Source organism: Leptolyngbya sp. AS-A5 (assembly GCF_039962495.1).
Lineage (GTDB): Bacteria > Cyanobacteriota > Cyanobacteriia > Leptolyngbyales > Leptolyngbyaceae > Leptolyngbya.
On record NZ_JAMPLL010000014.1, the window covers coordinates 1 to 112,384 of the forward strand.

Sequence of the window (112,384 nt, forward strand, 5' to 3'; positions counted from 1 at the left end):
GCAAAAGAGTTCTTCTAGACTAGACATGAGGGCAAATTGGGCGGGATTTTTAGCAATTTCAGCCTATCGAGTTTGCCCCTTTCTTGTCCCATTCCTTATCCCGAACTCAGGTTTTTTAGACAAATAACTAGATTAATCACAATGCTCTGGACAATTCTCATTGCCCTCTACGGATTGTTGGTCGCGATCGGCGGCATCATTGGCTATATCAAAGCGGGAAGCCGCGTTTCTCTCATGACAGGATTAGGAAGCGCTGTTGCGCTTGGGGTCGCTGCCTACGCCAATTCAGGGAATCGAGTCCAAGGGTTGCTCGTTGCTATCTTAATCGCGATCGCACTGACAACCTTTTTCGGCTTGCGCTGGAGAGAAACTCGTAAATTCATGCCTGCCGGACTCATGACGCTACTGAGTGCCGTCGCCGCGATCACATTTGCGGTTGGAGTTGCTAATCGTTAGACCTGCCGCCCTACATCTGAAACAGAAATGCAACCTTATCGCCTTTACCCAATGAGATGCGATCGCCCGCTCTCAGCCGGTGGCGATTACCCATGGGCAGCGGTGAGTTATTGATATAGGTTCCATTCGAGCTACCCACATCTTCAATGTAGTAAGCATCGCCCTCTACTCGAATATCTGCATGAATCCGCGACACGATCTCAGAATTGGGAAACCCAGAGACATCAATATCCGGGGGAATGCGATCGTTAGGCTTACCGATGTGAATCACCGTCAAACTTGGCGGAATCTCGATCTCGGTACTCGTCTGTAAGTTCAGCAATCGGGCATAACTCTGCTGAAGTTGGGTGACTGAATTCGATTGCGGGATTGACGCAGGAGCGGCTTCGGCTTGAGCGGGAAGCACGATCAGATCAGGTTCGATTAACGCATCAGGAATCACCGGATCAGGAAGTTTCTGCGGATCAGAAGATTCAGGAGTCGATAGCATAGAAGCGTTCATAGATTTCAGGTTAAAGCCGCACTGTCCGCAAAAGCTGGCATCGGCTTGGATTGCCGCAGAACAGTTGGGACAAGCGATCGTTGCAGGCAAAGGGGTGTAACAAGACTCACACTGCACCGCGCCGTCTGGATTGGGATGATTGCAATTTGGACAGACAATCATTCGAGCATTCCATTCAAAATTGAATTCATCATATCTGCCAAATGCTCAGCAGAGGATGACCCTTGTGATAAATACAAGCTGAACTCTCAGATTACGGTTAGTTTGCAATCCACCTGTAAATCTATACAGGAGCGATCGCAGCATCGGCTCACACGGGTCAAGCGATGGTGCGATCGCTCCAAAAATCAGGAGGCTTGTCTTCTTCTACTGCTCAAGCCAACTAATCCAGCAAGCCCTAAAGCGCCTAATAGTCCCCAGTTGCCGCCAGAGTCTTGATTGCTCCCTGCGGTCGAAGTGTTAGCACCCGCAGGAGAAATCGTGGTTGCACCTGTATTTCCGCTTGGGTCAGTCGTTCCTGCCCCAGAAACACCTCCGCTTCCAGTCGTCCCCGTTGTCCCAGTGCCTGTTGTCCCAGTCGTTCCCGTGCCTGTCGTTCCTGTACCTGCTGCTCCGACACCTGCACCTGTTGTATCTGTACCTGCTGCTCCAGTTCCAGTCGTCCCCGAACTTCCTGTCGTTCCGGTTCCCGTGGTTCCGGCTCCGGTCGTTCCCGCAGTTCCTGAACTTCCAGTTCCCGTGGTTCCGGTACCTGTTGTTCCAGTTCCTGTAGTGCCAGTCGTTCCCGTGCCTGTCGTTCCGCTTGTAGAGCCAGCAGTGCCATTTCCTGACGAGCTACCCGAACCACTGCTTTGAGCTACAGCAGGTAATCCCAATGGCAAGGTTGCAAGACCGATCGCTAACGCACTCGCAGACAGAATTTTAGACAAATTCGATCGTGTCATATTTTGTGCCCTCTAGAGTTAAAGATGCTTTTTCAAACGAAGATACGAAAATCTACGCTTGATCCATCTCATTCTCGATAATTCGTCGATTGCCGCCTCTGCCTAAAGCAGTAGTACACGATCGAGGGCGCACATTGTTGTTAGAAATAAACGGAGAGAGAGGGATTCGAACCCTCGGTACGGTTCAAGACCGTACAACAGATTAGCAATCTGCCGCTTTCGACCACTCAGCCATCTCTCCAGAGTGATGAGCCACTATTATAACAGATTTTAGTGGCTCGATCATAGTTTTTGTGCGGAATTAAACTTTTTAGTGAATCACGAGACTGAAACCAGCGAGTAGTGCGGCGATCGCATAGAACCAGCCGACAACCTGAGTTTCTGTCCAACCCGTCAATTCTAGATGATTGTGGAACGGAGACATCTTGAACAGACGCTTACCCACTCCGTTAGCATCTTTCGTTGCTTTGAAGTAAGCGACTTGAGCAATCACAGAGAGCGTTTCGAGGAAAAATAGACCACTCAGAATCAGCAGAGCAAACAGCGAGTTTGTCAGTAACCCAACTGCCGCTAATGCGCCTCCTAGCGCCAGCGATCCCGTATCGCCCATGAATACTCGTGCCGGATTCCGGTTATGTACCAAGAATCCAAGGCAACCACCGCTCAAAGCAGCGCAAAAAACCGCCAGATCAGGATGACTTGGAAAGATCAGCGCCCCCAAACCGAGAAACGCGATCGCCACCGTTCCACCCGCCAAGCCGTCCATGCCATCAGTCAAATTCGTTGCATTGCTTTCTGCGACTAACACAAAGCCAGCCAGCACCCAAAAGAGCGCTCCCAACGGCAACATCAAACCGAACGGCAGGGCGATCGTCGTCAGGCTAGAATTTGTCACCATCAACCAAAGACAGAAAGCAACGGCAAAAGAGATTTGTAGCCCCATCTTGGTTCTAGGGGAGATGCCTTTGTTCGACTTGCGGCGAATAATTTGCCAATCGTCGAGAAAGCCGATCGCCGCATAAGAGAGTGTCAGGGCTGAAACCGCAATCACATTGCCGGAAAATCCAGAGAGATACAGTGCGATCGCGACTGCCACTGGAACAAAGAATGCGCCTCCCATCGTCGGAGTACCAGCCTTCTTTAGATGGGATTGTGGCCCATCTTCGCGAATAATCTGTCCCGCTTTAAGCGCTTTGAGAAATGGAACTGCCCAGAAACCGACTCCTGCGGTTGCTAGTCCACTCATCCACATGGGGAAGGTTAGCGATGTATTCTGGCTCCAAGCGCGACCACTGGTTTGATCGAGTGCGATCGCGGCTATGGTCATGCCGATCGTTAATACAAGGAACAATCGCGTTCCTGAAAAGTTTAAGGCTCTTCCTGTAAATAGTTTCGCGTCCACAAGCTTTTCATCTCACTCCGCACAGTACACCACATTCATTAAAGGCCTAGGTTCTCTAGAGAACCTAGGCCAGCATCATCTAATCTTCTAAATCGAGGTCATCATCGTCGTCGGTGTCAAAAGTACCACCGTCGTTTTCCATCAGTTCGTTAATTTCTTCCTCATCATCAAGGTAGTCGAAATCTGCATTGTCGCGTGCTAACAGTCGTCCGCTGCTTTCAAGCCAGTCGAGAATTGACGACTCTTGCTGCATTGGAATGATAGCGGCACGCTGATTTCGAGTTTCTTGACGTAAGGACGGATTGTGAGTCATTGAGGGTTTATAGCTCCAGCCGTAAAGGAATTCTAATGCTATCTTAGATCGACTAAAACACCCAGAGTCTACCACTTGCGGTCACTCTTAGAGTGGATTTTTGCTTGAATTAGAGCAATAGGCTTGATTCAGCTTTCTTGCTTAAGATTCAAAGCATTTTCTACATTTTTCTGAAAATGTCAAGTATTTTTTCAAAGAACGATCCAGACAACTGTAAGAATATTTCTCCAAACTGAAACACAGCTATGGAGAGCGATTAGGATTAAGTCTATTTACTCCAGGAGCGTGCCATGATCGGGAAGGCGGCTTTACTTGAAGTGATTGCAGGAAAGAATCGCGGCATTCTTGCCGATGAAGCTCAAAAACAGGGAATCTTAGCGGCGATCGCACAGCTTGAGGATCGCAATCCAACTCCACGACCGCTCGAAGCCCTGAGTTTACTCGATGGCAATTGGCGCTTGCTTTATACAACCAGTCGCGGGATTTTGGGGATCGATCAATTTCCATTCTTAAGGTTGGGGCAGGTGTATCAATGTATTCGCGCTCCGGAAGCGAAGCTGTATAACATTGCAGAGGTTTCGGGGTTGCCGTTTTTAGAGGGAATTGTTGCCGTTGTGGCGCGGTTTCGTCCTCGGACAGAGCGGCGAGTCGAGGTGAAGTTTGAGCGATCGGTCATTGGGTTGCAGCGGCTGATCGATTACCAGTCGCCCAACTACTTTATTCACCAGCTAGAATCCGATCAGAAGTTCGCCGCGATCGATTTTAGTATCGAGAGCCGAGATCAGCAGGGTTGGCTGGATATCACGTATCTCGATGAAGACTTGCGGATCGGGCGTGGCAACGAGGGTAGTGTGTTCGTTTTAACCAAAGAGTAATCGATGCGGCTTTCTCAAGGTCATCTCAATTTATTGGAACTCTGTCCACGCAAATTTCAGCACACTTATCTAGAGCAGTTGGGATCGCCAAATTCTCTGGAGCAGCAAGAGCGGCTCTTAGCGGGGAGCCGGTTTCACTCGTTGATGCAGCAGTGGGAGATGGGGTTACCGATCGCGCCCTTTCTCCAGGAAGACCCGCAATTGCGGCAGTGGTTTCATGCGTTTACCGCAGCCGCTCCGCAAATTCTCCAGATTCACAATCCCTTGTTTCGAGAAAGTGAACATTTACGGATGCTGGAGTTTCACGGGCATATTTTGACGGTGGTGTATGATTTGCTGATTCTGACCGAGCAGGAGGCACAGATTCTCGATTGGAAAACCTATCCGAAGCCGTCTAGAAGTGATTTGTCTCAAAGCTGGCAGTCTCGCTTGTATCCCTTTGTGCTGGCTGAAACGAGCGAGTATGCACCGGAACAGATTTCGATGACTTATTGGTTTTTTCAGGCGAACGGAGAAACACAGAGTTTAAAGCTTCCCTACAGTTCCAGTCAGCATGAGGAGACGCGGCAGACGTTGACGCGATTGTTGGATCAGTTTGGGATGTGGCTCGATCGCTACGAAACACAGGGCGAGTTTTTCCCTCAAACTCCCGAAATTGCGGAGTCTTGTGCGGACTGTAGCTTTGCGATTCGGTGTGAGCGATCGGCTCAAGATTCGGTGAGTTCTAACCCGTTTCGCAGCCTTGCAGAGATTCAGGAAGTTCCTCTTTGAGAGGTAGTATTTATGTATCTATTTCTTGGTTAACTTATGGGTGATCCGGTTCTGCAATGGCAAGCTTATGGTGATTCTGAGGTTCCAGAAGCGTTTGTGCAAGCGGTGAAGCAACAGGCTCCAGGAATTGAAGGACGCTATTTACCTCAATTGCTGTGGCAGCGTGGCATCCGAGAGGTAGAACGATTAGCGGGGTATTTGTTTGCAGCAAGCTATCAACCGACGAGCGCGATCGCATTCGGAAAAGAAATGCAGTGGGCAGTACAGCGATTAGTGCAGGCGATCGAGCGGGATGAAACGATCGCAATCTGGGGGGATTTCGATGCCGATGGAGTTACTTCTACGGCGGTTTTATGGGACGGTCTAGGACAGTTCTTTCCGCAGCATGAAAAGCTGTTCTACTACATTCCGAATCGCTTGACTGAATCACATGGACTATCCAAGACGGGAATTGATCAACTAAAGCACGTTCACTTGATAGTGACTTGCGACACGGGCAGTACGAACCTAGATGAGATTCAGTATGCTCAAAGTCTTGGAATCGATGTGATTGTGAGCGATCATCATACTTTGCCAGAATTGCGTCCGCCTGTGATTGCGATCGTCAATCCGCGATCGCTGGATCAAAATCATCCGTTTGCCTCGCTCTCTGGAGTTGCAGTGGCTTACAAACTGGTTGAAGCACTGTACGAAGCTTTACCGGATGTTCCCGAAAAGCCGATCGAGCAGTTATTAGATTTAGTGGCGATCGGCTTGATTGCTGATCTTGTTGAACTCAAAGGAGACTGTCGCTATCTGGCACAGAAAGGAATCGAGCAACTTCAGAAGCAATCGACTAAAGAAGCGACTCGACCGGGAATCACTCGATTGTTGGAGTTGTGTAAGCGATCGGGCGATCGACCGACTGATATTTCGTTTGGGTTAGGCCCTCGAATCAATGCAGTCAGCCGAATTCAGGGGGATGCTCATTTCTGTGTGGAACTACTTACCAGTCAGGATGTCCAGCGCTGTCGAGAACTTGCAGAACAAACAGAGCTTGCAAACACTCGTAGAAAAGCGTTGCAGAAAGATGTGTTGCAGCAAGCAAAGGCGAAACTGAGTCAGCTTGATCTTTCAACAACAGGTGTGATTGTGCTGTGGGATGAACAATGGAGCGCGGGTGTCCTTGGATTGGTTGCAGGACAGATTGCTCAAGAATACGGTAAGCCAACGATTTTATTAACTATAGATGGAGAGTTTGCCAGAGGATCGGCACGATCGACCAATCAAATTGATCTCTATCAGTTAGTCAAAGATCAAGAGCATCTTTTACATCGCTTTGGGGGGCATCCGTTTGCAGCAGGATTGAGTTTGGCGATCGACAATTTGGAATTATTCGCTCAAGCTATCAATCAGCGATTATTACAATCGAGTGAGCCTCCGACTCCAACCATTCAAGCAGATTTGTGTGTCACCGTCAGCGAACTGAACTTAGAACTCTACAAGGAAATTCGGCTGATCGAGCCTTGTGGCATGGGTAATCCGATTCCTAAGTTACTGATTCGGAATTGTTGGTTCCAAGCCGGACGAAACACTAAACTTCAAGACTTCCGTGGACGCAAAGTAGAATACATTCGCACCCCTTTCACCATTTGGGATGAGACAGTTGAGAAAGGTTTTCCGGGTATTTGGTGGGGACACTATGCGTATGAGCTGCCATCAGGGCGGTGTGATGCGATCGTTGAACTTGAAAACAATGTTCAGCAGAAACGGTATGAGGTTCGCTTAATTGCGGTGCGTTCTTGTGAGCAAGTGAATGTGGCTGCACAGTCACAATGGCTTTTAGATTGGAGAAGCGATCGGACAACTGAAGATGCGTTGCCTCCGGCACACGGAAACGTGCTCGAACTTAAAACTGCTCCTGCAAATTGGATCGAGTTTCAAACCTGGTTTAGACGCGCAATTCATCAGCAGCGTCCTTTAGCGATCGCTTATCCTCCCCCAACTTTGATGCCTGCTGCTGAAATTTGGCAGACCTTGGTGGGAATTGCAAAATATCTCAGTCGGACTGGAAAAACAGCAACCCGACAGCAATTGTACGATCGCTTACACATCGGTGATGTCGCGCTCAAAGCAGGCATTCAAGCACTAGAGCAATTTGGATTTCAGGTGACCTATGCCGATCAGCGCTTTAGGATGACGCTGAAAGACTCTGATCAGTCCGTGAACGCTGCGATCGAGCAATTTTTCACCGCAGTCCGCGAGGAACAGTTCTACAGACAATACTTTGCACAAGTCTCGTTTAGTACCCTGCAAGCGATCGTCGCTCAGTGGGATATTCCAACAAGGAACTAGGATTTGAAAATCGCCAGTTTCCAGTTGTTTGGCTGCTCTAACTGATTGATCTGTCCTTTTGACATCAACCAAAGCGTCGTCCGAGTTCTAAAGAATGCTGTGACTTGACGATCGCCGTTTGCAGCCGAATGTACCACTACATCTCCGCAGTAGGGGCTTGATCCCTCAAACCTCACTACAGCAAATGGAGTCGGATGATAGCCATCAGGAACGTTGAACGTTGCAAAAACATTGTGCCGCCCCTGCCACGGTTCAACGACAATTTGATCGGGATGAACAAACTCTGTTGCAGCTTCGGTCTGTGTCAGTACCCAATCTGGACAGCCAGAAACAACACCGGGTTTACGGGATTGAAGCTTGTTAAATGCGACACATGCGACTGCTACGAATAGCAGCAGAAATAGCATTAGACCCATTCTTTTCACGATCTACCCTTGTCTCAAACAACACACGCTACTAAGGTAGACCATTTCACTCCAATCTGCCAAAGGTCGATCTATTGAGCCTGAGCAAACCAAGTGGTTATACCATTTGCCAGCGTTACTGCTAGTTTCTTTTGTTCCTGCGGGTTGGTAATCCACTCAAACTCGTAAGGGTTAATCATAAATCCCAGTTCTAACAACACAGAGGGTGTCGTCGTGGGGCGAGTCAGGGCAAGATTGTTCCAGTACACACCATAAGAAGGTCGATCGAGTTCTTTCACCAAGTAGTTGTGCAGAAACATCGCCAAATCATGTGATTGAGGTTGATACCAAAATGTTCCAACCCCTTTAGTATTTATCGCATCACCATCATCTGGCAGCGCGTTGTAGTGAACCGAAAGCGCGATCGCAGGCTCAGTGTCGTTAATCCGCTTGATGCGATCGGCAAGTTCTACATCAACGTCCGCTTCACGAGTCATGACAACGGTTGCACCCCGACTCGTCAATTCATCCCGCAGTAATTTACTTGTAATCAAGGCGACCGATTTCTCTGGATAGCCGTTTCCGCCTCTTGATCCCAGGTCTTCGTTTCCGCCATGTCCTGGATCAATCAGAATTTTGATTCCTGAAAGTGATTTCTGCTTGATTCGGGGCGGATGTTTTAGCGATAAAACTAACGTTGTTCCCTCGTATCGCAATTTATATCCCCATTGCTGCTTCGATTTTAAGTCAAAGCGATATTCAATTCTCTCAGGCTCAACTTGTTGCCAGTTGGCTCTAGCAATCACGGGATCATTATCTAATCGGATTGTGTCTGTTTGTGCAGCGGTGTTATATAGCGTAAGTGTGAATCGATTTTGATCCTGTTGTACGGAGAGCGGCACAGGCGTTTGCAGTGGGAATAAAATTTCTGTCCAGCCTTTTACCTGACGAGAAGTAATGCCGCGAATGATTGATCTTACAGGTGTCGCTCCGGGAACAATTTTGACTTCGCTCGCTCGAATCCATCCACCATAATCGAGCCGTACCCAATCGCCCTCACGCGCTGTAATCGTGGCTCTCGTTCCTTTCGGTAACGGAGTCAGACGCGAGAAATTCGTGCTTGCACCTGTTCGCGCAGTGCCTTGATCGGCTGTCACTTCTGCGACTTCTAATCGAGCCGGATCAAGAATCACAAGCTTTCCAGGGGCTTCCTGAGTCACATTGCCTAAAAGATAGGTCACTTTTCCCAAATCCCCGATCGATTGCGGTCGAATACAACCAGCATACTGAGTGGTTTGAGTCGATAGCGGCTGAACCAATCCTGTTAATACGCCCGAATTTGCGGGAAGATTCGCGATCGGCGTTTGCGGCATCAATGGGATCAGCTGACCTGCAACTTTTGCATTCACCATCACGTTAGGGGGCGCGATCGCGCTGAGGCAGATTGTTTCTCCAGGCGATCGAGCGACATCCACATTAGGCATAAGTGACTCTTTGGCAAACGTCATGCCAACGGGTGTAGGTGGTTCGGTCGAGTTTCGCGTGATTCTAAGCGTGAGTTCTTGCTCCTGATAGCGCACTGAAAACTGATTTTCACCCAACTGAAGCGGAAGACTCGGTGCAAAATGACCGCCAGGACTGCGTTGAATTGGCTTGCCATTGATCGTCACTTCACCTTTGGGCGGGGCTGAACCGATAAAGAAAATCTGTTTGGCAGTTGTTTCATGCTGGTTTGGCGGATAAACCACGCCCAGAGAAGGCTTCGACCAAGCTGCACCGACAATCAATCCAGTCGTCAACACTGCCAAAATTAACGCGCCGAGAAATCGCTTCATTGCCGCAGACAAAATAAAGAAAGGATAACGGTATCACATCCCGTCCCGTTGACGTGCAAAATTCTTGGAGGTTGCGGCTCGATCTCTTCAATCGCATCAAGATTAAGATTTACATCGTTCTGAAAGTTCGATTCTAAGCGGTTGATACGATCGCAACTGTGCTAAATCCCTTCAATCTGGCTTTCACCACCGCTTATGACTACTACGATCGCTTATCCTCACACTGATGATCTAACCAGCGCTGATTATCTTGTTGTCGGTTTAGCCACTTGTTTTATCAAAGACGATGACGGAGTTCACGAAGTCCGCGTCGTCGAGCCGATTCCCTCTGCTGCACTCGAAGCGATCGTCAAAGGCATTCCGACCTCTTATGAATCGGCAACCGCAACTACGATCGGGGCTGTGATCTCAGAAGACTCCTTGCACCTGCCTGAAAACTTTCCTACTGATGTGCAGTTTTGCGACGATTTCGCCTTTCGCGCCACCGCATCCGCTCGCACCTACAAAGCCAAATCGAGCGCTCAATCTCATATTCCCGCAGGCACAAGCCGCAACGATTTCAATTTTTCGGTCGATCGCAAGCGCGTTCTCAATTCACAACGCATCGTCAAGACCGAAGATAATGTAAAACAACATCAGTACACTCACGAAGTTCTGTAAGACATCATGCTTAAGCTTTATGGCGGTGCGCGGAGTCGGGCATCGATCGTGCAATGGTACCTCGAAGAATTAGAGGTGCCTTACGAATTTGTGCTGCTGGATATGCAATCCGGAGAGCATCAACAAGCCGCATTTCGCGAAATCAATCCATTTGCCAAAGTTCCTGCGATCGTCGATGGCGATCTCAAACTTTGGGAGTCGGGCGCAATTCTGCTCTATTTGTTTGACAAGTACGGCAATTCTAATTCGAGCGATCGGGCGATTGCGGCTCAGTGGGTGTTATTTGCAAATGCGACTTTAGGCCCTGGAGTCTTTGTTGAAGCGAGTCGAGAGCGCGAAACGCCGCGGCTCATGCAGCCCTTAGACGAGATCCTTGCAAAACAGGAATTTATTGCGGGCGATCGTTTCACCGTTTCTGATGTCGCAGTGGGTTCAATGTTGGCGTATATTCCCATGATGTTGAAGCTTGATCTCAACGACTATCCGAATGTCGTGAATTACATCAAGCGCATGACAGAACGTCCTGCGTTTCAGAAAGCGATCGGCGGACGGAAGTAATTCACAGAAGATTCTGCTTAAACAAAAAAGAGAGGGATCAGCTTTGACCCCTCTCTTTTTTATGTTTTGATTCAGCCGTTTATTTGAAACCGACGGCAGCTTGCCATACAAACGCCAGCAAGAGAAAGAAAACAGGAATCACAGGCAGAACATTAACTAACGGATCAAAAATTGCGTAAGCTTCAGGCAATTTTGCAAGTAGCATTGCTGCTTCCATGACGCGATAACCTCTCCAACACAGGACTCATAATTGATACGGATTTTAACACGATTCGAGGAGCGTCTCTAGTTGCCAATTTTTCAGAGATTCACAATTAAGGTTGAAAGTCTGGAGCAAGCAGTTCTAGAAAATTACGATCGTAGAATTCCATCTCATTCCACGGGTTGAAGCCATGCAGCAAATTCGGTGTGAAACGTGCCGTTAAAGATTGCGGTGCGAATCCGTTGAGTGAATCGAATCAGTTCGGTGATGTTATGAATTGAGATGAGCGTATAGGCAAGCAGTTCTTGCGATCGCAGCAGATGACTTACATAAGCCCGACTAAAATTCTGACAGGTGTAACACGGGCAGGATTCATCGATCGGCGTAAAGTCTTCGCGGAATTTCGCATTCTTCAGATTCCAGCGTTCTCCCTGCACCAAAGCCGCTCCGTGCCGTGCTAATCGAGTCGGAATCACACAGTCGAATAAATCCATTCCCGCCGCGATCGCTCGTGCCATTTCGCGATAGGTTCCCACTCCCATTAAGTAGCGCGGTTTGTTTTCGGGTAACAACGGCGTTGTCGCTTGAACGACTCGATCGATAATTTCGGGCGCTTCACCGACACTGACACCCCCGATCGCATATCCCGGCAAATCTAAATCCGCTAACTGTCGAACCGCTTCGGCTCTGAGGTCTAGAAATTCTCCGCCTTGCACAATTCCAAATAAGGCTTGATCTGATCGTTGGTGCGCCTCAATGCAGCGTTTTAGCCAATCGTAAGTGCGAGAAGTCGCTCTCTCGGTGGCATCGCGTCCCACTCCTGGAGGCGGGCACTCATCAAACGCCATAATCACATCTGCACCCAGAGCATTTTGAATCTGGATTGACTTCTCTGGCGTAATTTTGATCATCTGACCATCGCGAGGAGAGCGGAAGGTTACACCTTCATCAGTGATTGATCGCATCTCGCTGAGGCTAAAGACCTGAAAGCCGCCAGAGTCCGTCAGCATCGGCTTTGACCAATTCATGAAACGATGGACACCGCCTGCTTTTTGAACAATATCCTCCCCCGGCTGCAAGTGCAAATGATAGGTATTCGACAGCACCATCTGTGCGCCCGTGGCTTCGAGCTGATCCGGCGTGATGGTTTTCACGTTCGCTAGCGTTCCCACGGGCATGAAGCGCGGCGTTTCGACAATTCCATGTGGGGTGTGAAAAACTCCAGCGCGGGCGTGAGTGTGTTGACAGCGGGCTTGGCAGTGGAAAGAAAATTGATTCAAGGCAGGCATCCGACTTTTGAAACAGAAGCAGATTCCATGATAAGTGTGTCGCGGGGCGAATGCGATCGTCTGCCCGAATGGTGATTGCACTCGATCGATCGCTGCCTACACTCAGGGATAGGATTGAAGCCCTCCAAAGTTTTTCTTAGCTTTCATAATCCTTTCATTTTTCTGCAATACTTTTAGTAATCACAGTTTTCATTTTTTTTTCATTTTCGGAGAACCCGTTATGCAATCGACTCCCTTTTTCGACGATGCCACTCCTAGATTTACCGTTCATTCTCAAGCCCATCCCCACCAAGCGACATCGAATCTGGTAGTCGAAGATCTCAGCGTTCGATATCGTGCGATCGAAGCTCTGAGCCAAATTAGCTTCTCCGTCAAGCCGGGGCGCTTAATTGGAATTTTTGGTCCGAATGGAGCTGGAAAAAGTACCTTGATCAAAGCCATGTTGGGTCTAATTCCAAGCATCAGCGGTCAAGTTCTTTATCAAGGAAAACCGCTCGTCAATCAGTTGGATCAAGTCGCGTATGTGCCGCAGCGATCGCAAATTGATTGGACATATCCTGTAACCGTCTGGGATGTCGTAATGATGGGACGCACCAGAAAAACTGGATGGTTTCAGCGCTATTCTTCGATTAGTCGGCGATTGGCAACTCAGGCACTCGAACGAGTTGGAATGATCGAATTTCGCGATCGAGCGATTTCTGATCTGTCCGGTGGTCAACAGCAACGGGTATTCCTCGCAAGAGCATTAGCGCAACAAGCAGAAGTGTTTTGTTTCGATGAACCCTTTGTCGGAATTGATCAAAAAACCCAGTCGATTATGTTCGATGTGTTCAAGGAATTGACCCGCGAGAATAAATTAATCTTGGTGGTGAATCATGACCTGGGTGAATCGATTAGGCACTTTGATGATTTGATTTTGTTGAATAAGTCGCTGGTTGCCAGTGGATCTCGTCAGCAAGTCTTGACGCAAGAGAATCTACAACAGGCTTATGGCGGTAAAGTTGTCTTCTTCTCGGATGCTGCATAACTATGGATGCTTTGATTGAGCCTTTGCAATATGGATTCATGCAGCGATCGCTAATCATTGCGATTTTGGTCGGATTAATTTGCGCGATCGTTGGAAGCTACCTGATTGTGCAGCGATTGGCACTGTTAGGTGATGCGATTAGCCATTCTGTACTGCCAGGACTCGCGACTGCGTTTCTATTCGGATTCAATATCTTTGTGGGCGCTTTCATTGCAGGCGTTCTTAGTACCTTAATTATTGCCTGGATACGAACGCGATCGCCGATTAAAGAAGATGCCGCAATGGGCATTGTCTTTAGTGCGTTCTTTGCGTTGGGAATTACATTAATTACTGTGATTCAAAAAGATAACAAAATTGATTTGAATCATTTTCTATTCGGTAACATCTTAGGCGTTACCGCTAGTGATGTTCGAGATACTGCAATTATTGCTGGGATTATTTTAGCGATCGTCTTTCTTTTTTATAAAGAGCTTCTCTTCTATACCTTTGATTCACTAGGCGCACAAGCGGCAGGGCTACCGACGAATCTACTCAATTTAGGCTTAATGGTGCTGATTGCTTTAACGATCGTCGCTAGCATGAAAGCCGTCGGTGTGATTCTCGTGTTATCGCTGCTAATTACACCCGGCTCAACGGCTTATCTACTGGTCAAACGATTGCATCATGTGATGATTTTGGGAGCCGCGATCGGAATTGTTTCCAGCATTAGCGGAATGTACCTCAGCTACTTCTACAATCTGCCCTCTGGCGCGGCGATCGTCATGGTGGCATCGGGCTTATTTTTTCTAGCATTTTTACTTAGTCCACGACACGGAATTCTCACACAGCCTGGATCAAGGACTATGCCTACATTGCCTCTACTGCGCGAACTTAGAGAATTAATGCCTAAAAGTCGTCAAAAGGGTTGAACGAATCTGATCGGCGGCGGAGATCGTCTTCGCGGTTTCCGAATTCGCTTGGAGGTCGCTCACTGCTCCAAGCCCACCACGCCTGACCACATTGACAGTGATAGAACTCCTGCCATTTTTTGCGGTAGTCCTCGGTAAAGACAGGCGATCGGCGATTAATCCAAACGCGATCGGCTTCGATCGCAGGCTTATGACAGGTCGGACAAGCAAACGAGAAAGAATGAACCGCCGTCTGTGTCCAAGTTGGCGGAGTCGGCTCAAAAGCGTCCATCATTTATGCAGGGTCAGTTAACGCTGCAATCATTATGGCTTGGAATTTGGGTTTCAGGATCATTTAGCCTTAAGCCTGAAAGATTATTGCGCCGAAATCGGGAATCTTATGTATCGTGCTATGAACGATGACTTCTCTAGCGTTCTCGCCCGATTCTACCCATGAGCGTACTCAATCTTGTTTCGTTGGCTGGCATCTTTGGCTTGTGTGCGATCGCGTGGCTGTTCTCTGAGGATCGCACTCCTAAGCTGTTTCCTTGGCGAGTGGTGCTGTCTGGGATTCTGCTGCAACTGGTTCTTGGTGCGATGGTTTTTGTGGTGCCAGGAACTCGTGAAGCACTTCAGATTTTTAGTAATTTGCTCGATGGAGTGTTTCTAGCGGCGGACGCTGGAGCGCGTTTTGTGTTCGGGCGAAATATCGTTCCTGTGCTCGGACAACCGAGCGACGTGAATTTAGGATACATTTTTGCGTTTCGTGCTCTGCCAACGGTGATCTTTTTCTCCGGGTTGATGGCGCTATTGCAAAATCTCGGTGTGATTCAGGTGATCACCAACGTATTTGCCAAAGCGTTTTATGCGGTGATGCGATTGAGCGGAGCAGAAGCATTAAGCGGGGCGGCGAATATTTTTGTTGGGATTGAGGCGGCGATCGTCGTCAAACCCTATTTGCCGAAAATGACTCGCAGCGAACTCTGCGCGATTTTGTCCTGCTGCTTTGGCACCGCCGCTTCATCGACTTTAGCGATCTATGTCAGCTTTCTACGTCCAGTGTTTCCGAATATTCTGGGTCACTTAGTTTCTGCGTCGATCATTGCAATCCCGGCTTGTTTTGTTCTGTCCAAGATCCTTGTTCCTGAGACCGAAAAGCCGTTAACAATGGGTGGCATTCCCAAAGAGGAAGAATATCTCGCTGAAGATGGCGGAATCGTTCAAGCTAAGGAAGAGCGAGTCAGCCCCCTGGATACAGCAATTCTAGGGGCGCTCGACGGCGTGAAAATGGCAGTGTCGATCGCGGCCGTTCTAATCCTGATTCTGGGCTTGGTTTCACTAATCAATCAAATCTTTGGTGGATTGGCAACGCTTCCAGCGCCGATCGGAGATATCTTCAAAGTCGTCACTTTGGCGAATATTACAGGTGTTTTATTTTTGCCGTTTACGTTTCTGACTGGGGTTTCACTAGACTGGAATGAGCTTTGGGAATCTTCTGTAATCATCGGACGGCGCTTGCTCGAAACAGCAATTCCTCCGTATCAAGCTTTAGCAGCGGCAGCAGCCCGACCGGAAAATCCGATTAGCGATCGCGCCGTTTTAATCATTAGCTATGCACTTTCGGGCTTTGCTCATTTAGCTTCGGTTGGCATCTTTGTGGGAGGAACGATCGCGCTGATTCCCTCACGCCGCAAAGATATCTCTGAGTTGGGATGGAAAGCTTTATTTGTTGGAACTCTAGCCACGATGATGATCGCTTGTGTGGCAGGAGTTTTTGATACAGGCAATCCAGGAATTTTAGGAGAAAAAGCAGCTCCTCCTGCGATCATCGCGCCCAGCCCAAAACCCAGCGTTGTTCCAGTCCCGTCGGTACCACCCTCGCCCAAAGCGCTGAAGGCTCCAACTCCGAAGCCCAGTTCAAAGCCTCAATAACGATTGATTGAGTTATCAGTTGAATTTGCAGTGATAGCATCTCATAGGTACTGCTATCACTCGTGCCCAATTACTACAATCAATGAAAGGTGCAACAGAGCGGATTAGAGGGATTAGCACGAACCAGTGGTAGGTAAAGGAATGGGACTCGGACTAACGATCGCCCGTCAAATTGTAGAAGAAAACCATGGCGGTCGTTTAGAGGTTCAGTTCGAGCTAGGTCAGGGAATTGAGTTCATGATCCAGTTGCCTATCCTAGCTTAAATCATTAGAGTTGAACATTGGAGGTCGTGGATCATCCGTGATTTGTCTGTAGGATTGCACTTGCAATCCTGACCTCAGTGCAATCCGACAAGTCTTCGTGCCTGCTGATTTTCTGGATGCGATTGCTGCTGTAGTGGAATCCGGACGATAAACTCTGTTTCTCCAGCGGTGGAAAAGCACTCCAGCTTGCCGTGATGTTGTTCGGTCACGATTTGATAACTGATTGCCATTCCCATTCCGGTTCCTTTACCTAAAGATTTCGTGGTGAAGAATGGATCAAAAATCCGTTGCTGAACGGCTGGAGGAATACCACATCCATTATCGACGATCACCACCTCAACCCATGCCATATCAACAACCGAAGTGCGAATTGTAATTTGACCAAGATTGTTGTCGATCGCTTGTTTTGCAATGTTGTCTTCGATTGCGTCGATCGCATTCACCAGGATATTCATAAACACTTGGTTGATTTGTCCCGCATAACATTCGACGTGCGGTAAGGTTGCGTAGTCTTTGATTACCTTAATCTCAGATCGACGAGAGGTCGCTTTAAGGCGGTGCTGTAAAATCAGCAGTGTACTGTCGATGCCTTCGTGGATATCGACCTCTTTGTACTCGGCTTCATCCATGCGCGAGAAAGTCCGCAAAGACAGCACAATCTGGCGAATGCGCTCGGTTCCAAGCTGCATCGAAGACAAGGTTTTCGGCAGGTCTTGCTGCAAGAACTCTAGATCAATGTCTTCAGACAGGGTTTGAATTTCAGTGACCGGATTGGGATAATAGTGTTGGTACAACTGCACAAACGCTAATAAATCCTGAGCGTATTCCGCAATATGCTTAAGATTGCCGTGAATGAAGTTGACAGGGTTGTTAATCTCATGTGCAACTCCAGCAACTAATTGCCCCAAGCTCGACATTTTCTCGCTTTGCACCATTTGAGCTTGAGTTCGCTGCAATTCTGCCAACGCATCCTTCAGCTTAGCGGTGCGTTCCTCGACGCGATCTTCTAATTCGTTCTTGCTGTGTTCTAGTGCGGTGAATAGCTCATTTAGCCGTCCTGCCATGTGGTTGAAAGAGTTAGACAAAGCATTGAGTTCGTTAATATTGCTGGATTCCACAGTTTGGTCAAGATGACCAACGGCGATCGCTTCACTCGCTCGATTGAGGCGAAGAATCGGACGAGCAATCCAACGAGTTGTGAAGATTCCCATCAACGAGGCAATCACTAATGCACCAAAACAGAGCGCGATCGTCGTGCGTGTATTGGCGTTGATCTGCGCCATAAAGGTCTGCTCCGGTACGCTCACGACTAACAGCCAGTCTAAGCCGTACTCGTCACGCCAGGGCACAACATTGACAAAATGCTGTTCTCCCTGAATCTCAAGCTCAAGCAAAGAGGATTGAGCGATTGACTGAAATCCTTGGGTGCTTTGGATGTGCTTGGCAACGGTTTGGACAATCGGATCGGGGCTATCGATCGCTTGCAAGCGCTGAATTTTGTCGTTAACGAGGGTGAAGGGCTTTGCTGGACTAGAGTTCGCAATTAAGTTGCCGTCGCGCTCCACAATAAACACCTGCCCCGTGTTTAACTGGCGTAGGAAGTCACTCAGTTTCAAGAGATGGATTTCCGCTGTGATAGCGCCGAGTAAGCGATTTTGCACATCATAGATTGGGCGACCCGCAGCCGCAGCGATATAAGGACCGGTTGGCAGGTTAATTGCAAAAGTTCCTCCCCAAATCGGTTTACCCGCCGCCATTGGATTGGTATACCAAGATTCGCTGAAATTGTCAGCAGTCCAACGGCTCTTAATTCCAGTCCGGTTGCCCTGGCGATCCGTCGCGTAGCTGGTCAGATTGTTGAGTGATTTTGCAGTCCATTCGTCAACGGTCACAGTGCCATCAAAACGACCTGATCCCGCTCCCGTACCGTCAGTTAATCCAACGCCAATATAACTGAGGTCATACGCCTGCATTTGATCCCAGAAATACCGTCCCATTGCTTCGCGATTCCTTACATCCAGCGTTCCTCGACGAATGGCTGCCGCATTTACCTGATTGAGCTTTTGGGGAACGGCGAGGTAGGAGTCTAGATGTTGATCAACAACATCAGTCGTCCGATCGATCAGCTGTTCTGCTAGTTCGTTAACCGCGCTTTGACCGTTCCGAAACGACAAATATCCGACGAGACCCACAGCTGCAAAAGTTTGGAGCACAAAGGGAACGACAAGGACAATCTGTAATGGAAACGACTTACCTTTGAGGAATCGCTGGGGCTTCATTGCGGGAAAGCTCTGAGTAGTCACAATGCCTATAAGATGCCCACGATACTAATCGGAACAACCGTTATCGAACATAGCCTAAGGTGAAGGCAATCCATCCAATTGCAGCTCCTCCCAATACCAGCCAAGCGGCACTGACTCTAAATCGAAGCGCCAACACTGCACTCAGGAGCGCGATTGCAACCGCTAAACCATCAACATAAGGCGCACTTGATTTACTGAAGGTTGCGATCGCAAGCTGGATAGTTACAACAGTCATCAGCGCTAATGCACTGGCATTCACCGCATCCAAAAATGCAGATGCCCATTTTGAGCGGCGCAAATACGGAATGATTGGGTTTAAGGCAGCGACAAAGATAAAAGAAGGGAGAAAAATTCCCACAGTTGCGATGATTGCCCCCGGAAGCCCTGCAATCACGTAACCAATAAACGTTGCGGTCGAAAGAATTGGGCCTGGAGTAAACTGTCCGATCGCGATCGCATCTAACAATTGCTGCTGCGTTAACCAGCCGTATCCCTGCACAAACTCACCCTGCACAAACGACAGCAACACATAACCACCCCCAAACAAAATGCTGCCGATTTTCAAAAACGATAAACCTAATTGCCACAGCGAAATCGGTGATGTTACGGTCATTGCTGCCGTTGCCTTCAAGGTGCTGCTAGTGACAATGCTTGCGATTAAAATGTTTGCTTCTTCTTTTGTTTGTTGAGGGCGATCGGGCGATCGCAGCCAAATCATTCCCAGCACCCCGCCGATAAGAAGCGCAATGATTTCGCTGATGTTGCCTAACCAAAGCAGCAAAGCAATGGCGATCGCAATCACAAACAATTTGCGCGTTTTGATTGCCTTTTTTCCCAATCGCCATAGTGCATCGGCAACGATCGCCAAAACCACAGGTTTAATGCCATACAGCAAGAATGCAAATTGCGGCACCGCACCCAGCGCAACATAAACCCAAGCAAATCCAGCGGTGATCAAGACCGCCGGGAAAATGAATGCTACGCCCGCCACAATCAAGCCCAGCCAACCCGCATAAATGTAGCCGATATGAATCGCCATCTCGGTCGAGTTAGGTCCTGGAATCAGGTTTGTTGCTCCAAGCAAATCGAGGAAGCGATCGCGGCTCAGCCATTGGCGTTTGCCCACGACTTCCGCTTCAATCATGGCAATGTGAGCATTGGGGCCTCCAAACCCGATTACCCCCAGCTTGAAGAAAAGAGCGGCGAGTTCTTTTAGTCGATCGAGCGATCGTTCCATAGAGAAGTTGAATGGAAGTCAACTTCCATTCAACCGCAAAACTCTCATCAAAGCAGGCATCCAGCGAAACTCAACTTATGCTTCGACGGGGACTTTACCTCTTGAAATTTCGATTTCTCGATTTAATGCTGCCTGCATGAATCCTCTGAACAGGGGGTGCGGCGTACTCGGACGAGACTGAAACTCTGGGTGAAACTGGGTCGCAATAAAGAACGGATGCCCTGGAAGCTCGATGATTTCAACCAGCCGACCATCGGGAGAAGTTCCACTCACCACATATCCCGATTCTAAAAAGAGATTCCGGTATGCGTTGTTAAATTCATAACGATGGCGATGACGTTCGTAGATCACTTCTTTTCCATAAAGCGATAACGTTAGTGTGTTTGGAGTCAAGCGACAAGGATATAAACCGAGTCGCATCGTTCCACCCAAATCTACGACATCTTGCTGCTCTGGCAGTAAGTTAATGACTGCATTTTTGGCATCAGGAATAAATTCTGCACTGTGAGCATCGTCCATGTGTGCAACATTTCTCGCCCATTCGATTACCGAACACTGCATTCCCAAGCACAATCCGAGGAATGGAATGTTATGAGTGCGGGCATATTCGATCGCCGCAATTTTCCCATCGACCCCGCGAATGCCAAATCCACCCGGAACAACAATTCCATCGACGTTTGCAAGGTAATGTTCGGCTCCTTTTTCTTCGATTTCTTCTGAGTTAATCCAGCGCAGGTTTAAGGCGCTTCCGGTTGCGATCGCCGCGTGTTTTAGCGCTTCTACAACAGATAAGTACGCATCGGATAGACGAACATATTTTCCAACGATCGCGATTTCAAGCTCTTGTGAAGGTTGATAAAGACGTTCAACCAAGGTTTGCCACTGGCTGAGATTTGGAGTGCGTTGTTCGAGTTGTAGAAGATCGATCGCTTGCGTTGCGAGTCCTTCTTTTTCCAGGCGTAAGGGGACTTCATAGATACTGCGGGCATCCTGGCAAGTGATCACGCACTCTGCCGGAACATCGCAGAACTCCGACATTTTTTCTTTCATTCCCAATGGCAAAGGACGATCGCAGCGACAAACGAGAATATCGGGTTGAATGCCGATTGATCGTAACTCTTTCACCGAATGTTGAGTCGGCTTTGTCTTCATTTCGCCTGCTGCTGGAATCCAGGGAATCAGCGTGACGTGCATATACAGCACGTTCCGCCGTCCCACTTCTTTACGAAATTGACGAATTGCTTCCAGAAAAGGCAGCGATTCAATATCACCAACTGTTCCGCCAATTTCAGTAATCACTACATCGGGATTTGTATTTTGAGCAACGCGCAGAATTCGCTCTTTGATTTCATTGGTGATGTGCGGGATGACCTGAACGGTTCCACCGTTGTAATCACCCCGTCGCTCTTTATTGATCACCGCTTGATAGATCGATCCGGTTGTGACGCTATTCAACCGCGACATGGATGTATCAGTAAAGCGCTCATAATGTCCCAAGTCGAGGTCTGTTTCTGCACCATCTTCGGTGACGAACACTTCCCCATGTTGAAACGGGCTCATCGTGCCCGGATCAACGTTGATATAAGGATCGAGCTTGAGGATCGACACGGAGTAATCTCGTGACTTGAGTAATCGTCCGAGACTCGCGGCTACAATCCCCTTTCCAATGCTAGAAACAACGCCACCCGTAACGAATACAAATTTAGTCATAAACTTCTGTGCCGACCCCGCCAAAACTTCATCCGGTCTATTCTGCCACAGTTGCGCGGAAGTCTGGGGAGAATGTTTAGAGTTTCTCAAGAGATTCTGGTAGCGGCGCAATTAATCGCGTCACTACCAGAATCTCCGCTCGTGTTAAAAACGAATGCAGCACGATCGAAACAATCGCGCTACCTTTACTTACGGATTTGCAGCAGTCTTACAAGATGAGGAATCGGTCTGCACAGGCGGCATCAGCGCCACAATATGCGGCACCGGACGCGGCGTATAACTCATCATCGATTCACCCTTGTACACCAAAGATGCACTCGCCCCAGAATCCAGCATCACCGCTTCTTTGAGTCCCGCTTTTGCCAGCGCTTCACCCAGCGCGACCGAGTTGACGTAATCGCCCGAAACTCCAACTAACGGACGATCGGCTTGATCAATTCCCCAAAACGCTCGATCGCGCTCTGCATCAAAGCCAAACAGCCCCCGGAAAGTTTCAGCAGATTGCGGTTGCCCATCTTTCACCAACCATGCCCCAGCCACAAACGCATCTTGAACCCCGTCTAATTCAGAGGCAATGCCTTCGCGGGTATTATGCTTCAGCGGGTCAAACGGAACGTATTTGATCGTGCGATCACTAATCAAAACGAGCGGTCGTCCTTCCAGCTTTGTCAGCGTCCCTTGAGGTGCGGGCACGAACGTTCCAGCTTGAGAACTCATCACAGGGCCAATCATCTTATTCGAGTTCAGCGCCTCTAATGAAAAGAAGCCACCATCAACACCCGCGATCGCCGGAGTGCCTTTCATGATTTCTCCAACCTGGTAACGGCTGTCTGCATGAATCGTAGTTGGCTTTCCACCTGCCGCCATGATCAGGGGCACTTTGTTGACCGTAGTTTTAATCAACTCCACAGGCGCACTAAAGTTCAGTCCATCTTTAATCAACGCCACGGGTGGGCCACCGTTTGCTGCCTCGATCACTTTCTCGACCTGAGATTGTCCAATTCGCGAGACGTTAAATAGGTTCTCGGATTCAGCGGCAAAAAGGTTTGCCTCATCGCTCATTGTCCAAGCTGCTTGATAGCCGGCCGCGATCGCCGCTTGCTGCACCCGCTCATCGTTCTTGCCTTCGGGATAGACAAAATACTTAATCGGAATGCTAAGTTTTTCCTCTAGCGCCCGCTTCGATTCGGTCATTTCAAACGCTAACTTGGCATCCTCCTTGATTTCGCGCAGATCACGCGGATGATTCACACTATGCGAAGCGATCGTTACCAAAGGATCAGCCGACATCTCCTTAATTTGCTCCCAGGTCATGCCAGGACGACCTCTAGGCTTGTCGATTTTGGCAGGATAGATCGCAAATGCTGCGGGATAGCCGTACTTCTTCAGCAAAGGATAGACAAACTTGTAGTGACCTAAATACCCATCATCAAAGGTGAGCACGATCGGTTTTGCAGGCAGCGGGATTCCCGTCTTCAGATGCTCAACAAGCTGATCAAAGCTAATCGGAGTGAGATTATTTTTCTGGATCAGCTTTAAGTGCGCCTCAAACTCTTCGGGCGTCACATCAAAGAACACTTCTTTCTGCGCCACAATGTCGTGATACATCATGATCGGCACCTTTGCCAATCGCGCCCGCACATTAATTTGCGGAAAGGGTGCTTCTGCAAAATCGGCTTTCCAGGCTTCAGCGAACTGCTTCGATTCAGCGTTAAACGTGACAGGCTTGAAATCTTGAGGAATCGAAGTCGAAGCTTGATAGCCAATCTGCGTCCCTTGCGTACAAATTGGAGCGATCGCAACGTTAAGGCTCGATTTCAGCGTTAGCGGCTTTTCGATCACCTCCATCAGGGTTGGCGGCGCGATCGTTGCCATTTGAGTCGGAATCATTCCAACACAAGCCCCAATTGTCACGGTTGCAGCGAGGGACAAACCAAAAAGCGCGAATCGTTTCCAGTGCGATCGAGGAGCAATTCGTTTAGAAAAGCTCGAAAGGCGTGTCCAAAGCGACAATTTCATGATGAAGATGGGGTTAGGGTCAGTTATTAGATGTACTCGATCGGACTGGCATCCCTAAGTCATGCAACTTACACAATTGGAGGGAAGCTTGTCAATCTTTTCTCCCTAGCCCCTGCTTGATCCGGTTAAACTGCTTCAGGCTCGCTCAATCGCTTTAGGGCAAGTCGCGCCGATTCTGCCACGTTAGAGTTATTGTCTTTCTCCAAATAGCGCAGAGCAGAACAGCTTTTTTCGCTTGGCAGGTTGCCCAATGCTTCTGCAAGTCGCTGCCGCACGAGCCAATCTTCAGACTGGGCAAATCGCAGGATCGCATCGACGGTATCGACGGCTTTAATTTCTCCTAGCGCCGAGATCGCGGCTTGCTGCACGACAACTTCTTCATTGTCTAATGCCTGCAATAGCACTTCCCGCGCTCGTGAGTCTTTCAGGTTTCCCAGCGCTACTGCTGCACTGAAACGCACTAGCCAATCTGTATCTTCATAAAAGGCACGCACTAATGGCTCGAAGGCTCGAATATCTTCGAGATAGCCTAAAGCACCTGCGGCATCTGCGCGAATGCCATAATCTTTCTCGGTTTCAAGAATATTGAGCAAGATTGGAAAACATTCGTCGGTTTGCTTAATTCCCAGCGCAAAGACTGCCATCGATCGAATTTGTAAACTCTCGTCGTTCAGCACCTTTTTGATCAGCGGTACGGCATCTTCTGCAGGGACTTCTCGCAGGTTCGCTAAAGCAATCATGCGATCGCGACTGGAGGTGCTTTCGAGGTGTTGGGCAATCTGCTGTAGGCTGAAACTCATAATTTTCACAAATCTTCAAGGTGCTGATCTCATTGTGGCAGAATTACACGATTAGAGGACGTATAGATCCCGATGGGCGGTATACCATTCGACAGTTCTTCTCAAACCTTGCTGTAGAGAGGTTTTTGGCTTCCAGCCTAGCTTTGATATTGATTGCGCAATCTTTGCTGCCCGGACTTGTTCCATCGGCCGATCGGGTAATGCTCCAAATTGAGGTCGAATGCTGGGATTAATTAATTGATTAATCTGCTCGACAAGGGTTGAAATTGGGGTTAAGGTGCTTGACCCTAGCTCGAATGTACAGCCTTCGACACCGGGCGCTTGGGCGGTTGCAATCAAGCCATCGACGAGATCCTCGACATAAATCCAGTCGATTTGTCGCTGACCGCTGCTAAGTTCGGGTGCTTTTCCTTCCAGCATCGAAAGCGTCACGTAGGGAATTAACTTTTTGATGTCTTTTTGAGCAGGGCCGTACACCATGAAAATTCGCGCATTGACGATCGGCACTTGGTAAAGCTGATGGAACATTTGAGCATAAGCGCTACTCGACCATTTCGCTGCGGCATACGGTGATGAAGGAATCGGAGCAGCGCCTACATCTGGTTCTTCCAGCGACCCTGCCAAAATGATTCTGCGTCCGCCGGCTTCCGCCATTAGGGTTAATAGATTCACGGTACTGAGTAGATTGTTTTCGAGAGTTGATCTTACGGCATCGATACTGCGTGAACCCGAAACATAGCTCGCTAAGTGAAAGACAATATCGGGCTTAATGCTCGTAAAAATCTGCTGCATTTCATCAAAGTTTCTGACATCTGCCTGTAACCATTGAATCGAACCATCTTCAGAGAATTGCTTATAGCGAGACACACCATACACAGTGGCATCACCGTGAAGCAAGCGCTGGCAAAGATGAGAGCCTATGAAACCCGTTGCACCAGTTACTAAAACTTTTTGCCCATCAAACGATTGAGGAGAATACATACGAAGATTAGGGGAATTTTTAACGTTGAGAATGACAAACCCGAACAGCGGTAGCCGTCGTGGCGCACCCAGTCTGGAGAGAAACAATGCTTCAGAAAAAATATTAAATTGCTTGTGTTTCTATGAAGACAGTCAGTAATTTTAAGCAGACTCTAAATTCAGCAACACTGGACATTAATTGATTGTCGTTGCTTTAAGGAATAAACATAGAGTATTAACATTGATGCCAAATCAGCTCCACAACACTGCAGCCTGTAGAAAAGTAACCAACCGAAAGCGGCGAAGGCTTGGATTCATTCTGCCTCTCACCGCCGATTGGTTATTGCACTTCTGGTTACTGCACTTCAAACGAAGCAACTAGCTTGGTAAATCGACGCGATTACCGTTGTTATCTTCGTAGTACATCGGGGGTTCAACTGCAAAATTGTTGATCTGACCAGACTCAGTGATTACATAGCCATCGGTTGTCTTTAAATCTGTGTCAGATTCTTCCTCGACTGCGGCTTCGAGCTCATGAATGTTTCTTTCAACATCGACTCCAGAAGGAATGCGCTCGTCCGGAGCATTCACATTAGTCGGCTGTGCCGTTTGAACAGCCCAATGATCGTTTCCTGCTGCGCCTCTTCCGGGTTGCGCGGATTCTGGGGAGGATAAATCTGGATTGTTTGTCATAGGGTTTTACTCTGAATTCACTTCTGGTTTAGACGATAGCCCGATCGATCTTCGTAAGATTCTGCCGATCGAGATAGCTTGGTAAACCAGAAGACAGAATTCGCTAACGACGCTGATTTAGTAGGGCTTGATAAGCGATCGCGAAGTCTTCTCCGGTAATCTGTAAGTCAGTCGGTTTGCTCATGCCTAAAGCGCGATAGCGTCGAACGGCTTGCAGCGCTGCTTGATTGCTCAAAAGTGCTAAGTCTGCACCGTTCCAGCCTTCGGTTGAATGGGCGATCGCGTCTAGATCAACATCGGCTAAAGGTCGATCGGCATTATGCACTCGGAGAATTTTCAAACGACTGGATTGATCCGGTAGAGACACTTGAATCTGTAAATCTAATCGTCCTGCCCGAAGTAAAGCTGGATCGAGTTCATCGGGGCGATTCGTTGCTCCGATTAATAGCACTGTGCCACAGTCTTGTAATCCGTCGAGTTCAGTCAGGAGTTGACCGACGACGCGATCGCTCACCCCCGAATCGCCGCTAAACTTACCACGCACAGGTGCTAACGTATCAATTTCATCAATGAACACGACGCAGGGCGAAGCTTGACGCGCTTTGTTGAATAAATCGCGAACTTCTTGTTCTGCGGCTCCGACCCAACGACTCATCAACTCTGCACCATTCACCGCAATAAAGTTTGCTCTGGCTTGAGAGGCAACGGCTTTGGCTAACAAAGTTTTACCTGTTCCGGGCAGTCCCCACAGTAAGATGCCGCGAGGTGCTTTCGCTCCAGTGCGCTGGTACAGTTCAGGATAGAGCATTGCACCTTCGACGGCTTCTTGTAAGGTGCGTTTGATGTCTTCGAGTCCGCCGATCTGCTCCCAAGAAACGTTAGGAGATTCAACTTCAACCGATCGCAGTACCGAGGGTTTGATTTCTTTGAGTGCTTGCAGAAAATCCGTCTGTTCGATCAACAATTCGTTTGGAACCGCTTCTAATGAAGGCACTTGTCGCCGCAAGGCTGTATAAGCTGCTTTTTGACAAACTGCTTTGAGATCTGCACCGACCATGCCGACGGTGAGATCGGCGATCGATTCCAGATCAACCGATTTGAGCGGCATCGATCGCGTCAGAATCTTGAGAATTTCTAAGCGTCCGGTGCGATCGGGAACTCGGAATTGGATTTCGCGATCAAAGCGTCCCGGTCGCCGTAGGGCTGGATCGAGATGATCCGGGCGATTCGTTGCTGCGAGAACAATCACACCTTTCGTTTGCGCGAATCCATCCATTAAGGTGAGCAACTGAGCCACAACGCGCTTTTCGACTTCGCCTTCGACTTTGGCACGATCGGGCGCAAGGCTGTCAATCTCATCGATAAACACAATGCAGGGAGCCGAAGCTGCCGCTTTCTCGAAAATGCTGCGAAGTCGGGCTTCTGCTTCCCCATAATATTTGCCCATGACTTCGGGAGCGGCGATCGCAATGTAGTTCACGCCCAATTCGTCAGCGAGCGATCGGGCGGTCAAGGTTTTTCCGGTTCCGGGTGAACCTGTAAGCAGCACTCCGCGGGGAGGCTCAAGCCCTAGCTTTTCTAAAACTTCTGGTCGCTTCAGCGGCAGTTCGACCAATTCCCGCAACTCTTTCAAGACATCACCCAATCCCCCGATGTTTTGTAGCGACACAGGATTTGCAGGTGGGGGCGTAATCACCACCTCTGGAGCAGAAGGCTGAGCGGGTTGAGGGCGGCTCACGCCGATTCCTGTATTGCGAGGAATGCTGCTAAAAGCTGCCCGATTCACTTGCACATTGGCTTTGATTTCACCTTTTTCTGCTTTTTCTTCGAGCAGTTTGGCAAGTTCTAATAGTTGCTCAAATCCTTTAAATAGCTCACTCATGATTGGTCGGGTTTTGGGAAGACTATGAGTGATTGTGCCCAAACTCGCCCTTCTGAACGATGAAAACTCTAAACTCCTTTAATTCTCTACATTTAGCAATGTTTAGCGGTAAGGGAGGCGTGGGAAAATCGACGCTCTCCAGTGGATTTGCACGACACTGGGCAAAACAGTTTCCCAAGGAGCGAATTTTGCTCCTTTCAACTGATCCAGCGCATTCATTGGGCGATGTGCTGCAAATAGAAGTGAGCAATACGGCTCAAACGGTTGAGGATTTACCCAATTTGAGCGTCAGGGCATTAGATGCGGGACTGCTGCTGAAGGAGTTTAAGGCGAACTATGGTGAGATTCTCGAACGGTTAGTCGAGCGGGGCAGCTTTGCGGAGAAAGGAGATTTGTCTTCGGTGTGGGATCTGGGCTGGTCGGGACTCGATGAACTGATGGGAATTCTCGAAATTCAGCGGCTTCTGAACGATCGCATCGTCGATCGCATTGTGGTAGACATGGCTCCGAGCGGTCACACTTTAGCGCTGTTTAATCTCATGGATTTTCTCCAAGAGTTTCTATCTGCATTGGAACTCTTTCAGCAAAAACATCGCACCATCAGCAAAACCTTTACCGGACGCTACACTCCCGATGAGGTCGATCGTTTTCTCGAATCGATGCAGCGTGACTTAACAGACGGACGGCAATTGTTGCAAGATCGATCGCGCGCTGCTTGCTTTATTGTAGCGATCGCAGAATGGTTGAGTTTATGTGAATCAGAACGCTTTCTAAAATCTCTGGAAACGCTACAGATTCCATTCGGGGCACTGTTTCTCAATCAGATTAATTCTGAGAACGAAATGCTGATTGAGAAATTTCAATACAGCTTTGAACCTGGATCTATTATCACAATTCCACAACAGCTCGAAGAACCGATCGGAGCAAGCGCGATCGATCTCTTGATCTCGCAAATTGGTCTTTCAGGTTCACTTTCAACTTCTCACTTCGTTGAACCTTCGACTAAATTCGCAGATTTCATCCTAGAAGGTCGCAAGCTGATTTTAGTCGGCGGTAAAGGCGGAGTCGGGAAAACAACTGTTGCAGCCGCGATCGCGCTCAATCTGGCGCAACAGCATCCTGATAAGAAGATTCGGGTGATTTCGATTGATCCAGCACATTCATTAGGCGATGCCTTCGGTACTGAACTCGGACACCAATCCACCGAAATCTTATCCAACCTCAGCGCTCAGGAAATGAATGCGCGTGAAATGCTCGACGATTTTCGATCGACCTACCTGTGGGAGTTAGCCGACATGATGAGCGGCACAACTCAAGACGAAACTCTGCAAATTGCCTACACGCCGGAAGCTTGGCGCAAAATCATGGCGCAAGCACTCCCCGGAATCGAAGAAATGCTCTCTCTGATTGAGGTGATGGAACTCCTAGACTCGCAAGCCCAAGACCTGATTATTCTGGATACCGCTCCGACGGGCCATCTGTTGCGTTTCCTCGAAATGCCTTCCGTTTTGTCAAACTGGTTAGCTTGGATTTTCAAACTCTGGCTGAAATATCAAGATGTTGCTGGGCATACGGAACTCATGAGCCGTTTGAGAACCTTGCGTCAACGAGTTGTGCAAACCCACAAAAAACTGCAAAATCCTGAACATACAGAGTTTATCGCCGTTGTACAAAATCGATCGACCATCCTTGCCGAAACCGAACGCTTGATCAAATCGCTCGAACAGTTGCAAGTCTATCAGCGCTACATCGTTCACAACCGTGCCGATAGTCCACTTGACTCATTTGTAGACAAAACGATCGTCACATTGCCTAATATTTCTGCGGAACTCCCGCCATTCGCTCAAGTGGAGAAAGTCGCCGAACTGCTGAGATAGAATGAAACAACTCCGATCGACGCGCTTGAACACCATGGCTCAGGCTCAAACGAAAAAACTCACTTTTGAGGAGTATCTGGCTTACAACGACGGCACAGATACGCGATACGAACTCGTGGACGGAGAACTAATCGAAATGCCGCCAGAATCACAGCAAAATAACGATGTTGCTAAGCGCATCTTTTTTGAGCTTCTCAAGCATTTTCCGATCGGACTGAGTGCCTACAAAGATACTGAGATTGAAGTGTCCGGCAGACAAGCCAGATGCCGACTGCCTGATTTAATTCTTCATACCGAGGAGTCTAAGGCAGCACTAAACCAAGCAACACGAGCAACTATCACCCGTGATATGCCACCACCCGCGATCGTGGTTGAAGTTGTCTCACCTGGCACCACCAATCGCGATCGGGATTATCGCCACAAACGCACCGAGTATGCTGCTCGCTGCATTCCCGAATATTGGATTATTGATCCGCAAGAACAGCAAATTACTCTCTGTACCTGGGTAAACGGTCAATACGAAGATCAAGTACTGAGAGGCGATGAGAAAGTTCGATCGACGATCGTCGATCGTCTCAATGTTTGATCAAAGCGTGAATCAGATTCTAAACGCCCCACAAATTTAAACGCATTCCCAACCGGGAGAGCTTATCCTAAAGGTGTATGAAGTTTTTTAAACTCCTAACCTTTCTATGAAATGTATCATCGATCGCCGCGCCCAGTTTTCGGCAAGCCATCGGTACTATCTGCCAGAACTGAGCGAGGCGGAGAACGTCGAGCGATTCGGGGCTTGTACTCGCGCTCCCGGACATGGGCATAACTATGTGTTGTATGTCTCGATGCTGGGAGATCTAGACGAATATGGCATGGTACTCAATCTGTCGGATGTCAAGCATGTGATCAAGCGCGAAGTCACCAGCCAGCTTGACTTTTCCTATCTAAATGACGCATGGACAGAGTTCCAGCAAACCCTTCCCACAACTGAAAATATTGCTCGATCAATTTGGTATCGATTGGCACCGCACTTGCCGATTGTCAAAATCCGACTCTACGAACATCTTGAACTCTGGGCAGATTATTTAGGAAACAACATGGAAGCTTACCTCACCATCAGCACTCACTTTAGCGCTGCTCACCGTCTCGCTCGTCCTGATCTGAGTTTTGAGCAGAACTGCGAAATCTACGGCAAATGCGCCCGCCCCAATGGTCACGGTCACAATTATCACCTTGAAGTCACAATCAAAGGTGAAATGGATCAGCGAACGGGAATGATTGCAGATTTAGTCGCATTCCAGAAAGCGGTTGATGATTACGTTGTAGAACCTTTCGATCACACTTTCTTAAACAAAGATATCCCTTATTTTGAGAAAGTTGTGCCCACAGCAGAAAACATCGCCGTTCACATTCGCGACTTGCTTGAGGAGCCGATTCGTCAAATCGGGGCACAGTTGTACAAAGTGAAATTAATCGAGAGTCCGAATAACTCTTGCGAAGTCTATGGTACAACTGCGATCGATGCAATTGCACCCCTGATGCGTGAACCTGCACTCGCAAAAGCGTAAAACCAGATTGTCTGCATCGGGCGATTTTTTGATTAGATAGAATCGCCCGAAAAAAATTAGCGTTTGCCCGTGACAATATATGCCACTCGCTTACCGATATTTGCCGCATGATCTGCCATGCGCTCTAAGTGGCGAATGACCAGCACTTGAAGCACGATCGGTTCGATCATGCCTTTCACATCTTGCTGACGCGCCAATAAGTTATAAAGCGTTTCGTAGTCTGAATCTACGACATCATCACGCTGACGCACATCTAAACCCAATTCAGCGTTGAGATCGGACAGCGACTCTAAACTAAGGGCTAACATTGCTCGACAGCGATCGAACATCTGCCGAATTTTACCCAGGTGCGGCGATTCAGGATACGGAAACAACTGCACCGCGACATCGCCTAAATTCTGAGCATAGTCGCCAATTCGCTCTAGGTCGCGGACAAGCTGCATCAAAGCGCTGAGTAGCCTTAAATCTTGAGCCACCGGAGATTGCAGCGCGATTAGATTGACGCAATCGAGTTCGATTTGTTTGTAGAGACGATCGATTTTCTTATCGAGTTTGCGAATTTGGTCAGCGGCAGCGAGATTGCGATCGAACAAGGCTTCTCGTGCGAGACAGCAAGATCGTTCGACCAGTGCTCCCATTCGCAAAACATCGCGTTGGATGCGTTTGATCTGGCGCTCGAAGTGAACCCGAATCGGTTCTTGACCCTCTGGCACGTTTTTGTAAAACATTGAATTGTCAAAGAAATCTGGGGGAAAGCGGTCGGCTGAAGGCTTCACTATAACAATAGAATTTTTAGATGTCAGGTGCTGTACAAAACGTTTCAATTCTTTTTTATTTTAGAGCGATCGAATTTTCAGATCATCCTGTAACCTATAGACTTCCCGATCAAAGTGCCTGTATTCTTTCCCTTCTAAAATAAAGATGATCGCGAACCTTATTTCGACAAATTCCGCTATGTTTTCTTCTGCTGACGACCAGATTGCACAATATTCTCAAGGGCACAGCTTATTTGCCCAACTCAGAAGCCGCTTTCCGCAAGGAGCGCTGATTTCGGAACTGGTTCAAATTCACGATGGACAGTTTGTGGTCAGAGCGATCGTCCAAGTCGGAACCACGACAATGGCAACCGGAATGGCGGCGGCTGAAAAAATCGAAGTTGCAGAAGATCGAGCGCGGGTTCGAGCAATGGAGGTGCTAGGAATTTCGCCAACCGGAGGCGCAACTACATTTGATGTGGCGGCGCGATCGATGGAACCCCCTAAAGAAGTCGAACCGAGTTTTACAACAGCAATTCCCGATCTTCCATTACCCCCGGTTGAAGCGTTAGTTCCCGAAATTCCTAAGAAGACAGTTCGCAAGAAAAAAGAAGAACCAATCGATGAAGTGGCTCCGGTTCCTGATTTGCTGTCGTTTCCGGGCTTAGATATGCCAGAGATTAAATCTGCATCGCCAGAAATCACTCGTGAGCCTGCGAACCCGACGATCGATTTCGCGTCTGATTTTGAAGACGATGAGCCAGAACTGCCTACACCAGAACCGATCGATCTATCCGATGCGATCGCGCAAATTGGTACAGAAATTGAGCGGATTGGCTGGACAAAGAAACAAGGAAGCACGTATCTTCAAGACACTTACGGTAAAAAAACTCGTGCTGAGCTAGATGAGGATGAATTGATCGAGTTTCTGCACTATCTCAAAGCCTTACCATCCAAGGGACAAGGAATTCCCTTCTAACCACCTATGACATTTATTGCAGCACAGCCTTACGAGTACGAGCTACCGATCAATTCGGAAATCGCGTTGATTGTAATTGATATGCAGCGCGATTTTCTCGAATTGGGTGGATTTGGCGAAGTGTTAGGAAATGATGTCGGGCGATTAACGGCGATCGTTCCGACTGTGAAACGCTTGCTCGAAGGCTGTCGCGCTTTCAATGTCCCGATTTTTCATACCCAAGAAGGACACCAGCCCGACTTATCCGATTGCCCTAAATCAAAGTTGAAGCGCGGTCGGGGAGAGTTGACGATCGGCGATACGGGTAAACTTGGCAGGATTCTAGTCTTAGGGGAACCTGGAAATGAAATTATTCCAGAACTTGCACCGATGCCTGGAGAAGTCTTGATTCCAAAACCGGGAAAGGGTGCGTTCTACAATACTGATTTAGAGATGCACTTGATTGCGCGCAACGTTACGCATTTATTGATTGCAGGCGTAACAACAGAAGTCTGTGTTCAAACGACGATGCGTGAGGCGAACGATCGTGGTTATGAATGTTTGTTGGTTGAAGATGCAACCGAGAGCTATTTTGCTGAGTTTAAGCAAGCGACCTTAGAAATGATGCGGGCGCAAGGTGGCATCGTCGGATGGACAGCGACGACCGATCAGGTGTTGGAAGGATTGCGATCGTGGAAGGCAGCAGGATAAGCGATCGAGTTTGAAAGCTCGATCGCCGATGAGATCTAATTACTTATCGCCAACAACTTTCTCGACTGCGGCTTCTGCTTTTTCAATCAGGTTTGCCTGGTCAGGATTTTCCTTCTTAAAGATTTTGAGATCTTTCTCGTATTCTTTGTCTAAGCCCTTCGGATCGTTAGCAGCTTCCATCGCTTTTTCATAAGCTTCTTGGCGGCTGGAATACTCTTGTCCGTCTGGGCTGATGACTTCTTCGCTTCCAGGCGGTTGAAGTGTCACATTTGCATAAGCAGGCATAAAGAAGCCTGTCCATGCCATCAAACCGACAACAAGCACTGCAAAGACACGCGCCATTAAACGTTTCATATAAGTCCTCCGAACATAATAATCAATTTGCGCTCGGGGCAATTTTACGAAATTTACGATCAATCCTCCGTCTACCACAGGACAGAAGCAGAAGATTTCAGGACTTGGAGAAAACTTATCAATTGCATCAACCCAATGTGCCGCGCGTAACTCCAAGCTGATTTTGCAGTTTTAAATCCCGCCAAAGTTGTGCGCCTGTGATTTCTCCGTTCAGGAGTTGACGATAGCGATCAATAGTCTGTGTAATTTGATGACTAGATTCGTTGAGAAATTCGATTCTAAAGCGTTGTGCGCCGCATTGCTGTAAGTGATGTAAGAACTCTGCTCCAGTTTGTGCAGTTCCGTTGAATACGGTATTACGGCAGCCTGCATCGGCGTGTAAAACGTGCTCGATTCCGGTACGATCGCGCAATTTCACCTCATGCTGTTCACAAGGTCTACCGCAGTTAGTGAAGTCAGTCCCTTCTGAGAGAAAGGCACAAAAGACACAATGCTCCATATGAAACATCGGAATGTGTTGGTGAATGGTGATTTCAAGCCAATCGGAGGGACAGCTTTTAATGAGGTGTGTCAGTTGTTCGATATTGAGGTCATACGAAGCGCTGAGGCGCTCTAGACCGAATTGTTTGAAGTAATCGGCAGTAATAACGTTAGCGACATTGAGCGAGAAGTCACCGATTTTGCGATCGTCCTTGAAGTACTTCAAGTGGTCATAGTTGCGGATTAAGTATCCGTCTGCATTTGATTTGCGAACTTGGTCTAAAATCCACTGTTCACCAGGCTTTGTAATTCTCGGTGGTGCCACCCAAATTTCTGCATCTGAAGATTGGCGGGTTAACTCAACTGCTTGCCGATAAGCGCGAGGATCTTCAAATTCGCAGTAAACAGTTTGAATTCCTGATTTTAAGACGGTTTCTAGTTGTTTAAGATTGCGGACGAGAACAATTAATTCTGGTGTTTCAGATTGTATTATCGCTTTTGGTAATAAGTCTTTGAGCGATCGCGCCTCATCCATTTGCCATTGTTTCGGCTGAATTCGGAGTTGTTCTAATCGATCGACAATCTCCCGCCGCATTCGATTCAGTTCACTCACCGGAATCATTGCAGCATCCGTTAAATGGTTGTCGAGCTTACCTAACTTAAAGGGCGTATTTCCTAGTCTTCCGAATTGTTCTTGTAATCGCTCTGCTGTTAAAGGTTTTGAGTGTGCTTCAACGAGTGGCATCTCAGATTGAACGCGGGTAATATGTCCCACTGAATCTCTGGCGATCGCAATCAAAGCCTGCCCGATTTCACCATGAATTTCAATCTCAATAGGGCGCTGAAACTTCGGTTGATCGCCTGCATAAGTTTGGCGAATTTGGCGATCGAGATCCGGATCGCTCGTTTTCCAAATCAAATCGCCGGTACTGATGCGACGCAAATTTAACTGATCGCGTCCGAAGGTGAGAATTGTTTTTCCGTTGTGTTGATCGACTGCATAAATCCGTCCGCCTTCTTCTTTAGCTTCTGGATGTCCCGCATCGAAGACAACGCCATCACCGGGTTTTACTGGGGCTTGTGCGGCGATCGTAATCTGCTCTCGTCGAATCTCGATGACTTCACCCAGATAAACGCCGCGCTTCTTGCCAAATCTTGCATGAACGAGTTCTTGATTATTAATTCCTTCAAACCATCCGGTATGTAATCCGCGTGAAAACGCCATTTCCAAGTTGTAGCGTTCAGCATTCACATCAGAGATCGCTTGATCAAGTGCATTTCTATAAACCCTAGTGACATTCGCCACATATTCAGGGGCTTTTAACCGTCCTTCAATTTTGAGACAAGACACGCCCGATCGCACCAGTTCCGGCAGCACATCTAATCCAGCTAAATCTTGAGGACTGAGCAGATACCGTCGATCGCCTAAATTTACCGTTTGCTCGTCTGCAATTAACTCATACGGCATTCGACAGGCTTGAGCGCATTCTCCCCGATTCGCCGATCGACCTCCTAATGCTTCGCTGGTTAAACACTGTCCTGAGTACGCCACACACAATGCACCATGCACAAACACTTCAAGCGGTAGCGTGATGTTGTTGTCGTTTAACTGCTTTTGAATCTTGTTGATTTCTTTGATCGAGCATTCCCGCGCCAATACGACCAACTGACAACCGAGTGACTTCGCAAACTCGACTCCTGCTGCACTCGTCACCGTCATTTGAGTCGAACCATGAATCGGAAAATCTGGCGATAAATGCCGAATCAAGCGACAAATTCCAATGTCTTGCACAATTACCGCATCGACACCAGAAGTAATAATCGATCGTAAGTATTGTTCTACTTCTGCTAATTCATTCTGAAAGATTAACGTATTTAGCGTGACATAACCTTTTACACCGCGCCAGTGTAAAAACTCCATTAACTCTGGCAGATCCGATTCTGTAAAGTTTTCTGCTCGCATTCGGGCATTAAATCGATCTAACCCAAAGTAGATTGCATCTGCGCCGTTCTCGATCGCAGCTTTGGCGCATTCCCAATTTCCAGCAGGTGCAAGCAGTTCTGGAGTTTTCATCACATCAATCAGCAAGAGTGCAGCAGAGCGATCGTAGCAGGTCGATTACAAAATCGGGGCAAACAATCGTGCAATTCGCGCTACCAATCGAAACCACAACGGGCGTTTCTGATAGTCTCCAGGTTCAACAAGCCGACAGAGTTCTAAATCGTCTTGCAGCATTTTCTCAACCGATCGCACAAATCCCTGATCCAAGACAAATACGGTGACTTCAAAATTCAGTTGGAACGAGCGATTATCTAAATTCACGGTTCCAACTCCGGCGATCGCATCATCTACCAAAATGATTTTCTGGTGCATAAATCCAGGCTGATAGCGGTAAATCTTCACGCCTGCCGTTTGCATCTCGTTGTAATACGAAAACGCGCAGAAATACACCATGAAATGATCCGGGCGATTCGGCAGCAGAATCCGTACATCGACCCCGCGAATGGCAGCGAGCTTGAGCGCAGTCGCGATCGATTCGTCTGGTACAAGATACGGACTGGCAATCCACAATCGTTGCTTCGCTTGATTAATCACGTTCATGAAAAACAGCGTACAAGCTGGAACATGATCCGCAGGCCCCGTCGGAAACACCAGTGCCATTTGATTAAACTCCGGTTTCGGATCAATGTTCCATTGCACTTCGGGAAGGCTTCGCGTTGCCCAAAACCAATCGCCCAAAAAACCGCCCTGTAAACATTTCACCGCCGTTCCCTGCACTCTCATGTGCGTATCGCGCCACGGGCTTAGAGGCGGTTTGTAGCCGAGGTATTCATCCGCAATATTCAATCCACCGACAAAACCGATCGCGCCATCGACAATCAGAATCTTGCGGTGATTCCGAAAGTTAATTTGCCAGCGATTTCCCCGTCCTTTTGTGCTTCTAAAGGCTCTAACTTTCACGCCTGCTTGACGAAGAGAGCGTAGATACGATCGTGCCAGTCCGCGTGTGCCAATTCCATCGTAGAGCAAGTACACTCGAACCCCCTGAGAGGCTTTCTGAATCAGGGCTTTGCAGAATTCATGTCCAATTTCATCATCATCTAACGTATAGGTTTGCAGCAATATATAATCTTTTGCTGATCCAATTGCAGATAGCATTGCTGCAAAGGTTTCCATTCCATTCAGCAACAATTCAAAATGATTTCCCGTTGTGAATGGAATAGTTGTTAACGTATCTGCTAACTTTTGCAGTGAAGCGAATTCTTTGGGTAATTCCGTTTTGTATTCTAAAGCTTCTTGATAAACCTGTTGAGCCAGCGTATTGTGTTCGACATAAGCGGCATGAAGCGCTTCCGCATAGCCATAAAATCGATTGCGTCCAAAAACCCAGTAGGCTGGAATCGCTAACCACGGAAACGTCAAGAGTGAAATACTCCAAGCCACCGCCCCACGCGACGATCGCACCGTCATCACGGCATGACCCGCATTGAGGATTCCTAGAACATGAACAACAATTGCGACAATGCTAAAGATCTGAACGGAACCACCGACATCGACCATAGCTTGACTCAGAGATGAAACTCAACCAGCATCGGTTTATGGTCAGACGATTGAATGTGATCGAGAACACGCGCTGCTAGATAATTCTGTCGCAATCCGCGATAGAAAATATGATCGAGCGGTGGAGACAGCAAAAATCGCTTGATTTTTTGAGCATCGGTTGCTGGAAACTCTGCTCTGATTAAACCGAGCCTGCGCGTCATCTTATCAAGCATCTGCCACCTGGATCGATTCCAAGTATTAAAATCCCCCGAAAAGATGACTGCTCCAGAATGATGCGCGATCGCGCTTTCGATTTCGTGCAGTTGCGCCTTGAACTTCTCTAACTCGACGAAATTAATTAGGTGCGAGTTAATCGTCAGCAAGGTTCCTTCAGCAAACGGATGCTCTGTGACCAGAGAAACCTTTGGAGTATTTGAGACAGGTTCAAAATGCTCAGTGACTAGCGCTCGGTGAGCCACACTGGTCGATTGTGAGCCAGTCAAAACCCCTGCATAAATGTTGTGATACTGGTCGATAAAGTTCGGTGCGAAACTCCAGCTTAATTCTGCCAGCTTAAAATTTTTGGAGTGAGCGCACAAACTGAATTCTTGCAGAAAAACCAGATCGGGACGGTAGCGATCGAGAATCCAATCAAAATCGATTTGCCAAGCACGATCGTCATTATTCTTAGCAATGTTCCAATTCAGCACCCGAACCGCTTTTTCGTTTAATGGTGCAGTTTGGTGATGATGGTGATGAATAACGGTTTCATCGGTGCGGACGAATCGATAAAGGGGCAGCAAGTTTTTGAATGGAACGCTACTTGCAAAGCCAGATTCGGACTCTAACTTGATCATTGTTGATTTCCGGATGCAACCGTTTGTAAATCAATCTTAATCTTGATCGCAGCTTTCAGCTTAGCACGCCGACAAATCTCGCTGGATAAAGGCGAGAACATCCCTGAGACGCTGAGCTAAGAATGTATTACGCTGGAAACTGTCGCGAATCGGATTTTTGTCATGACTGCTTCTGTTGCTTCAGTTTCACTCACCACACTCGCACAGCAAACCCAAAATGCAGCGCGTCAACTTGCGGTGCAGCCAACTGAGAAGCGAAACGAGGCAATTACGAAGATTGCCGATGCGCTCGAAGCAAATGCAGCAGAAATTTTGGCGGCAAATGCGGCGGACTGTGAGGCAGCACAGGCAGAAGGAATTTCTTCGGCGCTGTATGCGCGGTTGAAGTTGGATGAAGCGAAATTAAAGGGCGCGATCGTGGGGGTGCGCGATGTTGGTAAATTAGCCGATCCGATCGGAGCCGTTCAGATTCATCGTGAACTAGATGAGGGTTTGATTCTCAAGCGAGTGACTTGTCCATTGGGTGTGCTGGGCGTGATCTTTGAGGCGCGACCGGATGCAGTGATGCAGATTTCGAGCCTTGCGATTAAGTCGGGGAATGGAGTCATTCTCAAAGGTGGGAAAGAAGCGATTCGATCGTGTGAAGCATTAGTAAGAGCCATTCATCAGGGATTGACCAATGCGGGAATTGATCCGGCTGTTGTGCAATTGCTGACAACGCGTGAGGAAACCCTGGAGTTATTGAAGCTCGATCAGTATGTGGATCTGATTATTCCACGCGGATCAAATTCGTTTGTGAAATTTGTGCAGGATAATACGCGGATTCCGGTGTTAGGTCATGCTGATGGAATCTGCCATTTGTACGTCGATCGTGCTGCCGATATTGGAAAAGCGGTCAACATTGCAGTCGATTCTAAAACGCAATATCCTGCGGCTTGCAATGCGATCGAAACGTTGTTAGTGCATTCTGCGATCGCGTCGGAATTTCTGCTCGAAGCGGTTTCAGCATTTCAAGCCAAGAATGTAGAACTGCGCGGAGATGAACGCACTCGCGAAATTCTGAACATTGCAGCAGCAACCGAGGCAGATTGGTCAACAGAATACAGTGATTTAATTCTGGCGATTAAGATTGTTGATTCAACCGAAGACGCGATCGCACATATCAATACTTACGGCTCGAAACATACCGATGCGATCGTGACTGAAGATGTAAAAACTGCACAGTTGTTTATGAATCAAGTTGATGCAGCAGGCGTGTATCACAACTGTTCGACGCGATTTGCCGACGGTTTTCGATATGGGTTTGGAGCAGAAGTTGGAATCAGTACACAGAAAATGCCGCCGCGAGGCCCGGTTGGGCTTGAAGGATTGGTGACTTACAAATATCAATTAGTCGGGGATGGACAAATTGCGGCAACCTATTCGGGCGCAAATGCGAAACCGTTTACGCACCGAGATTTGTCGGTTTGATCGATTCTGTCGCGGAACTTAACAACGAATTGCTCAACTTAATTACGGAATTGCTCAACTCGATTCGACAGATGCAGAATCAAGTCATGCAATTGCTCAACTCGATCGCGGAATTTCTGATCTTGATCACGGAATTTCTCAACTTGATGCGGAATTTCTGATCTTGATCACAGAATTTCTCAACTTGAATCAGCAAATGCAAAATTAAGTCATGCAATTCGCTGATTCAATGGAGAAAGTACAAGATGAAACAACCAATTCCGATCGCTGATCTCCAATCCTTTCTATCTGACGATCCAACTCAGCAACAGAATTTCGTTTTGACGATCGGTAACGCTTTAGAAGACATTGGCTTTTTTGCATTGATCAATCATGGAGTCGATCGCACCCTGATTCAACGCGCCTATCAACTTGCCGAAGCATTCTTTGAACTACCCGCAGACGTGAAATTACGCTACGAAGATCCGAGCCTGAATGGACAGCGAGGATTTACGCGACTTGGCAAAGAACACGCGAAAGATTATCCTGTCCCGGATCTCAAAGAATTTTGGCACGTTGGACGCGAAAATCATCTCCTGAATCTTGACCCGATCGAAGTTCCTGAGTTTCGCTCAATCATGAATCAGCTATATGCCCAACTCGAACACTGTGCTGTCAAATTGCTCGAAGCTTGCGCCTTGTATTTGGGAGAGCAGCGATCGTTTCTCAGCGATACGACGATCAATGCAGATACGATTCTGCGAATTATTCACTATCCGCCCATTCCAGAGGATGTCGATCCCGCGAGTTTACGATCGGCTCCCCACGAAGACATCAACCTGATTACCTTGCTATGTGAAGCAACCGAAAGCGGGTTAGAACTCTTACAGCGTGACGGAACTTGGAGAGCAATTCCGAATGTCGAAGGTCAAATCATTGTCGATAGCGGTGATATGTTGCAGCAACTCACCAATGGATTACTCAAAAGTACAACTCATCGTGTTGTGAATCCGGGAGATCGATCTCGCCGATTTTCGATGCCATTTTTTGTGCATCCCACCAGCAAAACCGATCTTACGCCGCTTCAGGGCTGCATCGATTGTACAGGCGGCACTATCAAATTCCCTAAAATCACCGCAGGCAAATATCTACAGCAGCGACTTGCCGAAATCGGGCTGAAATAAATTAGCCACCCGCCGCAAACGTTGCCATAATTGCCACAGAAAGCAAGATCCCAGGGATTAGCATCACAACCAGCATCAATAAATCGTGAGGGGTCATTTCTCATCGCTCCGAACTTTTGAGTCATCTTTATTCTAAGAAATGCGATCGTGATGTTTTACTACCCAAAGATTGAGAAACCCTTAAGGTTAGACGATGAGTAACTTTTCCTTTGACGACCTGCAAAAGAAAGATTTGCTGACAGCTCTAGGGCTGTGGCTTGTGGTAGAGGCGGTCAGTTTTGTGCTATTTCCCACGGTTGGATTGATTAATCCGGGCGCTAGACTGAGAACATGGTTTTTGCTGAGTCTCCCGTTTGGCTTGGGCGGGGCGGCGTTAGTGAGTATGAGTTCTCAGTTTGTGGCACAGGTAGGCGATCGACCCAGAAAAAAACTATCTTCGCTCATTGGGCAGTTTGGTGGTTGGATTGGACTTGCAGGAATCATGTTTCCGTTTTTCGTGGTGTGCTTAGAGTTTTTCTCGACGCTCAATTTACCGAGATAAGAACGTTATGAAGCAGGCACTGAAGGAATGGTCGATCGCAATCAAAGCTTTGGAGCAGGGAGAAACGATTTTGCTGCTTCGCAAAGGTGGGATTCGCGAGGAGAAGGGACGATTTGAGGTGCCATTTCGTCGAGTGTTACTATATCCAACCTACGAGCATCAAGACCCTGCCTTACTCAAGCAACCGAATTTAGTCGATCGTGTTGAATCCGGTTGGCATCCCGAAACGATTGAGATAAGTTCGATCGCCGACATTACTGATGTGCTTCAAGTGAGTGATGCGGATGTGGTGCGATCGTTGCTGCCGTTTCACATTTGGAACGATCGATTTGTCGAAGAGCGATTGAAGTGGAAGCCGCGATCGCCGTTGTATTTACTGTTGCTGCGAGTGTTTCGCTTGCCGCAACCGCAAAAGATTGCATATCAAGAAGCTTATGGTGGATGTCGATCGTGGATTGAAATTGAAGATCTTGCGGTTGATCAGACAATCCCGGTGCTGAGTGAAACGGAATATCAGGAGTGGGTGAGTAAGATTCGATCAATAGTAGAGCGATCAATATCTTAATCAAAGTGACAAACTCGTTTTCTCCACAAAGTTTTTGACTTTTGTATCAATCTCACGCAGATAAATCAACCAAACGTTTTGAATCGGCTGAGTCAACGTTTGCACCAGCGCCGAAAGCTCTCCAATTTCTCGCAATCCAGCCGTTGTTTGAATATTAATTCCACGATCGTACAGCGTATATCCCCGCTTCACAGCAATTCTTAAACCGCAATAGACTGACGAATTAAATCCCGCCTGATCTGTCCAATATTGCGCCTTTTCTAGCAATAACGCTCGATCGCTCTCCTCCAACTGCGAAATATCCAAAGCCTTCAGCAAATCCCGGTTAAGAAACCGTCGAGACAAATCCGACAAAATCGCATCCTCGTGCGTTTGCCACTGTTGCAAATGATAGATAAACGTTCCATCATCCGTCGCTAAATACTGCGCTAACCCAATTTGATTACACTCTTGATTTAGCCAAGCTTTTACGTTCTGATCCGCATTCAAGTTACCAAGTTTGAATTGATATCTTGCCTGCTCAAACACCTTCAACAATACCCAAGTTGCAGCCACATTTTTACGATGGTTATACACCTGAGCATACATAAAATAACGCACGATCAAATAATGCTCGATCGCTGCCATTCCCTTACGCGCAACCACTAATTGCTGCGTCACCGGATCGTATCGCAACGCCATCAGAATTCGATCGACATCAATCCGCCCGTAAGAGGCTCCAGTAAAGTAACTATCTCGCATCAAATAGTCAATTCGATCGCAATCAAGCTGACTTGAAACTAATTGCGAAATCAACGGTATCGGATATTTCTTGAGCAAAACCGCTTCAATTTGATCAACAAAATCTGGTGAAACACGATCGAACAATTCCCGAATCGGCTCCGACTCCCGCACAATCCGCCGCGTCCAAACCTCATGATCGCTGCCAAAAATTTCCTCAGCCGTATGGCTAAACGCACCATGCCCGATATCATGAAGCAACGCTGCACACAGCAACACTGTTCGATGCGGCGCAAGCTGTGGATAATCCCGCGCAATGCGATCAAACGCCCGTCTTGCCACCGCCATCACGCCCAATGAATGCGTAAATCTTGACCCTTCTGCCCCATGAAACGTCAAACTGGCAGGGCCTAACTGCCGAATCCGCCGCAATCGCTGAAACGCAGGAGTATCAATCAATTGAATCAAAAGCGCCTCAGTCGAATCGCTCCAGTTCAGCGCGATCGCTCCATGTAGCGGATCATGATAGACGCGCTCAAAGCTCACTTCGCTCCTGCTACAAGAGAAGTCTCAGACAACATATCGATCGCCGCTTGATACTGCTTATCCAACGGTGTTCCAATCTGCTCGATCGTCATCGACTGATCCAAAGGAACAATGCGATCGGGCTGAATTCCTAAGCGATTAATGTCTGTATGATTGGGTGTCTCATATTTCGCAACCGTCACCGCCAACCCTGCACCGTCCGATAAATCAAACAGCGATTGAATCAAGCCCTTCCCAAAGGTCTTTTCACCCAAAATCGTCGCCCGTCCGTTATCTTGCAGCGCTCCCGCCAGAATCTCGCTCGCACTAGCAGTCCCTTGATTGACGAGCACGACCAGTGGATCTTGAGTTAAGGCTTTGCCCGTCGCCTCAAAACTACCGATCGTCCCTTGGCGATTCACGGTATAAACGATCTCGCCCTCATTCAGCCACAATCGCGCAATTTCAATTCCCGCATTCAGCAGTCCACCCGGATTGTTTCGCAGATCGAGAACATAGCGATCGACTCCATCGCGCTCCAGTTTTGCGATCGCATGAGCCACCTCCATCGTTGCGTTCGCGTTAAACTGGCTCAATCGCAAATACCCAATCTTTGATCCATCGGCTTGTGGACGCAACTCTGCAATTACTGGATTCACCTCAATGCGATCGCGCACCAAATCAAACTCGCGTTCAACCCCATCCTCGCGAGCGATCGTCAAAGTGACATGACTCCCCACAACGCCGCGCATTCTTTCGGCAGCTTCATCAAGGCTCAGTCCTTCGGTCGTCACATCATCAATTTTTAGAATCTTGTCCCCTGCAAGAAGCCCGGACTTGGCAGCAGGAGAACCCACGATCGGCGAAATCACCTTCAGTCGCTTAGTTTCAACATCCAGCGCAATCTGCAATCCAACACCCGTCAACTCACCGGACGTACTCGTTTGCAGGCTGCGATACTGATCCGGCTTTAATAGCCTGGTAAACGGGTCATCCAGCACCGCCAGCATCTGCGAAATCGCGCCATACGTTGCTTCTCGATTCGGCATCGATTGCTTCAGATACTTCTCTCGTAGCGCCCACCAATTCTTATGATTGAACGTTGGATCAACATACGCTCGATCGATAATTCGCCACACTTCGTTAATTAACTTCTGCTCCTCGGTCAGCGCTGTTGCAGGGGCTGCCATCAACAAGAGCGCAGCCGCGATCGACAATCCAATGATTGTCACTGAGCGAAGCCAAATGAATCGTTTTTCCATAGCGATCGATAGTAGCGCTAAATCCAGCGATTTGAAGGAGCAAAATCCCAGTATGATTCACTTTGCCAGAGAAGGCCAAATCCGACAAAAGTTTTGCGAAACGAAATTATTCTTTACAAAGGCTTAAGCTTATCGATCGCGGATCAAACCGCCACAAAATCGGCAAAACCCCTGATAAATTGCCTCTTCTTGCTAAGAAATCCACACTATGGATGTGTTACATTTTTTATGAACAGCAATCATCTTTAGGAACGCTTGCTTTATGGCAAATGTGTATGACTGGTTCGATGAGCGCCTCGAAATTGGAGCGCTTGCCGAAGACGTAACCAGCAAGTACGTGCCTCCCCACGTCAACATCTTCTATTGCTTGGGCGGCATTACGCTGGTGTGCTTTTTGATCCAGTTTGCGACTGGATTCGCAATGACTTTCTACTACAAGCCAACCGTTGCCGAAGCATTTTCTTCCGTTCAGTACATCATGAACGAAGTCAACTTTGGCTGGCTGATTCGCTCCGTCCACCGCTGGTCTGCCAGCATGATGGTGTTGATGATGATTCTGCACGTGTTCCGCGTATACCTCACCGGTGGCTTCAAAAAGCCGCGTGAGCTGACCTGGGTAACGGGTGTCGTTCTTGCAGTTATTACCGTTTCCTTCGGTGTGACGGGCTACTCGCTGCCTTGGGATCAAGTTGGCTACTGGGCGGTGAAAATCGTGTCAGGTGTGCCTGAAGCGATTCCCGTTGTTGGAACCCTGATTGCAGATTTGCTGCGGGGTGGTGCAAGCGTCGGTCAATCGACCTTAACTCGCTACTACAGCGCTCACACCTTTGTCTTACCTTGGTTGATCGCCGTCTTTATGTTGGCGCACTTCCTGATGATCCGAAAGCAAGGAATTTCAGGCCCGTTGTAAGAATTTTTTGGATTCGGGACTTTAGAATTGCGCTTAAGATAAGCTTAAAGTCTCGAATTCAAAAGTGTTTTGCTGATCTCTAGAGTTAAGGAGAGCCTTTGTTAAATGGCAACGATTAAAAAGCCGGATCTTAGCGATCCTCAATTGCGTGCGAAGTTGGCGAAAGGTATGGGTCACAACTACTATGGTGAACCTGCTTGGCCCAACGATTTGTTGTATATTTTCCCGGTCGTGATTTTAGGCACGATCGCGCTTTGCGTCGGTTTGGCAGTGCTTGACCCTGCTATGAACGGTGAGCCTGCAAATCCATTTGCAACGCCGCTCGAAATTCTACCTGAGTGGTATCTGTACCCCGTATTCAACATTCTGCGCCTGGTGCCGAACAAACTCTTGGGTGTCGTGTTGATGGGTTCTGTACCTCTAGGCTTGATCGCCGTTCCGTTTATCGAAAACGTGAACAAGTTCCAAAATCCCTTCCGTCGTCCGGTTGCGATGGCGGTATTTCTGTTTGGAACCTTCGTAACGATGTGGCTCGGAATTGGCGCAATCTTCCCGGTAAGCCAAGGTCTGACCCTCGGATTGTTCTAAATCAATCTGAATCAAAATTTGATGCCTGCTCGATAGTTTGAAGGAATTCAAGCTGTTTGGCAGGCATTCTCTTTAAGCATGAATGGGAGAATTTTTAATGAATTGAGCTATTGCACAAGAACAGCGCCTCTACACACCAGAAGAATACTTAGATTTAGAAGCAACTACTGAATTTAGAAGTGAATACGATAACGGAGTGATTACCACAATGACAGGCGGAACGACAAATCATAATAGAATCTGCCGAAATTTGTGTACTGCCCTAACCATTGGATTGAAAGGACAGAACTTTGAAGTTTTCATTTCAGATGTGAAGGTTTGGATTCCAAATTCCCAAAAGCTTCGCTATCCCGATCTTATGGTGATTGCTGGAGAGCCTGAATATTATCTAAATCGCAAAACAACTGTGACAAATCCACAAGTCGTTATTGAGGTACTCTCAGATTCGATGGAAGAGTTCGATCGAGAAGATAGACTCAAGCTGTATCAATCGATTTCATCATTTCAAGAGTATCTTCTGATTGATCAGAATCAGATTGCGATCGATCACTTCTACAAAACGCAACCGAAACACTGGCAGATTGATCAATTTGACGATCAAGATACTGAAATCCAACTGCGAACCCTACGGGGAGCGGAGCTACCGGTTGAAGCCACATTGTTAATCGCCGATATCTACGAAAAAGTACAATTTAGTTAAGTCTGAAAAGAAGCTAAATTTTTTACCTTGCCGACGGGTGGCATTTGATAGAGTAAGCAAATCTACGCGGTTTCAAAGCTTTTTTGATTATGGATGCGGCTCAACTGATTCCCATTTTTGCAACAGCGATCGCCACTTCAACGCCTTTAGTCTTTGCTACGCTCGGAGAAACGATCGGAGAGCGAGCGGGAGTAATTAACCTCTCGGCAGAAGGCACAATCTTGATGGGTGCGATGACGGGATTTGCGATCGCGAAAACGCTCGAAGCGACCGGAACGGTTCCAAGCTTAATTATCGGATTTGTGGGAGCGGGATTGGTCGGAGCGGCGATCGCGCTGATTGTGGCATTTGGATCGCTGACCCTGAAACAGTCTCAAGTGGCGATCGGGTTTGTGTTGACGCTGTTGGGTGCAAGTTTGTCGTCGTTTCTTGGAAATCCATTTGTGCGAATTCCGGGGCCAACGGTTCCGAGTTTTCGGTTGCCGCTATTGCAGGACATCCCATTGATGGGGCAGTTGTTTTTTCAGAGTGATTTGCTCGTTTATCTCAGCTATTTGGCGATCGCGCTCGTTTGGATTTATTTTTACCGGACTCGCGCTGGATTGATGTTAAGAGCGATCGGAGAACAACCGAATGCGGCATTTGCGAGAGGAACGAATGTCGTTTTAATGCGCTATATTTACACGCTGATCGGGGGCGCAATGATGGGAATGGCTGGGGCAGCATTCTCGCTAAATTTTAAGGCGGGATGGAGTCAGTTGCATACAGCCGGATATGGATGGATTGCGTTAGCGATCGTCATTTTTGGCGGCTGGAATCCGCTCAGAGTTGCAATTAGCTGTTATTTATTTGGCATTTTGCAATCGCTAGCGGGCGTGGCTCAAAGTACGATTCCAGATGTTCCGACTCAAGTGTTTACCGTTGCACCATTTCTATTGATGATTCTATTGTTGGTTTTAACTTCGAGCGATTGGTTAGAGCGATTGCTAAAACTATTACCTTCCCCGATCGACAACACGGCCTCAGAACTGATTCGGAGTACGCCACCTGCCGCGTTGGGGAAGGTATTTGAACAAGATTAGCAGCAGCTTGAAGAGCTACAGTCGCCATTGGATTGGTCGATCGTTTCGCGATAATCTGCACCTTTAGTCACACGCGGATCACGAAAGGTATCGCTAGAGCAATCAAATGGTTTTGCTACCTCGAATGAAACTGAATCACGCGGCGGAATCGGAATGATATCAGAATGATAAGCACCCTTGGAATTGGTGTAGATTTGAAACGTTTTATCGCACACTGCCATGCGTTCACCCCGATAGAGGGTGTGTCCGTCGTCATCTTGCACCGACTTCCAAGGGCCGCGATAAATTACAGCTTGATTGCGCTCCCAACATTCGCCTTGTTTCCCCTTGAACGCTTGAACGGTGAGCGATCGGAACTCCACGCCATCAATGACCTGCCACGGCTCAGTCTGACGCGCCAGAATTTCGATTCCATAAAATCCCGCCTGCTCAAACATTTCGAGAAACTCATTTTCACGGAATGCACCCGCAATACAGCCGCTCCACAGTTCCGGATCGTTCAAAATCTTCTCGGTCGGAGCTTCATCACAAACAATATCTGAGATTACAACGCGTCCACCACGTTTGAGAACACGAAAAATCTCTTGAAACAATTGTTTTTTATCTTGAGGACGAACAAGATTGAGAACACAATTGGAAATTACAACGTCAACGCTATCTGTTGCAATTAAGGGTTGAGTTTGACGTAAGCGATCGCACTCTGTCTCAAACGCCGCAACCTGCTCTACAGAATGGATTGGATGCTGTTCTAACCACTGTTGTACCAGGTCTAGATTCAGCGCTAGGTCTTGAATTTTGCCTTTCACAAATGCGACATTCTCATAGCCTAGCTTCTCGCTTATTGGTGCAATATATTTGCGTGACAAGCTGAGCATTTCATCGTTCATATCCACACCGATGATTTTTCCGGCTGCGCCGACTTTTTGTGCCAAAATGTAGCAGTTTTTTCCGGCTCCAGAACCCAGATCAACGACCGTTTCGCCGGAGTTTACGTAGCGAGTGGGATCGCCACAGCCATAGTCTTTCTCGATGATTTCTTGCGGCAGAATTTCTAAGTAGCGCTGATCGTAACCATCCGTTGGGCAGCAAAGCGAGGCTTGAGGTTGCTGTGCGCCTGCTGCATAGCGCTCTCTTACCGCTTGTTCTACGTCGTAGGAAAGTGTCGTATCGGTCATGCTGGTAGCTCTCAATCACTGGGATCTAGTTTAGAGAATACAATCGACGAAACACCCACCGATCGCAGTTTCTAAAGATTTCCGCGTAAGGCTTGTTCCCGTTCGATCGCTTCAAACAACGATTTGAAATTTCCTTCCCCGAACCCTTGCGCTCCGTGCCGTTCGATGATTTCAAAAAATAAGGTCGGGCGATCTTGCACAGGGCGGGTGAAAATTTGCAGCAAATAGCCTTCACGATCGCGATCGACTAAAATTCCCAGTTCGGCTAATTGGTCGATCGATTGATCAATCTTGCCAATTCGCGCTTCTAAATCTGCATAGTACGATCGGGGAACGCTGAGAAACTCAATTCCTAGATTTTTCAGCTTCGTCACCGTATCAACAATGCTGTGAGTGAGATAAGCGACATGCTGAACTCCCGCGCCGTGATTGTATTCTAGAAATTCTTGAATTTGAGATTTTCCTTTGCTGATCGCAGGTTCGTTAATGGGAAGTTTGATCGTACCTGTGGCATTCTGCATTACAGAGGAAGTGAGTGCAGAATACTCGGTTGTAATCGTTTTGTCATCAAACTGTATTAATAGACTTAATCCTAAAACGTTCTCAAAAAATTTTACCCAGCGATTCATTTGTCCTTTCTCAACGTTCCCAACGATGTGATCAATCTTGATTAATCCAGCATCTGTATGAGATTGAGTTAGACGTGGAACAAATTCTGGAGCAAAAACGCCGTGGTAACGATCGCGTTGCACAAACTTAATCAACGTATTGCCATATCCATAAATTGCAGCATAGCGATAAGTTCCCATTTCGTCTGATTCTTCGGTCACTGGAACTGCTATCAGAGCGCCCCGTGCCATGCTGGTTGCAAAAGCTCGATCAACATCCATCACCCTCAACGCAATAATCGCAACATGATCGCCGTGCTTAGCAGTTTTAAGCGCGATCGGATGATCTGAATCAAGCGCAGAACTCAACACTAAGCGAATTTCGCCTTGCTGCATGACATAGGAGGCAACATCACGGGTTCCAGTGTCGAGTCCTCGATAGGCGATCGACTGAAAGCCAAAAGCGCGGTCGTAAAACATCGCAGCTTGTTTTGCATTGCCGACATAAAGTTCTAAATGATCGAAAGCTTGAATCGAAACAGCATCACTCATGCACACCGTCACTCATAATTGAAGGCGACATCACAGAATTATAAAAATTCATATCATTCCGCAGCAAATAACCCTAGTTTTTTATCTAGAAATATAGAACCAGACTGAAAATCAGTCTAATGGCTTTATCAGGCTATGAGCAAATTTGAGACAATAAATATACCTTTAGAGAGATTGCCAAAACTTTGTACTATTGTGCAAATCGGCGTGAACTAATTTCAACACTCGATAATTCAGCTTCGTATGAAGTTCTTGATAACTTTAAAGTTGATGTTGGCAATCGCTTTAGCAATCCCGCTTATACAAATTTTGCGTAGGTTTGGAATTCGATCGTTTGTAGCTGTTTCTGGTGCTGTTCTAAACTGAACGCTTTAACTTCTGGTTGAGCTTGCGTCGTTTCACGCTGAGATTGAGTTGTTTCTGCACTATTATTCATAAACAGAATGTCCGTCCGTTGAAAACGATCTTAAAACTACTCAAATCCTCACATTAAACGCATGCTCAGCACTAACCACGACGATCGCATTTTCTACTCCACAGTTGTTCTAGAATTCATCGTTCCTAATGGTAACAAAGTAGCGTTTCGCAAATGGAGTGATGATCCAGATAAAACTGTTTTCGACCTATGATTGGTTAAAATCACTGCAATCGTGGTCACCTGCGGTCGTTACGCTGGTCAACAATATCATCATTTCTTCGCTACTCACCTGGGCAGTGATGCCGCAGATTACAAAACGGTTGAATTTCTGGCTACAGCCTGCCTTCCGCGATTCTGGGCGAAAAACAGACCTGATTGGAACTGCGATCGTCTTTATTGCCTTCGCATTTATGGTTTCGCTATTCAGTCGAATCTAATTCGTCAATTCCTGCATCCAGCGATTGACCTGCATCCGCAATCTCTTTTCCGCAATGTCAGCTTCCGGGATGCGCTCTAGGGCGCGGTAATAATCCGCGATCGCAAAATTCCAGTCGCCTGCTAAATGATGTGCCCGACCCCGCGCTCCGTAGAGATGTGCCTCTAGCACCGAGTGATCATTCAGCGGCGAGGAAAGCAGTTGCGTAATTTGCAGCGCCTGTTCAAAATTCTCGATCGCCTGCGAATACAGTTCGAGATCGCGAAACGTAATTCCCTGATTCAGCCAAGCGCGAATATTGGTCGGATCTAAATCAATTGCTCGATCGTAATCTGTGATCGCTTCGATTAAAAGCCCCTGAGAGGCGTAGTAATTAGCGCGGTTGTTGTAGGCACTCGCAAGTTTAGAATTGAGGCGAATTGCCTTGTTATAGTCTTCGATCGCTGCGTCCAAATGTCCACACTGGAAATGCACCAACCCGCGATTATTGTAGTCGGTTGCATTTTCAGGATTGCGATCGATCAAAATGGTCAAACCTGCGATCGCTTCGAGATAGTGACCTTGTTTCGCATCCGTCAGGGATTGCTGGCGCAGTAAGCGATCCTGAGCAACGGGATCAAGCCAGACCGTTTGCGAACGGGTGGACTTTTTGGGCAATGAGCGATCGGCTTTCAGAGAGCGACGACTCACCGCATTCGCACGACCCACATTCACAGTTCGTTGTTTCGATTGCTTGCCATCTAAAAAAGTCCGACCGTTCATACCATCCTCACCATGTCTATGAACTAAAGTTACCGACTTACCCCGCTGATGTTTACTGCCCAAGTGCCATAACTGAATATGTCCACGGTCAGATCTTGCGTTTCTTCTCCGTCTTTGGAGCCATTTCCCTGAGCGAATTCTAAGCCTCAGTAATTCCTACACTGCTGATTGATTCGATTTCTGAAACAGCCAAATCGTTCACGAAATCCTGGCGCTTTACAGAAACTTTGTATTAACTTTGCATGATCTTGAACTTTCCCCCGTATAAACACGAACATGCCAACACTCGAAAGATAATCTGTAGAATGGCGATGCTGTCTGCGCTTATGCCAAATTCCAAATTGACCCGGGCGAAGTTGATCGATCACAAAGTGACAGACTTGATCGCAAAACCAAAGCTCTAAAACATTTGCACTGTTAGAACGCTGGAGCGATCGGCGATAATGCAAGAGAGTTTTCTGAACTCGATCGCGCTTTCAGAACATCTTGGAGAAAAACTGAACTTTCAGACGAATTCAAGATCAAACGGGATACGGTAGGGTTGACATAATCTTTGGGCTTCTAGAGCTTGATCGCGCTCTAGGGGCTTGTGATTGAAGCGAGTTTGGCGCGAAATTGTCCAGTTATAGTGTGCGATCGTATGAACATTGACGGCGTAGGGTTGGAGACAAACAATTTATGAAAGCCATGATTCTGGCGGCTGGGAAAGGCACACGGGTTCGACCAATTACGTACACGATTCCTAAGCCGATGATTCCGATCCTGCAAAAACCAGTGATGGAGTTTTTGCTGGAGTTGCTACGTCAACACGGCTTCGACGAAATCATGGTGAATGTGAGCCATTTGGCGAATGAGATCGAAAGCTATTTCAAAGATGGGCAGCGTTTCGGTGTCCAGATTGGCTATTCGTTTGAGGGTCGGATCGTAGACGGGGATCTTGTGGGCGAGGCAGTCGGCTCAGCAGGCGGGATGAAGCGCATTCAAGACTTCTCCCCCTTCTTTGACGATACGTTTGTGGTACTTTGTGGCGATGCTCTAATCGATTTGGATCTCACAGCAGCAGTGAAGTGGCATCGGGAGAAAGGATCGATCGCGACGGTGATTATGAAAACGGTCGATCGATCAGAAGTTCCAAGCTACGGTGTAGTTGTAACCGACGAAGACGGCAGAATCAAGGCATTTCAGGAAAAACCATCGGTTGAAGAAGCCTTAAGCACGAATATCAATACCGGGATCTACATTTTTGAACCCGAGGTTCTAGACTACATTCCATCCGGTGTTGAGTTTGATATCGGTAGCCAGTTATTTCCGAAGCTAGTGGAAATGAATGCACCGTTCTATGGATTGCCGATGGATTTTGAATGGGTCGATATCGGCAAAGTTCCAGATTATTGGCAAGCCATTCGCGGCGTTCTCAAAGGCGAAATCAAAAATGTTCCGATCCCAGGACGTGAAGTGGCTCCGGGAATTTACACGGGGCTAAATGTGTCAGTCAATTGGGACAAAGTGGATATTCAAGGCCCGGTTTACATTGGCAGCATGACTTGTATCGAGGACGGCGCGAAAATTGTAGGCCCTGCAATGATTGGACATAACTGCTGGATTTGTAGCGGTGCGACCGTGGATAACAGTGTCATTTTTGAATGGTCGCGTTTAGGGCCAGGAGTGCGATTGGTCGATAAGCTGGTCTTCGGGCGGTTCTGTGTAGACAAGACAGGCGCAACGATCGATGTCCAAGCCGCTTCACTCGACTGGTTGATCACCGATGCGCGACATGAAGTGCCAAGACATCCCGCCGCAGAACATCAAGCGATCGCGGAACTGTTGAATGTCGATACCAAGGTTGCAACTTGAGACCCTTACCCTTGAAATTGCCGCGATCGTGAACGAATTAGCCCCCCTAAATCCTGCAAAATCGGGAATTTAGGGGGGCTAAATGGTTGTTTAGAGATGTTTGAAAGAGTTATCTCGAAGCAGCATTAGAGAGCGTTCGGTCAAGCAGTGGACGCACCACCGCTTGATGCTTTACCAAGGTTCCAATCTCAGCTTGAATCGGCAAAACATCGAGCGAATCGAGCGTTGAACAATATTTCAGATCTTCCATGCAGTTCAGCCGCAGCAATCGCTTACCGTGGCTTGCGTGATACATCAAGCTCAGCAAGTTATCTTGCCACTGTTGGTAAAGCGAAACTGCGCCAACCAGTTCATCATTACCGACCAAATCTTCGAGCGGACAGCCCAGTTGATCCGCCACGCTTTGCACGATCGCACCCGCACAGACGGTATCTTCGAGCGCGAATGATCCTTCCCAGCCAGCCCCGACGATCCAAACCGTTTCGGGTTGATGCTCGACCAGATATTTCACGACAGCGTGACGATTAACCAATGCCGCTGCCAATACAGTCGGACAAGCTTGAATTTTCTGGAGGGCGCGAGTTCCGTTTGTGGTGCTAATAAACAGTTGTTTTCCGCTCATCAAATCGGGCGTACAGTCGAGCGGCGAGTTACCGAGATCGCAGCCTTCTACCTTGCTTCCGCCTCGTTCTCCTGCCCGTAAACGCTTCTCCGGGGGTAGCGCCTCGCTTTCTTGGACGAGCTTCTCCATATCGCTGAAAACATGAACTGCATCCGCTCCAGCAAACAGAGCAGTCGCGATCGTGCTGGTTGCTCGCAGTACATCAATCGCGATCGCACAATCAGCAGCGTTTTGTCCAGGTGTGAGTTCGGGCGTGTGGAATACTGAAAATTTCATAGGGTGTAGAGTGTAGTGACTGCGGCAGGAAAACTTCAGGTGAAGAGGAGTCGCCGCTTTCAGGATACTAAATACAAAGACAGAAGACGAAATATATCTTAACGGGGTTGTTATAGATTCTACTCAATGATAGCTCAAAGTGGCTATTGGAAATATAATATGCAGCATTGCTTTCGTTCGCTCCATTTGCGCTTTGAGGAGTCGTAATGATTCTTGAGCAAAACTAGATTCCCTCACCGCTTAGGATGTTTCTAGAGTCAAACCTAATTCTCGAAGGTGTAGAAGCGATCATGTCACAGCGCCCAATTATTCTTGGTATCGTTGGCGATAGTGCGGCTGGGAAGACGACGCTAACTCGTGGAATTGCTCAAGTGCTGGGTGAAGAGAACGTAACGATCATTTGCACCGATGATTATCACAAGTACGATCGCGCTCAACGCGCTCAGATTGGCATCACTGCCCTGCACCCGGACTGTAATCATCTAGACATTATGCAGCAGCATTTAGCGCTGTTGCGATCGGGTCAGCCCATTCTCAAGCCAAATTACAGCCACAAGACTGGAACGTTTGAAGCCCCCACCTATATCAAGCCGAATCGCTTCATCATTATCGAAGGCTTGCTAGGGTATTCGACTCGTACAGCCCGCGATTGCTATGACGTGAAGGTATACCTTGCGCCGCCAGAATCCCTGAGAGCGCAATGGAAAATTAAACGCGATACGCAAAAACGGGGTTACACCGAAGAGCAAGTTTTAGAAGAGTTACGCAAGCGCGAACCGGATTCAGCCGAGTATATTCGTCCGCAACGGGCTTGGGCGGATATGGTCGTCAGTTTTTGTCCACCGGAGCCGTCTCCGAATGTGAATGGTCACTTAAATGTGAAATTGGTGCTACGTCCTACGATTCCGCATCCGGAGCTGACGCGAGTGGTTGGGGATGACGCACCCACACGATCGGCGATTCGATTGGGACTCGATCGCGATATGAGTAAACCTGTCGATGTGTTGGAGATTGACGGACACGCAACAAAAGATCAGGTTGTGGATCTAGAGCACTTTATTTGCGATGAGCTTCCGGCACTGTCGAATGTGTGCAATCCGACTGGTGATACTGAATTAGGGAAGGTATCGGGAACCACGGGCGAGATGATCCAGAGCTATCCCTTAGCCATGACGCAATTGTTGATTGTGTATCACATGCTCAAGGCAACGAAAGCGCTCTAAGGTTGGCTTTCGACATCAGGCGATAGGCTGACGGGCGGACGTTCGATTTCTCCTTCGCTGTAGCCCAGATCGTAGAAACTGGCGGCTTGTGGGTCATGCTCTGGGGGGTTCTTCGATCGACCCGCCCAAGCGTCCTCTTTTCCGCGATCAAACCAGTCTTGGTCAAACATAGTATCGCTACCACTCAGCATGATTAGATTGCTCCTGATACGAACTTTGACCCAATTTAAATTCTTGCAAGCGTGAATGTATCACTCCAATGGTGAGTTATCGAGAAGCTGACTGAATCCTATCGAGATCATTATTCCAGAGCATTAAACTCCGATCGATATCTCACAATTCCCTCACAGCTATCTAACACACTGCTTTCTAACTCCAGCACCATAAACGCTTCATCTGGGACTGTGTACTCACATCTCAATCCCTTACGCTTAGCTGGAATAAACCCAAAGCGCGAATAATATTCAGGATGACCTAGCACGACAACCGCTTTGCAGCCTAAGCGATCGCACTCCGTTAAACCCTGTTGAATCAGCAATGTTCCAATGCCTTGTCGCTGATAATTGGGTAGAACTGCGACGGGTGCAAGTCCGAAAATAAATAGAGCAGTGTTGTCGATCGCGACTGGACTAAAGAAGATGTGCCCAACAATTTGATCGGATGCAACTGCAACAAGGGAAAGGGTTGGGGTAATGGGGCGCAATCGATCGACTAAATCTGCCTCTCCCGATCGCCCAAACGCAGCAATATTTACTCGACGGACTGCTTCGATATCTTCCAGTCTTTCCGCTCGAACTTGCATAACACCCTTAAAACAGCAATCTCCCAATCAGGATACCTTGAGCAGCCCGATAATCGTCATCGTTCCTTCCGCAACCCCTTCGTTCGGTAAGCCGTACTCTTTCTAAAGTTGCATTCGATCGCTGGCTTCGCTAAATTAGCACTCAGGGAGAGAGAGTGCTAACTCAAAACCCCAAAAGCCTGTAGACTGGTAAACGTTGAAAAAAACCGACAGGCGAATTGGTTGAATCGTGTATTCAGCCGCAAGTATTTGATCGTTTGTTGCTCATCTAGATTGTTGGAGGATTTGTATGGCAGCCATCTCTCTTAGCGTGTCCACCGTAAAACCGTTGGGCGATCGCGTGTTCGTGAAAGTGAGCGAAGCTGAAGAAAGAACCGCAGGAGGTATCTTCCTGCCTGATAACGCTAAGGAAAAGCCCCAAGTCGGTGAAATCGTAGCGGTAGGTAGCGGCAAGCTCAACGAAAAGGGCGAACGTCAACCGATGGAAGTCGAAATTGGTAACAAAGTGCTGTACTCCAAGTACGCAGGAACCGACATCAAGCTCGGTGGCGACGAGTACGTTTTGCTGTCTGAAAAAGACATCTTGGCAGTCGTTTCATAGTTTTCTTGACTCTCTCTTTTCTGTAAACCTTACAAGGCTTTCAACACATTATGGCTAAGCGCATCATTTACAACGAAAACGCTCGTCGTGCTCTAGAGCGCGGTATGGACATCCTCGCCGAAGCCGTTGCCGTCACCTTGGGACCTAAAGGTCGCAACGTGGTTCTGGAGAAGAAGTTCGGTGCACCTCAAATTGTGAACGACGGTGTAACGATCGCAAAAGAAATCGAACTCGAAGATCACGTTGAAAACACAGGTGTTGCCTTGATTCGTCAAGCAGCTTCTAAAACCAATGATGCGGCTGGAGACGGAACTACGACTGCAACCGTTTTGGCACATGCGATCGTCAAAGAAGGAATGCGGAACGTTGCCGCTGGCGCAAACGCAATTCTTTTGAAGCGCGGCATGGACAAAGCAACAACTTTCTTAGTAGACAAGATTGCTGCTCATGCGCGTCCGGTTGAAGACTCAAAAGCGATCGCACAAGTCGGTACAATCTCTGCCGGAAACGATGAAGAAGTTGGTCAAATGATCGCTTCGGCAATGGATAAAGTCGGTAAAGAAGGCGTAATCTCGCTGGAAGAAGGTAAGTCGATGACGACTGAACTCGAAGTCACCGAAGGGATGCGCTTCGACAAAGGTTACATTTCGCCCTACTTCGCAACCGACACCGAGCGGATGGAAGCAGTGATGGATGAGCCGTTCTTGCTGATCACCGACAAGAAGATTACTTTGGTTCAAGACCTCGTTCCGGTTCTCGAACAAGTTGCTCGCGCAGGTCGTCCGTTGATCATCATTGCAGAAGACATCGAGAAAGAAGCACTGGCGACTCTGGTTGTGAACCGTCTGCGTGGTGTTCTGAACGTTGCCGCAGTGAAGGCTCCTGGCTTTGGCGATCGTCGTAAAGCAATGCTCGAAGATATCGCAGTTCTTACGGGCGGTCAGTTGATCACCGAAGATGCAGGTCTGAAGCTTGACACCACCAAGCTCGATCAATTGGGTAAAGCGCGTCGTGTCACCATCACCAAGGAAACCACGACGATCGTTGCTGAAGGCAATGAAGCGCAAGTGAAAGCTCGCGTCGAGCAAATCCGCCGTCAAATGGACGAAACCGATTCTTCCTACGACAAGGAAAAGCTGCAAGAGCGCTTGGCTAAGTTGGCGGGTGGTGTTGCAGTGATCAAAGTTGGTGCAGCAACCGAAACCGAAATGAAGGATCGCAAGCTCCGCCTCGAAGATGCCATCAACGCAACCAAAGCGGCTGTTGAAGAAGGTATCGTTCCTGGTGGCGGTACAACCTTGGCTCACTTAGCTCCAGAACTTGAATCTTGGGCATCGAGCAGCCTCAGCGGCGAAGAGTTGATCGGAGCGCAAATCGTAGCTCGTGCATTGACGGCTCCTCTGAAGAGAATTGCTGAAAACGCAGGTCAAAACGGTGCGGTGATTGCTGAGCGCGTCAAAGAGAAAGACTTCAACGTGGGCTACAATGCTGCAACGGGTGAATTCGTGGATATGCTCGAAGCGGGTATCGTTGACCCCGCGAAAGTGACTCGTTCTGCACTTCAGAATGCGGCTTCGATCGCAGCAATGGTGTTGACGACCGAGTGTATTGTGGTTGACAAGCCTGAACCGAAAGATGGTGCTGCCGCTGGCGCTGGCGCTGGTGGCGGTATGGGCGACTTCGATTACTAATCTCAGTCTCTAAAACATAAAGCGCGATCGTTCCTGAAAGGGAGCGATCGCGCTTTGTGTTTTGTATTGAAGAGATGAAAGCCAAGTATTCACTGTAGAATTCACGATCGAATCGCTTACGATTAACCTAGCCGCATTTAGCCATCGCCATGACCTTTGCAACGCCTGATGCTTCAATCAAGCTAACGCTCCGGCTGACCGATGAGCAGTTCTTCCAACTGTGTCAGGACAATCGGGATTTACAGTTTGAGCGCACCGCAGCAGGAGACATTATCATCATGCCACCCACAGGCAGCGAATCAGGACGACGGAATAGTGAGATTACGATTCAGTTGGGGGTCTGGAATAAACAAACTGGACTTGGAGAAGTCTTCGATTCGTCTAGTGGCTTTCATCTCCCTAATGGTGCGGACTATGCACCTGATACAGCTTGGGTCAGTCGAAAACGATGGGATGCACTGACACCAGAACAAAAAGAGCGGTTTGCACCGATTTGCCCAGATGTCGTGATTGAATTGCGGTCTAAAACAGATTCGTTACCGAAGCTTCAGGCGAAGATGCGCGAGTATGTCGAAAATGGGGCGCGGTTAGGATGGCTGCTCGATCGACAGAATCAGCGCGTTGAAGTTTACCGCCCTAGAAAAGCAACAGAAATATTGCAAGCCCCCGCAACGATCTCGGCTGACGATATTTTGCCTGGATTTACCCTCGATTTACAAAAAATCCTCTACTAAAAAACGCGATCGCTCCCCTTCAAGAATGATCGCGCTCTATTTCAGATCAACTTAGCCCAGAATGCCACTAAAAAAGTCGATCGTCTCTTTCAGCGCTTCAATGAATCGATCGATTTCCTCGCGAGTATTGTAGAAATACAAGCTAGCGCGAGCAGTTCCTGGAGCATTCAACAATCGGTGTAACGGCTGAGTGCAGTGATGCCCCGATCGAATCGCAATGCCTTCATGATCCAACAAAGTCGAAAGATCATGAGGATGCAATTCTCCGGCGGTAAATGAAGCTAAGGCTGCTCGTCCTCCACCTGCCGCGTCTGGTTTGGGTCCGTAGATCCGCAGATTTGGAACTTCTGCTAATCGCTGGAATAGATATGCCGTCAACTCCTCTTCGTAAGCCCGGATCTTATCCATACCAATACTTGTCAGATAATCAACTGCAGCACCCAACGCGATCGCTTCTGCAATTGCCGGAGTTCCCGCTTCAAATTTATGCGGCAAATCAGCATAAGTCGAATGATCTAAATACACATCAGCAATCATTTCACCGCCACCGAAAAACGGAGGCATCGATCGCAAAACATCCAGCTTGCCGTACAAGAACCCGATTCCGGTCGGAGCACACATTTTATGACCGGATGCGACGAGCCAATCACAATCGATCGCTTGCACATCTACAGGCATATTCGGCACTGCTTGACACGCATCGATCAGAACTTTTGCTCCTACCTTGTGAGCTTCAGCGCAAATCTCACGCACCGGATTAATGCAGCCAAGCGTATTGGAAACATACACGACTGAGACAAGCTTCGTTTTCTCAGATAACAATGACTTGTAATGCTCAAAGTCAAAGCCTTCTGATTCATTCAACTGAACGTGCTTGATTACAGCCCCTGTCCGTGCTGCGATCAACTGCCACGGCACCAGATTGCTATGATGCTCCATCACAGAAAGAACAATCTCGTCACCTGCTTGCAAATTATTCAAGCCCCAAGAATAGGCGACGATATTGATCGCTTCGCTGGCATTTCGGGTATACACAATCTCTTGTCGAGAGGCTGCATTGACAAACGCTGCAACTTTATCCCTCGCTGCTTCATAGGCATCGGTCGCTCTTGCACTCAAAGTATGTGCGCCCCGATGCACGTTCGCATTGTCATGCTCATAATAGTGGCGCAGGGCATCGAGAACCGCGATCGGCTTCTGAGAAGTCGCGGCATTGTCGAGATAGATCAACGGCTTATCGTGAATCCGCTCATTCAGAATCGGGAAGTCTGATCGCACTTGAGCAGCGAGGATTTTTTCTTGCAGGAAAGTCATGGCTTAGGTGTGTTGGGAACGAATGAATGCAGAGAGTCGATCGCGCAATGTCTGAACTGAAATCTGGTCAATGATTTCGATCGCAAAGGCATAAGTTAAGAGCTTACGTGCTGAGTCTTGATCAATCCCCCGACTCTGGAGGTAAAACACTTCGTCGTCCTCTAGCTGGCTGACCGTCGCACCATGAGCGCACTTAACGTTATCCGCAATAATCTCTAACTGTGGCTTGGTATCGACTCGCGCTTTTGGAGAGAGCAATAAGTTGCGGCTAAGCTGCCTCGCATCGGTTTGCTGTGCGGCTTGGGGAACGAAAACCTTACCATTAAAGATCGCATGGGCACGATCGCTCACAATGGTCTTATTTGCCTGATTACCCACACCATACGGCTTACTGAGCGACAACAAGCTGTGTGTATCTCCGATGCGATCGCCATCAATCACAGTCAAACCATTCAGCGTAGTCTCGGTCTGCTCTCCGGTCTGATAGACCTCTAGATTGTGGCGGGAAAGTCTGCCGCCAAGATGAACAGCAGTACAGGAGTAGCGAGAATCTCTAGCTTGCGAAACAGCAGTCTTACCAATGTGAAAGGCAGCATTGCTGTCCCTCTGAACTCTAGTATGACGAACTTCTGCGTTTTCTGCGATCGCAATCTCCGTAACGGTATTGGTGAAATATGCGCCCTCAGTCAAGCTGACAAAATCTTCGATTAGCGTGACTCGACTTCCAGTTTCCGCAATCACACACACACGCGGTTGAATCAAAGTTTCCGCTTGTGTTGAGACAAACAACAGATGAATCGGAGTGTTGACATCTTGGTTTCTTGGCGCAAAGACGATCGCGCTATCTGTCAAGCTTGCGGTGTTCAAAGCGGTGAAGACTTCATCTTCTCCGGGAAGTTTAGCAATGTAGTCTTTCACAGTTGGCATTAATTCCAGGACTGTTTCAAGATTGCTAACAACAACGCCATCGGGTAGATCGTCGATCGCAGACAAATCCGCCGCAAATACGCCATCAACAAAGACTAATCGCGAATTCGCTGTTTCTGGTAGCAGAAAAGCTTCAATCTGCGGAAAGCTTAAACTCGCAGGTTCAGCAATTTTCAGCGACAGCGATAACAAATCAGAAACGTCTGTAAAACGCCATTCTTCGTCGCGAGTTGAGGGAATGGCTTGATCGTGAACCGATGCCGCAGCGCGATCGCGAATGTCTTGAAATTTGGAATGGGGAGAGCGTAAATTCAGTAATTGGTTGAAGTAAGCGGCGCGATCAACCGTTGCGATCGTGCCTGAATTTCCAATTTCAGAAACGGCTGAAACTTCTACCATCATGCACCTACCGTTTCACCTTCAACAACCCAGTCATACCCTTTCGCTTCAAGCTCTAGCGCCAGTTCCTTACCGCCACTCAACAAAATGCGACCAGCCGCCATAACGTGAACAAAATCAGGCGTAATGTAATTCAATAAGCGCTGATAGTGCGTGATGACAAGCGTTGCATTTTCTGATGTCGTAATTGCGTTCACACCATTTGCAACGACTTTCAACGCATCGATATCTAAACCAGAATCAATCTCATCTAAAATGCCTAATTTTGGCTCTAACAATGCCATTTGCAGAATTTCATTCCGCTTCTTCTCGCCACCCGAAAAGCCTTCGTTCACGCTACGAGAAAGAAAGCCTGCATCCATCTTGAGCAACTCTAATTTGGAATGCACCACATCATCAAAATCAAACGCATCCAGCTCTTCTAAGCCTTCCTGCTTGCGTTTCGCGTTATATGACACGCGCAAGAAATCTACATTCGTCACGCCCGGAATTTCTAACGGATATTGGAATGCCAAAAACACGCCCGAAGTTGCCCGTTCATGCGGTTCGAGTTCGAGTAGATCCTGCCCATGAAACAAAATCTCTCCGCCTGTCACGGTGTAAGCGGGATGCCCTGCCAGAATCTTAGAAAAGGTACTTTTTCCCGATCCATTCGGGCCCATAATCGCGTGAATCTCACCTGCTTTAATTTCGAGATTCATGCCCTTCAAAATCGGTGTGCCATCAATCTCAGCAGTTAGATCCTTAACTGACAGAATTACTTCACCATTTTCAACAATCATGCGCTCCCTCCTAACTGCTGTGTCCTATTTCAATACTGTCTCGGCGCGATCAAGACTTTTAGATTTCATAGTTAAAAGGATTGGAAATCAGCACATCCAATCCTATGAGTGAACTGCCATGTCGATCGCGCTAGTAATCAACCCACACTACCTTCGAGCTTCAGGCTGAGAAGCTTATCCGCTTCGACTGCAAACTCCATCGGCAACTGATTAAACACATCCTGACAGAAACCGCTAATCATCATCGAGATTGCATCTTCTGGAGAAATGCCGCGTTGAGCAAAATAGAACAACTGGTCTTCCCCGATCTTCGAGGTCGAAGCTTCATGCTCCACCTTGCCTTGATTGTTCTGCACCTGAATGTACGGGAAAGTATTCGCTTGGGCACGATCGCCAATCAGCATTGAGTCGCACTGCGAATAGTTCCGCGCACCCTTCGCTTGGGGGGAAATCTTCACCAAGCCGCGATAGCTATTTCTCGACTGACCCGCCGAAATCCCTTTCGAGATAATTGTGCTGCGGGTATTCTTACCGACGTGAATCATCTTGGTTCCGGTGTCTGCCATCTGGTGATTGTTCGTCAGCGCCACCGAGTAGAACTCCCCGACGGAATTATCCCCAACCAAGACACAGCTCGGATACTTCCAAGTGATGGCAGATCCAGTCTCTACCTGCGTCCAAGAAATCTTAGAATTCACACCTTTGCATATTCCGCGCTTGGTGACGAAATTAAAGATCCCGCCCTTGCCTTCTGCGTCTCCTGCGTACCAGTTCTGCACGGTCGAATATTTAATATCGGCATTATCCAGCGCCACCAACTCAACGACCGCAGCATGAAGCTGATTCGAGTCGTACATCGGTGCGGTACAGCCTTCGAGATAGCTCACCTGTGCGCCTTCTTCTGCCACGATCAAAGTGCGCTCGAACTGCCCTGAGTCGCCATTATTGATGCGGAAGTAGGTCGAGAGTTCCATCGGGCACTTCACGCCTTTGGGAATAAACACAAACGAACCATCACTAAACACTGCAGAATTCAAAGCGGCAAAATAGTTATCGGCAGACGGAACCACGCTACCGAGATACTTCTGAATCAGATCCGGATGCTCATGCACTGCTTCGGAAAAGGAACAGAAGATCACGCCCTCTTTCGCCAGCTTCTCCTTGAATGTCGTCGCGATCGACACGCTATCAAAAATTGCATCCACGGCAACATTGCTCAAACGCTTCTGCTCAGACAAAGAAATCCCCAGCTTCTCGAAGGTTTCGAGCAGTTCAGGATCGACTTCATCGAGGCTCTTTTTCTTCTCGCTGACCTTGGGAGCCGAATAGTAAATGATGTTTTGATAATCGATCGGCGCGTAGCCAAACTTCGCCCAATTTGGCTCAGTCATCTTCAACCACTGCCGATACGCCTTCAACCGGAAATCGAGCATCCATTCCGGTTCTTCTTTCTTGGCAGAAATCAAACGAATGACATCTTCACTGAGTCCACGGGGAATTGTGTCGGACTCAATATTCGTGACAAAACCATACTTGTATGGCTGGTTAACGAGTGTTTGAAAGGCTGCTGTCATGGCTGATGTAGTGTTCTCTAAACTAGAGGGGTGAAGGGAGCGATCGAGCGTTCTTAACCAAGATTGGTATGCTTGCGAATCTCGTCGAAGGTGATATCTTGTCTTTCACCTGCGAAGTCGTTATCGGGGGTGAGGAACAGCATACAGTGACATTCCTTGCGCTCACGCATCGGCACACAGGGGCAATTCCAGTAAGCAGCAGCGACCTCGGCTTCTTTGTCTTCGTAGTGCCGGCAAGGGCAGAGCGGCGATCCCAAATCTTCCTTGTGCTTCGCCAAGCCTTCGATTACGACGGCGGTGACACCGGGATCAACACAAAAGTAGGTGCCTGTCCGCTTCGCATATTGCTCGGAGAAGTGGCGCATGGCTTCGAGTTGCTTATCTGAGGCTTGCATAAGTCGTGTCCGTAGGAATGAACTGAAAAGCTGTACATCCAATGGATCTTATTACTAAAGCAACACCGATGTTGCGATAGGATCGAGAAAACCTGGACTTGCTCTCAGCAGGCTATGATTTAAACAACTTCATTGTTGCTTATTTCTATTGTAGATTACTTTAGCAACATGAGGGTTGTCAAAGTGAATCTCTATATCAGTTTCTCTATTTTTGACAGACGAGAGAACGCTAGAAATTCGAGTAAGCTAACGTTACGAATCGTTGACGTGAGACCCCAACCATGACCACGACTCAGCAGCCTTCGACGAAACAGGATATTCTGCATCACCTTCTGAGGCAGGGTGGATCGACCGTGCAAGAACTGGCGGAACGGTTGCAGGTGAGTCCGCAAGCGATTCGACGACACCTGAAGGATTTAGAGACTGAAGGCTTGATCGTTCACAAGGCGATTCAAGTGGGTATGGGCCGCCCGAATTATTTGTATGAACTAAGTCGCGAAGGTCGATCGCAGTTTCCCGATCGCTACGATGATTTTGCCGTGTCGCTGCTTGGAACTTTAGCGGAAACGGTCAGCAAGGATCAGATGAAGTCGATCTTGCAGAAACAATGGCAGCGAAAAGCGATCGAATATCGGGAGCGCATCGGAACGGGTTCAGTGGCGGAACGGGTGGAGAATTTAGTCAAGCTCCGGGTTTCAGAAGGATACATGGCAGAATGTCACCGGATCGAGCCGAATCAGTTCGTGCTGACGGAATATCATTGCGCGATCGCGCAAATCGCAGAGTCGTTTCCCAGTGTGTGTGGACACGAGTTGGAAATGTTCGCGATCGCGCTGCCGGATTGCAAAGTGGAGCGGACTCACTGGCAGGTTAACGGTGAGCATCGCTGCGGGTATTTGATTCAGCCAAATTGAACTTTATGGTTTGGATTGGTTTGAAGAGAAAGGTTTGGAGGATGGCTGAAAGGTGCTCGTTTGTTGCATAGATCGCCCTGAAATCAATTTCGGGCTAATCGACGCAAGTCCTTTGAAAAGGACTAAGAACTTGAAACTGTCTCTTAATCTACTTCAGTAGACTTTCGCCGATTAGCCCGAAATTCTATTTCAGGGCGGGAGAGCAACGAGAGCGAAGAAGCTTTTTATACTCTTAAAACATCCTCTTAGAAATCTTGTTTTTTGCGTTACCCAACCCGCATTTCTAGCCAATCTACAGAAGCCGCGCTTTTTTCAGCGTGGCGCTCCGTATTATTTTCTTCTCACCATTTTGTGCTCAATAATTTACGCAGATTCTCGGAGGGAGCGCGTCAGGATCTCGCTTAAATGGCGATAGCCGCAAGTCAAAACTGACTCGTCAATGCACAATCGCGCCTTGAACGAGCCGGACGAGAACGGTGCTGAAATTTTGTACACCGTACAGGCTGTAAAGCGCTTTCGATTCGATCTGTAGCAATGAAATCTTGATGATGAGCCAATAACAAACACTTTTGAGAGGCACGATCGGGCTGGTGACGATAGGTGCTGTGAGCATGGGGGGGAGCGCTGCTCAGGCGCTAACGCTTGTGCAGTATGACTTCGGGACTCCTCCGGGGGTTTCGACGATGACGCTGGCACCGACGACGACAGCGGCGAACATTAGTGCAAGCAACTTGAGTGGAGGAAGTGGAGGAAACCTTCAAACAGGTGTCGCTACGAACCCTGCCACAATAAACTTTGGGAATTACTCTGCATTCTTCCCCGTTTCTACAACTTCTGCTGCGGCAGTTGCGAATAACTCGTACTTTGAATTCACAGTCACTCTAACGGGCGGCTCGCAGTGGAATCTCAACTTCTTGAGTTTCGATGCTTCTAGAGTGGGTAGTGGTAGTTCCTATGCTTCATTCGCCTTGCGCTCTAGTCTGAATAACTTTGGCTCTGACATTGGCGGGGTTCAAACAACCACCAACAGCTTCCCAACCTTTTCGCCCATGACCTTTAGCCTGACTGCTCCTGCCTATCAGAACCTTGCTGCACCGATTACATTCCGTGTTTATGTTTTCGGTGAGCTTAGGCTTGACCCTAGGATTGCCAGCCCTGCTAGAGCTCTGTTTGACAACGTGACCCTTAACGGCACGCCTGCAACTCCAATCCCGTTTGCGTTTACGCCCTTGCCAGGTCTTGCCCTCACCTGGGTCACTGGAGCGGCTCGGCGGATTCGATCGCACCCGCAAGCACTCAAGAAGGGTTAGATCTGCAATTCGGGTATGGGAGAAAGCGATCGACGATCGAGCAATTCGGCGATCACAATTTTTGAGCAATTTGGTGATCGGGCTTTAAATGCGATTGGGTTAAAGCAACAATTAGATCGATTGACAGGTGCGATCGATCTAATTGAAAAATTTTCTGGCTGCGTTCATTCCCGCCCTGAAATGGAATTTCGGGCTAATCGGCGAAAGTCCATTAGCAATGGACTAAGAGTGCGAGAAGTGAGCGCTTAGGAATTGGGGAAGGGAGGTTCAAAGCGTTGAATTACCATGTGGTCGGCGTGGTGCTGCTTTTGGTTCTGAACGTAGGCGATCGCGGTTTTCAATAGCTTTTCGCTGATTGAGAATACCCCATACTCTTTTTGCCATTCAAACACCATTTCTTCAGACGCAACATAATGATTTAGATAGTGAGAACTTGCACCTTTAATTTGTTTAACATAAGCTGAAATCGCTAATTTTGGCGGGATTGCCACGATTAAATGAATGTGATTGTCCGTTCCTCCTATTGCGTAGAGATGGCAGCCGGTCGAGGTTGTTTTATCGTCAATGTATTTGTATAAAGCTTGCTCTTTGGGCGGAGTAATCAAAGGTTGTCGTTGCTCGGTTGCCCAAACGAGGTGATAAAACAGTCTCCAAAGTGGCATGAGTAATGATTCTGATTCACGTCTCCCCTCAAAATGCCCTACTCCTCCTTGCTTCCAACCCCAATTCAACTTCCAAATTCACCCTGAAGCAACAAAGCCAATTGTCACTTTCTCTTAGTTCACTTCGAGTGAACTTTCGTCGATTAACCCGAAATTCCATTTCAGGGCGGGACGCTGCAACAAACGAAACCTTCTCAATCACTCTTTTACAACCGCAACTATTTGCAACCTTGCTCAAATCATCGATCGTAATTGCAGTTTGAAATTATCCTGAAAACTGTCTCTTAAGTGCCTGAACGATTACAAATAAGATCGCCGACATCAAGATTTTGATTTTTGAGAGCAAGACTGCGATCGCGCTTCCAGATGCTATTTGATTCAAGCTCAAACTTGACAGGCTGAAACGAACGCCTGAAAGAATCGCTGATGGGCGGGATTATCCATTGACAATTCTGGATGCCATTGCAGCGCGATCGCCCAAGGGTGAGATAAATGCTCGATCGCTTCGATCACGCCATCACTCGCTCTTGCTGCCAGTTGCCAATCTGAACTAAATTCAGCGATCGCTTGATGATGCCAAGACACAATATTTAACCGGGATTCTGAGAGCAATTGAAACAAGCGGCTTTCTGGCAGAATTTCGACATCGTGAGGAATCGGGCGGCGTGGCTGATCTAATCGATGATCGATCGCGTCTCCAAACACCTCAGGAACGTGCTGAATTAGATTTCCGCCTGTTGCAACGGTTAGCACTTGCATTCCTCGACAAATTCCCAAAACTGGAATTTGTCGCATCAGCGCTAATTTCGCCAATGTGATCTCGAAGGTATCGCGATCGTCATCAATTCCATAAATCGTCGGGTGATCTTCTCCGTTGTAGTGAATCGGATGAATATCGCCACCACCAGACAAAATTAATCCGTCCAACACATCGAGCAAGGAGTCAGGATCTGATTGTGTAGGCGGTAGTAGGATGGCATTTCCACCGACCGATCGAACGGCATCAACATAAGTTCCAGGAAGGACAACTTCACCTGCTGTATTTCTGCTGTGGCAGGTAATTCCGATAAGCGGAGTGCGAGTCATGGGTTAAGGGTACGAGCATCGATGGCACTAGCTTAACGAGATTCAAGTCGTTCGATCGAGTACATTCGCTACCTTTTGCTAACTTGATGCACTGGTGTAGAAGCGGAGCGCAAATCGCCAGAAAAAGCGCGACACAAATAAAAGCACGATCGCTAAAATCCCCGCCCCGATGATCCAGCCAAACTCGGTGCGTCCTAACATTGCTTCGGCTGGAATCGTGGTAAGAAATGCAACCGGAACAATAAACGTGAAAAAGAATTGATAAGCGATCGGATAAGCTGCCATCGGATATCGTCCTGCTTCGATCAATCCGCGCAATACTTCAGTCACATTGTAGATCTTCACAAACCAAATGCTAGTTGCACCTAACATGAACCATAAGCTATACAAAATTGCTAATCCAAATACCAATGGAATTAGACTAATTAAGTAAGCGCTGGGTTGAATGCCAAGTTTACCACCTGCATAGAAAATGACGATCGCACCAAAAAGAATATCCGGCAATCCCCAAGGCGAAATCGTGTGCCCCGATAACCAAAACTGAGAACTAATTGGTTTAAGCAACACAAAATCGAGTGTCCCTTCTTGCACATGGCGGACAATTCGATTCAGATTGGGCGCGAGAAACGTACCAGAAAAGCCCTCTAATAGCGTGAAAATTCCCACCACGATCAAGGCTTCTTCCCATTGCCAGCCTGCAAATGTATAGCCTGTCTGATAAAACAAGAACAATCCGAACAAGCTTCCAACCAGCCCGCCGAGACTGGTAAATGCAGAGATGACGAAGTTAATTCGGTACTCCAATTCAGCCGCGATCGCAGTCTGCCAAAACAATTTCAAAACCTGAAAATACCGTTTCATGCCCCCATCCCCGAATATTGCTTCAAACCTTGCCGCCATAGCCAACGATTCAGCACAAAGAATCCTGCACTCCAACCGATCATGACGAGAAATCCTTGCGTCAAATTCGTCGGCAGTCCTACGAGAATACTGGCAGGAAAGTTAACGAGATAAGGGAATGGCGTAAATAATGCGATCGTTCTCACCACAGGCGGAAACACCTCCAGTGGTGCAATCACACCAGAGAGAAATAGATAAAACAGAAACCAAAATTCTTGTAGCGAACTTGCTCGCTCTGTCCAAAACGCTAGTAATGCTAACGTATATTGAATCAAAAAATTCAACGTGAATGCTAATGCGATCGACAACGCGAATAAAATCGCTGCTGGAAAGCTTGGAACCCAGATCGCAGCCGGATACAGGAAGAAAAACAGAACAATCAGTAAAAGTGCGAAGGGAATTCGGGCGAATCGTTCTGCTACATGAGAAAAGACATGATGCCACACCGGATCGATCGGCTGCAATAACCGCAGCGATAATTTACCTTCAACGACTTCGCGCTCAAACTCCCAAATTACCCAAACTACAGTTAATTGCCGTACCAAGAAAACTGCTAAAAAGTACCGCGCAAAATCAGTCGGAGATAACCCAAAATTACTCTGACCCGCCGCTTGCGTCCAAACTCCCATCAAAATAATCGGCAGCGATCCCGAAAGCACCCACAAGAGTAGTTCTGCTCGATATTCCACCATGTAGGCGTAATACACCAGCAGAAAAGTTTTAATCACCCGAAAAAGCCGCTTCATGTCCTTTAAACTTCTTGACTGATACTCATGCTAGTCGGAAAAGTTTTAAGTTTCCTGCTTCAATCGTTCGATTTCGTGAATCACACGATCACGGCTTGCTAACAGATGCGACACGGTCGTATTCACTGCCTGACCGGTGTTACGGGATGAGATCGCGTTGTAAATCTCTCGATGTTCCTGCCGAATCTCTAACACTTGAGGATTGTGCTGTAGTGTTTGAATCCGCAAGAGTGCCATTTGATCAAACACTTGATCAAGTAGCGAAGTCAGCCATTGATTTCCGGAACTGCGGGCGATCGAGCGATGAAATTGATAATCCAAATTCAGCAACTCCGCATTCGTCGAATGCGATCGCTGTGCTTGTTCTGCGGCAACCACTAACTCGTGCAGCGCTGCAATGTCTTTATCACTTGCATTTTTGCAAGCTCCAGCAACCGCAAGCTGCTCCAAGGCAATGCGGCAAGTGTAAAGCTGCTCGGCATCTTGCATCGATAAAGTGGCAACTCTGAGCGTTCCGGCGCTGTCGATCGTGATTAAATTCTCTTGCTGAAGTTGGCGAATCGCTTCTCGAATCGGGGTACGACTAACTTGGAGCTGCTTCGCAAGCTGAGTCTCGACCAATCGCGTTCCAGAAGGGATCTCACCGGATAGAATTGCCGATCGCAGTGCTTGATACGCTTGCACCTGCAAAGATTGCCGACGAGCAAGGGGAGCCATCTGCTCAGATTCGCCGGAGCGTGAGGATCGATCTAATCGTTCATTGCCTGACTGCAAGCTACCTTTCCCTTAACTCGACTGAAACACTTTACTCTGAAATATACATTGAGCGCGAATACGGTAGTCTAGATCAGCTTTGGAATTGACCATGACTTCTCGCACAATTCAGAAAATCTACACCGATGGCGCTTGTTCCGGAAATCCAGGGCCAGGCGGTTGGGGCACAGTCGTTTACTTCACCGATGGAGCCGTGCAGGAACTTGGGGGATACGAGCCGGAAACCACTAACAATCGTATGGAGATGCAAGCCGCGATCGCGGCACTTGACTTTTACCGCGCTTCGGGACAGTCCCAAGTTGTCGCCCTCTACACTGACAGCGAATATGTGAAAAACGGGATTACTAAATGGTTGTCCGGCTGGAAGAAAAAAGGTTGGAAAACCTCGACCGGAAAACCTGTGTTAAATCAGGATCTTTGGGAACAACTCGACGAACTCGACTCCCCTAAAGTGGAGTGGCGCTATGTGCGCGGACATTCGGGAGATCCGGGTAACGAGCGCTGTGATGTCATTGCTCGATCGTTTTCCCTGGGCAAACAGCCCCCCCTTAAAACCCCTGATACCCCACTTCCAACTTCCCCACTCCCCACTTCCCCACTCCCCACTTCCCCAGCGTTAGAAGCTTCTATGACTGATGCCTCACAGCCCATTGATTCACCGGACAACCTTCCCCGCGAAGTCCGAGTCGAGCAGCTTCGCAACTTGGTCGATACGCTGCACATGGCAGATGAAATCGCCAGTAAAGGCTATCTGATTAGTAGCTCAGAGCTTGCAGACTTGATGGACATCAATGCGAATGCCGTGACCAGCCGTGGGGATCACTGGGTTTGGCGCAATTGGGTGGTTTCAAGAGTGCGACGAGAAGGAAATCAGATTCTCTGGCAGCTAGAGCGGGTGGATTAGAAACGCAAAAACTCCGACTTAGACAGCCGGAGTTTGATTGAGGCGCAATCGACTCTAGCTTGCGCTACCACCGACCCCAGAACCGAGGGTGCGATCGCCAGGCTCGCTCTTACGGTGCCAGCTTCCATCTTCGCTACGATTGAAGCCTTGTTTAACGCTGCTCCAAGCCACCTGCATTGCAGCTTCACGGCTTAGCCCATCATGCTGAGAGTTCTTAAACGCGGTCATAAAGACTTGATCTGCACCATCCAAGAGCTGATCAGTCACTTCAGCAGGTAAGCTTTCATTTTCTTCGTCAACGTCGTCACGCTGAGCCGCAATTTTATCGGGCGTAGATTTCGGCGTTGCTAAGTTGGCTTGCTCTTCAGGGGTGTCAACGCTATTAACGGCTTCTAGCTGCATATCTTCGGCACTAATCTGGGGATTAGATTGAGTCCGTTCGCTTCCAGTTGGCATAATGTATAACTCCTAGTTGTTAAATCTGGAATCATCCTAGGGGGATCAATTTCTATTCACATCTTTCAAAAGAAAGTTTGTCTCAGAATTGATCTCTATCTGTCTACGGAGATCGTTGTTACGGATTGCAGTAGGAGCAGTACATTGGTTCGGCAGTTCGTTTTTCATCTGGATAAAGCTTATCTTGCTCAAATCCACATTTCTGGCATTGATAAGTCTTGGCTAAAACTAAATCGGTCGGACTGCCGCACCAATCACAAGGTAAGCCCCGCTTCACTGTCGATGCTGTAAATCCGGGCGTTGAGCAATTTGGACAGCATTGTTTGAGCTTTTCAAGGAGATCACGGGTCGCTTGCCCGATCGCTTTCATGCGCGTGGGATTATGCATTGCTCGCATATCTGTCTCAATGTGGATGCCTCCCGTTTGCGATCGTGCCAACGCAATCGATACTGCTTCTCGTAATTGATCAAACTCTGCAATACTTTTAACAATATCTGCTCGATCAATTAAATCCTTGCGAACCATAACAACTAATTTATGGTCTGGAAAACCTGCCTTCATCGCAAATTCATACGCTTCTTCAAAACTAGAAATGCTACGGTGATTGAAATTTGTTTCGGTTGAGATCGCCTCTCCAATCACTTCTAAACCGTTTAACTGATCAATCAACACAATCACTTCACGATTGCAAGGCAGCATCGGAAACGCAGAATAAGGGGCAAAACTGCCCTCAGAGGCGATCGCTAAATCCATGCCCGTCTGTTCGAGTGCAGACAGCGCTTTTCTTCTTGCAGCCTCTAATTGATCCCCCGATCGTGTAATTTCTCGCGTAAATGTGCCAAACTGATCAGTATTGAAATTCTTTGGAACATGAATTTTTAAGCCAAGTTCGGGTTCTAGAATAGGCGCGATCGCAACCTCTTTACGGTGCATCGTTGCGAGGACTGCAACTCGATTTTGGAACAGATGAGAAGAAGACATGGGCGAAGAAATCCTAGGCGATGTCGATCGTATCTTGATTATTTTCGCTTAATAAAATCATCAAAGAACTTGAGAAACAGAAGATCCGGTTCACCACGAATTGGGTTATGATGATGCTTCTGAATACTTAATGCGTCTAAATAGATCGCGGCTGAAAAAATCATCAGCGATCGAAGGTGTCGGCTGCACATCTTGTGTGCGTTGCATCGATAGGAGGCAAATTTTAACGGAGACAACTGGGAAACGTTTAGCATGGTCAATCAGAACACAGTAGCGATGGATGTTGGTTTCACTCACGAGGATTTCGCGGCTTTACTGGATAAATACGACTATCACTTCAGTCCGGGAGATGTCGTCGCGGGAACCGTGTTTAGCTTAGAGCCAAGAGGCGCTTTGATTGACATCGGTGCGAAAACAGCGGCATATATTCCGATCCAGGAAATGTCGATCAATCGCATTGATGCCCCGGAAGAAGTGTTGCAGTCGAACGAAACACGCGAATTTTTCATCCTCGCTGATGAGAATGAAGATGGTCAGTTGACCCTCTCTATTCGACGCATTGAGTATATGCGGGCTTGGGAACGAGTGCGCCAACTTCAAGCCGAAGATGCCACGGTACGATCGCTCGTATTTGCGACCAACCGGGGCGGTGCGCTGGTACGGATTGAGGGCTTACGTGGATTTATTCCCGGTTCTCACATTAGCACTCGGAAGCCGAAGGAAGAATTAGTCGGTGAAGAGTTGCCGCTGAAGTTTTTGGAAGTGGACGAAGAGCGCAACCGTTTGGTTCTGAGCCATCGTCGTGCGCTGGTTGAACGCAAGATGAACCGCTTGGAAGTCGGCGAAGTCGTAATCGGTACGGTACGGGGCATCAAGCCTTACGGTGCGTTTATCGATATCGGCGGAGTCAGCGGTCTATTGCACATTTCCGAAATCTCCCACGATCACATCGATACGCCGCATAGCGTGTTCAATGTGAATGACGAAGTGAAAGTCATGATCATCGATCTTGATGCAGAGCGGGGACGGATTTCGCTTTCAACCAAGCAGCTTGAACCGGAACCCGGCGACATGGTGAAGAACCCGCAAGTGGTTTACGACAAAGCTGAGGAAATGGCAGCGAAGTACCGCGAGAACATGAAGCAGCAGCAAGGCGGTGCAGCCCCTGCGATCGAGATTCCGGTTGCAATTGATGCTCCAGCCGCAACCGAGGAAGAGATTGAGGTTGAGATCGAGGCAATTCCTGAAGCGATCGAAGCTGAATAATTCAATTACACAATTAGCTTAAAGGAGAGGGAGTAATCCCTCTTTTTTTATTGAGATATGGCTTTTATTGAGATATGGCAAGCATTTTTTGTAACGGCGTTCGCTTTGATGCGATTAGAGCTGTGATTTTTGATAAAGACGGCACACTTGCGGATTCCCGCCAATATTTGTGGCATTTGGGAGAAAAACGGGCAGATGCGATCGTTCAGGCGCTAAAAACTGCGTCATTTGGAAAATTCTGGCTCCGGCCTGGACGGAATGTGCCCCCTAAATCCCCCAAAATGGGGGATTTAGGGGGCGACCCGACTTCACAAACGCAGCAAATCAATTCCATCGACCTCGCCCTAAAAACTGCAATTCTCGAAACGTTCGGATGCAATCAACCCTCGATCGATCCGGCTGGACGATTAGCTGTCGGAACACGCGAGGAAAATGAAATCGCGATTGCATCTCTAATTGCAGAAACAGGATACAACCTGAATCAAGCACGATCGCTTGTTCATGCTGCCTTTCTCGCTGCCGATCAACAACTCCCCCGCAAAGCCCCACTAACCCCTCTCTTTGTAGGTGTAATCGAGCTAGTGAAATCACTGAGTCCTCTGAAACTTGGAATTCTCTCAAGTGACACGGAGGCGAATATTCAAGACTTTGTAGAAACCTATCAATTGTCGCCCTACTTCAGCGCGATCGTCGGTGCTCAGACGGGAATCAGTAAACCTAATCCAAAACTACTGGCACTTGCTTGTGAGGCGTTAAACATTGAGCCAGAAACAGCTTTAGTAATTGGAGATACGAGTGCAGACACAAAACTCACTCCTCGTTCGATCGGAGTGACTTGGGGCGGAAGCACGATCGCACAGCTTGACAATGTGGCTGCGATCGCTGATCAACCCGCTGACATTCAGTTATGCCGTATTTGAGTGAAAGTTTGTGTAGATTGAGACTTTGTTGAGGAGTTCGTCAAAATCGATCGGCTTGCGGATCAAGTCGTTCGCGCCGATTTCGCGGTAAGGTCTCTGAAAATATTCATCGTGGGCAGTTAACAGCACGATCGGCAACGATGCAAACCGCTCATTTTGTCGAACTTGGCGAGTCACATCGTACCCATTCAGGCCTGGCATCATAATGTCGAGTAGAACCAGATCAGGATTAATTTGCTCGATTTTGTCTAGGGCAGCCCTCCCGCTTAGTGCAGTTTCAACAGTGTAGGCCTCCGCCTCTAGGATCGTCTGTAGCAGAATTAGGTTGTCTGCTACATCATCCACAATTAGAACTCGGTGGTTAGTTGACAGCATGATCAAGGGCGTTTCTCACAAACGGATACAGGCAATATCAGTCGCTTAGCTCACCAGGATACTGCTTTCTGGAATACTATCTGCTCTAGCCGTGGATAGATTTTCGCAAGTGAATGGAGTAGAAGACTACTTTTGGGGTAGAAGAACAGCTTTATAGTTTCAGTCAAATTACTAGGTCTTTTGGGCAATTTTATGAAGATTCGATGAAGAAAGCCCTGAGATTAACCGAGCTTGTTCGTTTTTTCCTGAATCTTACGGAGGAATGTGTACTAGCTGGATGTCCCTCCATCGGCTGAATTCTTCATGATAGAACTCATCCCTACGCTGCTGGCTCAACAACCTTTAAAGCAGACAGCTATCTCGGCACAACCGATCGAGCCTAGTTCCCTGATTCAATCTCAATCTGCAACCCCGGCTGTAACTCCAGATTCACCGATCGCAATTCCGGAATCTGTTTTCGTTCCAGTCGTAGCCACTCCCAATCCATCTCCGACTGCCACGTCTGCTTCTCAAGCGGCTCCTGTAACCTCAAAGGTTGCATTACCAAAAGTCCCTCAAGCCCGCACCTCCCGCACAACTGCACAATCCATCCCATCCTCCAACCTGCAACCTCTGAATTCACAGACTGCTTCTAAGAATGAGCCTGTTGCACCAAAAGTTAGTTCAACGGCTCCGGTAAAACCGACGGAAAAGCCTGCTCCAAGCATCCCTTCACCTTCTATTACCGTTGAAACTCCTGCTCCGACTGAACAAGCCAAGCCTAGAACATCCAGCAGCATCGAGATCCCCGTTCCAAAGTCAGCAAACCAAGTTAAGCCCGAAGCTTCTCAGTCTAGAGTATCCAGCAGCATCGAGATTCCCGTTCCAAAGTCAGCAAATCAAGTTGCGCCCGAAGCTTCTCAATCTAGAGCATCCAGCAGCATCGAGATCCCCGTTCCAAAGCCAGCAAACCAAGTTGCGCCAGAAGCTTCTCAATCTAGAGCATCCAGCAGCATCGAGATCCCCGTTCCAAGGTCAGTAAACCAAGTTGCGCCAGAAGCCTCTCGATCGGGGACACTCGATCTCATCGAAGTTCCTACTCCAAAACCTGCTGCTCAGACCGCTCCTCAGTCTCCCACCCAAGCGCAGAAACAACTTTTAGAACAGCGCCTTGCAGATATCGTCTCTAAAGATCGATCGGTTAAACAAGCGGCTCAGCGTGACACTTTAGTTGCTCGCGCTTACAGCTATGCAACTCAGCGACGATTTGAACAAGCCAGAAAACTGCTGCAAGACCCAGCCATTCCAGCCGAGGTACGGGAACAAATTTCAAGCAATATCAATTCCCTAGAATCCGCTAGTCGTGCGATCGGAGTTACGCCGATTAAAGTACCCGCAGTTAAACAGAATAACGCAGCGGTGATGAGAAGATCCTCTACGGTGTCTCAGAGAATCCCGATCCGGGTTCCGCGCCCTCAGCAAGCGATTAGCATCCAAGTTCCAAGAGCGATCGACTCCCTGCTCATTCAGCAAAGACCTCCTGCAACGGATTTCACGTCTCCGATCGCCTCAGATGCTGCTAGCGAATACTCTGGTCAGGTGGTTAACCCAAAGAACCTGCAAGCATTCAATCGCAACTTACCTCGGTTAAATTCGACGAGTCAGATTGTTTACCCCTTACCTGAACCTGTTCCCGTCACTTCTCGATTTGGCTGGCGGCGGCATCCTGTGACCGGAGTTCGACGCTTTCATGCAGGCGTGGATTTGGGTGCAGGGCAAGGAACTCCTGTGATTGCATCGCGGGGCGGAAAAGTGAAAATCGCCGATCGTATGGGGGGCTACGGACTTGCGATCGTGCTACAGCAGCCCAATGGATCGCAAGATACTCTTTACGCTCACCTGTCCCAAATTTTCGTGCGTCCGGGGGAAACGATTCAGCCGGGAGCGATTATCGGGCGGGTTGGCAGTACAGGGCTCTCGACAGGCCCACATTTGCATTATGAAGCGCGGCGCAAGACTAATTCTGGATGGGTTGCCGTTGATCCAGGGGGGCAGCTTGAGGCGGCACGCGCTCGATTAGTGCAGGCTCGGCGCATTGAAGTACAGTCCTCAGCGAATCGGGGGAGCCATAACAGTCCTATTTGATTTGTAAAACCTGGTTGATTGGATGAGATTAGGAAGATAGGGAGAAGTGCCCCTATCTCCCCAATCTCATCAATGATTTAGGACTGCTATAGTTGGGCGCGATGGGATTTGCGCTTCGATTCTGACGGATGTGTGCTTTCTGATGTGTGCTTCCTAAAGTCCCTATGAGCTAGGAACTTTAAGAGTCGATCGCATCTGACATCTGTGAAAAGACAGCGATCGTAGTCGATCAAGTCTATCAACAGCAAGAGCATTAGATTAACACCATAGAGATATGGAAAGTTGGGCTGTGCTTTCTAAGATGAAATCACGTTGCAAAACAACGTTACAAAACAAGATTTACAAAACACCTCTCTTGGAGCTACAACCATGCAATCTCGAAACAGCACCGATTTACCTCCTGTTGCAACTGAATATAACGGCAAAGACCGTAACGCTTTTCTCTTTGGCTGGAATCCTCAAGCAGAACTCTGGAATGGTCGTCTTGCAATGATTGGCTTCTTGGCCTATTTGGTTTGGGACTTGGCTGGATTCAGCGTTGTGCGCGACATCCTGCATTTGGTTAGCTATCGCTAAGTTAAAAAAAACGTAAGGCAAGACGGTTTAAAAGCTCCTGATACCGATCGGTATCAGGAGCTTTTAATTGTCATCAGTCTTGAGGTAGAAGATAAAACTTAAAAGCACAGAGCGACACAAACTGATGATGCAGACATACGTACAAGAATTAACAGAACTTGTTACCTTTTGGCGATAAAAAAGAGACTCAGCATTTACAATATTAGTGAATTATTCGCTTAACAGTCTGAGAACGCAAATGGTGAATAGAAAATCCAATGCGGCAGTCAAAGTAAAAACAATGATGCTCGATCAAGCTGCGTCCTTGTTAGATGACCTGCCTGAAAAGCCCGAAGCAACGGTTTCACTCCGACAAGCGATCGAACTTCTACAGGACGATTTGCGGAGTTCGCTCGATAAAGGCTACGACTACGAAGAGTTGGCGGATGTGCTCGCAGAGCGCGGAATCGAAATTAGCCCTTCGACGCTGAAGCGATATTTGGCGCTGAGCCAAAAGGAGTCGGGTCGCCCCCGGCGGCGACGCACCCGACGGGCGAAAGCCGAAAGTGAAGAGTGAGAAGCGCTAGACCACAGAGAATTCAAAGAGTCTAAACTGTGGTCTGTCGAGCTTATTGAACGCCCAATAGTTTGTGAGTCTGTAAACTAATTCGCCACTCCGGATGCTGTCTGATGTACTCGAAAATCAAATCCAAGCTTTCTTTGCGGCTCCATTCGGGCTGTAAATATCGTAGAACCCGATCGCTGACGTTCTGCGATTGCTGTTCTGCCCAGTCGAAATCCGCAGCTTCAGAAATCACGATTTTGAGTTCATCGGCATGAGCATAAACGCTTTCATGCGGGGGTTTAGATTGTTTTGGGGAAAGTGTGACCCAATCAAATTCGCCGCTAAATGGATGTGCGCCCGATGTTTCTAAATGTAGCCGTAACCCGGTTTGATGCAGCGTTTTTGTGAGTTGAGTTAGATCGTGCATTAACGGTTCGCCTCCGGTAATGACGACGATCGCAGGATTCGCTACGATCGCGCTCTGGGCTAGTTCCTCGATCGACTGTTGCGGGTGGCGTTTGGCGCTCCAGGATTCTTTGGTATCGCAGAACCAGCAGCCAACATCACACAGCGCTAACCGGATAAAAAAGGCGCTCGTTCCTGTCCAAGCGCCCTCACCCTGAACCGAATGGAAGGTTTCAACGATCGGGAGCGTTTGCTTAAGTTGCATCACCATGACTATTCATCCTCGTACTCTGCCCAAGAATTCGGAGTTTCAGAAACCGCAACTTTGAGCTTGATGTCAGTCGGAAGCTCTTTTTTCGTTTTGTCGTAGATGTACTTTGCGATCATTTCTGCGGTGGTGTCGTATCCTTCTGGCAGCACTTCATTCAGAACACAGTGATCGAGTCCCCCTTTGAAGACATCTTTTTTTGCCCAGCGCAATGTTCTAAAGTCTGCAACCATTACCGGATGCGGACAAAATTCTGAGGCGTGGAGTTGAGCCGCGATCGCGCTAATTCTCACGGTGTAGGTGTGACCGTGCATTCGTCCACAAGGACCGTCGTAATCGCGAATCCAGTGAGCCGCATTAAACGTAAATTCAGTGGATAAAGTCCATTTCGGCATAGGGTTTATGGGGCATATCTTTCTTATCCATGCTAAGAGATCGCGATCGTAAGACTCGGTTTCTGCACCGATTTGATCACGATCGCCGCATAAATGACGCTCAAGAGTCTGAGAGCGTCCCTCTCATGAACACATCCCGCAGCACAATCAGCAGCACTCCAACCGCCATAAATGCGAGTCCCAACCCGCGGCTTTCATTTGAGGCAAAGGCAATTAAACCTAAATTGAGCAACAGCGCTAGAACCGGAACGACGATCGGAACCCGAAATCCTCTAGTCTGCGGATCGCGCCGTTTAATCACAAGCAGTGAAACATTGACCAGACAGAACATCACAAGGATTAAGGTTGCAGTCGCACCCGCCAGGAGTTGAATCGTGCCTGAAACAGCAAGCGCGATCGCCATCGGCACAATCACTAGAAATGTACGGTAGGGGGTCGATCGCTCTGGATGCAATCTGCTAAACCAAGCGGGCAGTAAACCTTCACGCGACATTCCATAAATTAATCGCGATGCGGTTACAAAGTTCAACAGCGCTGTATTCAAAACTGCGAACGCAGCAATCACCGTAAAAATAACGGGTGGGAAATTGGGTTGTGCGCGGCGTACTACATCTAGCAAGGGCGCTTTCGAGGCAGCCAACGCTGCTGGATCGAGTACCTGAACCGACAGCCACGAAACCAGAATGTAAACCACACCCGCAATGCTTAACGCAATCACGATCGCCCTTGGCACATCGCGTTCAGGATTTTTGGCTTCTTCCGCAACATTCACCAAATCCTCAAACCCGATAAAGGCATAGAACGCGAGCGCGGCTCCCTGGATTACGGCTGACCAACCGATCGGCGGTTGCGCGGTTGCTGCAATTGCTACCGTCGAGTTTCCTCCAAGTAGAAAAGCGGATGTGACCAAGATGACAATGATCAGCCCCGAAACTTCGAGCGTCGTACACACCACATTCAAGGCTGAAGACTCTTTCATGCCTCGAAAGTTCACGAAGGTTAGACCGGCAAACAGCGCTAGAATAATCAACCAGTCTGGCAATCCGGGCGCGATCGCAATTACATATCCGGCGAACGCTCTAGAAATGGTTGCCATCGAAATAACGCAGGTGCAAAACATCAACCAGCCCACCAGAGTTGAGAGCCAGTTTGTCCGAAATGCCCGATGTACAAAGTAGGCAACGCCACCACTTTTGGGAAATCGACTACCCATTTCGGCATAGCTGAGTGCGGTAAATGCAGCAACGACCATTGCAAGAACGAACGAAGCCCAAACTAAAGCACCGGATAGTCCTGCAATTCTGCCAACGACTGCATAAATTCCAGCGCCTAGAATGTCTCCCACGCCGTAAATAACAAGCATGGGTAAACTAAACACACGCTTGAGTGAATCCGCTTCTGCACTGGGTTCCATAAGCTTTGCTCTTGTCTATACTTTCCGTAAGTATAGAGGGTTCGATCGACTCCTCCGGAGAGATTTACCAACCCCAAGATCCGGGTTCGCCCTTAAACGGACCTACGACATCGCTCGTAATCCAACCGCCATAAAACTGTCCGGGTTGCGGTGTCACTTTCTCGCCATCGACATAACACGCATCCATTGGAGCAGCGTAAAAAGCGACATAATTTTGGATGGCGCTGAAGTTCGGAGTCGGAGTGCTGTAGTACCAAGCAACATCGATCGCTGTTTTATCCCCAACTTTGACGCTGTAATAGCTTCCTTGTCCTTTCCATTCGCAGAAAGTCGATCGACTCGATGGACTCAGATACTCTTGCTGAATGTCCTCCGGTGGAATGTAGTAGGTCGGTGGATGGCTGGTTTCAAGAACCCGCATTGCTCGTTCTGTGTCTACGATCGTCACACTGTTAAAAACGATCTGAATTCGCTTATTTACAGGCTCTAAGCGAGGAGGACGGGGATAATTCCAGACAGATTCTTGTCCGGGCTGTGGCTGAATGGGAGTAGGACACATAGATATTATTTACATAGGTTTTACTTTCGGTAAGCGATCGCGAATCGTTCAATCCCAGCGAGGTCTTTGTGGATTGTAATGCGATCGTAGCTGCCTTGGGCTGAAAGCAGGGCTGCGATCGTATCGGCTTGCCCCATCATCATCTCGATCATCCAAACGCCGCCAGAAATTAAGTAATCTGGAGCCGTTTGAATCAAGTGCCGAATACTTTCCAAGCCATCAGTACCCCCATCTAAAGCTAAATGAGGTTCATGCAGTCTAACTTCTGGTTCGAGCGTTGAAACGGTTTCGGTGGGAATGTAAGGCGGATTGGAAACCACGCCGCTGAGCGAATGTTTTAGATGCGTGATCGGCTCAAACCAATTCCCTTGATAAAACTGAATCTTTGCGTTGAGCGATTCAGCGTTTGATTTTGCGATCGCTAAAGCTTCCTCGCTGCGATCGACCGCATGAACTGTCGCACTGGGCAGCGATAACGCCAGTCCGATTGCGATCGCACCGCTCCCTGTTCCCAAATCTACCCACTGACCCGCTTTGAGCCTGGAATCTTGAGCAATCGCAAAATCAATGAGTAGCTCTGTCTCGGGTCGCGGGATCAGCACTCCGGGAGCAACTTTTAACTCAAAATTCCGCCACGGGGCAATACCTGCAAGATATTGAACAGGAGTGCGCTCCGCGATGCGTTGTTGCCATGCACGATCGAGAGCGCTGAACGACACATTTGACGGAATCGGTTGATCGGGCTGCAAGCGCAAAAAAAGCCGATCGACTCCTGCCAGTTCTTGCAAGAGCCAATCGACTTCATTCGGGGAAATGTCATGCGCGATCGACTGATTTTTCGCAGTCGATCGCCAGCGCCAAAGCTGAAGCCCAGGAATCAAGAAGTGATCTTTCATCCAGTGTTTTTTCTAACGTCTGGGTGCAGGTTGCGGTGCGGGTCTTTGCTGCGGTTGTTGGGGTCTTTGTTGTTGTTGCCGTTGCACAAATTCCAGCGTTTCTCTCGGTGGAATCAGCACAATCTTATCGAGTTGCGGATCTTTTTCTTTCTGCATCGCCTGCATCACGCCTTCGAGCGGAAAGACCTGGATATCAACCGTTTTAGCGAGATCCGGCTTTTGTTGCTTAAAGCGATCGACAAGGGGCTGTAAGTCTTCTTTGCTAAAGAACATGGGGATTACAGACTGATTTCCTTCTTGAATCGTCAGAAATCCTTTGTCTTTACCTGCGCGGGCAACAAACAGCGGCGTTCCATTGAACTGCGCCACATTCTGACCGCTCGCTTTGAGAATTGCTACCGCAGAATCAAGCTGTTGCTTGGTCGGGACATAGGCAAAATCAAGCTTGTCGGGCTTGCCTTGGCTGCCTTGATTCAGTTGATACACTTCTGCTAGCGACACGGGGACAACTCTGACATCCTTTGCCAGTGCTGGATTTCTTGTCTTCAAGTTTTCGAGAAAAGCGTTGGCATCTCTTTGGCTGATAAACACACCTGCCACCGGATTTCCTTTCTGACCGTTTGGCGGTTGAGCAACCAGCGGCGCACCTTGGTTATTGGCGATCGTAAACACAGGGACAACCTGTAGCTTTTGCTTAATCTGCTCTGGAGTCAGGGCGAGTGCTTGCAATCCGGCAAGCAGGGTTCCGCCTACCAGTGCCGCAGTTGTACTCCAACGAACCAATGATTTCATGTTTGCTCCTGGGTTCAAAAACGATACGTCAACTGAAATCTGAGGCGTTTACTGTCCCGTCGATTCGACTGCGATCGCCTTGATTCAATCGTTGCATCGAATCGGTTTTGTCTAGTTGTGTGACTCTAACCCTTGCAAATTAGTTTCCACACAAATCATTACAAACGTTCAGAATCCTGAACAATTCGTTAAACAATTCTCGGAAATATTAGCACCGTTTGGTCGGGTTGTGGCGTTCAACCTGAAATCATCGATTATTTAGCAATCGCACTGCCTGCGTTCTACACACTTAAAGTTGCGAGGTTAGGGTTAGATCGAATACATGCAGGAGAAAATCTGCGGCTGAAAGAAACAATCGCCTAACGTTTTGCTAATTCAGGTTGTTTCATCATTCCCAAGGGAAGCGAAGCAGAGAAACTACCCTTATCATGGGTACTTTCAGCGTGATCCGTGGGATTGATGGAATGGCTATTGATGCTAACCGCAGTAGGTTCAGCGATCGAGGTTGTCAGTACAGCAGCTTGATCGATTTCAGTGGAGTCAGCGATCATAGACAGCTTCCACGACTTCCACTTTCTTTTCTAGGAAAGCTTCTGCATGAACATGCTCTGAACGAATGCCGAGACTGTTAGCGATTTAGCATTGTTGCTCATGACTTAGGAGCCACTGCAAGTGGCTCCTCTTTATCGTTGTGTGCCGCTAAAAAGTTCAGCCAGCCATTGCGTCATCTCTGTCATCAAGGTAGCTAGCCATTCTGCAATGTATGTTTGTGCCATTTCTGCAATCCAGCCAACTACAAATTCAGAGAAGAACTGTGCGATCGTCGCTACAATCACTTCTACAACAAATTCAGTAATCCAAACAATAATACTGCTCACAATTTCACCCGATGAATGGTGTACAAGTCACTAGCTTTCATTCAAGCAGAGATCAGCATTCTAGAGCGTTACAGCTAGGTTTCTCGCTCATCAGATCTCAATAGAGCTTAGTTTAGGGATGAAAATAGAATGCTGCTCCCACTGCTGCATAAGTTACAAGTAGCATTGCACCTTCGAGCCAGTTGGACTTACCATCGCTGCTAATCGAATTTGTTAACAGCACTGCGATCGCCACCGCTAATACTTCAAAGGTATTGAATTCTAAGTTCATCGGCTGTCCTAGAAACCGCCCAATAATCACTAACAATGGCGCAGCGAACATAGCAATCTGTAAGCTCGAACCCATTGCCACGGCAACAGATAAATCCATCTTGTTCTTAACAGCAAACGTTGCGGCTGTAATGTACTCAACTGCACCCCCAAAGATGGGAATCAAGATGACACCTGTAAACAAATCGGTAAATCCGAGTGTCGAGATTGCCTTCTCTAAACTCGAAACCAGCACCTCAGACACAAACACCAGCGCGATCGTACACCCTAACAACACTCCCACTTGTCGCCATAGCTGCGATTTGTCCTGGCCTTCAAAGACGTGCTCAATTTCAGTATCTGCAATCTGATAGATATGACTGTGCGTTTTCATCGAGAACAACAGCATCAATCCGTAAAAGAGCAGTAGCAAAACGGAAAGAACTAGAGAAAAGTCATTTAGCGTCTTTTCCTGCAAGCCGGTAGAAGTAAGATGAATTGCCGCAGGGGTTAACAAGACAACTAGCGCTAGATTCAGCGATGACGCATTGAGCCGAGCTACCGTTGGCTGAAAGCTTTGTTCTTTGTAGCGAAGACCACCCAGCAGAGTTGCAAGTCCCAGTGCTAGGAGCAAGTTTGCCACGATCGTTCCTGTGATACTGGCTTTAACAACGTCGACTAACCCCGCCCGCAATGCCACGATCGACACAATCAGTTCTGTCGCATTTCCAAAGGTGGAATTGAGCAAGCCCCCAAAGGTTGGGCCAATCACCTCAGCAATGCCCTCAGTCGAATGAGCAATTCGCGCCGCTAGTGGAACGATCGCCAATCCTGATGCAATAAACACCAGTACCGGATTTAGCTCCAGCCGTTCTGCAATTAGCGCGATCGGGATAAATACCAGGAAAGAAAGTAATACCAAATCTTTCTTGGACATCTTTGAGTCTTTCGCCACGGTTGTCATGCTTTTGACCTCTGAATCTGCCATTCTGACTTTTGAATATATTGAGGAATTAAAATCGTTAAATCAAGCTAGGAAGAGATGAAATTCAATCTGAGGTTGGGACGTATCGAGTTGTATCAGAAATTTGTCCTGTCCATTATTACGCAGATTAAATACACAGGCTGGAACTGTTGGTTTCCCTTAACAGATGCCCTGCATAATAGACTTTGGTGAATATTAACTTTGGTAGATATTAATTTTGCAATCAGTGTGTCTGCTCTAGGTTTTTTCTCTAAAAGCAGCAGGCTAAAATGTAGTCAACTGACGTTAGATTACAACTCCTTTGGAACCAGTAGGATATCAAATCGTTCATTCGATCTCTGGACGCATTCGCATTCGAGTGCCCTGGATCGAATCCGATCCACAAGCAAGCAGCGATTATCAACGCTTAATTGAAGAATTGAGCGGAGTTAAAACAGTGCGAATTAGTCCACTAGCGCAGTCGATCATTGTGGAATATAACGCTAGGGCGATCAGTATTTCTAAAATGGCAGAGTTAATGATTGCCTTGATGCAACAAGTGAAGCTAACTCCTCCTGCTGATGCCTCAACTGTTGAGCAAGAGCCGTCTTCTGAATCTGCTACCCCCGAATCTTACGAAGTCAGCGATCCAGAGCCAACCCCTAAACGCTCAGTCCCACTAGAATCGACCACAAACCACTCGCCCCTAAAGCAACCTTTTGTAGAGCAAAGTTTTGTAGAGCGAAGTTCTGCACCACTGCCCTCTGAACCAAAACCAACCTTCATTCCTGAGATTCCTTCACCGTGGGATGAAGACATTTCAGGATAAAGTGCGACATCAATGCCAGAAGAACCAGAGTCACCGACGATCGACACACCTACACCTGCTCCAAGTTGTTCGACTGCCTCACTTGCTAAACGCTTAAAGGTGGCTTCGCAAGCCATCACTCGTCGGTGACCAAATCAGATTTTGCACAAATCAGATTTTGCACAATGGACACAGGTACAAGACCCAGAAGGGATTGCATAGCACTATGACGAACACGATCGCTCATTTCGTCTAGTCGCATCTACACCCTCACAAATCGAATAGCGAAGTTTTAAGCAGACCACCAGCAAACGTATTTCCAAAGCTACAATCAGTATCTCAGTTTGGATTGAAACTCCTATGTCAACCTTGCTTCCGATCGTCAGTATGCCGGGATTGCCAGAAGCGCGAGTTACTTTGGACAATCAAGGCTGGATTCCGCTTCCACAGTTGCAAACTCGTGACACCACCGTTCATGCGTTTTTGTCGGTGAATCCGCCTGCGAATGCAGAGGAAACATTCTGGTTGGCAGTGAGAGAGTGTTTAGTCGCTGCCAGTGCAAGTGCAATCATTGCAGGAACGATGACAGGCGGAATTGCAGCACTCCCCACGTTTATGCGTGTGTTCGGAATGAAGGCAGCAACCAAAGGACTCGAATTAGTTGGAAACCAATTTCAACTCGTCACGAAAACAACATACGGCGAGTGGAATGCTTATGTCGGCTTATCTTAAGCGAGACTCCAAACCCGCGTGAAACTTCTGTTGCACAACTTTTTGAACTTGATTGCTCCTACTCGCCTAAAGGGAACGGTATAACCAGGAAATTGGTCGTACCATTTACTGTAGATTCTCTGATCCATGACCGTTCAACTCGATCGTTCTGCTTCACGCCGTGTTTGCGCTGTCCGACCCACCCTGCTGCCTCTCCGTCCTATGGCTTCGATCGCCCGCAAAAATCTGTTTGAGGACATTCCGCGCTTCCTAGTTGCTCAAGCTGGCATCGTCTTCGCTGTCAGTCTCGTGACGATTCAGGTTGGAGTGTTGCGCGGATTCGATCGCTCCGTTGCTCGACTGGTGGATCAATCCAACGCCGATCTTTGGGTCGCTTCCAAAGACATCGTGCATCTAGAACTCTCTTCTCCGATGCCTGCCCAACGAGTCCAAGACGCACAAAAAATTCCAGGGATCGATCGTGCCGAAGCCTTGATGATCCGAACGAGCATTTGGCGCGACAGTACTGGCAAGATCAACCCGATTCGGATTTTTGGCTTTGACCCAAACAGCCGCATATTTGCGGGATGGCAAGTGAACCAAGGAAGCCTCTCAGCCCTGAATCAGCCCTACACGGTCATGGTCGATTCTAAGAGCGTGAAAGCATTAGGACTGAATCAGTTAAACGATCGCGCTACGATCGGAGCCTTTAATGCCTTACCTGCACAATTTGTCGGCACCACAGAAGATACGCAGTCGATCGCTTCGAGTTCTTTCATCTACACTTCTTTAGAAAACGCGAATGCGTATGGGATCGGCGGAGCCGATACCGGAGTGACCTGTACTCGTCAGGCAGCGGGCGAAATTGCCTGTTTGAACCAAAACCCAGGATTCAATAATCCAGTTGCCAATCCCGCTTCTCCACGTCGCGTCAACGTTCAAGATCCAATCTCTTTCGTTCTCATTCGCGCCAAACCGGGACAAGATCTCAACCAGCTAAAACAACGGCTCGAAGCTACCCTACCGAATACCCGCGCTTTTACTCAGTCCGAAATTGCTAATCTCACCCGCTCTTATTGGACAACGCGTACCGGAGTTGGCTTTATCCTCGGACTCGGTGCCACGGTCGGCTTTATTGTCGGGATGGTGATCGTCGGACAGATCCTCTATTCCTCGGTTTCCGACCATATGCGCGAGTTTGGAACTCTCAAAGCAATGGGCGCGTCAAACTGGGTAATCTACAGCGTGATTCTAGAACAAGCGCTCTGGATGGCAGTCTTAGGATACATTCCCAGTATTGCCCTCTGTCTTGGATTGGGTGCGTGGACACAAGCGGCGCAAGGCATCATGATTTTGATCACGCCTGCGACGGGAGCCGGAATGTTTGTATTAACCGTGGTGATGTGCGTTGGATCAGCCTTGTTTGCAGTACAAAAAGTGACCAGGGTTGATCCAGCGATCGTGTTTAAAGCGTGAAGTGGACGAATTTTCCCTGAAACTACGGGGATCAGCGTAAAATCTTCAATAATCTCTTAGATTCTTAACGGGAAGATGGTACTTCTTTTCATGCACTCTCGACATTTGTACACACAACTGTCACATGAATTCATCCGATCGCGAAATTTGAACTTCTAAAATGTATCTAGAGTCTAAGCCTCTAGAGGATGAAATCTTTGCCTCACCCTAGCTATGGTTGGAGTAGAGATTTTCACTTGCCTCAGGCTTAGTGAATTGCCCTCCCTGTCACAATTAGAACGTTTTCGACACCGCTCCCCACACTTTATTTCTTCTCAACTGTTTTCCTACCGTCTGTTAAAAGAATGACTGCAACTTCGATTGATTGGATGTTTCGTACTGAGGAGCGGGCGATCGAATCCCGATCCGGTAGTTTGGAGCGGGCGGATAGCGCGATCGCTGCCTCTGGGGTCGAAATGGTGTACCAGACGGGCGGGGAGCGCTATCAAGCACTTAAACAAGTAGATTTGTCGGTACGGTGCGGTGATATTCAGCTTTTGATGGGGCCATCGGGATCAGGCAAAACTACGCTGCTCTCGATTCTAGCGGGGATCTTGACTCCAACTGCGGGAGCGGTGCGTCTCATGGGTCAGGAGATTACCAAGCTCTCCGGTTCTAAGTTAGCCCAATTCCGCCTGGAGAACATCGGCTTTATTTTCCAGGGGTTCAATCTATTTCCAGCCCTAAGCGCGATCGAGAATGTTGAAGTTGCGCTCAATCTCAAAGGGATTCGAGGTAAAGCAGCCCACCAACAAGCGATGGAATTGCTTGAGCAGGTTGGACTCGCCGATCGCGCCAATCGCCAACCGCGAGACCTCTCTGGCGGTCAGAAACAGCGCGTCGCGATTGCGCGTGCTCTTGCAGGCAATCCTGCTCTCATCATGGCAGATGAGCCAACCGCCGCACTCGATTCTCAAAATGGTCATGCCGTAATCGAACTGCTGCGATCGCTGGCAAAGGAGAAAGGACGAACGGTACTCATCGTGACGCATGATCCTCGAATTGCTGATGTTGCTGACCACATTGCTTATCTTGAAGATGGCATTTTGCAAAGTGACGGTCAATCAACCGTCGATTATTTTCGAGAAAGTTTGAGTCGATGACTCAGCATTTTGGGCGGGATTTTTCTCCCGCTTTTTCCTTTATTCAATTCGGCAATAACCTATCTTCAGGTAGATCGATTTCGTAGGTCACACGTTGTAGTTTATTCATGTGAGCGAAATGCAAGAAGACCTCTTCCAAAGCATCGAGATCACAAGCTGTTTCTATAATTCCGTCCTATAAGAAAAAGTTGATTTATCGAAAAAGCAATTTGCTTTTTCCTAACCCTATCTAAACCATAAGAGCGCTACCCAACGGTGGCGCTCTTATTATTTCTGCGCTTGGATGACCTGTAAACTTCCCCCTGCATAAAGTTGGTAAAACTGCACGTTGAATCCGATTTCTTGTAACAATTCTTTAAGGTCTAAATTGATTAATTTCCAGGCAGTTTCTGTCTCAAATAACCGGAAAAATAAAGCCAATCCAGGAACAAAAATTGGGTTCGTTGGTGCATGAAAATCAACCATCGTAAAGACACCACCCGGTTTTAGAACCCGATGAACTTCCTGTAAAATTTGGCGTAATTGTAACGGCTCCATTTCGTGCATTGCAGCACTGGTATGAACCAGATCAAACGAACGATCGACGATCGGCATTTTTTCTGCAAATGCTTCTATGTATTCCGCTTCGGGGACGTTTTGCTGGGCGCGACGAATCGATAACGGTGAGGCATCGAGTCCGGTAACTTGGCGCGATCGCTGCACCAAAAACCGTGTCGTTTGACCGCTACCACAGCAGAGATCAAGAATTTTCGTTTCTGGCTTGATCTCAATGCCCGTTAATGCCAACTGCCGAAAACGCGCTTCTCCACCCACGCTCAATGCGGCAACTTTTGAAATTCCGTCATACAGCCACTGATACCGATAGCTTAAATCTCTTAAAATCGTTGCCATTTCAATTCCCTTTGCGTCTTCTCAAAGCGTTATCGACCGCTTGCTGCTGATCCCGCTGCGTAATCCACTGATGATACGTCCGCGTGTGAACGAGTACCGAATGTCCCATCATTTTCGCAGCAACCGTATCGGATAACCCAACGTGAATTGTTCTCACTGCCCAAGCATGACGCAGATCGTAAGGAGAAAAGGGTACTCCGTAGCGGCGAAACTGAGCTGTTACCCGTTGCCCCACCTGACGCAAAGTGGTTTTACTTAAATCGGTTTCAACCTGCGGCAATTGAATGTCTCTCAGGTTAAATGCCTCAATCCACTCTGGATAAAATGCCCACACTTGATGGCTTCCGGTTTTCGTCGTCGGCAGCACTTCGATCGAAGTCTCCCCCCGCTCTAGCCCTTTAAAGTTGCAGTAGAACACCTCATGGTTTCTCAATCCAAACGTCGCCATGATGGCGTACACAAACCGCCAAGCTGGATTCGGAATTTTTTCCCAAATTGCCAGAATTTCTTCGTCTGAAGGCAATTGACGCGCTTGGGTCTGACCTGCACCATATCGCCCAGAGAGCGTTTTCAGATCAGTCGGAAGTTTGAGGTTCAGAAATTCAGCAAACGCGCCCAAAGCCGTACAGCAGAGTTGGCGACTGCGCGAATGATTTGCAGTGGAGTGAATCGTTTTATAAAGGACTTCCGTTAGCGATAGGGCGGGAGCATCTGCCGCGATCGTCACCAGTTTTTTCAGATAAGGGGCGTATGCACTTGTCCAAGTCGTTTTCGTAGCAGCGGGATTGAGCGATCGTTGCGGCTGCTCGAAAAAATACTGCTCAAACGCATCAATCTGCTGACTTAGAGATTGCTGACTTAAGCGTTTACCGTCAGTAAAACTGAGATATTCCTGCCAGTCAAATTGATTCTGAATGAGCTGGGCAGCAACAATTTTTGCCTCCTGCTCGATTTGCTTGAGTCCGGCTGGAGTTGCCGGAATTCCTAAGCTGAGTCGCTGTTGATGTGGACGCAAGCGTGAACTTCCCGGACGCGGTGGCAGCGTCCCCCGCAGCGCCAATCGGATGCCTCGCCTCTCTACCTGAAATCCCAATTGCGCGGCTTTCAGTCGCTGATTAGTTTGAGAAATTTTTGCATCTAGCGCCTCTAAATCTGCCATACCTGAACTATGCTAAGAAATGAAAATCAAAAGAATTTCATGTTAAAGGATTTTCATCTTATGCTGAGCCAATCTCATTGTTAATTAAAATTGACATTTGTATGGATTACTTAGCAGTTTGAATTTTTCTTTGAGTTTGCTTAGACTTGCTTCAACGGGTAAGGGATTTTATTGTTAAAATCGGTAACAAAGCTGAGAAAAAAAGGGACATAACATAGCTATGGGTCGCGTAGGAGTCTTACTGCTAAATCTTGGAGGGCCGGACAAGATCGAGGATGTGCGTCCCTTTCTTTACAACTTGTTCGCTGATCCGGAAATTATTCGACTACCGTTCCCGTGGCTTCAGAGTCCACTCGCCTGGTTGATTTCGACGCTGCGATCGAAAAAATCCCAACAAAACTATCTCCAAATTGGTGGTGGCTCTCCGCTGCGCCGCATTACCGAAGAACAGGCGCAAGCGCTTCAAGAGCAACTCCGCCAGCGCGGTCAAGAAGTGAGCGTCTACATCGGAATGCGTTACTGGCATCCGTTCACGGAAGAAGCAATTTCCAGAATCAAACGCGACCAAATCGACAAGCTGGTAGTTCTGCCGCTCTATCCTCAGTTTTCGATCAGCACCAGCGGATCGAGCTTCCGGCTCTTAGAGCAACTTTGGGAAGAAGATCCCACCCTGCAAAAGATTGACTACACCGTTATTCCCACTTGGTACGATCGTCCCGGCTACCTGCAAGCAATGGCAGATTTGATCGCTCAAGAACTCGATCGCTTCGAGCATCCAGACGATGTTCACGTTTTCTTCAGCGCTCACGGTGTTCCGGTGAGCTACGTTGAAGAAGCAGGCGATCCCTATCAGCACGAGATTGAACAGTGTACTGCGCTGATTATGAAGACGCTCGATCGACCCAACTCCTACACCTTGGCGTATCAAAGCCGGGTCGGTCCGGTGGAGTGGCTCAAACCCTATACCGAAGATGCGCTCGAAGAACTCGCGGAAGAAGGAGTAAAAGATCTCGCAGTTGTGCCGATCAGCTTTGTGTCTGAGCATATCGAGACGCTGCAAGAAATTGACATGGAATATCGCGAAGTTGCGGAAGAAGCAGGCATTGAGCGATTTGAGCGGGTTCCGGCTCTCAATACGCACCCAATCTTTATTGGCGAGCTAGCCACGATGGTTACGGATGCGCTAAATGCGCCGTCTGTCCATTTCTCAGAAGTTGCTCGCCCTCAGAAGCGAGTGAAGATGTATCCCCAGGAAGGGTGGGAATGGGGCATGACCACCTCCGCTGAGGTCTGGAACGGACGAGTCGCGATGATTGGCTTGATTGCCTTGATCATTGAGATGATTCTCGGTCGTGGTCCGCTCCACGCTTTTGGACTGCTTGGCTAAGTTATAACTTAATTTTTCTTAGGCTATGGCTTAATTTTTCTATAGGGGAAGCTTGATCGTAAATTCTGTTCCCATACCCTGAGCAGAATTGCATATCAGGCTTCCCCCGTGTTTTTCCACAATAATCTGATAGGCGATCGCGAGTCCCAGTCCTGTTCCTTTACCAACGGGCTTAGTGGTAAACGTTGGCTTGAACATTTCCTGCTGCACCGTTTGGGACATCCCAATGCCGTTATCTCGAATCCGAATGACCACCCGACCCGTCTTTAACTCTGTCACAATCTGAATTTGATGGGGATTCGCGGCGATCTCTGCTGGATCTTTCGCCCGATGGGACTCATCGATCGCATCGATCGCATTTGCCAAAAGATTCATAAAAACTTGATTTAACTGTCCTGGATAACACGGTACAGGCGGAATGTCCGCGTAATTACGAGTCACCTGAATCGCAGGGCGTTGCGAATTCGCTTTTAGGCGATGCTGAAGTAGTAAAAGGGTACTGTCTATTCCCTCCTGAATTTGCAGAGCAATCTCGTTTTCGCTATCGTCACGGGAAAAAACTCGAAGCGACTGGCTAATGTGAGCAATGCGATCGGCAGCAACCTGTAGGGTCTTGAGCAGATGGATTAAATCGGTTTTGAGATATGGCAGATCGATCGCTTCGGCATCTTGCACGATCTCAGCTACAGGATCGGGATAAACCTGGTGATACAGCGCTAGATGATTGAGCAAATCCTGGACATATTGCTGGGCATGGGCAAGGTTTCCAGTGATTGAGTTCAAAGGGTTATTAATCTCATGTCCAATCCCCGACACCAGTTGACCGAGCACGGACATTTTTTCTTGCTGAATTAGTTGTAGTTGAGCGGCTTGTAATTCATCAAGCGATCGCGAAAGTTGGGCGGTTCTCTCAGTCACACGCTGTTCTAATTGCTCGTTCAGTTTCTTTAGCTGACGGGTTTGCTGTCTCAGCCTGAGATGAGTTCGCACACGAGCGAGAACTTCGGCTTGCTGAAACGGCTTTGTGATGTAATCGACTGCTCCAAGTGTCAGCCCTCTCACTTTATTTTCAGGCTGGGTACAAGCTGTAATAAACATGATCGGAATTTCTTCCGTGGTCTCACTGGATTTGATGCGATAGCAGGTCTCAAACCCATCGATTCCCGGCAGCATTACAGCTAACAAGATCAAATCAGGGACAACCTCGCTTAGTTTGGTGATCGCGTCTTCGCCGCTTTTTGCAGCTAAGGTTTCGTATCCAGCGGTCTCCAAGACCTCCAGCAGAACGCACATATCTGTCGCGTTGCTCTCCACTATTAAAATTAGATTCTGTTCCGTCATGCTGTTAAAGTAGCCCGATGAAGCTATTTAAATCGTTTGGTGATCGCAAACTTCTGCCCATTGTAGGATTTTTTCTACAGCGGCGAGATCAGCTAAACTTCCGTATTTTTGTTTAAAGTTCAGAGAAACTGCCGACTTAAACCAGCAAAAATACGTCAATGAGTCCTTTCTTTCTACGATCGCACTTGATACCGCATTCCAGGAACTTGAGTAACGAGTCCGATTAGCTCTAGCTGTAACAATGAGCTGGATACGGTTGCAGTAGACATCGCTGCGGTTTGAACAATGAGATCGAATGGAGCCGAAGCATAGTTAGATTGCTGAGCGATCGTCGAGATGGCTTGTAATACTTGCGATAATTCAGGCGCGAGATCGAGCAGAGGGGGCTGTGTCGATTCGGGTTCTCTCGTTTGATCGAGCGCTGGAATCGCTCCGATCGCTTCAATCAGTTCTGATTCACCCAAAATGATCTGAGCGCCCTTGCTCATTAGCGCTAAACAGCCGCCCGATCTGGGATTATCAAGACTTCCTGGAAGCGCATATACCTCTCGACCGTACTCGTTTGCCAGGGTTGCTGTGATCAGTGCGCCTGATTTGATCGGGGCTTCCATCACTAAGACTGCACGAGATAAGCCCGCAACGATGCGATTGCGCCGGGGGAAGTGAGCGCGATCGGGCTGGGTTCCAGCAGGATATTCGCTCAGAGCCAGTCCGGTTTCAAGCAGTTGATCATACAGGCGGCGATTTTTGTAGGGGTAAACTACGTCTACGCCTGTTCCAAGAACGGCGATCGTTTGACCCCCTGCTTCGAGGCAACTGCTATGAGCTTCAGCATCAATGCCGTCGGCTAAGCCCGACATCACAATAAATCCGTGCTGCGCTAGAGTTTTGCTGAGTTTGCGAGTCCAGCGTCTGCCATAGTCGGAGGGTTGGCGAGTTCCGACGATTGCAACGGCGCTTTGGCGATCGAGGTCTCGAATCAAGCTCAAATCACCTCGGTAGTAGAGAACCGGGGGCGGATCGGGAATTTCAGCGAGGAGCTGTGGATAATCTAGATCAGCAGGCGTGAGAAAGTCTTGAGTTTCGTGGTCTTGCAGGAGGCGATCGACCTGAATTTGATGACGATGAGCGCAGATTGCGATCGCGCTTTGCTTTCCGATGCCTTCAACTTCTGCTAATTCTTCTGGTGTAACCGTCCAAGCGGTACTCAAACTGCCAAAATGAGTCTGAATTCGCTTTTGCAAAACGGCTCCGACTCCTGAAACCTTTGACCAAGCTAGCCAAAATGCGCGTTCTTCACTCAAGGAATAATCCTCAAAACCCCAGTTTCAGTATTCCCGTATTCAGAGTTAATAGATTATGAGCTGGGTTGTTCGTCGAGCGTGGCATTTGTTAATTGCTTTCTCTTTTCTAGCTCTGAGTCTTGAGATACTCAAACACACTTTTATCCCCGATATCGGGTGGGATAGATTGAATTGATTTCCGAATTGCGAAAACGATGAATAGGACTGCCCAACCTCCTAATAATGCTTGTTCCCACAAGATTGGCAGCCATCTGGTTAGGTGTCCAAGCAATAGCAGTGGCACGACCGGCGTGAGTAATTTTGTCTCAAAGCGATTAAAGCAAACTGCCTCTTTGAAGAAAATTCCGGTTAACGCTGCGAACGTGAATCCAACTCCAAAAATCCAAATGGGATGCTGATACACATACAATCCCAACGGCTCAGAACTCATGAATAAGAGCGCGATCGAAGCGATTCCGCCGATTACCCAGAATGCCTGAAGTGCTAGATGCAGGGGTTTGAGATAGATATGAATCGTAAATAAACTGACTCCTAATGCTGCCCAAAAGATGAAATAGAGTGGCGTAATCCAAGCGTAATTTTGGAGAAAAGCGAATCCGGTCGCGATCGCAAAACTCAACGCAGCGGTCGCGAGTCCAGTGCGGTAGACAATCACGCCTTGTCGATCGTGATCATCGAGCGTGAACGTTCCGAATTGTCCTTGATATACGATCTGTTCTTGAGTTTGCATAAGAGTATCAATGCGACTCTTCTATGCTACTCAAGAGCAATTCTGATCTTCGAGAGCTTGAATTGCCAGCAACAATTCTTCTTCCTGAACTTCAAATTCTTCCTCCGGAATCTCACCCAGATCAAAGGCAAGCTGTAGCGCCAGCAATCGCTTATTCAAGTTCTCGGTCTGATCTAGCTCAGCATCAACTCGCTCTTGGATTTGCTCAGCGATCCAACCCAGTCCAGTCACGGGGGCAAATAACAAACGTAAAACCATGCTTCACCCCTGATCGAACTGTGCGAAATTGTAAGGAGCCGTGAAATCGTTGTAGCGAATCTTCAAACGTCCCTCGAACTGCTGATCGAGCCATTCCACTTTTTGACTAAATTCCGATTCCAAATCCCACGGAATTAAGTAGGCTGCATTGTAGATCATTGCTTCTGTCAGCAATTCGTTTTCGACTGCTTCAAGCGCCATCGAATTAAGCGTGGTTTGAAAGGCAGCGACGATCGATTCGCGTCGATCGTTCATCGCTTGTTCGATCGCTTGCCCAATGTGGACAATCTCATCCATACTGAGCGATTTTCCTTCTAAGCTGTCTCGCTTGGTTCTCAGTGCTGCATCTTGCGCCATCAATGCTTTTAGTTCTTCGGCGCTATCCCAAAATAGTTTGATGCTGACTTCTCGGTGTCCTGACAGCTTTTCAAACAGACGGTGAAGATGATCAGAGTGCGGTGCAGTCAGTTGGTGAGCAACGGTTTCCCAAGTGTCGATCGTTAAACCAAACTGGAGCGGTAATAAGGTGCGATATCCTGCTCTCATCGCTTGTTCTAATACTTTTTCGTGTCCAAGCAGATTGCGCCGACTTGCAAGGTAACGGTCTTGTTTTGCTTCGGAGTACAAAAACGCAAATCCGTCTATGATTTCGGTTTGAACAGGCTTTTGGTCTAGTCCTTGAAGTTCAAGGTTTTGAGGGCCGGGAGCGGGGAAAATGCCGTAGAGATAAAGATTGCTCATCGTGAATCGGGGGCTAAAGGGGCTTGGATGTGAGAACCAGTTGGAGTTTGGCGTGAATTAGATCAATGTCAGCAAGTCCCAAATCGAGATCACCTTGCAGCACTACGCCTGTATTGAGTAATCGATCGAGCAGTTCCAAAATTGTGGGACTCGCTGATCGTTCACCCGGATAGTAACCTCCAGCTTTTGGTAATAACGTGCCCACTTCGCCCAGATCAATATTCAAATCTGCCGGATCAATCTCAAAGATTTCGCACATCTGCACGACTTGTGCCTCTAGTTGGCGCAAACTTTCCGCCGCTCGATCGAGGTCGCGATCGCTCAGTTGTCCGTTGTCCATGCGTCGGATCACTTGTGCTTCCATCAGTTGACGAATCAGTTCAACGACGGTCAACAGCAAGGGTGCGAGTCCTGATTTGTTTGAGGTGGGGGTGAGTTGGCTTGATTGGGGGGACACGGGGGGCTTTACTCCTTATCGATCGCTATCGCAAACTCCGCACAACATAATCGGGGAGCGATTCCGCCTCAGCCGAATCTTTGAATGTAATTAACTTCAGGTAACTGGTCTCATCGCCCTCACCTTTGCCATTTGCGCGAGAAAACCAAATTGCTGCTCCAAACTTGCGGTTTTCGCCACTGCGACGGGTGTAGACATGACCACACCACACCACTTTGGTAACACCATGCTCATCCTGACTAATCGGAGTTGCCCCAATCTTTGACCAATCAAAGTCCTTGTAGTTCTTTAACGGACGTTGCCAATTTGGGGGATTGTTACCTGCCAATACTTTCATGACAAGCAGCAGTTCTTTTAGAGTGTCGTCGTTCATGGCGATGAGTAGTAATTCTGATCTATAGCTATTATGCTACAAATCCTCAAGCAGTGATTCTAGAGTGTTCGTCTGCGTCAATTTTTTCGGCGCTGAGCGGAGGGCCGCGAGTTCTTTTTCCAGCGTGTCAACGCGATCGAGCAGTCGCTGATTCGTTTCGATTAATTCTTTTGGAGGCGAACTGAAGTGGGGATTGTTTTCCCACCAGTTGATCCCCATTTCTTTGGCTTTATCGACGGAAGCAATTAAAAGCCGAATCCGAATCGTCAGTAGCTCGGTGGTGGCAACGGAAACGGAAATGTCTCCCGCGATCACGATTCCTTTGTCTAGAACGCGCTCTAAGACATCGGCTAACGTTGATCCGGTCGCAGTGGGCATGGATTTCTGACTGCTCATTCTCTGACTGCTCTGGGTTGTGAGTTACGCTTCGGATTGGACAGGTGCAACCGCAAAAAAGCGTCGATCGCGATGAATCACAAGTTCTTGAGCCACTAACGATCGCAGCGCTTCTAAAAGTTCTGTCCGAGCCAGACTAAACTCGCTTTCAAGCTCAGTAAGTCCTGCTCCGTCTAATCGCAGTAGATAGCGATAAATCTGCTGTTCTTGAGTCAAGTGTTCAGTGGGCTGATGTGGCAATCCATCGAGTAGTTCTGCTACTTGCGAGGTCAGCGATGGCGGCTCCACCGCGCCGATCATTTCATTCAGCAGTTCCCAGAGTATTTTAGTTGCATCTTCAAGGGGCAGGCTCGCTCGCGACAGCAAGACATCCGAGCAAATATCCCGAAATTCCGAATCTTCAGGCAGAACAGGGATATTGTGTTCCTGGCAAACTTTCGCAATCACTAATGCCGATCGCAGTCCTGATGCTTTGTCTGCCTTGGTTTTTTGCCGAAACGATCGGATTAATCGCACGATCAGGGCTGCACTGAGCCGCTCAATTTCGGTCTTCTGAATCAGAATCTCTTGCTGGGTGAGTTCATCCGGTTCTGGAATGTTGATCGTCACCAGTCGATCCATTAGCGCATCCTGAGTCGAATGCACACCGCAATACTCTTCCGGGTTTGAGGTCAAAATCGCTCGAAACTGGGGATTGACGCGGATATATTCGGTTTGATTGCTCGTCGGAGGCAGCACTAAAAGCTTTTCTTCTAGGGCGGAGAGCAAGACGTTATTCACTTCGGGGCGCGATCGATTGAATTCGTCGTACACCAGCGTAAAACCTTCTCGACAAGCCAGAGTCAATCGCGAATCGACCCAAGTATGCTTCATCTCGTCTTCGACTTTGACGACGCTGTGAATGTAGTTATCCACCACTTTCTTTCGGGTGTATCCTGCTTGTGCCCCGATGAGATCCGAGCTTTTTGAGTCGTCATCTCCATACATCAGCATGATCGGGCGCGATAACAGGTCTGCTAAATGTAGCGCTAAGGTCGTTTTACCGACTCCGGCACAGCCGCGTAAATGTACAGAAAAACCGGATTGCAAATATCGCAAAGCGCGAGTTGCAATCCGTTCGATCGCAGGGGTACTGACAAAACGGCGGGGGCTGGCTCTTAATACAGTCGTCACGGGGGCAATCCTCTACTGGTTTAAACTGGGGTGGAAATCAAATACATCCGATCGCGCTGCGTAATCTTGCCTTGCTGAATTAGCGATCGTAGTCCTTCAACCACTTGAATTCGGGTCATACTGAGCGCGGACTCAAGCTCAGTGAGACGAACGCTTTGCATGACTTCGATGTATTCGTAAATTTTTTCGTTGATCAGGGTTTTGGGTGAAGTGGGAGAGGTGGGGAGTGGGGAGTGGGGAGTTTCACACAGAGCAGGCTGAAGCGCTTGATCGCCCCACATCGTTTGAGCGAGATTGGCGCGGAATTGTTGAAGCTGCGATCGGAACTCTGCTAATTCAGCGAATAATTGAGTCATTTCAGCTTTGCGATCGTGCTGGGCTTGTAGGGCTTTTTCTTGCCGCTCCAATGCTGCATCCGTGAGAAATGCGGCTACATCAGAGCGCAGTTTCTCCACAAAGCAGGTTAAATCGCGAGTGAGTTGAATTCGTTGTTCAATCCGCGCTCGATGTGCGGCTTCTAAATGCGATCGTGTCTCGGTTTGCAATCTTTGAAGATCGACTTGAATGCTCTGTTGAAGCGAGGTTACAGTCTCGGTAAGCGTTGCTCGGAATTGGTGTAAGTCGTGCCTCAACTGCTGCGAAGCTAAGTCACGCTCGGCATGAGCGATCGCAAGAAATTCCTGAGTCTGTTGGTGGAGGGATTCACAGTAGTTTTGCAGGGCTTCGCGCCGTACACGGGCATCGTGCGATAGTGTTTCCCGAAATAAACTCAGATCGCTGCGGAGTTGAGATGCCTGCGCTTGACGCTGCTTCTGCGTATCTTGTAAAAGCAGCGAAACGGCTTGGCGACGTTGCACGACCTGTTGAAGTCGGTACTGCCGTTGCTGTTGCCAGGAGTCTTTAAAAGCCATTGCGTTTAATATGATGAATCGTGCAGTTTGCAAGCCTAGAAAACTGGGGAAGCCCGATCGATCCCCCAGTCAACCAGGATCTAGGAGCGATGAATTCGCATCCTATGCAGCAGGAACCGCTGCTTGAGCAGTCAATCCGACCGCTTCAGCATATTTCAGGTAGGTCTCGACCGAAGCGATTACAACTCGTGCTTCAACCGCCAACAGTTCGATGCCGACGAGTGAAACGCGCACCCAAGCATCGACCACAATTCCTTTGTCGAGGATACGATCGACCACTTCTGCCAAGCTGGATGAGGAGTTTACTTTTTCAACAGCCATGATGTAGTTCCGTGTTGAGTAGGGTTGAATGCGGTAGCCCTGTTAATTCAGACATTAATTCAGCGACTTCCATACTTAAGATGCACAGGAAACAACTGTGGACAACTAAGAACAAATACGGAATCTGCATAATGCAGCGATGCAAGCCTCAGCAGTCATACGGATGAAACAAAGCGCTAAAACGGTATTCGCGCATCGAATCTGCCACTTCTGGTAACAAACCCTGAGAAAAGGGAATCAGTTTAAAGCTGTGACCCCAAGTTTGAGCAGAAGCATAGAGCTTTAGTCATTTGATCAAAAGCGCGACGCAGTTTATATTGATACGCAAGGAATTCTCAGGCTTAAATTTCTTCATCGCAGCAAAATCTATGCGATTAGCACCGATTTAGTTCATGACAAACCGCTTTGCCCAACTGGTCAAAACAATGGAATACGGGCTAATTGTTTCTTGTCAAGCCCCGCCTAAGTCTCCCCTCCGGCACCCCTCGATTATTGCAGCCCTTGCAGAAGCCGCGATCGCTGAGAATGCCGTTGCCGTTCGAGTTGATACACCAGAGCATATTACTGCGGTACGTCAGCGCGTTTCTGCCCCTATGATTGGACTGTGGAAGCAGTCTGTTCCAAACTCTGAAATCTATATTACGCCTCAATTTGCACATGCTTGCGCGATCGCTGAAGCTGGGGCTGATTTGATTGCGATCGATGCGACGCTGCGCGATCGCCCCGAACCGGTCGCCACTTTAATCGATCGCATCCACACTGAATTAGATAAACCTGTGGTGGCTGACGTGGATACCCTAGAAGCGGCGATCGCTGCTGCTGAAGCTGGAGCCGATTTCATCGCAACGACGCTCTATGGCTATACCCCAGCCACTCTACAGCAAACACCCCCAGCGCTTAACCTGGTCAGCCAACTCGCGGAGAAGTTAGACACCCCTATTTTGTGTGAGGGCGGTATTGCATCTCCTCAGATGGCAAGACAAGCGCTTGATCTCGGAGCTTACGCCGTTGTGGTTGGCACTGCAATTACTGGCATCGAAGCACAAGTGCAGGCATTTGATCGAGCATTACGGCATAAACCTCCGGCGCTTTTGATTAAGCATGATGAGCGGTATCATTTTGCGCTGTTCTCGCAAGAACATCCTTCTTATCGCAGCTATGTGCGATCGAAACTGCGGCAATACAACGCAGAAAGTACAATCCGGGATGGATGTTTTGAGCAAGGGGCACTGCGGGGAACGCCGATTGAGATCTTTCTGCTTGACGATCGCCAGAAAATTAGAGCTGGAGTAGTTGGGCTAACTCGGTGGAATTGGTTGCTGATTGAAACACTTTGGGTCGAGGAGTCGCTGCGTCGTCGGGGATTTGGCAAACAATTAATGCTGATGGCAGAACGAGAAGCAAAACGGCGCGGCTGCACGGAAGCGATCTTGGATACCTTTAGCTGTCAAGCAAAGGGATTTTACGAAAAACTAGGCTATGAAATGTTTGCTCAAGTCGATGACTATCCATCCGGCTATAGCTTCTTTCAGCTTAAGAAGGAACTCTAGCATAGCCCCAAAAGAGAAATAGCCCCCTTGCGGGAGCCGAGTTATGGTGATTTGACTCTAGGACACATCGTAATTTTGACCGGATTTGGGATGAAAATCTGTAGCGATCGTTGCTCAAAAGGGGTGCGATCGTCCTAAATCTCTTTCATCGCTTCGCTAATTTGCTGGGTGACAAATGGCAAAATCGCTGCATTGTTGCTATGAGACTTGCCCTCAGTAAAGATAACGAGCAAAAAAGGCTGTAAGTCGGGAAGTTCAACATAAGCTGCATCGTGGCGCACTCGGCTCATTAATCCGGCTTTTGACCAAACTTTTGCCGTTTGGGGAACACCGCCGCCGATAAAGCCAACCACTTGGTTTTCGGGATCGGCTTCGAGGTCAGATGGATTGAGCGATCGCTGCATCAGCTCCATCATCGAGCGCGATCGTTCCGGTGTAACGGCAACGCCACCGACGATGCTATGCAATAATCTTGCGGTTGCATTGGTTGTGAGCATGTTGCGATTGTCAAAGTTCTCGCCGTAAAACGATCGCTCTCGTCCGTAAGGGCCATCACACCAAGTTTTTTGATTCACGTTAATTGTAGTGAACTCTGACCAGTTGAGCGACTGAAAATAACGGTTGACGATGTTGCGCTGGTATTTCCAGGTTTCAAACGGGGCGGGAGGCAGTTCAGGCCCTCCGGTTGTGCCGCTTAGGACATCAACGACGAGTCCGGTTGCATCATTGCTGGAATCGACAATCATATCGCGCATGGCTCGATCGAGTTCGGCAGAGGGTGGAATCATGCCGCGTTCTAACCATTCATGAGCCGCGACCAGGTAAAACAATTTGACCACGCTGGCAGGGTAGATATTTTCAACTCCCCGATAAGCAAAGCCTCTGGGCGATCGTTGCCAAAACTCCTCCGGACGAATTGCGCCGCCAGTATTGACGAACACGGGCGAGTCATACACAATCCAGGTCATTGCAATTTGATTGGGAGCGAGTTCCCGAAACTCTGCCCAAGTCGCTTGCAAGACTCGATCTCCTAAGGTTTCTAACCGTTCGTCTTTGTGGAAAAAAGTCATACCCGTCTGAGTGAAATTTCTGTCTTATGCACTATCGCACGATTGCGAATCTCAATCTCTACGATTCACCGGATTTAACCCGATTGGCAACGCAAGCCGCGATCGGTCGTTATCTCAAAATTTTGTCAGATTCGCCGCTTCAGGTGATGACTTGTGAGGATGATTATCCGGGATGGCTTGATCCGCAGGATTTGAAGTTTTTGGAAGAAGCAGAAACTCCGTATCAATCGCCTGTATGGACGGCTCAGGAGGTTCGCGATCGTATTCCTGAAGTTATTGCCTTTACTCAAGCTGCAATGTCTGTTCCAAACGAATATCTATGGGGTGGAACGGTTGCACCGAACTATGATTGTTCTGGATTGCTGCAGACAGCATTTGCTTCGGTTGGGATTCGCTTACCAAGAGATGCTTATCAACAAGAAGCCTTTTTGCAGCCTGTAGAGGCATTAATTCCAGGGGATTTCGTGTTTTTTGGCACGCCTGAGAAAGCCACTCATGTTGGGCTTTATTTGGGGGACGATCGCTACATTCACAGTTCTGGCAAAGACAAAGGACGCAATGGAATCGGGATTGATCTGCTTTCGGAAGAGGGCGATGCTGTGAGTCGCTATTACTATTCGGTGTATCGAGGAGCAGGAAGAGTGATCTCTAGCTATATTCCCCAGCATTAAGATGAGTGTTCTGATTCTGATTTTCTGTTTCGTTAGCTTTTTTATTTCACTTTGGATTGTCATTCCGGCTCCGATTTTTTCGCTGTTGCCGTTGAGTGTGGGCGCACCAGAGATTAGTCATTGGCTGGTTTTGACGAATACGATCGCCGCTTTGCTTGCCTTATTTCGCCTCAAATCTCTACCAATTTTCATTGGAATGCTGCTTGCTCTGAGTTTGAGTCTGCTTCCTGCTGTACAGCTTCCCGCAACAGTACAAAAAGCGACAGCCGCGATCAAAGCCAGTTTAGGTGAAATTCGTGTTCTACCTAACTTTCGCCCTGCGCCTTTTGTTGTATTCGATGCGGTTCGCGGAATTCCTCAATCTGAGATTCGCCGGACTCTGAATATTGCGGTTGCAACCCCGGATAATGTGCCGCTCAGGATGAATGTTTATCGTCCGATGCAGTCTGGGAGGAATCCAGCGATCGTCATGATCTACGGTGGCGCTTGGAGAACCGGATCGCCAAATGCAAATGAACAATTTAGTCAATATATGGCAGCACAAGGATATACAGTTTTAACAATCGATTACCGACACGCGCCCCAATACAAATTTCCAACTCAGATTGAGGATATTAAAACTGGATTGAAATTCATTCAGCAACACGCAGATGAATACGAAGTCGATCTCGATCGTATGGCAATCATGGGACGATCGGCAGGCGGGCATCTAGCGATGTTAACGGCTTATGCGATTGATGCCTTTCCCTTTCGAGCCGTAGTTAACTACTACAGTCCTGTTGATCTCATTGAAGGCTATAACAATCCGCCTTTTCCTGACCCGATTGATAGTCGAGGAGTGTTACGCGCCTTTCTGGGTGGAACTCCAGTAGAGCTTTGCGATCTCTATCGCAAAGCTTCACCGTATCAACAGGTACGATCGAACCTTCCCCCCACATTACTCATCTATGGTGGACATGATCATGTGGTGCGATCGAGTTTTGGTCGTAGCTTGTATGAGAAATTGAAGCAAAATGGCAATACTGCAATATTCATTGAAATTCCCTGGTCGGATCATGCTTTTGATGCAGTCTTTAATGGAAGTAGTAATCAATTATCGCTCTACTATACTGAACGATTTTTAGCATCAATGCTTAAATAGTAAATTCAATGTTCTCGTACAAATCAGCGATTTTGATTTGAATGTTGAAGACATTCAAAGATATAACAGCATTTAAATCGCTGTATAGAGTGAGTAACCATTGGTGAGTACCCGTTTTAACGTAATGCTCAACCTGAACTTTGTACTGATCAATCAAAAGGTACTCGCGAAAAGATTCGATCGTGCGATATGACACACACTTCTCTCCGCGATCGTAGTCTTGGGTTGATTTCGACAGCACTTCCGCGACAAAACAAGGATTCATAACCGTATCGGTGCGTCCTGGCTGAAGCTGAATTGGCTTTTCCAAAACCATCACATCCGGATAAGTGTACAAAGACGAATCAGGAATCCAAAGCCGTTGATCGGTGGCAAAGACGCGATAGGGTTGTCTTCGTAATTCAGATCTTAAAGATGCGGCAAGCGCGATCGCTAATTCATTGTGATCCGGTGTTCCGCCCGTGATCAGAACAATGTCCCCGTTAACATAAGCGTGTCGCTCATGCGAGTTCAGTTCAAACTCCAGATATTCTTCGGGTGTTTTTTTCCCAGTTTGAGCAATCACGATCGCATGACTCCTAAACCCTTTGATTTCTAATTTACAGGCTGCATCGCGAAAAAGGTCTCAGAAAGCTTGATGCCAACTTCGTTCGTGCGGCGCTGTAAATTGTCGAGAAATTCATGCAGTCCGGATTCCATCACATCTGAAATCGTAAGGTAATCTAAGTCCGATCGCAGCTTTCCTAAGTACCGCTCAATTTCGGTATTCCAGGTTCCTTCAGGCGTTCCCGTGATTTGATGCAGCGAGCGTTCGGCTTGGCGAATACAATAGCGAATCGATCGAGGAAACTCGCGATCGAGAACTAAAAATTCTGCAACGGAAGTCGGCGTAATTCGGTGTAAGCCGCGTTTGCGGTACATTTCGTAGGCGCTTGCTGATCGCAGTAACGCGATCCACTGCAACTGATCTAACGTTGTGCCGACATCCTTCACTGAGGGCAGAAGAATAAAATACTTCACATCAACAATTCGACTGGTTTTATCTGCCCGCTCTAACAAGCGACCCATTAATCCAAAGTGCCACCCGTCGTTGTGGGTCATCGTGGCGCTGGCGACTCCAGCAAACAAATGGCTAGCTAACTTAACTTCGCTGAAAAAGGTTTGAAAGTTGAGCGTTTCTTCGTTTGCAGCATCGTTGACAAAGTGATAGAAGGCATTAATTTGCTGCCACATTTCGGATGAGATAATTTCACGAACCGATCGCGCATTCTCCCGCGCTGCATTCAGACAGGAAATAATCGAATTCGGATACGCTCGATCGAACGTCAGAAATCGAATTACGTTCTCTGCGCTCGCTTCTCCGTATCGTTCTTCAAAAATAGGCAAATCGCCTGTGGTCAGCACTAACGGCTTCCATTGTTGTGAAGTTCCGATCGGTGAATCTAGTAATAACGTCAAATTCACATCCACGAATCGCGCAATGTTCTCTGCACGTTCTACATATCGATTCATCCAGTAGATCGAATCTGCTACCCGACTTAACATCTTTTTAATCTCTCAACTCACAACCCAAGTATCCTTATAGCCGCCACCCTGCGATGAATTCACCACAAGCGACCCTTTCTTCAGCGCCACACGGGTCAATCCTCCCGGAGTCACATAAATATCCTCACCGTACAGAATGTAGGGGCGCAAATCTACATGACAGCCCTCAAACTCATCACCCATCAACGCGGGAACTCGCGATAAAGATAAGGTCGGCTGAGCAATATAGTTGCGTGGAGCCGCTTTAATCTTTGCTGCAAATGCCTCGCGCTCTGCTTGGGTCGATTGCGTTCCGATCAGCATTCCATACCCGCCCGATTCACTTGCAGATTTGACCACTAACTTGTCCAAGTTAGCGAGAACATGATCTAACTGCGATCGCTCCCAGCATAGATACGTGGGCACATTCGAGAGAATCGCATCTTCGCCCAGATAATACCGAATCATCTGCGGCACATAAGCGTAAATCACCTTGTCGTCTGCGACTCCGGTTCCGAGCGCATTTGCCAGCCCCAAGCGCCCCGATCGATACACCTCCATCAATCCTGGAACACCCAACAACGAATCTGGACGAAACGCCAACGGATCAATAAATTCATCATCAATCCGCCGATAAATCACATCCACGCGCTTCAAGCCTTTTGTGGTTCGCATCTGAAGATAGCCATCGGACACCACGAGATCGCGCCCTTCCACCAGTTCCACGCCCATCTGCTGCGCCAGATAAGAATGCTCAAAATAAGCAGAGTTATAAATTCCAGGCGTGAGTAAGACTACGGTTGGATTATCAATGTAATCGGGTGCAAGATTCAGCAAAGTTTCGAGCAGGTGGCTCGGATACTCTTCGACGGGCTGGATCTGCATTCGGTTAAATACAAGCGGCAGCGTACTTTTCATAATCCGCCGCCCTTCTAGCACATAAGACACCCCAGACGGGCAGCGCAAATTGTCTTCGAGAATGTACCACTCTCCAGTGCGATCGCGCACCAAATCCACGCCGCTAATGTGCGACCAGATGCCTTTGGGGGGCTTGAGATCCATGCACTGCTTGAGAAAACCTTGCGACGAATACACCACATCTGCCGGAATCACACCATCACGGACAATTTTCTGATCGCCGTAAACATCTGCGAGAAACTGATTCAGGGCATAAATTCGCTGCTTCAGTCCTTTTTCTAGGACTTGCCACTCTGAAGCCGCGATCGTCCGGGGCAAAATATCAAACGGAAAGATCTTTTCTGTTCCCTGATTGTCGCGGTACACATTGAAAGTCACACCCATTTTGAACAGCGCAATCTGAGCCGCCTGCTGCCGATGCTGAATTTCTTCAAGCGACAGTGAATTGATGCGATCGACGAGTGGAATCGCTTCCGGGCGAGGCGAACCCGGCGCATGGAATAATTCATCGTAAAAATGCCCCGGATCATAATTTGCTAGCTTCACAGTCAATCACCCAAACAAGCTACTTGATTAATAGGATTGTCTGAACTTTCTAAGCTGTAAAGCTGAATACGAAAATAGTCGTGCCAAAATCAAGAAATATGACAGAATTGCTCGATCGAAGGGTGAACGGTGCAAGGTGAAGGAGTGGAATTCTGCCATGATTGCGATGACTTATGTAGCAGATTTAGGACAAGGACAAACTTTAGCGATCGAGAATGCGAGAACTCAAACTGTGATTACTTGGGAAACCAAGAGCGCAGGACAGCAGCAAAGCCAGCAAATGAGTTTGTCGCTAGGCCAGTGGTCAGCCTCTCCGATCGTGTTTAGAATGTCTTTTGGTTTTATTCTGCAAATTGAGTCGAACCAACGTGCTTATTACATCCGTCTGCAAGCAAATAGCATTAGCTTATTGAGTGAAGTACCCTTGATGCTGGGAGCGCAGGAGATTTCGTTGCGGAATGTTGCAGCTTCTAGCATGAAAGTGTCAGAGATAAAGCCCTTAGAACCGCTCCGAATGGGCAATATGTCGATGCAGATGGAGCCGATGCAGATGAGCATGGGCGAGATGAAGATGAGTATGGCGACTTCTAGCAGTAGTAGTGGTGCGATCGCTCGCTACTGTCGCAACTGTGGCAGAGAGGTAGGAGATCGCGATCGGTTTTGTTCTCAGTGTGGTGCGAAGCTGAGTTAGGGGTTCTAAGTTCATTGGAAATGGCTTTCGTTGATAAAAAAAGCAGTGTCTTCGGCTAGCCAAAGACACTGCACCCTTGTAGAAATAGAACCATTCAAGTCAATTGCAATCTGTTACTGCTTAGCAGGCAACGCACCCATCCCTTTCTCCACAAAGTATCGATCGAGGAATGTGGTAGCAAAAGATAGAACCACAGGTGCCAGAATGAATGCAAGGAACCCGTGAACCGCAAAGCCAGGAACAAACAGTGAAGCCAGCCAGAAACACATCCCGTTAACAACGAGCGAAAACAATCCAAGCGTCAAGATGTTAATCGGCAAAGACAACAAAGAAAGCACAGGCTTAACGAAACTATTGACCAATCCAACCGAGACGGCAGCAATCAACGCAGCAGGAAAGCTTGCGATCGTCACACCCGGAATCACCAGATCTACAACGAGTAAGCCGAGCGCAGTGGTCAACATCGTGAGCAAAAAGGTAAGCATAGGAAGTTCTCCTGGGTAGATAGTTAAACAGAGTGAATCAATGCTAGACAGAGCCTGTAGGCTGATTGAGTTTTGCATCTGCCTTAGAAATTGCCCACAGTGCATGAATAATCCCAGGCACCCAGCCGAATAGTGTGAGTGCAATGCTGATCAATAGCGTAAAGCTAAAACCATAGGTAAGAAACACTGCAACAGGGGGCAGAAGAATGGCGAGGAGTAGTCGAAACAATTGCATAAAATTGTCCTCATCGTGAATGACAAAATCGTGAATGACAAAAATGGGTAAGACTCCAACCTTGATGACTTAGGTTCTATCCGACTGCTGCACTGTGCGAATGGCTGCACTCAGACGTTGCTTAATCTGCTGCCGAATCTGCTGTTCTTTGCGAGCCACCAAAGTACCTTGGTCTGCAACCTTAAGCTCGATTTCAGCTTGTTTCTGCTGCAATGGAGCGGTCTGGATTGTTGCTGCGTTGACTCTAGACTTGGCGTACCAGATTCGGAACTGTTCTAAACGCTGTTGAATAGTTGCGTATTGATTACGCAGCCGTGCATGATAAGCATCACCATAGCGATCGATTAGCTTGGCATCTAACTTAAGCAGCAAGCTTTTGATCTGCTTAGCAATTTGGGTTTGAGTAGCCGTTGTTCGGAAAGGCGCTTTGGCTGTCTTTGATGCAGCGTTTTGGCTGGCAGTTGAAGTCGTTTGTGAGTGTGTAGAGCTTTCATCTGTGCCTGCTTTTAGCTCTGTGATCACAGCTGCAGCCGCACTTTGAATGATTCTGAAAATTCTAGCGGTGCGAGTTTCGCTTTCTGCTTTGA

At 48.1% G+C, this 112,384-nt stretch carries 122 protein-coding genes and 1 tRNA gene (1 of these 123 cut by a window edge); 48 read left to right on the top strand and 75 right to left on the bottom strand.

Annotation, left to right across the window (positions count from 1 at the left end):
• Nucleotides 1-141 precede the first annotated feature (141 nt).
• Nucleotides 142-456, top strand: a complete 315-nt coding sequence (locus NC980_RS16115) for a TMEM14 family protein (protein WP_190377443.1) — start codon at nt 142-144, stop codon at nt 454-456.
• Between the two features lie 10 nt (nt 457-466).
• Here NC980_RS16115 and NC980_RS16120 read toward each other — a convergent pair whose 3' ends face one another.
• The 5 genes from NC980_RS16120 to NC980_RS16140 all read right to left on the bottom strand — a co-directional run bounded on the left by NC980_RS16120 (nt 467) and on the right by NC980_RS16140 (nt 3,617).
• Entirely contained in the window at nt 467-1,120 is a 654-nt protein-coding gene (locus NC980_RS16120) for an FHA domain-containing protein (RefSeq protein WP_190377444.1), read from the bottom strand.
• Nucleotides 1,121-1,305: 185 nt separating this feature from the next.
• Complete coding sequence (locus NC980_RS16125; protein WP_190377445.1) at nt 1,306-1,902, bottom strand: hypothetical protein; 597 nt, start codon at nt 1,900-1,902, stop codon at nt 1,306-1,308.
• 151 nt (nt 1,903-2,053) lie between these two features.
• Nucleotides 2,054-2,143: transfer RNA gene (locus NC980_RS16130), tRNA-Ser, on the bottom strand.
• A 69-nt stretch (nt 2,144-2,212) separates the two neighbouring features.
• Nucleotides 2,213-3,304, bottom strand: a complete 1,092-nt coding sequence (mraY, locus tag NC980_RS16135) for a phospho-N-acetylmuramoyl-pentapeptide-transferase (protein WP_190377446.1) — start codon at nt 3,302-3,304, stop codon at nt 2,213-2,215.
• A gap of 79 nt (nt 3,305-3,383) precedes the next feature.
• Nucleotides 3,384-3,617: a DUF3134 domain-containing protein gene (locus tag NC980_RS16140; protein ID WP_190377447.1), complete on the bottom strand. Its 234-nt coding sequence runs from the start codon at nt 3,615-3,617 to the stop codon at nt 3,384-3,386.
• Nucleotides 3,618-3,907: 290 nt separating this feature from the next.
• Between NC980_RS16140 and NC980_RS16145 the strand changes: the two genes are divergently transcribed.
• Genes NC980_RS16145 through recJ form a run of 3 tightly spaced genes read left to right on the top strand, consistent with a single transcriptional unit; the run spans nt 3,908 to nt 7,597 of the window.
• Entirely contained in the window at nt 3,908-4,492 is a 585-nt protein-coding gene (locus tag NC980_RS16145; RefSeq protein ID WP_190377448.1) for a PAP/fibrillin family protein, read from the top strand.
• A gap of 3 nt (nt 4,493-4,495) precedes the next feature.
• Nucleotides 4,496-5,263, top strand: a complete 768-nt coding sequence (locus NC980_RS16150; protein WP_190377449.1) for a PD-(D/E)XK nuclease family protein — start codon at nt 4,496-4,498, stop codon at nt 5,261-5,263.
• Nucleotides 5,264-5,299: 36 nt separating this feature from the next.
• A complete protein-coding gene (recJ, locus tag NC980_RS16155) occupies nt 5,300-7,597 on the top strand; it encodes a single-stranded-DNA-specific exonuclease RecJ (protein ID WP_190377450.1) in 2,298 nt (765 codons plus the stop codon).
• On the opposite strand, the gene NC980_RS16160 is transcribed toward recJ, so the two are convergent.
• Nucleotides 7,594-8,004, bottom strand: coding sequence for a hypothetical protein (locus tag NC980_RS16160; protein WP_206753832.1), 411 nt, complete (start codon nt 8,002-8,004; stop codon nt 7,594-7,596). The genes recJ and NC980_RS16160 overlap by 4 nt on opposite strands.
• 89 nt (nt 8,005-8,093) lie before the next feature.
• The gene (locus NC980_RS16165; RefSeq protein WP_190377452.1) at nt 8,094-9,836 is read right to left on the bottom strand and encodes an N-acetylmuramoyl-L-alanine amidase; all 1,743 of its coding nucleotides are present in this window, start codon (nt 9,834-9,836) and stop codon (nt 8,094-8,096) included.
• Between the two features lie 195 nt (nt 9,837-10,031).
• On the opposite strand from NC980_RS16165, the gene NC980_RS16170 reads away from it, so the two are divergent.
• Complete coding sequence (locus NC980_RS16170; RefSeq protein ID WP_190377453.1) at nt 10,032-10,496, top strand: hypothetical protein; 465 nt, start codon at nt 10,032-10,034, stop codon at nt 10,494-10,496.
• A 6-nt stretch (nt 10,497-10,502) separates the two neighbouring features.
• Nucleotides 10,503-11,054, top strand: coding sequence for a glutathione S-transferase family protein (locus tag NC980_RS16175; RefSeq protein WP_190377454.1), 552 nt, complete (start codon nt 10,503-10,505; stop codon nt 11,052-11,054).
• Nucleotides 11,055-11,133: 79 nt separating this feature from the next.
• On the opposite strand, the gene NC980_RS16180 is transcribed toward NC980_RS16175, so the two are convergent.
• Nucleotides 11,134-11,271 (bottom strand): photosystem II reaction center protein K, encoded by a 138-nt coding sequence (locus NC980_RS16180; protein WP_190377455.1) that lies wholly within the window; start codon nt 11,269-11,271, stop codon nt 11,134-11,136.
• 155 nt (nt 11,272-11,426) lie between these two features.
• Nucleotides 11,427-12,545, bottom strand: coding sequence for a tRNA guanosine(34) transglycosylase Tgt (gene tgt, locus NC980_RS16185; protein WP_190377456.1), 1,119 nt, complete (start codon nt 12,543-12,545; stop codon nt 11,427-11,429).
• A 220-nt stretch (nt 12,546-12,765) separates the two neighbouring features.
• On the opposite strand from tgt, the gene NC980_RS16190 reads away from it, so the two are divergent.
• Nucleotides 12,766-13,572, top strand: coding sequence for a metal ABC transporter ATP-binding protein (locus NC980_RS16190; protein WP_190377457.1), 807 nt, complete (start codon nt 12,766-12,768; stop codon nt 13,570-13,572).
• Nucleotides 13,573-13,574: 2 nt separating this feature from the next.
• Nucleotides 13,575-14,480, top strand: coding sequence for a metal ABC transporter permease (locus tag NC980_RS16195; protein ID WP_190377458.1), 906 nt, complete (start codon nt 13,575-13,577; stop codon nt 14,478-14,480).
• Here NC980_RS16195 and NC980_RS16200 read toward each other — a convergent pair.
• On the bottom strand, nt 14,458-14,751 hold the full coding sequence (locus NC980_RS16200; protein ID WP_190377556.1) for a hypothetical protein: 294 nt from the start codon (nt 14,749-14,751) through the stop codon (nt 14,458-14,460). The two genes, NC980_RS16195 and NC980_RS16200, sit on opposite strands and share 23 nt — an antisense overlap.
• A gap of 161 nt (nt 14,752-14,912) precedes the next feature.
• On the opposite strand from NC980_RS16200, the gene NC980_RS16205 reads away from it, so the two are divergent.
• Both NC980_RS16205 and NC980_RS16210 read left to right on the top strand, forming a co-directional pair.
• Nucleotides 14,913-16,391 carry a nucleoside transporter C-terminal domain-containing protein gene (locus tag NC980_RS16205; protein WP_190377459.1) on the top strand — a complete coding sequence of 493 codons (1,479 nt, stop codon included), beginning with the start codon at nt 14,913-14,915 and terminating at the stop codon, nt 16,389-16,391.
• 141 nt (nt 16,392-16,532) lie between these two features.
• Nucleotides 16,533-16,655, top strand: coding sequence for an ATP-binding protein (locus NC980_RS16210; RefSeq protein WP_277881426.1), 123 nt, complete (start codon nt 16,533-16,535; stop codon nt 16,653-16,655).
• A 74-nt stretch (nt 16,656-16,729) separates the two neighbouring features.
• On the opposite strand, the gene NC980_RS16215 is transcribed toward NC980_RS16210, so the two are convergent.
• From NC980_RS16215 to NC980_RS16250, 8 genes are all read right to left on the bottom strand, one after another.
• Nucleotides 16,730-18,934 carry an ATP-binding protein gene (locus NC980_RS16215; RefSeq protein ID WP_190377557.1) on the bottom strand — a complete coding sequence of 735 codons (2,205 nt, stop codon included), beginning with the start codon at nt 18,932-18,934 and terminating at the stop codon, nt 16,730-16,732.
• A 64-nt stretch (nt 18,935-18,998) separates the two neighbouring features.
• Entirely contained in the window at nt 18,999-20,195 is a 1,197-nt protein-coding gene (chrA, locus tag NC980_RS16220; RefSeq protein WP_190377460.1) for a chromate efflux transporter, read from the bottom strand.
• Between the two features lie 75 nt (nt 20,196-20,270).
• Nucleotides 20,271-21,905 carry a CTP synthase gene (locus NC980_RS16225; RefSeq protein ID WP_190377461.1) on the bottom strand — a complete coding sequence of 545 codons (1,635 nt, stop codon included), beginning with the start codon at nt 21,903-21,905 and terminating at the stop codon, nt 20,271-20,273.
• Between the two features lie 189 nt (nt 21,906-22,094).
• On the bottom strand, nt 22,095-23,924 hold the full coding sequence (locus NC980_RS16230; RefSeq protein WP_190377462.1) for a polysaccharide deacetylase family protein: 1,830 nt from the start codon (nt 23,922-23,924) through the stop codon (nt 22,095-22,097).
• Nucleotides 23,925-24,049: 125 nt separating this feature from the next.
• On the bottom strand, nt 24,050-24,727 hold the full coding sequence (locus NC980_RS16235) for a HEAT repeat domain-containing protein (protein ID WP_190377558.1): 678 nt from the start codon (nt 24,725-24,727) through the stop codon (nt 24,050-24,052).
• Nucleotides 24,728-24,775: 48 nt separating this feature from the next.
• Nucleotides 24,776-25,705: an NAD-dependent epimerase/dehydratase family protein gene (locus NC980_RS16240; RefSeq protein ID WP_190377463.1), complete on the bottom strand. Its 930-nt coding sequence runs from the start codon at nt 25,703-25,705 to the stop codon at nt 24,776-24,778.
• Between the two features lie 357 nt (nt 25,706-26,062).
• Nucleotides 26,063-26,377 carry a hypothetical protein gene (locus tag NC980_RS16245; protein WP_190377464.1) on the bottom strand — a complete coding sequence of 105 codons (315 nt, stop codon included), beginning with the start codon at nt 26,375-26,377 and terminating at the stop codon, nt 26,063-26,065.
• A gap of 103 nt (nt 26,378-26,480) precedes the next feature.
• Complete coding sequence (locus NC980_RS16250; protein ID WP_190377465.1) at nt 26,481-28,259, bottom strand: AAA family ATPase; 1,779 nt, start codon at nt 28,257-28,259, stop codon at nt 26,481-26,483.
• A gap of 59 nt (nt 28,260-28,318) precedes the next feature.
• Here NC980_RS16250 and NC980_RS16255 point away from each other — a divergent pair, with 59 nt between their 5' ends.
• The 3 genes from NC980_RS16255 (at nt 28,319) to NC980_RS16265 (ending at nt 31,698) form a co-directional block, all read left to right on the top strand.
• Nucleotides 28,319-30,136, top strand: coding sequence for an ArsA family ATPase (locus NC980_RS16255; protein WP_199298584.1), 1,818 nt, complete (start codon nt 28,319-28,321; stop codon nt 30,134-30,136).
• A gap of 1 nt (nt 30,137) precedes the next feature.
• The gene (locus NC980_RS16260) at nt 30,138-30,722 is read left to right on the top strand and encodes a Uma2 family endonuclease (protein WP_242027032.1); all 585 of its coding nucleotides are present in this window, start codon (nt 30,138-30,140) and stop codon (nt 30,720-30,722) included.
• Between the two features lie 106 nt (nt 30,723-30,828).
• Nucleotides 30,829-31,698, top strand: coding sequence for a 6-carboxytetrahydropterin synthase (locus NC980_RS16265; protein ID WP_190377466.1), 870 nt, complete (start codon nt 30,829-30,831; stop codon nt 31,696-31,698).
• A 56-nt stretch (nt 31,699-31,754) separates the two neighbouring features.
• On the opposite strand, the gene phoU is transcribed toward NC980_RS16265, so the two are convergent.
• Nucleotides 31,755-32,426, bottom strand: a complete 672-nt coding sequence (phoU, locus tag NC980_RS16270; protein WP_190377467.1) for a phosphate signaling complex protein PhoU — start codon at nt 32,424-32,426, stop codon at nt 31,755-31,757.
• Between the two features lie 226 nt (nt 32,427-32,652).
• On the opposite strand from phoU, the gene NC980_RS16275 reads away from it, so the two are divergent.
• Both NC980_RS16275 and NC980_RS16280 read left to right on the top strand, forming a co-directional pair.
• The gene (locus tag NC980_RS16275) at nt 32,653-33,432 is read left to right on the top strand and encodes a hypothetical protein (RefSeq protein WP_190377468.1); all 780 of its coding nucleotides are present in this window, start codon (nt 32,653-32,655) and stop codon (nt 33,430-33,432) included.
• A 6-nt stretch (nt 33,433-33,438) separates the two neighbouring features.
• The gene (locus NC980_RS16280; RefSeq protein WP_190377469.1) at nt 33,439-34,122 is read left to right on the top strand and encodes an isochorismatase family cysteine hydrolase; all 684 of its coding nucleotides are present in this window, start codon (nt 33,439-33,441) and stop codon (nt 34,120-34,122) included.
• Nucleotides 34,123-34,161: 39 nt separating this feature from the next.
• On the opposite strand, the gene NC980_RS16285 is transcribed toward NC980_RS16280, so the two are convergent.
• From NC980_RS16285 to NC980_RS16300, 4 genes are all read right to left on the bottom strand, one after another.
• Complete coding sequence (locus tag NC980_RS16285) at nt 34,162-34,476, bottom strand: hypothetical protein (RefSeq protein WP_190377470.1); 315 nt, start codon at nt 34,474-34,476, stop codon at nt 34,162-34,164.
• Between the two features lie 127 nt (nt 34,477-34,603).
• Entirely contained in the window at nt 34,604-37,030 is a 2,427-nt protein-coding gene (locus tag NC980_RS16290; RefSeq protein ID WP_190377471.1) for a U32 family peptidase, read from the bottom strand.
• A gap of 45 nt (nt 37,031-37,075) precedes the next feature.
• The gene (gene cls, locus NC980_RS16295; RefSeq protein WP_190377472.1) at nt 37,076-38,518 is read right to left on the bottom strand and encodes a cardiolipin synthase; all 1,443 of its coding nucleotides are present in this window, start codon (nt 38,516-38,518) and stop codon (nt 37,076-37,078) included.
• A gap of 8 nt (nt 38,519-38,526) precedes the next feature.
• Nucleotides 38,527-39,357 (bottom strand): endonuclease/exonuclease/phosphatase family protein, encoded by an 831-nt coding sequence (locus NC980_RS16300; RefSeq protein WP_190377473.1) that lies wholly within the window; start codon nt 39,355-39,357, stop codon nt 38,527-38,529.
• Between the two features lie 162 nt (nt 39,358-39,519).
• Here NC980_RS16300 and NC980_RS16305 point away from each other — a divergent pair, with 162 nt between their 5' ends.
• The 5 genes from NC980_RS16305 (at nt 39,520) to NC980_RS16325 (ending at nt 43,096) form a co-directional block, all read left to right on the top strand.
• Nucleotides 39,520-40,827 carry a glutamate-5-semialdehyde dehydrogenase gene (locus NC980_RS16305; protein ID WP_190377474.1) on the top strand — a complete coding sequence of 436 codons (1,308 nt, stop codon included), beginning with the start codon at nt 39,520-39,522 and terminating at the stop codon, nt 40,825-40,827.
• A complete protein-coding gene (locus tag NC980_RS16310) occupies nt 40,824-40,988 on the top strand; it encodes a hypothetical protein (RefSeq protein ID WP_190377475.1) in 165 nt (54 codons plus the stop codon). The genes NC980_RS16305 and NC980_RS16310 overlap by 4 nt, the downstream gene beginning before the upstream one ends.
• Before the next feature lie 84 nt (nt 40,989-41,072).
• Nucleotides 41,073-41,990 carry an isopenicillin N synthase family oxygenase gene (locus tag NC980_RS16315; RefSeq protein ID WP_190377476.1) on the top strand — a complete coding sequence of 306 codons (918 nt, stop codon included), beginning with the start codon at nt 41,073-41,075 and terminating at the stop codon, nt 41,988-41,990.
• Between the two features lie 193 nt (nt 41,991-42,183).
• Entirely contained in the window at nt 42,184-42,531 is a 348-nt protein-coding gene (locus NC980_RS16320; RefSeq protein ID WP_190377477.1) for a hypothetical protein, read from the top strand.
• A 7-nt stretch (nt 42,532-42,538) separates the two neighbouring features.
• The gene (locus NC980_RS16325) at nt 42,539-43,096 is read left to right on the top strand and encodes a DUF1802 family protein (protein WP_190377478.1); all 558 of its coding nucleotides are present in this window, start codon (nt 42,539-42,541) and stop codon (nt 43,094-43,096) included.
• Here NC980_RS16325 and NC980_RS16330 read toward each other — a convergent pair whose 3' ends face one another.
• Both NC980_RS16330 and ctpA read right to left on the bottom strand, forming a co-directional pair.
• Nucleotides 43,097-44,362: an HD domain-containing protein gene (locus NC980_RS16330; protein ID WP_190377479.1), complete on the bottom strand. Its 1,266-nt coding sequence runs from the start codon at nt 44,360-44,362 to the stop codon at nt 43,097-43,099.
• Entirely contained in the window at nt 44,359-45,603 is a 1,245-nt protein-coding gene (ctpA, locus tag NC980_RS16335; RefSeq protein WP_190377480.1) for a carboxyl-terminal processing protease CtpA, read from the bottom strand. Before ctpA ends, NC980_RS16330 begins: the two co-directional genes overlap by 4 nt.
• A gap of 262 nt (nt 45,604-45,865) precedes the next feature.
• On the opposite strand from ctpA, the gene petB reads away from it, so the two are divergent.
• From petB to NC980_RS16355, 4 genes are all read left to right on the top strand, one after another.
• Entirely contained in the window at nt 45,866-46,513 is a 648-nt protein-coding gene (gene petB / locus NC980_RS16340) for a cytochrome b6 (protein ID WP_190377481.1), read from the top strand.
• A 105-nt stretch (nt 46,514-46,618) separates the two neighbouring features.
• Nucleotides 46,619-47,101 carry a cytochrome b6-f complex subunit IV gene (gene petD / locus NC980_RS16345; protein ID WP_190377482.1) on the top strand — a complete coding sequence of 161 codons (483 nt, stop codon included), beginning with the start codon at nt 46,619-46,621 and terminating at the stop codon, nt 47,099-47,101.
• 109 nt (nt 47,102-47,210) lie between these two features.
• Nucleotides 47,211-47,801, top strand: coding sequence for a Uma2 family endonuclease (locus tag NC980_RS16350; protein ID WP_190377561.1), 591 nt, complete (start codon nt 47,211-47,213; stop codon nt 47,799-47,801).
• An 89-nt stretch (nt 47,802-47,890) separates the two neighbouring features.
• A complete protein-coding gene (locus tag NC980_RS16355; protein WP_190377483.1) occupies nt 47,891-48,883 on the top strand; it encodes an ABC transporter permease in 993 nt (330 codons plus the stop codon).
• On the opposite strand, the gene NC980_RS16360 is transcribed toward NC980_RS16355, so the two are convergent.
• The 3 genes from NC980_RS16360 to NC980_RS16370 form a co-directional block, all read right to left on the bottom strand.
• Nucleotides 48,880-50,058, bottom strand: coding sequence for a methyltransferase domain-containing protein (locus NC980_RS16360; RefSeq protein ID WP_190377484.1), 1,179 nt, complete (start codon nt 50,056-50,058; stop codon nt 48,880-48,882). The genes NC980_RS16355 and NC980_RS16360 overlap by 4 nt on opposite strands.
• Before the next feature lie 71 nt (nt 50,059-50,129).
• The gene (gene hppD / locus NC980_RS16365) at nt 50,130-51,218 is read right to left on the bottom strand and encodes a 4-hydroxyphenylpyruvate dioxygenase (protein WP_190377485.1); all 1,089 of its coding nucleotides are present in this window, start codon (nt 51,216-51,218) and stop codon (nt 50,130-50,132) included.
• Nucleotides 51,219-51,516: 298 nt separating this feature from the next.
• Nucleotides 51,517-51,654, bottom strand: coding sequence for a hypothetical protein (locus tag NC980_RS16370; RefSeq protein ID WP_190377486.1), 138 nt, complete (start codon nt 51,652-51,654; stop codon nt 51,517-51,519).
• Nucleotides 51,655-51,815: 161 nt separating this feature from the next.
• On the opposite strand from NC980_RS16370, the gene NC980_RS16375 reads away from it, so the two are divergent.
• Nucleotides 51,816-52,073: a hypothetical protein gene (locus tag NC980_RS16375; RefSeq protein WP_190377487.1), complete on the top strand. Its 258-nt coding sequence runs from the start codon at nt 51,816-51,818 to the stop codon at nt 52,071-52,073.
• Here NC980_RS16375 and NC980_RS16380 read toward each other — a convergent pair.
• Nucleotides 52,070-52,834, bottom strand: coding sequence for a tetratricopeptide repeat protein (locus NC980_RS16380; protein ID WP_190377488.1), 765 nt, complete (start codon nt 52,832-52,834; stop codon nt 52,070-52,072). The genes NC980_RS16375 and NC980_RS16380 overlap by 4 nt on opposite strands.
• Before the next feature lie 678 nt (nt 52,835-53,512).
• On the opposite strand from NC980_RS16380, the gene NC980_RS16385 reads away from it, so the two are divergent.
• Complete coding sequence (locus NC980_RS16385) at nt 53,513-54,688, top strand: NDP-sugar synthase (protein WP_190377489.1); 1,176 nt, start codon at nt 53,513-53,515, stop codon at nt 54,686-54,688.
• Between the two features lie 109 nt (nt 54,689-54,797).
• Here the strand turns inward: NC980_RS16385 and NC980_RS16390 are convergent, their stop codons facing one another.
• A complete protein-coding gene (locus NC980_RS16390) occupies nt 54,798-55,586 on the bottom strand; it encodes a 2-phosphosulfolactate phosphatase family protein (protein WP_190377490.1) in 789 nt (262 codons plus the stop codon).
• Between the two features lie 290 nt (nt 55,587-55,876).
• Between NC980_RS16390 and NC980_RS16395 the strand changes: the two genes are divergently transcribed.
• Entirely contained in the window at nt 55,877-56,809 is a 933-nt protein-coding gene (locus tag NC980_RS16395; RefSeq protein WP_190377491.1) for a phosphoribulokinase, read from the top strand.
• Here the strand turns inward: NC980_RS16395 and NC980_RS16400 are convergent.
• Both NC980_RS16400 and NC980_RS16405 read right to left on the bottom strand, forming a co-directional pair.
• Entirely contained in the window at nt 56,806-57,000 is a 195-nt protein-coding gene (locus NC980_RS16400; protein WP_190377492.1) for a hypothetical protein, read from the bottom strand. The two genes, NC980_RS16395 and NC980_RS16400, sit on opposite strands and share 4 nt — an antisense overlap.
• A 110-nt stretch (nt 57,001-57,110) precedes the next feature.
• Nucleotides 57,111-57,611 (bottom strand): N-acetyltransferase, encoded by a 501-nt coding sequence (locus NC980_RS16405; RefSeq protein ID WP_190377493.1) that lies wholly within the window; start codon nt 57,609-57,611, stop codon nt 57,111-57,113.
• 289 nt (nt 57,612-57,900) lie between these two features.
• Between NC980_RS16405 and groES the strand changes: the two genes are divergently transcribed.
• From groES to NC980_RS16420, 3 genes are all read left to right on the top strand, one after another.
• The gene (gene groES / locus NC980_RS16410) at nt 57,901-58,212 is read left to right on the top strand and encodes a co-chaperone GroES (RefSeq protein WP_190377494.1); all 312 of its coding nucleotides are present in this window, start codon (nt 57,901-57,903) and stop codon (nt 58,210-58,212) included.
• A 50-nt stretch (nt 58,213-58,262) separates the two neighbouring features.
• Nucleotides 58,263-59,903, top strand: coding sequence for a chaperonin GroEL (gene groL / locus NC980_RS16415; RefSeq protein WP_190377495.1), 1,641 nt, complete (start codon nt 58,263-58,265; stop codon nt 59,901-59,903).
• Nucleotides 59,904-60,052: 149 nt separating this feature from the next.
• Nucleotides 60,053-60,637, top strand: a complete 585-nt coding sequence (locus tag NC980_RS16420; RefSeq protein ID WP_190377496.1) for a Uma2 family endonuclease — start codon at nt 60,053-60,055, stop codon at nt 60,635-60,637.
• A gap of 51 nt (nt 60,638-60,688) precedes the next feature.
• Here the strand turns inward: NC980_RS16420 and NC980_RS16425 are convergent, their stop codons facing one another.
• The 5 genes from NC980_RS16425 to NC980_RS16445 form a co-directional block, all read right to left on the bottom strand.
• Nucleotides 60,689-61,951 carry a SufS family cysteine desulfurase gene (locus tag NC980_RS16425; protein WP_190377497.1) on the bottom strand — a complete coding sequence of 421 codons (1,263 nt, stop codon included), beginning with the start codon at nt 61,949-61,951 and terminating at the stop codon, nt 60,689-60,691.
• A 3-nt stretch (nt 61,952-61,954) separates the two neighbouring features.
• Entirely contained in the window at nt 61,955-63,280 is a 1,326-nt protein-coding gene (sufD, locus tag NC980_RS16430) for a Fe-S cluster assembly protein SufD (protein WP_190377498.1), read from the bottom strand.
• A complete protein-coding gene (gene sufC / locus NC980_RS16435; RefSeq protein WP_190377499.1) occupies nt 63,277-64,059 on the bottom strand; it encodes a Fe-S cluster assembly ATPase SufC in 783 nt (260 codons plus the stop codon). Before sufC ends, sufD begins: the two co-directional genes overlap by 4 nt.
• 137 nt (nt 64,060-64,196) lie before the next feature.
• Nucleotides 64,197-65,633, bottom strand: a complete 1,437-nt coding sequence (gene sufB, locus NC980_RS16440) for a Fe-S cluster assembly protein SufB (RefSeq protein ID WP_190377500.1) — start codon at nt 65,631-65,633, stop codon at nt 64,197-64,199.
• A 53-nt stretch (nt 65,634-65,686) separates the two neighbouring features.
• On the bottom strand, nt 65,687-66,028 hold the full coding sequence (locus NC980_RS16445) for a ferredoxin thioredoxin reductase catalytic beta subunit (RefSeq protein ID WP_190377501.1): 342 nt from the start codon (nt 66,026-66,028) through the stop codon (nt 65,687-65,689).
• A gap of 281 nt (nt 66,029-66,309) precedes the next feature.
• Here NC980_RS16445 and sufR point away from each other — a divergent pair, with 281 nt between their 5' ends.
• The gene (sufR, locus tag NC980_RS16450) at nt 66,310-66,942 is read left to right on the top strand and encodes an iron-sulfur cluster biosynthesis transcriptional regulator SufR (RefSeq protein ID WP_190377502.1); all 633 of its coding nucleotides are present in this window, start codon (nt 66,310-66,312) and stop codon (nt 66,940-66,942) included.
• A 436-nt stretch (nt 66,943-67,378) separates the two neighbouring features.
• On the opposite strand, the gene NC980_RS16455 is transcribed toward sufR, so the two are convergent.
• Nucleotides 67,379-67,555 (bottom strand): hypothetical protein, encoded by a 177-nt coding sequence (locus NC980_RS16455; protein ID WP_190377503.1) that lies wholly within the window; start codon nt 67,553-67,555, stop codon nt 67,379-67,381.
• Between NC980_RS16455 and NC980_RS16460 the strand changes: the two genes are divergently transcribed.
• Together NC980_RS16460 and NC980_RS16465 are read left to right on the top strand one after the other, a co-directional pair.
• Complete coding sequence (locus tag NC980_RS16460; protein ID WP_190377504.1) at nt 67,554-68,252, top strand: hypothetical protein; 699 nt, start codon at nt 67,554-67,556, stop codon at nt 68,250-68,252. The two genes, NC980_RS16455 and NC980_RS16460, sit on opposite strands and share 2 nt — an antisense overlap.
• A gap of 15 nt (nt 68,253-68,267) precedes the next feature.
• Nucleotides 68,268-68,501, top strand: coding sequence for a hypothetical protein (locus tag NC980_RS16465; protein WP_190377505.1), 234 nt, complete (start codon nt 68,268-68,270; stop codon nt 68,499-68,501).
• Here the strand turns inward: NC980_RS16465 and tnpA are convergent.
• The 5 genes from tnpA to NC980_RS16490 all read right to left on the bottom strand — a co-directional run bounded on the left by tnpA (nt 68,498) and on the right by NC980_RS16490 (nt 72,363).
• Complete coding sequence (gene tnpA, locus NC980_RS16470; RefSeq protein WP_190377506.1) at nt 68,498-68,914, bottom strand: IS200/IS605 family transposase; 417 nt, start codon at nt 68,912-68,914, stop codon at nt 68,498-68,500. The two genes, NC980_RS16465 and tnpA, sit on opposite strands and share 4 nt — an antisense overlap.
• Nucleotides 68,915-69,298: 384 nt before the next feature.
• Nucleotides 69,299-70,000 carry a gamma-glutamyl-gamma-aminobutyrate hydrolase family protein gene (locus NC980_RS16475; protein ID WP_190377507.1) on the bottom strand — a complete coding sequence of 234 codons (702 nt, stop codon included), beginning with the start codon at nt 69,998-70,000 and terminating at the stop codon, nt 69,299-69,301.
• A 78-nt stretch (nt 70,001-70,078) separates the two neighbouring features.
• Entirely contained in the window at nt 70,079-70,861 is a 783-nt protein-coding gene (locus tag NC980_RS16480) for an ABC transporter permease (RefSeq protein ID WP_190377508.1), read from the bottom strand.
• Nucleotides 70,858-71,646: an ABC-2 family transporter protein gene (locus NC980_RS16485; RefSeq protein WP_190377509.1), complete on the bottom strand. Its 789-nt coding sequence runs from the start codon at nt 71,644-71,646 to the stop codon at nt 70,858-70,860. Before NC980_RS16485 ends, NC980_RS16480 begins: the two co-directional genes overlap by 4 nt.
• 45 nt (nt 71,647-71,691) lie before the next feature.
• Nucleotides 71,692-72,363: a GntR family transcriptional regulator gene (locus NC980_RS16490; protein ID WP_190377510.1), complete on the bottom strand. Its 672-nt coding sequence runs from the start codon at nt 72,361-72,363 to the stop codon at nt 71,692-71,694.
• 148 nt (nt 72,364-72,511) lie between these two features.
• On the opposite strand from NC980_RS16490, the gene rnhA reads away from it, so the two are divergent.
• Nucleotides 72,512-73,324 carry a ribonuclease HI gene (rnhA, locus tag NC980_RS16495; RefSeq protein ID WP_190377511.1) on the top strand — a complete coding sequence of 271 codons (813 nt, stop codon included), beginning with the start codon at nt 72,512-72,514 and terminating at the stop codon, nt 73,322-73,324.
• Between the two features lie 54 nt (nt 73,325-73,378).
• On the opposite strand, the gene NC980_RS16500 is transcribed toward rnhA, so the two are convergent.
• Complete coding sequence (locus tag NC980_RS16500) at nt 73,379-73,780, bottom strand: ChaB family protein (RefSeq protein ID WP_199298585.1); 402 nt, start codon at nt 73,778-73,780, stop codon at nt 73,379-73,381.
• Nucleotides 73,781-73,898: 118 nt separating this feature from the next.
• Nucleotides 73,899-74,762: a DUF6671 family protein gene (locus NC980_RS16505; RefSeq protein ID WP_190377512.1), complete on the bottom strand. Its 864-nt coding sequence runs from the start codon at nt 74,760-74,762 to the stop codon at nt 73,899-73,901.
• 252 nt (nt 74,763-75,014) lie between these two features.
• Between NC980_RS16505 and NC980_RS16510 the strand changes: the two genes are divergently transcribed.
• Nucleotides 75,015-76,028: a 30S ribosomal protein S1 gene (locus tag NC980_RS16510; RefSeq protein WP_190377513.1), complete on the top strand. Its 1,014-nt coding sequence runs from the start codon at nt 75,015-75,017 to the stop codon at nt 76,026-76,028.
• A 74-nt stretch (nt 76,029-76,102) separates the two neighbouring features.
• Nucleotides 76,103-76,948, top strand: coding sequence for an HAD family hydrolase (locus NC980_RS16515; protein WP_190377514.1), 846 nt, complete (start codon nt 76,103-76,105; stop codon nt 76,946-76,948).
• On the opposite strand, the gene NC980_RS16520 is transcribed toward NC980_RS16515, so the two are convergent.
• Nucleotides 76,934-77,323, bottom strand: coding sequence for a response regulator (locus tag NC980_RS16520; RefSeq protein WP_190377515.1), 390 nt, complete (start codon nt 77,321-77,323; stop codon nt 76,934-76,936). The two genes, NC980_RS16515 and NC980_RS16520, sit on opposite strands and share 15 nt — an antisense overlap.
• A gap of 303 nt (nt 77,324-77,626) precedes the next feature.
• Between NC980_RS16520 and NC980_RS16525 the strand changes: the two genes are divergently transcribed.
• The 3 genes from NC980_RS16525 to NC980_RS16535 all read left to right on the top strand — a co-directional run bounded on the left by NC980_RS16525 (nt 77,627) and on the right by NC980_RS16535 (nt 80,579).
• Nucleotides 77,627-79,447, top strand: a complete 1,821-nt coding sequence (locus NC980_RS16525; protein WP_242027033.1) for a M23 family metallopeptidase — start codon at nt 77,627-77,629, stop codon at nt 79,445-79,447.
• A 369-nt stretch (nt 79,448-79,816) separates the two neighbouring features.
• The gene (locus tag NC980_RS16530) at nt 79,817-80,023 is read left to right on the top strand and encodes a chlorophyll a/b-binding protein (RefSeq protein ID WP_190377516.1); all 207 of its coding nucleotides are present in this window, start codon (nt 79,817-79,819) and stop codon (nt 80,021-80,023) included.
• A gap of 238 nt (nt 80,024-80,261) precedes the next feature.
• Nucleotides 80,262-80,579 (top strand): hypothetical protein, encoded by a 318-nt coding sequence (locus NC980_RS16535; protein ID WP_190377517.1) that lies wholly within the window; start codon nt 80,262-80,264, stop codon nt 80,577-80,579.
• A 52-nt stretch (nt 80,580-80,631) separates the two neighbouring features.
• Here the strand turns inward: NC980_RS16535 and NC980_RS16540 are convergent, their stop codons facing one another.
• From NC980_RS16540 to cax, 9 genes are all read right to left on the bottom strand, one after another.
• Entirely contained in the window at nt 80,632-81,243 is a 612-nt protein-coding gene (locus tag NC980_RS16540; RefSeq protein ID WP_190377518.1) for a 7-carboxy-7-deazaguanine synthase QueE, read from the bottom strand.
• Nucleotides 81,244-81,245: 2 nt separating this feature from the next.
• The gene (locus NC980_RS16545; RefSeq protein ID WP_190377519.1) at nt 81,246-81,635 is read right to left on the bottom strand and encodes a 6-carboxytetrahydropterin synthase; all 390 of its coding nucleotides are present in this window, start codon (nt 81,633-81,635) and stop codon (nt 81,246-81,248) included.
• Nucleotides 81,636-81,735: 100 nt separating this feature from the next.
• Complete coding sequence (locus NC980_RS16550; protein WP_190377520.1) at nt 81,736-83,049, bottom strand: APC family permease; 1,314 nt, start codon at nt 83,047-83,049, stop codon at nt 81,736-81,738.
• A 64-nt stretch (nt 83,050-83,113) separates the two neighbouring features.
• Complete coding sequence (locus NC980_RS16555) at nt 83,114-83,608, bottom strand: DUF427 domain-containing protein (protein WP_190377521.1); 495 nt, start codon at nt 83,606-83,608, stop codon at nt 83,114-83,116.
• Between the two features lie 20 nt (nt 83,609-83,628).
• Entirely contained in the window at nt 83,629-84,504 is an 876-nt protein-coding gene (prmC, locus tag NC980_RS16560) for a peptide chain release factor N(5)-glutamine methyltransferase (protein ID WP_190377522.1), read from the bottom strand.
• Between the two features lie 12 nt (nt 84,505-84,516).
• A complete protein-coding gene (locus NC980_RS16565; protein WP_190377523.1) occupies nt 84,517-85,296 on the bottom strand; it encodes a Tic22 family protein in 780 nt (259 codons plus the stop codon).
• A gap of 359 nt (nt 85,297-85,655) precedes the next feature.
• Nucleotides 85,656-85,847: a hypothetical protein gene (locus tag NC980_RS16570; protein ID WP_190377524.1), complete on the bottom strand. Its 192-nt coding sequence runs from the start codon at nt 85,845-85,847 to the stop codon at nt 85,656-85,658.
• Between the two features lie 132 nt (nt 85,848-85,979).
• Nucleotides 85,980-86,174, bottom strand: a complete 195-nt coding sequence (locus NC980_RS16575; protein WP_190377525.1) for a hypothetical protein — start codon at nt 86,172-86,174, stop codon at nt 85,980-85,982.
• A gap of 112 nt (nt 86,175-86,286) precedes the next feature.
• Nucleotides 86,287-87,360, bottom strand: a complete 1,074-nt coding sequence (cax, locus tag NC980_RS16580) for a calcium/proton exchanger (RefSeq protein ID WP_190377564.1) — start codon at nt 87,358-87,360, stop codon at nt 86,287-86,289.
• 349 nt (nt 87,361-87,709) lie between these two features.
• On the opposite strand from cax, the gene NC980_RS16585 reads away from it, so the two are divergent.
• From NC980_RS16585 to NC980_RS16600, 4 genes are all read left to right on the top strand, one after another.
• A complete protein-coding gene (locus tag NC980_RS16585) occupies nt 87,710-88,216 on the top strand; it encodes an HMA2 domain-containing protein (RefSeq protein ID WP_190377526.1) in 507 nt (168 codons plus the stop codon).
• A 339-nt stretch (nt 88,217-88,555) separates the two neighbouring features.
• A complete protein-coding gene (locus tag NC980_RS16590) occupies nt 88,556-88,927 on the top strand; it encodes a hypothetical protein (protein WP_190377527.1) in 372 nt (123 codons plus the stop codon).
• Between the two features lie 201 nt (nt 88,928-89,128).
• Nucleotides 89,129-90,382: an FtsX-like permease family protein gene (locus NC980_RS16595; protein ID WP_190377565.1), complete on the top strand. Its 1,254-nt coding sequence runs from the start codon at nt 89,129-89,131 to the stop codon at nt 90,380-90,382.
• Nucleotides 90,383-90,726: 344 nt separating this feature from the next.
• Entirely contained in the window at nt 90,727-91,524 is a 798-nt protein-coding gene (locus NC980_RS16600) for an ABC transporter ATP-binding protein (protein WP_190377528.1), read from the top strand.
• Nucleotides 91,525-91,791: 267 nt separating this feature from the next.
• Here the strand turns inward: NC980_RS16600 and NC980_RS16605 are convergent, their stop codons facing one another.
• Nucleotides 91,792-92,415, bottom strand: a complete 624-nt coding sequence (locus NC980_RS16605) for a class I SAM-dependent methyltransferase (RefSeq protein ID WP_190377529.1) — start codon at nt 92,413-92,415, stop codon at nt 91,792-91,794.
• A gap of 1 nt (nt 92,416) precedes the next feature.
• A complete protein-coding gene (locus NC980_RS16610; RefSeq protein ID WP_190377530.1) occupies nt 92,417-93,574 on the bottom strand; it encodes a site-specific integrase in 1,158 nt (385 codons plus the stop codon).
• Between the two features lie 220 nt (nt 93,575-93,794).
• On the opposite strand from NC980_RS16610, the gene hemH reads away from it, so the two are divergent.
• Entirely contained in the window at nt 93,795-94,961 is a 1,167-nt protein-coding gene (hemH, locus tag NC980_RS16615) for a ferrochelatase (RefSeq protein WP_190377531.1), read from the top strand.
• Nucleotides 94,962-95,000: 39 nt separating this feature from the next.
• Here hemH and NC980_RS16620 read toward each other — a convergent pair whose 3' ends face one another.
• From NC980_RS16620 to gvpA, 11 genes are all read right to left on the bottom strand, one after another.
• Nucleotides 95,001-96,302 (bottom strand): ATP-binding protein, encoded by a 1,302-nt coding sequence (locus NC980_RS16620; RefSeq protein WP_190377532.1) that lies wholly within the window; start codon nt 96,300-96,302, stop codon nt 95,001-95,003.
• Between the two features lie 173 nt (nt 96,303-96,475).
• Complete coding sequence (gene dprA, locus NC980_RS16625) at nt 96,476-97,606, bottom strand: DNA-processing protein DprA (protein WP_190377533.1); 1,131 nt, start codon at nt 97,604-97,606, stop codon at nt 96,476-96,478.
• A gap of 106 nt (nt 97,607-97,712) precedes the next feature.
• Nucleotides 97,713-98,336: a DUF2301 domain-containing membrane protein gene (locus NC980_RS16630; RefSeq protein ID WP_190377534.1), complete on the bottom strand. Its 624-nt coding sequence runs from the start codon at nt 98,334-98,336 to the stop codon at nt 97,713-97,715.
• A gap of 30 nt (nt 98,337-98,366) precedes the next feature.
• Nucleotides 98,367-98,594, bottom strand: a complete 228-nt coding sequence (locus NC980_RS16635; RefSeq protein ID WP_190377535.1) for a gas vesicle protein GvpG — start codon at nt 98,592-98,594, stop codon at nt 98,367-98,369.
• Nucleotides 98,595-98,597: 3 nt separating this feature from the next.
• Nucleotides 98,598-99,335, bottom strand: coding sequence for a GvpL/GvpF family gas vesicle protein (locus NC980_RS16640; protein WP_190377536.1), 738 nt, complete (start codon nt 99,333-99,335; stop codon nt 98,598-98,600).
• A 13-nt stretch (nt 99,336-99,348) separates the two neighbouring features.
• The gene (locus NC980_RS16645; protein WP_190377537.1) at nt 99,349-99,792 is read right to left on the bottom strand and encodes a gas vesicle protein GvpJ; all 444 of its coding nucleotides are present in this window, start codon (nt 99,790-99,792) and stop codon (nt 99,349-99,351) included.
• 25 nt (nt 99,793-99,817) lie between these two features.
• Entirely contained in the window at nt 99,818-100,165 is a 348-nt protein-coding gene (locus NC980_RS16650) for a single-stranded DNA-binding protein (protein WP_190377538.1), read from the bottom strand.
• Between the two features lie 36 nt (nt 100,166-100,201).
• Nucleotides 100,202-100,561, bottom strand: a complete 360-nt coding sequence (locus NC980_RS16655; RefSeq protein WP_190377539.1) for a gas vesicle protein — start codon at nt 100,559-100,561, stop codon at nt 100,202-100,204.
• Between the two features lie 24 nt (nt 100,562-100,585).
• Entirely contained in the window at nt 100,586-101,734 is a 1,149-nt protein-coding gene (gvpN, locus tag NC980_RS16660) for a gas vesicle protein GvpN (RefSeq protein ID WP_190377540.1), read from the bottom strand.
• 20 nt (nt 101,735-101,754) lie between these two features.
• Entirely contained in the window at nt 101,755-102,645 is an 891-nt protein-coding gene (locus NC980_RS16665; RefSeq protein ID WP_190377541.1) for a hypothetical protein, read from the bottom strand.
• A 102-nt stretch (nt 102,646-102,747) separates the two neighbouring features.
• On the bottom strand, nt 102,748-102,966 hold the full coding sequence (gene gvpA, locus NC980_RS16670) for a gas vesicle structural protein GvpA (protein ID WP_190377542.1): 219 nt from the start codon (nt 102,964-102,966) through the stop codon (nt 102,748-102,750).
• 392 nt (nt 102,967-103,358) lie between these two features.
• On the opposite strand from gvpA, the gene NC980_RS16675 reads away from it, so the two are divergent.
• Nucleotides 103,359-104,516, top strand: a complete 1,158-nt coding sequence (locus NC980_RS16675; RefSeq protein ID WP_190377543.1) for a putative N-acetylmannosamine-6-phosphate 2-epimerase — start codon at nt 103,359-103,361, stop codon at nt 104,514-104,516.
• 134 nt (nt 104,517-104,650) lie between these two features.
• Here NC980_RS16675 and NC980_RS16680 read toward each other — a convergent pair whose 3' ends face one another.
• The gene (locus NC980_RS16680; protein WP_190377544.1) at nt 104,651-105,586 is read right to left on the bottom strand and encodes a serine hydrolase; all 936 of its coding nucleotides are present in this window, start codon (nt 105,584-105,586) and stop codon (nt 104,651-104,653) included.
• A 26-nt stretch (nt 105,587-105,612) separates the two neighbouring features.
• Here NC980_RS16680 and NC980_RS16685 point away from each other — a divergent pair, with 26 nt between their 5' ends.
• Both NC980_RS16685 and NC980_RS16690 read left to right on the top strand, forming a co-directional pair.
• Nucleotides 105,613-106,257, top strand: a complete 645-nt coding sequence (locus NC980_RS16685) for a C40 family peptidase (RefSeq protein WP_190377545.1) — start codon at nt 105,613-105,615, stop codon at nt 106,255-106,257.
• A 1-nt stretch (nt 106,258) separates the two neighbouring features.
• The gene (locus NC980_RS16690) at nt 106,259-107,398 is read left to right on the top strand and encodes an alpha/beta hydrolase (protein ID WP_190377546.1); all 1,140 of its coding nucleotides are present in this window, start codon (nt 106,259-106,261) and stop codon (nt 107,396-107,398) included.
• Here NC980_RS16690 and NC980_RS16695 read toward each other — a convergent pair.
• Genes NC980_RS16695 through NC980_RS16705 form a run of 3 tightly spaced genes read right to left on the bottom strand, consistent with a single transcriptional unit; the run spans nt 107,391 to nt 110,386 of the window.
• Nucleotides 107,391-107,963, bottom strand: coding sequence for a Uma2 family endonuclease (locus NC980_RS16695; protein ID WP_190377547.1), 573 nt, complete (start codon nt 107,961-107,963; stop codon nt 107,391-107,393). The two genes, NC980_RS16690 and NC980_RS16695, sit on opposite strands and share 8 nt — an antisense overlap.
• Before the next feature lie 29 nt (nt 107,964-107,992).
• Nucleotides 107,993-108,943 (bottom strand): alpha-E domain-containing protein, encoded by a 951-nt coding sequence (locus NC980_RS16700; RefSeq protein ID WP_190377548.1) that lies wholly within the window; start codon nt 108,941-108,943, stop codon nt 107,993-107,995.
• Nucleotides 108,944-108,955: 12 nt separating this feature from the next.
• Entirely contained in the window at nt 108,956-110,386 is a 1,431-nt protein-coding gene (locus tag NC980_RS16705) for a circularly permuted type 2 ATP-grasp protein (RefSeq protein WP_190377549.1), read from the bottom strand.
• 157 nt (nt 110,387-110,543) lie between these two features.
• On the opposite strand from NC980_RS16705, the gene NC980_RS16710 reads away from it, so the two are divergent.
• Nucleotides 110,544-111,077, top strand: a complete 534-nt coding sequence (locus NC980_RS16710; RefSeq protein WP_190377550.1) for a zinc ribbon domain-containing protein — start codon at nt 110,544-110,546, stop codon at nt 111,075-111,077.
• Nucleotides 111,078-111,190: 113 nt separating this feature from the next.
• Here NC980_RS16710 and NC980_RS16715 read toward each other — a convergent pair whose 3' ends face one another.
• The 3 genes from NC980_RS16715 to NC980_RS16725 all read right to left on the bottom strand — a co-directional run.
• Nucleotides 111,191-111,562 (bottom strand): phage holin family protein, encoded by a 372-nt coding sequence (locus NC980_RS16715; RefSeq protein ID WP_190377551.1) that lies wholly within the window; start codon nt 111,560-111,562, stop codon nt 111,191-111,193.
• A gap of 43 nt (nt 111,563-111,605) precedes the next feature.
• Nucleotides 111,606-111,797: a YqaE/Pmp3 family membrane protein gene (locus tag NC980_RS16720; RefSeq protein WP_190377552.1), complete on the bottom strand. Its 192-nt coding sequence runs from the start codon at nt 111,795-111,797 to the stop codon at nt 111,606-111,608.
• Nucleotides 111,798-111,866: 69 nt separating this feature from the next.
• A protein-coding gene (locus NC980_RS16725; protein WP_190377553.1) for a hypothetical protein crosses the window boundary here: on the bottom strand, nt 111,867-112,384 show its 3' portion. The gene runs 40 nt beyond the window's last position; the window shows 518 of its 558 coding nt (coding positions 41-558); the start codon falls outside the window, past its right edge; it ends in the stop codon at nt 111,867-111,869.

Excerpts from the sequence above, each read along its gene's own strand:
- NC980_RS16215 (WP_190377557.1), bottom strand. The coding sequence starts at position 18,934 with ATGAAGCCCCAGCGATTCCTCAAAGGTAAGTCGTTTCCATTACAGATT.
- tnpA (WP_190377506.1), bottom strand. The coding sequence starts at position 68,914 with ATGCCACTTTGGAGACTGTTTTATCACCTCGTTTGGGCAACCGAGCAA.
- NC980_RS16275 (WP_190377468.1), top strand. The coding sequence starts at position 32,653 with ATGTTTTCTTCTGCTGACGACCAGATTGCACAATATTCTCAAGGGCAC.
- petB (WP_190377481.1), top strand. The coding sequence starts at position 45,866 with ATGGCAAATGTGTATGACTGGTTCGATGAGCGCCTCGAAATTGGAGCG.
- NC980_RS16715 (WP_190377551.1), bottom strand. The coding sequence starts at position 111,562 with ATGCTTACCTTTTTGCTCACGATGTTGACCACTGCGCTCGGCTTACTC.
- NC980_RS16620 (WP_190377532.1), bottom strand. The coding sequence starts at position 96,302 with ATGACGGAACAGAATCTAATTTTAATAGTGGAGAGCAACGCGACAGAT.
- NC980_RS16505 (WP_190377512.1), bottom strand. The coding sequence starts at position 74,762 with ATGTCTTCTTCTCATCTGTTCCAAAATCGAGTTGCAGTCCTCGCAACG.
- NC980_RS16125 (WP_190377445.1), bottom strand. The coding sequence starts at position 1,902 with ATGACACGATCGAATTTGTCTAAAATTCTGTCTGCGAGTGCGTTAGCG.
- NC980_RS16180 (WP_190377455.1), bottom strand. The coding sequence starts at position 11,271 with ATGGAAGCAGCAATGCTACTTGCAAAATTGCCTGAAGCTTACGCAATT.
- groL (WP_190377495.1), top strand. The coding sequence starts at position 58,263 with ATGGCTAAGCGCATCATTTACAACGAAAACGCTCGTCGTGCTCTAGAG.
- phoU (WP_190377467.1), bottom strand. The coding sequence starts at position 32,426 with ATGTTTTACAAAAACGTGCCAGAGGGTCAAGAACCGATTCGGGTTCAC.
- NC980_RS16190 (WP_190377457.1), top strand. The coding sequence starts at position 12,766 with ATGCAATCGACTCCCTTTTTCGACGATGCCACTCCTAGATTTACCGTT.
- NC980_RS16280 (WP_190377469.1), top strand. The coding sequence starts at position 33,439 with ATGACATTTATTGCAGCACAGCCTTACGAGTACGAGCTACCGATCAAT.
- NC980_RS16500 (WP_199298585.1), bottom strand. The coding sequence starts at position 73,780 with ATGCCAACTGGAAGCGAACGGACTCAATCTAATCCCCAGATTAGTGCC.
- NC980_RS16325 (WP_190377478.1), top strand. The coding sequence starts at position 42,539 with ATGAAGCAGGCACTGAAGGAATGGTCGATCGCAATCAAAGCTTTGGAG.
- NC980_RS16290 (WP_190377471.1), bottom strand. The coding sequence starts at position 37,030 with ATGAAAACTCCAGAACTGCTTGCACCTGCTGGAAATTGGGAATGCGCC.
- NC980_RS16605 (WP_190377529.1), bottom strand. The coding sequence starts at position 92,415 with ATGGCAACGATTTTAAGAGATTTAAGCTATCGGTATCAGTGGCTGTAT.
- prmC (WP_190377522.1), bottom strand. The coding sequence starts at position 84,504 with ATGAAAGATCACTTCTTGATTCCTGGGCTTCAGCTTTGGCGCTGGCGA.
- NC980_RS16250 (WP_190377465.1), bottom strand. The coding sequence starts at position 28,259 with ATGAGTGAGCTATTTAAAGGATTTGAGCAACTATTAGAACTTGCCAAA.
- NC980_RS16675 (WP_190377543.1), top strand. The coding sequence starts at position 103,359 with ATGACAAACCGCTTTGCCCAACTGGTCAAAACAATGGAATACGGGCTA.
- NC980_RS16150 (WP_190377449.1), top strand. The coding sequence starts at position 4,496 with ATGCGGCTTTCTCAAGGTCATCTCAATTTATTGGAACTCTGTCCACGC.
- recJ (WP_190377450.1), top strand. The coding sequence starts at position 5,300 with ATGGGTGATCCGGTTCTGCAATGGCAAGCTTATGGTGATTCTGAGGTT.
- NC980_RS16520 (WP_190377515.1), bottom strand. The coding sequence starts at position 77,323 with ATGCTGTCAACTAACCACCGAGTTCTAATTGTGGATGATGTAGCAGAC.
- tgt (WP_190377456.1), bottom strand. The coding sequence starts at position 12,545 with ATGCCTGCCTTGAATCAATTTTCTTTCCACTGCCAAGCCCGCTGTCAA.
- NC980_RS16545 (WP_190377519.1), bottom strand. The coding sequence starts at position 81,635 with ATGCCGAAATGGACTTTATCCACTGAATTTACGTTTAATGCGGCTCAC.
- NC980_RS16360 (WP_190377484.1), bottom strand. The coding sequence starts at position 50,058 with ATGACCGATACGACACTTTCCTACGACGTAGAACAAGCGGTAAGAGAG.
- NC980_RS16260 (WP_242027032.1), top strand. The coding sequence starts at position 30,138 with ATGAAACAACTCCGATCGACGCGCTTGAACACCATGGCTCAGGCTCAA.
- NC980_RS16610 (WP_190377530.1), bottom strand. The coding sequence starts at position 93,574 with ATGGCAGATTTAGAGGCGCTAGATGCAAAAATTTCTCAAACTAATCAG.
- NC980_RS16480 (WP_190377508.1), bottom strand. The coding sequence starts at position 70,861 with ATGAAACGGTATTTTCAGGTTTTGAAATTGTTTTGGCAGACTGCGATC.
- NC980_RS16400 (WP_190377492.1), bottom strand. The coding sequence starts at position 57,000 with ATGCTGAGTGGTAGCGATACTATGTTTGACCAAGACTGGTTTGATCGC.
- NC980_RS16385 (WP_190377489.1), top strand. The coding sequence starts at position 53,513 with ATGAAAGCCATGATTCTGGCGGCTGGGAAAGGCACACGGGTTCGACCA.
- NC980_RS16320 (WP_190377477.1), top strand. The coding sequence starts at position 42,184 with ATGAGTAACTTTTCCTTTGACGACCTGCAAAAGAAAGATTTGCTGACA.
- NC980_RS16120 (WP_190377444.1), bottom strand. The coding sequence starts at position 1,120 with ATGATTGTCTGTCCAAATTGCAATCATCCCAATCCAGACGGCGCGGTG.
- NC980_RS16315 (WP_190377476.1), top strand. The coding sequence starts at position 41,073 with ATGAAACAACCAATTCCGATCGCTGATCTCCAATCCTTTCTATCTGAC.
- NC980_RS16225 (WP_190377461.1), bottom strand. The coding sequence starts at position 21,905 with ATGACTAAATTTGTATTCGTTACGGGTGGCGTTGTTTCTAGCATTGGA.
- NC980_RS16285 (WP_190377470.1), bottom strand. The coding sequence starts at position 34,476 with ATGAAACGTTTAATGGCGCGTGTCTTTGCAGTGCTTGTTGTCGGTTTG.
- NC980_RS16710 (WP_190377550.1), top strand. The coding sequence starts at position 110,544 with ATGATTGCGATGACTTATGTAGCAGATTTAGGACAAGGACAAACTTTA.
- rnhA (WP_190377511.1), top strand. The coding sequence starts at position 72,512 with ATGACTTCTCGCACAATTCAGAAAATCTACACCGATGGCGCTTGTTCC.
- NC980_RS16530 (WP_190377516.1), top strand. The coding sequence starts at position 79,817 with ATGCAATCTCGAAACAGCACCGATTTACCTCCTGTTGCAACTGAATAT.
- NC980_RS16300 (WP_190377473.1), bottom strand. The coding sequence starts at position 39,357 with ATGATCAAGTTAGAGTCCGAATCTGGCTTTGCAAGTAGCGTTCCATTC.
- ctpA (WP_190377480.1), bottom strand. The coding sequence starts at position 45,603 with ATGGAAAAACGATTCATTTGGCTTCGCTCAGTGACAATCATTGGATTG.
- sufC (WP_190377499.1), bottom strand. The coding sequence starts at position 64,059 with ATGATTGTTGAAAATGGTGAAGTAATTCTGTCAGTTAAGGATCTAACT.
- groES (WP_190377494.1), top strand. The coding sequence starts at position 57,901 with ATGGCAGCCATCTCTCTTAGCGTGTCCACCGTAAAACCGTTGGGCGAT.
- NC980_RS16460 (WP_190377504.1), top strand. The coding sequence starts at position 67,554 with ATGGGGGGGAGCGCTGCTCAGGCGCTAACGCTTGTGCAGTATGACTTC.
- NC980_RS16640 (WP_190377536.1), bottom strand. The coding sequence starts at position 99,335 with ATGAGCAATCTTTATCTCTACGGCATTTTCCCCGCTCCCGGCCCTCAA.
- NC980_RS16550 (WP_190377520.1), bottom strand. The coding sequence starts at position 83,049 with ATGGAACCCAGTGCAGAAGCGGATTCACTCAAGCGTGTGTTTAGTTTA.
- NC980_RS16390 (WP_190377490.1), bottom strand. The coding sequence starts at position 55,586 with ATGAAATTTTCAGTATTCCACACGCCCGAACTCACACCTGGACAAAAC.
- NC980_RS16170 (WP_190377453.1), top strand. The coding sequence starts at position 10,032 with ATGACTACTACGATCGCTTATCCTCACACTGATGATCTAACCAGCGCT.
- NC980_RS16405 (WP_190377493.1), bottom strand. The coding sequence starts at position 57,611 with ATGCAAGTTCGAGCGGAAAGACTGGAAGATATCGAAGCAGTCCGTCGA.
- NC980_RS16510 (WP_190377513.1), top strand. The coding sequence starts at position 75,015 with ATGGTCAATCAGAACACAGTAGCGATGGATGTTGGTTTCACTCACGAG.
- NC980_RS16685 (WP_190377545.1), top strand. The coding sequence starts at position 105,613 with ATGCACTATCGCACGATTGCGAATCTCAATCTCTACGATTCACCGGAT.
- NC980_RS16245 (WP_190377464.1), bottom strand. The coding sequence starts at position 26,377 with ATGACAAACAATCCAGATTTATCCTCCCCAGAATCCGCGCAACCCGGA.
- NC980_RS16240 (WP_190377463.1), bottom strand. The coding sequence starts at position 25,705 with ATGTATTCTCCTCAATCGTTTGATGGGCAAAAAGTTTTAGTAACTGGT.
- sufB (WP_190377500.1), bottom strand. The coding sequence starts at position 65,633 with ATGACAGCAGCCTTTCAAACACTCGTTAACCAGCCATACAAGTATGGT.
- NC980_RS16255 (WP_199298584.1), top strand. The coding sequence starts at position 28,319 with ATGAAAACTCTAAACTCCTTTAATTCTCTACATTTAGCAATGTTTAGC.
- cax (WP_190377564.1), bottom strand. The coding sequence starts at position 87,360 with ATGTCCAAGAAAGATTTGGTATTACTTTCTTTCCTGGTATTTATCCCG.
- NC980_RS16535 (WP_190377517.1), top strand. The coding sequence starts at position 80,262 with ATGGTGAATAGAAAATCCAATGCGGCAGTCAAAGTAAAAACAATGATG.
- NC980_RS16490 (WP_190377510.1), bottom strand. The coding sequence starts at position 72,363 with ATGGCTCCCCTTGCTCGTCGGCAATCTTTGCAGGTGCAAGCGTATCAA.
- NC980_RS16200 (WP_190377556.1), bottom strand. The coding sequence starts at position 14,751 with ATGGACGCTTTTGAGCCGACTCCGCCAACTTGGACACAGACGGCGGTT.
- NC980_RS16600 (WP_190377528.1), top strand. The coding sequence starts at position 90,727 with ATGACTGCAACTTCGATTGATTGGATGTTTCGTACTGAGGAGCGGGCG.
- NC980_RS16525 (WP_242027033.1), top strand. The coding sequence starts at position 77,627 with ATGATAGAACTCATCCCTACGCTGCTGGCTCAACAACCTTTAAAGCAG.
- NC980_RS16175 (WP_190377454.1), top strand. The coding sequence starts at position 10,503 with ATGCTTAAGCTTTATGGCGGTGCGCGGAGTCGGGCATCGATCGTGCAA.
- hppD (WP_190377485.1), bottom strand. The coding sequence starts at position 51,218 with ATGAGTGATGCTGTTTCGATTCAAGCTTTCGATCATTTAGAACTTTAT.
- NC980_RS16475 (WP_190377507.1), bottom strand. The coding sequence starts at position 70,000 with ATGACTCGCACTCCGCTTATCGGAATTACCTGCCACAGCAGAAATACA.
- NC980_RS16380 (WP_190377488.1), bottom strand. The coding sequence starts at position 52,834 with ATGAACGGTCGGACTTTTTTAGATGGCAAGCAATCGAAACAACGAACT.
- NC980_RS16425 (WP_190377497.1), bottom strand. The coding sequence starts at position 61,951 with ATGACTTTCCTGCAAGAAAAAATCCTCGCTGCTCAAGTGCGATCAGAC.
- NC980_RS16565 (WP_190377523.1), bottom strand. The coding sequence starts at position 85,296 with ATGAAATCATTGGTTCGTTGGAGTACAACTGCGGCACTGGTAGGCGGA.
- cls (WP_190377472.1), bottom strand. The coding sequence starts at position 38,518 with ATGGTCGATGTCGGTGGTTCCGTTCAGATCTTTAGCATTGTCGCAATT.
- NC980_RS16355 (WP_190377483.1), top strand. The coding sequence starts at position 47,891 with ATGGATGCGGCTCAACTGATTCCCATTTTTGCAACAGCGATCGCCACT.
- NC980_RS16485 (WP_190377509.1), bottom strand. The coding sequence starts at position 71,646 with ATGAAGCGGCTTTTTCGGGTGATTAAAACTTTTCTGCTGGTGTATTAC.
- NC980_RS16720 (WP_190377552.1), bottom strand. The coding sequence starts at position 111,797 with ATGCAATTGTTTCGACTACTCCTCGCCATTCTTCTGCCCCCTGTTGCA.
- NC980_RS16655 (WP_190377539.1), bottom strand. The coding sequence starts at position 100,561 with ATGAGCAGTCAGAAATCCATGCCCACTGCGACCGGATCAACGTTAGCC.
- NC980_RS16445 (WP_190377501.1), bottom strand. The coding sequence starts at position 66,028 with ATGCAAGCCTCAGATAAGCAACTCGAAGCCATGCGCCACTTCTCCGAG.
- NC980_RS16555 (WP_190377521.1), bottom strand. The coding sequence starts at position 83,608 with ATGTGTCCTACTCCCATTCAGCCACAGCCCGGACAAGAATCTGTCTGG.
- NC980_RS16140 (WP_190377447.1), bottom strand. The coding sequence starts at position 3,617 with ATGACTCACAATCCGTCCTTACGTCAAGAAACTCGAAATCAGCGTGCC.
- NC980_RS16375 (WP_190377487.1), top strand. The coding sequence starts at position 51,816 with ATGATCCAGATAAAACTGTTTTCGACCTATGATTGGTTAAAATCACTG.
- chrA (WP_190377460.1), bottom strand. The coding sequence starts at position 20,195 with ATGGAACGATCGCTCGATCGACTAAAAGAACTCGCCGCTCTTTTCTTC.
- NC980_RS16650 (WP_190377538.1), bottom strand. The coding sequence starts at position 100,165 with ATGAACGACGACACTCTAAAAGAACTGCTGCTTGTCATGAAAGTATTG.
- NC980_RS16205 (WP_190377459.1), top strand. The coding sequence starts at position 14,913 with ATGAGCGTACTCAATCTTGTTTCGTTGGCTGGCATCTTTGGCTTGTGT.
- NC980_RS16395 (WP_190377491.1), top strand. The coding sequence starts at position 55,877 with ATGTCACAGCGCCCAATTATTCTTGGTATCGTTGGCGATAGTGCGGCT.
- NC980_RS16570 (WP_190377524.1), bottom strand. The coding sequence starts at position 85,847 with ATGATCGCTGACTCCACTGAAATCGATCAAGCTGCTGTACTGACAACC.
- hemH (WP_190377531.1), top strand. The coding sequence starts at position 93,795 with ATGGGTCGCGTAGGAGTCTTACTGCTAAATCTTGGAGGGCCGGACAAG.
- NC980_RS16630 (WP_190377534.1), bottom strand. The coding sequence starts at position 98,336 with ATGCAAACTCAAGAACAGATCGTATATCAAGGACAATTCGGAACGTTC.
- NC980_RS16595 (WP_190377565.1), top strand. The coding sequence starts at position 89,129 with ATGGCTTCGATCGCCCGCAAAAATCTGTTTGAGGACATTCCGCGCTTC.
- NC980_RS16305 (WP_190377474.1), top strand. The coding sequence starts at position 39,520 with ATGACTGCTTCTGTTGCTTCAGTTTCACTCACCACACTCGCACAGCAA.
- NC980_RS16145 (WP_190377448.1), top strand. The coding sequence starts at position 3,908 with ATGATCGGGAAGGCGGCTTTACTTGAAGTGATTGCAGGAAAGAATCGC.
- NC980_RS16665 (WP_190377541.1), bottom strand. The coding sequence starts at position 102,645 with ATGGCTTTTAAAGACTCCTGGCAACAGCAACGGCAGTACCGACTTCAA.
- NC980_RS16195 (WP_190377458.1), top strand. The coding sequence starts at position 13,575 with ATGGATGCTTTGATTGAGCCTTTGCAATATGGATTCATGCAGCGATCG.
- sufR (WP_190377502.1), top strand. The coding sequence starts at position 66,310 with ATGACCACGACTCAGCAGCCTTCGACGAAACAGGATATTCTGCATCAC.
- NC980_RS16680 (WP_190377544.1), bottom strand. The coding sequence starts at position 105,586 with ATGACTTTTTTCCACAAAGACGAACGGTTAGAAACCTTAGGAGATCGA.
- NC980_RS16210 (WP_277881426.1), top strand. The coding sequence starts at position 16,533 with ATGGGACTCGGACTAACGATCGCCCGTCAAATTGTAGAAGAAAACCAT.
- NC980_RS16165 (WP_190377452.1), bottom strand. The coding sequence starts at position 9,836 with ATGAAGCGATTTCTCGGCGCGTTAATTTTGGCAGTGTTGACGACTGGA.
- NC980_RS16420 (WP_190377496.1), top strand. The coding sequence starts at position 60,053 with ATGACCTTTGCAACGCCTGATGCTTCAATCAAGCTAACGCTCCGGCTG.
- NC980_RS16265 (WP_190377466.1), top strand. The coding sequence starts at position 30,829 with ATGAAATGTATCATCGATCGCCGCGCCCAGTTTTCGGCAAGCCATCGG.
- NC980_RS16370 (WP_190377486.1), bottom strand. The coding sequence starts at position 51,654 with ATGAATAATAGTGCAGAAACAACTCAATCTCAGCGTGAAACGACGCAA.
- NC980_RS16540 (WP_190377518.1), bottom strand. The coding sequence starts at position 81,243 with ATGGTGATGCAACTTAAGCAAACGCTCCCGATCGTTGAAACCTTCCAT.
- NC980_RS16115 (WP_190377443.1), top strand. The coding sequence starts at position 142 with ATGCTCTGGACAATTCTCATTGCCCTCTACGGATTGTTGGTCGCGATC.
- petD (WP_190377482.1), top strand. The coding sequence starts at position 46,619 with ATGGCAACGATTAAAAAGCCGGATCTTAGCGATCCTCAATTGCGTGCG.
- NC980_RS16590 (WP_190377527.1), top strand. The coding sequence starts at position 88,556 with ATGTCAACCTTGCTTCCGATCGTCAGTATGCCGGGATTGCCAGAAGCG.
- NC980_RS16455 (WP_190377503.1), bottom strand. The coding sequence starts at position 67,555 with ATGCTCACAGCACCTATCGTCACCAGCCCGATCGTGCCTCTCAAAAGT.
- NC980_RS16635 (WP_190377535.1), bottom strand. The coding sequence starts at position 98,594 with ATGGTTTTACGTTTGTTATTTGCCCCCGTGACTGGACTGGGTTGGATC.
- NC980_RS16700 (WP_190377548.1), bottom strand. The coding sequence starts at position 108,943 with ATGTTAAGTCGGGTAGCAGATTCGATCTACTGGATGAATCGATATGTA.
- gvpA (WP_190377542.1), bottom strand. The coding sequence starts at position 102,966 with ATGGCTGTTGAAAAAGTAAACTCCTCATCCAGCTTGGCAGAAGTGGTC.
- NC980_RS16465 (WP_190377505.1), top strand. The coding sequence starts at position 68,268 with ATGGGAGAAAGCGATCGACGATCGAGCAATTCGGCGATCACAATTTTT.
- NC980_RS16230 (WP_190377462.1), bottom strand. The coding sequence starts at position 23,924 with ATGAAATTGTCGCTTTGGACACGCCTTTCGAGCTTTTCTAAACGAATT.
- NC980_RS16515 (WP_190377514.1), top strand. The coding sequence starts at position 76,103 with ATGGCAAGCATTTTTTGTAACGGCGTTCGCTTTGATGCGATTAGAGCT.
- NC980_RS16690 (WP_190377546.1), top strand. The coding sequence starts at position 106,259 with ATGAGTGTTCTGATTCTGATTTTCTGTTTCGTTAGCTTTTTTATTTCA.
- NC980_RS16160 (WP_206753832.1), bottom strand. The coding sequence starts at position 8,004 with ATGCTATTTCTGCTGCTATTCGTAGCAGTCGCATGTGTCGCATTTAAC.
- sufD (WP_190377498.1), bottom strand. The coding sequence starts at position 63,280 with ATGATGGTAGAAGTTTCAGCCGTTTCTGAAATTGGAAATTCAGGCACG.